This window comes from Pseudomonas reactans, assembly GCF_013385825.1.
Classification (GTDB): domain Bacteria; phylum Pseudomonadota; class Gammaproteobacteria; order Pseudomonadales; family Pseudomonadaceae; genus Aquipseudomonas; species Aquipseudomonas reactans.
This window is the reverse complement of sequence record NZ_JACAPG010000021.1, coordinates 115,343-230,685: the sequence shown is the minus strand read 5'-3', so window position 1 is coordinate 230,685 and position 115,343 is coordinate 115,343. Positions and strand designations below refer to the sequence as shown.

103 protein-coding genes, 1 tRNA gene and 2 pseudogenes (2 of these 106 running past the window's edge) are annotated in these 115,343 nt (G+C 60.2%); 52 read left to right on the top strand and 54 right to left on the bottom strand.

Annotated features, from left to right (window positions below; all coding sequences use genetic code 11):
• The 3 genes from HX868_RS25680 to HX868_RS25670 all read left to right on the top strand — a co-directional run.
• On the top strand, nt 1-410 hold the 3' portion of the coding sequence (locus tag HX868_RS25680; protein ID WP_177004781.1) for an LTXXQ domain protein. It extends 55 nt beyond the left edge of the window; only the last 410 of its 465 coding nucleotides appear in the window; the start codon falls outside the window, past its left edge; it ends in the stop codon at nt 408-410.
• Between the two features lie 68 nt (nt 411-478).
• Nucleotides 479-1,822, top strand: a complete 1,344-nt coding sequence (locus tag HX868_RS25675; protein WP_177004780.1) for an ATP-binding protein — start codon at nt 479-481, stop codon at nt 1,820-1,822.
• 40 nt (nt 1,823-1,862) lie between these two features.
• A complete protein-coding gene (locus tag HX868_RS25670) occupies nt 1,863-3,212 on the top strand; it encodes a CoA transferase (RefSeq protein WP_177004779.1) in 1,350 nt (449 codons plus the stop codon).
• 97 nt (nt 3,213-3,309) lie between these two features.
• Here HX868_RS25670 and HX868_RS25665 read toward each other — a convergent pair whose 3' ends face one another.
• The gene (locus HX868_RS25665) at nt 3,310-4,173 is read right to left on the bottom strand and encodes an AlkA N-terminal domain-containing protein (protein ID WP_177004778.1); all 864 of its coding nucleotides are present in this window, start codon (nt 4,171-4,173) and stop codon (nt 3,310-3,312) included.
• Entirely contained in the window at nt 4,170-5,597 is a 1,428-nt protein-coding gene (gene arcD, locus HX868_RS25660) for an arginine-ornithine antiporter (RefSeq protein ID WP_177004777.1), read from the bottom strand. Before arcD (HX868_RS25660) ends, HX868_RS25665 begins: the two co-directional genes overlap by 4 nt.
• Before the next feature lie 447 nt (nt 5,598-6,044).
• Here arcD (HX868_RS25660) and arcD (HX868_RS25655) point away from each other — a divergent pair, with 447 nt between their 5' ends.
• From arcD (HX868_RS25655) to HX868_RS25600, 12 genes are all read left to right on the top strand, one after another.
• On the top strand, nt 6,045-7,472 hold the full coding sequence (gene arcD, locus HX868_RS25655) for an arginine-ornithine antiporter (protein WP_095017423.1): 1,428 nt from the start codon (nt 6,045-6,047) through the stop codon (nt 7,470-7,472).
• 33 nt (nt 7,473-7,505) lie between these two features.
• Nucleotides 7,506-8,762 carry an arginine deiminase gene (arcA, locus tag HX868_RS25650; RefSeq protein ID WP_177004776.1) on the top strand — a complete coding sequence of 419 codons (1,257 nt, stop codon included), beginning with the start codon at nt 7,506-7,508 and terminating at the stop codon, nt 8,760-8,762.
• A 69-nt stretch (nt 8,763-8,831) separates the two neighbouring features.
• Nucleotides 8,832-9,842 (top strand): ornithine carbamoyltransferase, encoded by a 1,011-nt coding sequence (locus HX868_RS25645; protein WP_033896356.1) that lies wholly within the window; start codon nt 8,832-8,834, stop codon nt 9,840-9,842.
• A gap of 53 nt (nt 9,843-9,895) precedes the next feature.
• Complete coding sequence (arcC, locus tag HX868_RS25640; protein WP_177004775.1) at nt 9,896-10,825, top strand: carbamate kinase; 930 nt, start codon at nt 9,896-9,898, stop codon at nt 10,823-10,825.
• Between the two features lie 18 nt (nt 10,826-10,843).
• Nucleotides 10,844-11,206, top strand: a complete 363-nt coding sequence (locus tag HX868_RS25635) for a DUF5064 family protein (RefSeq protein WP_177004774.1) — start codon at nt 10,844-10,846, stop codon at nt 11,204-11,206.
• A gap of 164 nt (nt 11,207-11,370) precedes the next feature.
• Nucleotides 11,371-12,882, top strand: coding sequence for a sigma-54-dependent transcriptional regulator (locus HX868_RS25630; RefSeq protein WP_177004773.1), 1,512 nt, complete (start codon nt 11,371-11,373; stop codon nt 12,880-12,882).
• A 380-nt stretch (nt 12,883-13,262) separates the two neighbouring features.
• Entirely contained in the window at nt 13,263-13,646 is a 384-nt protein-coding gene (gene gcvH, locus HX868_RS25625) for a glycine cleavage system protein GcvH (protein ID WP_010208126.1), read from the top strand.
• Between the two features lie 10 nt (nt 13,647-13,656).
• Nucleotides 13,657-16,494, top strand: a complete 2,838-nt coding sequence (gene gcvP / locus HX868_RS25620) for an aminomethyl-transferring glycine dehydrogenase (RefSeq protein ID WP_177004772.1) — start codon at nt 13,657-13,659, stop codon at nt 16,492-16,494.
• Nucleotides 16,495-16,638: 144 nt separating this feature from the next.
• Nucleotides 16,639-18,015: an L-serine ammonia-lyase gene (locus tag HX868_RS25615; RefSeq protein ID WP_095017430.1), complete on the top strand. Its 1,377-nt coding sequence runs from the start codon at nt 16,639-16,641 to the stop codon at nt 18,013-18,015.
• A 38-nt stretch (nt 18,016-18,053) separates the two neighbouring features.
• The gene (gene gcvT, locus HX868_RS25610) at nt 18,054-19,178 is read left to right on the top strand and encodes a glycine cleavage system aminomethyltransferase GcvT (RefSeq protein WP_177004771.1); all 1,125 of its coding nucleotides are present in this window, start codon (nt 18,054-18,056) and stop codon (nt 19,176-19,178) included.
• A 391-nt stretch (nt 19,179-19,569) separates the two neighbouring features.
• On the top strand, nt 19,570-19,791 hold the full coding sequence (locus tag HX868_RS25605; RefSeq protein WP_177004770.1) for a cold-shock protein: 222 nt from the start codon (nt 19,570-19,572) through the stop codon (nt 19,789-19,791).
• A 95-nt stretch (nt 19,792-19,886) separates the two neighbouring features.
• Nucleotides 19,887-20,375 carry an RDD family protein gene (locus HX868_RS25600; RefSeq protein ID WP_177004769.1) on the top strand — a complete coding sequence of 163 codons (489 nt, stop codon included), beginning with the start codon at nt 19,887-19,889 and terminating at the stop codon, nt 20,373-20,375.
• Nucleotides 20,376-20,379: 4 nt separating this feature from the next.
• Here the strand turns inward: HX868_RS25600 and nadA are convergent, their stop codons facing one another.
• The 22 genes and pseudogenes from nadA to HX868_RS25495 form a co-directional block, all read right to left on the bottom strand.
• Entirely contained in the window at nt 20,380-21,438 is a 1,059-nt protein-coding gene (gene nadA / locus HX868_RS25595) for a quinolinate synthase NadA (protein WP_177004768.1), read from the bottom strand.
• 234 nt (nt 21,439-21,672) lie between these two features.
• Complete coding sequence (locus HX868_RS25590) at nt 21,673-23,247, bottom strand: lactate dehydrogenase (protein ID WP_246355588.1); 1,575 nt, start codon at nt 23,245-23,247, stop codon at nt 21,673-21,675.
• A gap of 117 nt (nt 23,248-23,364) precedes the next feature.
• Nucleotides 23,365-24,651, bottom strand: a complete 1,287-nt coding sequence (locus tag HX868_RS25585; RefSeq protein ID WP_177004767.1) for an OmpP1/FadL family transporter — start codon at nt 24,649-24,651, stop codon at nt 23,365-23,367.
• Nucleotides 24,652-24,967: 316 nt separating this feature from the next.
• A tRNA-Lys gene (locus tag HX868_RS25580) sits at nt 24,968-25,043 on the bottom strand.
• Nucleotides 25,044-25,106: 63 nt separating this feature from the next.
• Complete coding sequence (queC, locus tag HX868_RS25575) at nt 25,107-25,781, bottom strand: 7-cyano-7-deazaguanine synthase QueC (protein WP_177004860.1); 675 nt, start codon at nt 25,779-25,781, stop codon at nt 25,107-25,109.
• Nucleotides 25,782-25,797: 16 nt separating this feature from the next.
• A complete protein-coding gene (gene queE, locus HX868_RS25570) occupies nt 25,798-26,445 on the bottom strand; it encodes a 7-carboxy-7-deazaguanine synthase QueE (protein WP_010208116.1) in 648 nt (215 codons plus the stop codon).
• Between the two features lie 163 nt (nt 26,446-26,608).
• Nucleotides 26,609-27,442 carry a tol-pal system protein YbgF gene (gene ybgF / locus HX868_RS25565; protein WP_016975447.1) on the bottom strand — a complete coding sequence of 278 codons (834 nt, stop codon included), beginning with the start codon at nt 27,440-27,442 and terminating at the stop codon, nt 26,609-26,611.
• A 6-nt stretch (nt 27,443-27,448) separates the two neighbouring features.
• A complete protein-coding gene (pal, locus tag HX868_RS25560; protein WP_003209827.1) occupies nt 27,449-27,949 on the bottom strand; it encodes a peptidoglycan-associated lipoprotein Pal in 501 nt (166 codons plus the stop codon).
• Between the two features lie 55 nt (nt 27,950-28,004).
• Nucleotides 28,005-29,285, bottom strand: a complete 1,281-nt coding sequence (gene tolB, locus HX868_RS25555; protein ID WP_032864323.1) for a Tol-Pal system beta propeller repeat protein TolB — start codon at nt 29,283-29,285, stop codon at nt 28,005-28,007.
• A 17-nt stretch (nt 29,286-29,302) separates the two neighbouring features.
• Nucleotides 29,303-30,376, bottom strand: a complete 1,074-nt coding sequence (tolA, locus tag HX868_RS25550) for a cell envelope integrity protein TolA (RefSeq protein WP_016975448.1) — start codon at nt 30,374-30,376, stop codon at nt 29,303-29,305.
• Nucleotides 30,376-30,828, bottom strand: coding sequence for a protein TolR (gene tolR, locus HX868_RS25545; RefSeq protein WP_177004859.1), 453 nt, complete (start codon nt 30,826-30,828; stop codon nt 30,376-30,378). The genes tolA and tolR overlap by 1 nt, the downstream gene beginning before the upstream one ends.
• A gap of 23 nt (nt 30,829-30,851) precedes the next feature.
• Nucleotides 30,852-31,547 (bottom strand): protein TolQ, encoded by a 696-nt coding sequence (tolQ, locus tag HX868_RS25540; protein ID WP_010208111.1) that lies wholly within the window; start codon nt 31,545-31,547, stop codon nt 30,852-30,854.
• 1 nt (nt 31,548) lies between these two features.
• Nucleotides 31,549-32,004 (bottom strand): tol-pal system-associated acyl-CoA thioesterase, encoded by a 456-nt coding sequence (gene ybgC / locus HX868_RS25535; RefSeq protein WP_015885610.1) that lies wholly within the window; start codon nt 32,002-32,004, stop codon nt 31,549-31,551.
• A 140-nt stretch (nt 32,005-32,144) separates the two neighbouring features.
• Complete coding sequence (gene ruvB / locus HX868_RS25530; protein ID WP_003193867.1) at nt 32,145-33,203, bottom strand: Holliday junction branch migration DNA helicase RuvB; 1,059 nt, start codon at nt 33,201-33,203, stop codon at nt 32,145-32,147.
• Nucleotides 33,204-33,815, bottom strand: coding sequence for a Holliday junction branch migration protein RuvA (ruvA, locus tag HX868_RS25525; RefSeq protein ID WP_003175802.1), 612 nt, complete (start codon nt 33,813-33,815; stop codon nt 33,204-33,206). It lies immediately after the preceding gene.
• Nucleotides 33,816-33,882: 67 nt separating this feature from the next.
• A complete protein-coding gene (gene ruvC, locus HX868_RS25520; RefSeq protein WP_016975450.1) occupies nt 33,883-34,407 on the bottom strand; it encodes a crossover junction endodeoxyribonuclease RuvC in 525 nt (174 codons plus the stop codon).
• A 47-nt stretch (nt 34,408-34,454) separates the two neighbouring features.
• Nucleotides 34,455-34,565, bottom strand: a pseudogene (locus HX868_RS30935) (outer membrane lipoprotein carrier protein LolA); the annotation flags it as partial.
• Nucleotides 34,566-35,312, bottom strand: a complete 747-nt coding sequence (locus tag HX868_RS25515; RefSeq protein ID WP_016975451.1) for a YebC/PmpR family DNA-binding transcriptional regulator — start codon at nt 35,310-35,312, stop codon at nt 34,566-34,568.
• A gap of 135 nt (nt 35,313-35,447) precedes the next feature.
• Nucleotides 35,448-37,223, bottom strand: a complete 1,776-nt coding sequence (gene aspS, locus HX868_RS25510) for an aspartate--tRNA ligase (protein WP_177004766.1) — start codon at nt 37,221-37,223, stop codon at nt 35,448-35,450.
• 107 nt (nt 37,224-37,330) lie between these two features.
• Complete coding sequence (locus HX868_RS25505) at nt 37,331-37,552, bottom strand: FmdB family zinc ribbon protein (protein ID WP_016975453.1); 222 nt, start codon at nt 37,550-37,552, stop codon at nt 37,331-37,333.
• 168 nt (nt 37,553-37,720) lie between these two features.
• Complete coding sequence (locus tag HX868_RS25500) at nt 37,721-38,053, bottom strand: ribbon-helix-helix domain-containing protein (RefSeq protein ID WP_095017437.1); 333 nt, start codon at nt 38,051-38,053, stop codon at nt 37,721-37,723.
• A 180-nt stretch (nt 38,054-38,233) separates the two neighbouring features.
• A complete protein-coding gene (locus tag HX868_RS25495) occupies nt 38,234-38,707 on the bottom strand; it encodes a Dps family protein (protein WP_016975454.1) in 474 nt (157 codons plus the stop codon).
• 416 nt (nt 38,708-39,123) lie between these two features.
• Here HX868_RS25495 and HX868_RS31055 point away from each other — a divergent pair, with 416 nt between their 5' ends.
• Nucleotides 39,124-39,726: a cold-shock protein gene (locus HX868_RS31055; protein ID WP_038845968.1), complete on the top strand. Its 603-nt coding sequence runs from the start codon at nt 39,124-39,126 to the stop codon at nt 39,724-39,726.
• A gap of 69 nt (nt 39,727-39,795) precedes the next feature.
• Here HX868_RS31055 and HX868_RS25485 read toward each other — a convergent pair whose 3' ends face one another.
• Complete coding sequence (locus tag HX868_RS25485) at nt 39,796-40,002, bottom strand: SlyX family protein (protein WP_016975456.1); 207 nt, start codon at nt 40,000-40,002, stop codon at nt 39,796-39,798.
• 3 nt (nt 40,003-40,005) lie between these two features.
• Nucleotides 40,006-40,431 carry an HIT domain-containing protein gene (locus HX868_RS25480; RefSeq protein WP_016975457.1) on the bottom strand — a complete coding sequence of 142 codons (426 nt, stop codon included), beginning with the start codon at nt 40,429-40,431 and terminating at the stop codon, nt 40,006-40,008.
• Nucleotides 40,432-41,305: 874 nt separating this feature from the next.
• Between HX868_RS25480 and HX868_RS25475 the strand changes: the two genes are divergently transcribed.
• Nucleotides 41,306-42,604, top strand: coding sequence for an OprD family porin (locus tag HX868_RS25475; RefSeq protein WP_177004765.1), 1,299 nt, complete (start codon nt 41,306-41,308; stop codon nt 42,602-42,604).
• Nucleotides 42,605-42,796: 192 nt separating this feature from the next.
• Here HX868_RS25475 and HX868_RS25470 read toward each other — a convergent pair whose 3' ends face one another.
• The gene (locus HX868_RS25470) at nt 42,797-43,639 is read right to left on the bottom strand and encodes a mechanosensitive ion channel family protein (protein WP_177004764.1); all 843 of its coding nucleotides are present in this window, start codon (nt 43,637-43,639) and stop codon (nt 42,797-42,799) included.
• A 135-nt stretch (nt 43,640-43,774) separates the two neighbouring features.
• Nucleotides 43,775-44,260 (bottom strand): YajQ family cyclic di-GMP-binding protein, encoded by a 486-nt coding sequence (locus HX868_RS25465; RefSeq protein ID WP_003175814.1) that lies wholly within the window; start codon nt 44,258-44,260, stop codon nt 43,775-43,777.
• 123 nt (nt 44,261-44,383) lie between these two features.
• On the opposite strand from HX868_RS25465, the gene HX868_RS25460 reads away from it, so the two are divergent.
• The 3 genes from HX868_RS25460 to HX868_RS25450 are packed head-to-tail and all read left to right on the top strand — an operon-like array spanning nt 44,384 to nt 47,965.
• The gene (locus tag HX868_RS25460; protein ID WP_177004763.1) at nt 44,384-45,301 is read left to right on the top strand and encodes a putative 2-dehydropantoate 2-reductase; all 918 of its coding nucleotides are present in this window, start codon (nt 44,384-44,386) and stop codon (nt 45,299-45,301) included.
• A 46-nt stretch (nt 45,302-45,347) separates the two neighbouring features.
• Nucleotides 45,348-47,384 carry a sensor histidine kinase gene (locus tag HX868_RS25455; RefSeq protein WP_177004762.1) on the top strand — a complete coding sequence of 679 codons (2,037 nt, stop codon included), beginning with the start codon at nt 45,348-45,350 and terminating at the stop codon, nt 47,382-47,384.
• Between the two features lie 2 nt (nt 47,385-47,386).
• Entirely contained in the window at nt 47,387-47,965 is a 579-nt protein-coding gene (locus tag HX868_RS25450; RefSeq protein WP_095017442.1) for a cob(I)yrinic acid a,c-diamide adenosyltransferase, read from the top strand.
• 9 nt (nt 47,966-47,974) lie between these two features.
• On the opposite strand, the gene HX868_RS25445 is transcribed toward HX868_RS25450, so the two are convergent.
• From HX868_RS25445 to secA, 3 genes are all read right to left on the bottom strand, one after another.
• Nucleotides 47,975-48,919, bottom strand: coding sequence for a Nudix family hydrolase (locus HX868_RS25445; protein ID WP_177004761.1), 945 nt, complete (start codon nt 48,917-48,919; stop codon nt 47,975-47,977).
• Nucleotides 48,920-48,932: 13 nt separating this feature from the next.
• On the bottom strand, nt 48,933-50,150 hold the full coding sequence (argJ, locus tag HX868_RS25440) for a bifunctional glutamate N-acetyltransferase/amino-acid acetyltransferase ArgJ (RefSeq protein WP_016975464.1): 1,218 nt from the start codon (nt 50,148-50,150) through the stop codon (nt 48,933-48,935).
• 124 nt (nt 50,151-50,274) lie between these two features.
• On the bottom strand, nt 50,275-53,010 hold the full coding sequence (secA, locus tag HX868_RS25435; protein ID WP_016975465.1) for a preprotein translocase subunit SecA: 2,736 nt from the start codon (nt 53,008-53,010) through the stop codon (nt 50,275-50,277).
• Nucleotides 53,011-53,315: 305 nt separating this feature from the next.
• Here secA and HX868_RS25430 point away from each other — a divergent pair, with 305 nt between their 5' ends.
• Entirely contained in the window at nt 53,316-53,771 is a 456-nt protein-coding gene (locus tag HX868_RS25430) for a DUF721 domain-containing protein (protein WP_177004760.1), read from the top strand.
• 4 nt (nt 53,772-53,775) lie between these two features.
• Here HX868_RS25430 and HX868_RS25425 read toward each other — a convergent pair whose 3' ends face one another.
• The gene (locus HX868_RS25425; RefSeq protein ID WP_177004858.1) at nt 53,776-55,254 is read right to left on the bottom strand and encodes a helicase HerA-like domain-containing protein; all 1,479 of its coding nucleotides are present in this window, start codon (nt 55,252-55,254) and stop codon (nt 53,776-53,778) included.
• Nucleotides 55,255-55,458: 204 nt separating this feature from the next.
• Between HX868_RS25425 and HX868_RS31345 the strand changes: the two are divergent.
• Both HX868_RS31345 and HX868_RS31340 read left to right on the top strand, forming a co-directional pair.
• Nucleotides 55,459-56,490 (top strand): annotated as a pseudogene (locus tag HX868_RS31345) (HAMP domain-containing protein); the annotation flags it as partial.
• 93 nt (nt 56,491-56,583) lie between these two features.
• Complete coding sequence (locus tag HX868_RS31340) at nt 56,584-57,348, top strand: methyl-accepting chemotaxis protein (RefSeq protein WP_370590840.1); 765 nt, start codon at nt 56,584-56,586, stop codon at nt 57,346-57,348.
• Here HX868_RS31340 and HX868_RS25415 read toward each other — a convergent pair whose 3' ends face one another.
• Together HX868_RS25415 and purU are read right to left on the bottom strand one after the other, a co-directional pair.
• Nucleotides 57,349-57,519, bottom strand: a complete 171-nt coding sequence (locus tag HX868_RS25415; protein WP_177004758.1) for a hypothetical protein — start codon at nt 57,517-57,519, stop codon at nt 57,349-57,351.
• A gap of 85 nt (nt 57,520-57,604) precedes the next feature.
• Nucleotides 57,605-58,453 carry a formyltetrahydrofolate deformylase gene (gene purU / locus HX868_RS25410; RefSeq protein ID WP_010208067.1) on the bottom strand — a complete coding sequence of 283 codons (849 nt, stop codon included), beginning with the start codon at nt 58,451-58,453 and terminating at the stop codon, nt 57,605-57,607.
• Between the two features lie 350 nt (nt 58,454-58,803).
• Here purU and mvaT point away from each other — a divergent pair, with 350 nt between their 5' ends.
• Nucleotides 58,804-59,178, top strand: a complete 375-nt coding sequence (gene mvaT, locus HX868_RS25405) for a histone-like nucleoid-structuring protein MvaT (RefSeq protein ID WP_016970296.1) — start codon at nt 58,804-58,806, stop codon at nt 59,176-59,178.
• An 89-nt stretch (nt 59,179-59,267) separates the two neighbouring features.
• Here mvaT and sbcB read toward each other — a convergent pair whose 3' ends face one another.
• Nucleotides 59,268-60,695, bottom strand: coding sequence for an exodeoxyribonuclease I (sbcB, locus tag HX868_RS25400; RefSeq protein WP_177004757.1), 1,428 nt, complete (start codon nt 60,693-60,695; stop codon nt 59,268-59,270).
• A 169-nt stretch (nt 60,696-60,864) separates the two neighbouring features.
• On the opposite strand from sbcB, the gene HX868_RS25395 reads away from it, so the two are divergent.
• From HX868_RS25395 to HX868_RS25370, 6 genes are read left to right on the top strand one after another with little or no spacing between them, the layout of a single operon-like run.
• Entirely contained in the window at nt 60,865-61,557 is a 693-nt protein-coding gene (locus HX868_RS25395; RefSeq protein ID WP_177004756.1) for an RDD family protein, read from the top strand.
• Nucleotides 61,554-62,534 (top strand): stage II sporulation protein M, encoded by a 981-nt coding sequence (locus HX868_RS25390; RefSeq protein ID WP_177004755.1) that lies wholly within the window; start codon nt 61,554-61,556, stop codon nt 62,532-62,534. Before HX868_RS25395 ends, HX868_RS25390 begins: the two co-directional genes overlap by 4 nt.
• Entirely contained in the window at nt 62,521-64,050 is a 1,530-nt protein-coding gene (locus tag HX868_RS25385; protein ID WP_177004754.1) for a DUF4129 domain-containing protein, read from the top strand. Before HX868_RS25390 ends, HX868_RS25385 begins: the two co-directional genes overlap by 14 nt.
• Complete coding sequence (locus tag HX868_RS25380) at nt 64,047-65,216, top strand: DUF4350 domain-containing protein (RefSeq protein WP_177004753.1); 1,170 nt, start codon at nt 64,047-64,049, stop codon at nt 65,214-65,216. Before HX868_RS25385 ends, HX868_RS25380 begins: the two co-directional genes overlap by 4 nt.
• On the top strand, nt 65,213-66,208 hold the full coding sequence (locus HX868_RS25375) for an AAA family ATPase (RefSeq protein ID WP_177004752.1): 996 nt from the start codon (nt 65,213-65,215) through the stop codon (nt 66,206-66,208). The genes HX868_RS25380 and HX868_RS25375 overlap by 4 nt, the downstream gene beginning before the upstream one ends.
• Nucleotides 66,209-66,215: 7 nt before the next feature.
• On the top strand, nt 66,216-67,547 hold the full coding sequence (locus HX868_RS25370; RefSeq protein WP_177004751.1) for a DUF58 domain-containing protein: 1,332 nt from the start codon (nt 66,216-66,218) through the stop codon (nt 67,545-67,547).
• A gap of 24 nt (nt 67,548-67,571) precedes the next feature.
• Here the strand turns inward: HX868_RS25370 and HX868_RS25365 are convergent, their stop codons facing one another.
• Together HX868_RS25365 and HX868_RS25360 are read right to left on the bottom strand one after the other, a co-directional pair.
• Nucleotides 67,572-67,931, bottom strand: coding sequence for a PilZ domain-containing protein (locus tag HX868_RS25365; RefSeq protein WP_095017455.1), 360 nt, complete (start codon nt 67,929-67,931; stop codon nt 67,572-67,574).
• A gap of 225 nt (nt 67,932-68,156) precedes the next feature.
• Nucleotides 68,157-68,531 (bottom strand): tol-pal system YbgF family protein, encoded by a 375-nt coding sequence (locus HX868_RS25360; RefSeq protein ID WP_016975478.1) that lies wholly within the window; start codon nt 68,529-68,531, stop codon nt 68,157-68,159.
• A gap of 173 nt (nt 68,532-68,704) precedes the next feature.
• Between HX868_RS25360 and pyk the strand changes: the two genes are divergently transcribed.
• Nucleotides 68,705-70,156 (top strand): pyruvate kinase, encoded by a 1,452-nt coding sequence (pyk, locus tag HX868_RS25355; RefSeq protein WP_010208055.1) that lies wholly within the window; start codon nt 68,705-68,707, stop codon nt 70,154-70,156.
• A 56-nt stretch (nt 70,157-70,212) separates the two neighbouring features.
• On the opposite strand, the gene HX868_RS25350 is transcribed toward pyk, so the two are convergent.
• Both HX868_RS25350 and HX868_RS25345 read right to left on the bottom strand, forming a co-directional pair.
• Nucleotides 70,213-70,962: an enoyl-CoA hydratase-related protein gene (locus HX868_RS25350; protein WP_177004750.1), complete on the bottom strand. Its 750-nt coding sequence runs from the start codon at nt 70,960-70,962 to the stop codon at nt 70,213-70,215.
• A 30-nt stretch (nt 70,963-70,992) separates the two neighbouring features.
• Nucleotides 70,993-71,925, bottom strand: a complete 933-nt coding sequence (locus HX868_RS25345; RefSeq protein WP_177004749.1) for an iron-sulfur-binding ferredoxin reductase — start codon at nt 71,923-71,925, stop codon at nt 70,993-70,995.
• 298 nt (nt 71,926-72,223) lie between these two features.
• Here HX868_RS25345 and HX868_RS25340 point away from each other — a divergent pair, with 298 nt between their 5' ends.
• From HX868_RS25340 to HX868_RS25320, 5 genes are all read left to right on the top strand, one after another.
• Nucleotides 72,224-73,747, top strand: coding sequence for a fumarate hydratase (locus HX868_RS25340; protein WP_177004748.1), 1,524 nt, complete (start codon nt 72,224-72,226; stop codon nt 73,745-73,747).
• A gap of 103 nt (nt 73,748-73,850) precedes the next feature.
• Nucleotides 73,851-75,617, top strand: a complete 1,767-nt coding sequence (locus HX868_RS25335) for an ATP-binding protein (protein ID WP_177004857.1) — start codon at nt 73,851-73,853, stop codon at nt 75,615-75,617.
• A complete protein-coding gene (locus HX868_RS25330; RefSeq protein WP_177004747.1) occupies nt 75,611-76,936 on the top strand; it encodes a sigma-54-dependent transcriptional regulator in 1,326 nt (441 codons plus the stop codon). Before HX868_RS25335 ends, HX868_RS25330 begins: the two co-directional genes overlap by 7 nt.
• Nucleotides 76,937-77,190: 254 nt before the next feature.
• Complete coding sequence (locus tag HX868_RS25325) at nt 77,191-78,510, top strand: MFS transporter (RefSeq protein WP_177004746.1); 1,320 nt, start codon at nt 77,191-77,193, stop codon at nt 78,508-78,510.
• Nucleotides 78,511-78,634: 124 nt separating this feature from the next.
• Complete coding sequence (locus HX868_RS25320) at nt 78,635-79,255, top strand: flavin reductase family protein (RefSeq protein ID WP_177004745.1); 621 nt, start codon at nt 78,635-78,637, stop codon at nt 79,253-79,255.
• A gap of 99 nt (nt 79,256-79,354) precedes the next feature.
• Here HX868_RS25320 and HX868_RS25315 read toward each other — a convergent pair whose 3' ends face one another.
• Together HX868_RS25315 and HX868_RS25310 are read right to left on the bottom strand one after the other, a co-directional pair.
• Nucleotides 79,355-79,600, bottom strand: coding sequence for a hypothetical protein (locus tag HX868_RS25315; RefSeq protein WP_177004744.1), 246 nt, complete (start codon nt 79,598-79,600; stop codon nt 79,355-79,357).
• A 42-nt stretch (nt 79,601-79,642) separates the two neighbouring features.
• Nucleotides 79,643-79,984, bottom strand: coding sequence for an antibiotic biosynthesis monooxygenase family protein (locus HX868_RS25310; RefSeq protein ID WP_016975490.1), 342 nt, complete (start codon nt 79,982-79,984; stop codon nt 79,643-79,645).
• 328 nt (nt 79,985-80,312) lie between these two features.
• Here HX868_RS25310 and HX868_RS25305 point away from each other — a divergent pair, with 328 nt between their 5' ends.
• On the top strand, nt 80,313-81,242 hold the full coding sequence (locus tag HX868_RS25305) for an AraC family transcriptional regulator (RefSeq protein WP_016975491.1): 930 nt from the start codon (nt 80,313-80,315) through the stop codon (nt 81,240-81,242).
• 86 nt (nt 81,243-81,328) lie between these two features.
• On the opposite strand, the gene HX868_RS25300 is transcribed toward HX868_RS25305, so the two are convergent.
• The 4 genes from HX868_RS25300 to edd all read right to left on the bottom strand — a co-directional run bounded on the left by HX868_RS25300 (nt 81,329) and on the right by edd (nt 86,428).
• Nucleotides 81,329-82,756, bottom strand: a complete 1,428-nt coding sequence (locus HX868_RS25300) for an ATP-binding protein (RefSeq protein ID WP_425504244.1) — start codon at nt 82,754-82,756, stop codon at nt 81,329-81,331.
• Between the two features lie 31 nt (nt 82,757-82,787).
• Nucleotides 82,788-83,522, bottom strand: coding sequence for a response regulator (locus HX868_RS25295; protein WP_015885655.1), 735 nt, complete (start codon nt 83,520-83,522; stop codon nt 82,788-82,790).
• Between the two features lie 123 nt (nt 83,523-83,645).
• The gene (locus HX868_RS25290; RefSeq protein ID WP_095017464.1) at nt 83,646-84,605 is read right to left on the bottom strand and encodes a glucokinase; all 960 of its coding nucleotides are present in this window, start codon (nt 84,603-84,605) and stop codon (nt 83,646-83,648) included.
• Nucleotides 84,602-86,428, bottom strand: coding sequence for a phosphogluconate dehydratase (edd, locus tag HX868_RS25285; protein WP_177004742.1), 1,827 nt, complete (start codon nt 86,426-86,428; stop codon nt 84,602-84,604). The genes HX868_RS25290 and edd overlap by 4 nt, the downstream gene beginning before the upstream one ends.
• 221 nt (nt 86,429-86,649) lie before the next feature.
• Here edd and gap point away from each other — a divergent pair, with 221 nt between their 5' ends.
• From gap to HX868_RS25250, 7 genes are all read left to right on the top strand, one after another.
• Entirely contained in the window at nt 86,650-87,651 is a 1,002-nt protein-coding gene (gap, locus tag HX868_RS25280; RefSeq protein WP_016975496.1) for a type I glyceraldehyde-3-phosphate dehydrogenase, read from the top strand.
• A gap of 185 nt (nt 87,652-87,836) precedes the next feature.
• Complete coding sequence (locus tag HX868_RS25275; RefSeq protein WP_016975497.1) at nt 87,837-88,355, top strand: RNA polymerase sigma factor; 519 nt, start codon at nt 87,837-87,839, stop codon at nt 88,353-88,355.
• Between the two features lie 74 nt (nt 88,356-88,429).
• Entirely contained in the window at nt 88,430-89,398 is a 969-nt protein-coding gene (locus HX868_RS25270) for a FecR domain-containing protein (protein ID WP_177004741.1), read from the top strand.
• Nucleotides 89,399-89,513: 115 nt separating this feature from the next.
• Nucleotides 89,514-92,078, top strand: coding sequence for a TonB-dependent receptor (locus HX868_RS25265; RefSeq protein WP_177004740.1), 2,565 nt, complete (start codon nt 89,514-89,516; stop codon nt 92,076-92,078).
• A gap of 150 nt (nt 92,079-92,228) precedes the next feature.
• On the top strand, nt 92,229-92,837 hold the full coding sequence (locus HX868_RS25260) for a biliverdin-producing heme oxygenase (protein WP_028617783.1): 609 nt from the start codon (nt 92,229-92,231) through the stop codon (nt 92,835-92,837).
• Between the two features lie 116 nt (nt 92,838-92,953).
• Complete coding sequence (locus tag HX868_RS25255; protein WP_177004739.1) at nt 92,954-93,355, top strand: YbaN family protein; 402 nt, start codon at nt 92,954-92,956, stop codon at nt 93,353-93,355.
• Nucleotides 93,356-93,494: 139 nt separating this feature from the next.
• Nucleotides 93,495-95,633: a methyl-accepting chemotaxis protein gene (locus tag HX868_RS25250; RefSeq protein ID WP_177004738.1), complete on the top strand. Its 2,139-nt coding sequence runs from the start codon at nt 93,495-93,497 to the stop codon at nt 95,631-95,633.
• Here HX868_RS25250 and HX868_RS25245 read toward each other — a convergent pair.
• Nucleotides 95,630-96,193, bottom strand: a complete 564-nt coding sequence (locus HX868_RS25245; RefSeq protein WP_177004737.1) for an NAD(P)H nitroreductase — start codon at nt 96,191-96,193, stop codon at nt 95,630-95,632. The genes HX868_RS25250 and HX868_RS25245 overlap by 4 nt on opposite strands.
• A 140-nt stretch (nt 96,194-96,333) precedes the next feature.
• Between HX868_RS25245 and HX868_RS25240 the strand changes: the two genes are divergently transcribed.
• The 5 genes from HX868_RS25240 (at nt 96,334) to HX868_RS25220 (ending at nt 104,322) form a co-directional block, all read left to right on the top strand.
• Nucleotides 96,334-97,761, top strand: coding sequence for a di-heme oxidoreductase family protein (locus HX868_RS25240; protein WP_177004736.1), 1,428 nt, complete (start codon nt 96,334-96,336; stop codon nt 97,759-97,761).
• 31 nt (nt 97,762-97,792) lie between these two features.
• Nucleotides 97,793-98,857, top strand: a complete 1,065-nt coding sequence (locus HX868_RS25235) for an imelysin family protein (protein WP_177004735.1) — start codon at nt 97,793-97,795, stop codon at nt 98,855-98,857.
• Between the two features lie 2 nt (nt 98,858-98,859).
• Nucleotides 98,860-99,957, top strand: coding sequence for a DUF1513 domain-containing protein (locus HX868_RS25230; RefSeq protein ID WP_177004856.1), 1,098 nt, complete (start codon nt 98,860-98,862; stop codon nt 99,955-99,957).
• A gap of 204 nt (nt 99,958-100,161) precedes the next feature.
• Nucleotides 100,162-101,292 carry an efflux RND transporter periplasmic adaptor subunit gene (locus tag HX868_RS25225; RefSeq protein ID WP_177004734.1) on the top strand — a complete coding sequence of 377 codons (1,131 nt, stop codon included), beginning with the start codon at nt 100,162-100,164 and terminating at the stop codon, nt 101,290-101,292.
• Nucleotides 101,293-101,295: 3 nt separating this feature from the next.
• A complete protein-coding gene (locus tag HX868_RS25220) occupies nt 101,296-104,322 on the top strand; it encodes a multidrug efflux RND transporter permease subunit (RefSeq protein ID WP_177004733.1) in 3,027 nt (1,008 codons plus the stop codon).
• Nucleotides 104,323-104,382: 60 nt separating this feature from the next.
• Here HX868_RS25220 and HX868_RS25215 read toward each other — a convergent pair whose 3' ends face one another.
• From HX868_RS25215 to colR, 5 genes are all read right to left on the bottom strand, one after another.
• Nucleotides 104,383-104,610 carry a hypothetical protein gene (locus HX868_RS25215; RefSeq protein WP_028617789.1) on the bottom strand — a complete coding sequence of 76 codons (228 nt, stop codon included), beginning with the start codon at nt 104,608-104,610 and terminating at the stop codon, nt 104,383-104,385.
• Nucleotides 104,607-105,326 carry a lipopolysaccharide kinase InaA family protein gene (locus HX868_RS25210; RefSeq protein WP_095017473.1) on the bottom strand — a complete coding sequence of 240 codons (720 nt, stop codon included), beginning with the start codon at nt 105,324-105,326 and terminating at the stop codon, nt 104,607-104,609. Before HX868_RS25210 ends, HX868_RS25215 begins: the two co-directional genes overlap by 4 nt.
• Nucleotides 105,327-105,330: 4 nt before the next feature.
• Nucleotides 105,331-106,011, bottom strand: coding sequence for a class I SAM-dependent methyltransferase (locus HX868_RS25205; RefSeq protein WP_016975509.1), 681 nt, complete (start codon nt 106,009-106,011; stop codon nt 105,331-105,333).
• Nucleotides 106,012-106,199: 188 nt separating this feature from the next.
• A complete protein-coding gene (locus HX868_RS25200; protein WP_095017474.1) occupies nt 106,200-107,480 on the bottom strand; it encodes a sensor histidine kinase in 1,281 nt (426 codons plus the stop codon).
• Nucleotides 107,470-108,153 carry a two-component system response regulator ColR gene (colR, locus tag HX868_RS25195; protein ID WP_010565305.1) on the bottom strand — a complete coding sequence of 228 codons (684 nt, stop codon included), beginning with the start codon at nt 108,151-108,153 and terminating at the stop codon, nt 107,470-107,472. Before colR ends, HX868_RS25200 begins: the two co-directional genes overlap by 11 nt.
• A gap of 252 nt (nt 108,154-108,405) precedes the next feature.
• On the opposite strand from colR, the gene HX868_RS25190 reads away from it, so the two are divergent.
• The 3 genes from HX868_RS25190 (at nt 108,406) to HX868_RS25180 (ending at nt 110,754) form a co-directional block, all read left to right on the top strand.
• Nucleotides 108,406-109,104, top strand: coding sequence for a response regulator (locus tag HX868_RS25190; RefSeq protein ID WP_177004732.1), 699 nt, complete (start codon nt 108,406-108,408; stop codon nt 109,102-109,104).
• Entirely contained in the window at nt 109,094-110,392 is a 1,299-nt protein-coding gene (locus HX868_RS25185) for a sensor histidine kinase (RefSeq protein WP_177004731.1), read from the top strand. Before HX868_RS25190 ends, HX868_RS25185 begins: the two co-directional genes overlap by 11 nt.
• 119 nt (nt 110,393-110,511) lie before the next feature.
• Complete coding sequence (locus HX868_RS25180) at nt 110,512-110,754, top strand: hypothetical protein (RefSeq protein ID WP_157742090.1); 243 nt, start codon at nt 110,512-110,514, stop codon at nt 110,752-110,754.
• Nucleotides 110,755-110,903: 149 nt separating this feature from the next.
• Here HX868_RS25180 and ltrA read toward each other — a convergent pair whose 3' ends face one another.
• From ltrA to HX868_RS25165, 3 genes are all read right to left on the bottom strand, one after another.
• Complete coding sequence (gene ltrA / locus HX868_RS25175; protein WP_071534438.1) at nt 110,904-112,595, bottom strand: group II intron reverse transcriptase/maturase; 1,692 nt, start codon at nt 112,593-112,595, stop codon at nt 110,904-110,906.
• Between the two features lie 1,034 nt (nt 112,596-113,629).
• On the bottom strand, nt 113,630-115,276 hold the full coding sequence (gene groL, locus HX868_RS25170; protein WP_122728640.1) for a chaperonin GroEL: 1,647 nt from the start codon (nt 115,274-115,276) through the stop codon (nt 113,630-113,632).
• A gap of 51 nt (nt 115,277-115,327) precedes the next feature.
• Nucleotides 115,328-115,343, bottom strand: partial view of a co-chaperone GroES gene (locus HX868_RS25165; protein WP_060754253.1) — the final stretch only. Its footprint extends 278 nt past the window's final position; only the last 16 of its 294 coding nucleotides appear in the window; its start codon lies off the right edge, out of view; it ends in the stop codon at nt 115,328-115,330.

The window sequence follows — 115,343 nt, the reverse complement described above, 5'->3', positions numbered from 1 at the left end:
TGGCGGCAATGCCTGAAGGCCCAGGCCCGATGGGCGGCCCGGAAGGCCACATGATGGGTGGCCCGGGCCACGGCGGTGAACACGGTCCGCGTGGCAAAGGCGGCGCTTTCAGCCAACTGGACCTGAGCAAGGAACAGCGCCAGCAGATCGGCAAGTTGATGGGCGACCAATGGCACGCTCGCAAAGACCTGACCAAGAAGTACTTGGACAAACTGCCAGCCGCTGACCAGAAAGCCATGCAGGACGAAATCGCCGCCGGCAAGCAGAAAACCCAAGCGGATATCCGTGCGGTGCTCAAGCCTGACCAGCAGAAGAAGTTCGACGAGATCGTCAAGCAGCAGGAACAGCGTCGCGCCGAATGGAAGGAATTCCAGGCCTGGAAAGCGCAACAGCCGCAAAAAGCGCAATAATGCACCCGCGTTAACGCTCCCAGCCCAGTGGCCACCGCCACTGGGCTTTTCCTGTTTGAGGGTTTCCTGTGCGTTCATTGTTCTGGCGCATCCTGGCCAGTTTCTGGCTGGCCATCGCCTTGGTTGCCGGGCTGTCGATCCTGCTTGGGCACATGCTCAATCAAGATGCGTGGATTCTCAGCCGTCACCCCGGCCTCAATAACCTGGCCGAAGAGTGGACCCAACTCTACGAAACCCAGGGTGAGGACGCGGCCCAGGATCTGCTGCAACAGCGCAAGCGCCAGTACCACATCGACGTGCAGGTGCTGAATGAAAGCGGCGAGCCGGTGGTGCGCGGCACCTTTCCGCGCCGCGCAGCCGCCTTCGAAGCGCGCCAGAATGACAGCCAGGACGGTCACCTGCCCTGGCGTCGCCTGACGGCCGAGTACACCAGCGAAAAGACCGGCGACACCTACCTGCTGATCTACCGCATCCCCCACCCGGAACTCGACGCCTGGCACCGCAGCAGCCTTTTGTGGCCGCTGAGCGCGCTGGCGATTGCGCTGGTGGTGCTGACCCTGTTCAGCCTGTTGGTGACGCTGTCCATCACCCGTCCCCTCAGCCGTTTACGCGGCGCGGTACACGACCTTGGCCAAGCCACCTATCAGCAAAACAGCCTGGCGCGCCTGGCCAACCGTCGCGACGAATTCGGCGTGCTGGCCACCGATTTCAACCGCATGGGCGCCCGCCTGCAAAGCCTGATCGGCAGCCAGCGCCAGTTGCTGCGCGACGTGTCCCACGAACTGCGCTCGCCCCTGGCCCGTCTGCGTATCGCCCTGGCGTTGGCCGAACGCGCCAGTCCCGAAGAGCGGGAAAAACTCTGGCCGCGCCTGACCCGTGAGTGCGACCGACTGGAAGCCTTGATCAGCGAAATCCTGGTACTGGCCCGTGTCGATGCCGATAACGCCAGCGCCGAAGAGGTTGACCTCACTTCCCTGCTCAAGACCCTGCAAAAGGATGCCCAACTCGGCGCGCCGGACCAGCTCGTGCAACTGAACGCCGATACCGACCTGCACCTGAAGGGCTGGCCGACCATGATCGAACGCGCGGTGGATAATCTGCTGCGCAATGCCCAACGCTTCAATCCGCAGGGCCAGCCGATTGAACTGCACGCCCAGCGCCAGGGTGATCGGATCCTGATCAGCGTGCGCGACCACGGCCCCGGCGTTGAGGCCGAACACTTGAGCCAGCTCGGCGAACCCTTCTACCGTGCCCCCGGCCAGACCGCACAAGGCCATGGCCTGGGCCTGGCGATAGCGCGTCGCGCCGCCGAACGCCATGGTGGCAGCCTGATCTTGGCCAATCATCCTGACGGCGGTTTTGTTGCCAGCATCGACCTGCCATTGGAACCTGGGGTTGTCACACCGGCCTGATGATCTTCTATAGTGGCCCTTCTCTTATGGAGGGCCTTTGATGACTGACCTGCTGACTCCCATCCAAGCCGCACTCGCTCTACCACAAACGCCACTGGCCTTTACCTCAGCCGGCGCCCTGCCCTCGACCTTCGCCGTGACTGAGCTGGCCAGCGCCAGCATCGGCGCTGCCGGCCAAGCGGTGGCGCAACTGATCCAGCAACAGACCGGGCGCCTGCCCAGCGTCAGCGTGGACCGGCGCCTCGCGTCCTTTTGGTTTTCTTCTTCGATCCGCCCGGTAGGCTGGGAAACACCCCCGCTGTGGGACCCAGTGGCCGGCGACTACGCCAGCGCCGATGGCTGGATTCGCCTGCACACCAACGCGCCCCATCACCGCGCAGCGGCCGAGCGTGTACTCGGCAAGGTGACCGACCGAGCTGAAATGGCCACCAAGGTTGCCAAATGGAATGCCGCCGAACTGGAACAGGCGATTGTCGATGAGGGCGGTTGCGCCGCGCAGATGCGTGACTGGCAAGCCTGGCAGGCGCATCCCCAAGGGTTGGCGGTGAATGCCGAAGAACTGGTGCAGCGCCAGACCTTTGCAACCACCACCGACAAGCCCTGGCTCGGCTCGGTTGCGCGGCCATTGGCGGGCCTCAAGGTACTGGACCTGACCCGTGTATTGGCCGGCCCCGTCGCCAGTCGCTTTCTTGCAGGCCTGGGTGCTGACGTGCTGCGCATCGATTCGCCCACCTGGAATGAGCCCGGCGTAGTACCGGAAATGACCCTGGGCAAACGCTGCGCCCGCCTGGATTTGAAAAGCCCGGAAGGCCGACAGGTTTTCGAAGGCCTGCTCAAGGATGCCGACATCCTGTTCCATGGTTACCGCGCCGATGCCCTGGAACAGCTGGGCTACACCGCCGATGGACTGCAAACCCTCGCCCCCGGCCTGATCGACGTGAGCCTCAACGCCTACGGTTGGAGCGGCCCGTGGCGCAACCGCCGGGGTTTCGACAGCCTGGTGCAGATGAGCAGCGGAATCGCCGCCGCTGGCATGGCCTGGAAACAGACGGACAAACCGCTGCCCCTGCCGTTGCAGGCGCTGGATCACGCCACCGGGTATTTGATGGCGGCCAGTGCGATTCAGGCATTGAGCGAGCGGTTGAAAACCGGGCGTGGAGGTTCGGCGCGGTTGTCATTGGCGCGGACGGCGAAGTTGCTGGTAGAGGCGGGACAGGTGCCGGAGCAGCCAGCGTTGCGCGCCGAAGAGCCAACAGATCAAGGCCTGTTGGCGGAACAGACAGCGTGGGGCCAAGCACATCGATTGTTGCCACCGGTCGCTATCAGCGGCACGCCGTTGCAGTGGGACTTACCGGCTGGGGAATTGGGTTCACACCGGCCTCAGTGGTGACCTGTAGGCCGCCATCGCCGGCAAGCCGGCTCCTACAGGTAATCGCATTCCAACTGTAGGAGCCGGCTTGCCGGCGATGAGGCCAGTGCAGGCACTCCTAATCCGCCCGCTGCAACGACGTCCACAAATGCTGCGCCGCATACGCCCTGAGCGGTCGCCAAGCCTCAGCCCGCGCCAGCAACTGGCGTGGGCTCACCGGCCCACCTTCCAACGCCACCAACGCATTGATCAACCCGATATCCCCCGACGCAAACGCATCCACCTCGCGCATCTGGCGCATGGCGATGTACTGCGCGGTCCAGTCGCCAATGCCCGGTAACGCCACCAACCGCGCCACACCGGCCTTGAGGTTGGCCTGGGGTTCGAACAAGTGGGGATCATCCAGCAACGCCTGGGCCACACCCGACAAGGTCCGCCCACGTGCCTTGGGCATGCCCAGCGTCGCCAGGTCAGCCGCCGCCAACACCTCGGCGGTGGGAAATACATGGGTGATACCGGCGTGCGGGGTTGCCAGTGGCTGACCGTATTGCGTCACCAACTTGCCCGCCAGACGAATCGCGGCCACCACAGTGATTTGCTGGCCCAGCACCGCCCGAATCGCCAGTTCCAGGCCATCCCAGGTACCCGGCACACGCAGGCCCGGACGCGCCGCAACCAACTGCGCCATCAATGGGTCCGTCGCCAGTTGCGGGTTGATCAACTGGGGTTGGGCGTCCAGATCAAACATAGCGCGCAGGCGCCGTTCGATCTCAGGCAACGCTGCCGCTTCAGGAAAATCCACCTCCACGTCGAGCCAATCGCCATCCCCAATTGCCACGCTGATCCAGCCATGCTGTCCGCCGAGGCTGATGCTGCGCCGGTACACCCCCGCCTCGATCGTCTCCATCCCGCCGATCGCCCGCGCCGACAGAAACCCCACCATTGCCGCCCAGTCGTAGGGCGGCTGATACGCCAGTCTCACAACGACAACACCCCGCTGTACAAGCCATACGCCGCCAACCCCGCGCCGGCGATCACGCAGCTGAAAATGCCTTTTTCCATGTGGGTAAACAAGGGCTGGCCCTGCTCACGCTTGGCGAGGGCAAACAGGATCACGCCCGGCGCATACAACAACGCCGACAGCAGCAGGTATTTCAAGCCCCCGGCGTAGAGCAGCCACACCGCGTAGCCGAGGGCAATCAGGCCGACCAGCAGGTCCTTCATGCGCTGGCCGTGGGCACCTTCATAGGTCTCGCCGCGCCCGCTCAGCAGCACCGCATAGGCGGCCGACCACAGGTAGGGCACCAGGATCATCGAGGAAGCCAGGTAAATCAGGGTGGTGTAGGTGCTGTGGGAAAACAGCGTGATCACCAGGAACAGCTGGATCATCACATTGGTCAGCCACAGCGCATTGACCGGCACCTGGTTGACGTTTTCCTTTTTCAGGAAGGCCGGCATGGTCTTGTCCTGGGCGGTGGCGTAGAGGATTTCCGCGCAGAGCAGCGCCCACGACAACAAGGCGCCGAGCAGCGACACCGCGAGGCCGATGCTGATCGCCATCGCCCCCCAGGGGCCGACGATATGTTCCAACACACCCGCCAGGGACGGGTTTTGCAATTGCGCCAATTCCGGCTGGCTCATGATCCCCAGGGACAGCACGTTAACCAGCACCAGCAACGCCAGCACCCCCAGGAAGCCAATCACCGTGGCGCGGCCCACATCCGAGCGTTTCTCGGCCCGCGCCGAGTAGACACTGGCGCCTTCGATGCCGATAAACACAAACACGGTGACCAGCATCATGTTGCGCACCTGGTCCACCACGCTGCCGATCTTCGGGTTGCCCAGGCCCCAGATATCGCGGGTGAAGATATCCGCCTTGAACGCCACGGCGGCGATCACGATGAACATCAGCAACGGCACGATCTTGGCCACGGTGGTGATCTGGTTGATGAACGCCGCCTCCTTGATCCCGCGCATCACCAGGAAATGCACGGCCCACAGCAGCAGCGACGCACAGCCGATGGCAACAGGTGTGTTGCCCTGGCCGAACACCGGAAAAAAGTAGCCGAGGGTACTAAACAGCAACACGAAGTAACCAACGTTGCCCATCCAGGCGCTGATCCAGTAGCCCCAAGCCGATGAAAACCCCATGTAGTCGCCGAAACCCGCCTTGGCGTAGGCGTACACCCCCGAGTCCAGCTCGGGTTTGCGATTGGCCAAGCTCTGGAACACAAACGCCAAGGTCAGCATGCCAACCGCGGTGATTGCCCAACCGATCAGCACCGCCCCCACCTCAGCGCGGGCGGCCATGTTCTGCGGCAAGGAAAAGATCCCACCGCCGATCATCGAGCCCACCACCAGGGCGATCAGGGCGCTGAGTCGAAGTTTCTGGACCGGTTGGGACATGAACACTCCTGAGCAATAACCGTTTGAGCTGACGACCGTGCACTCAACTAATTAACTCAGCGAGTGTAGCGTTTATTAGAGAAGGCGATAAAACCGACACGCTCATAACGTAATGACCTGTCAAATATTCACGTTTAGGCTTATTTAGAATTTAAATAACACATCACACTAACGCTTATAGCGCTTTGGTGAAACATTGTTCAAAAAGTTTGCACATCTGGAAATACGGTCTAGCTTCAAACGTCCACGGACCTGACTAATAGATTAACCATAAAGCGAGAGAAGCGCTCTGCAAAGCACCTCTCCGAGGATTTATATCGCCCACGAGTTTCCAGCCTAAGTCATTAATTCACAATGGAATGTGCCAATGAAGTGATCTGAGTCAGCTGTTTGAATAGCGCACGGAATTATTCTGTGGTCTCTCTTCTCCTGCATTGGAGTTATGCAATGTCTGAATCTCCCGGAAAACTTCGACTCGGCGCACTGGTTGCACTTGTCGTGGGCTCGATGATCGGCGGCGGGATCTTCTCACTGCCGCAGAACATGGCCGCCAGCGCCGATGTCGGCGCGGTGTTGATTGGTTGGGTGATTACCGCCATCGGCATGTTGACCCTCGCATTTGTGTTCCAGACCCTCGCCAACCGTAAGCCCGACCTCGACGGCGGGGTCTACGCCTACGCCAAGGCCGGTTTCGGCGACTACATGGGTTTCTCGTCCGCCTGGGGTTACTGGATCAGCGCCTGGCTGGGCAACGTGGGGTACTTCGTACTGTTGTTCAGCACCCTCGGTTATTTCTTCCCGCTATTTGGAGAGGGCAATACCCCTGCTGCAGTAATCGGTGCCTCAGTGCTGCTGTGGGCCGTACATTTCCTAGTCCTGCGCGGCATCAAGGAAGCGGCGTTCATCAACCTGGTGACCACAGTCGCCAAGGTCGTGCCGCTGGTGCTGTTCGTGTTGATCGCACTGTTTGCGTTCAAGCTGGAGATCTTCACCGCTGACATCTGGGGTGTGAAAAACCCCGACCTGGGCAGTGTGATGAACCAAGTGCGCAACATGATGCTGGTCACCGTCTGGGTGTTCATCGGCATCGAAGGCGCGAGCATCTTCTCGTCCCGTGCGGAAAAACGCTCCGACGTGGGCAAGGCCACCGTCATCGGCTTTATCACCGTGCTGCTGTTCCTGATGCTGGTGAACGTGCTGTCCCTGGGCATCATGACCCAACCGGAACTGGCCAAGCTGCAAAACCCATCGATGGCCGCCGTGCTGGAGCATGTGGTGGGCCACTGGGGCGCGGTGCTGATCAGCGTCGGCCTGATCATCTCGCTGCTGGGGGCGCTGCTGTCGTGGGTGCTGCTGTGTGCGGAGATCATGTTCGCCGCCGCCAAGGACCACACCATGCCGGAGTTCCTGCGCAAGGAGAATGCCAACCATGTGCCGGTCAACGCCCTGTGGCTGACCAACGCCATGGTGCAGCTGTTCCTGGTGATCACGCTGTTTTCCGCCAGCACTTACCTGTCGCTGATCTACCTCGCCACCTCGATGATCCTGGTGCCTTACCTGTGGTCGGCGGCCTACGCCCTGCTGCTGGCGGTGCGTGGCGAGACCTACGAAAACGCGCTGAAAGAGCGCAAGAAAGACCTGTTCATCGGCGCCATCGCCCTGATCTACGCGATCTGGCTGCTGTATGCCGGCGGCACCAAATACCTGCTGCTCTCCGCCCTGCTCTATGCGCCCGGCGCGATTCTGTTCGCCAAGGCCAAGCGTGAACTGGGCAAACCGATTTTCACCAACGTCGAGAAGCTGATTTTCGCCGCAGTGGTCATTGGCGCCCTGGTGGCGGCCTATGGGCTCTACGACGGCTTCCTGACCCTGTAACACCTGAATCTTTTGTTCACTGGAGGATCTGTAATGACCACGGAAAAAGTGAAGTACGGCGTACATTCCGAAGCCGGCAAACTGCGCAAAGTCATGGTGTGCTCCCCAGGCTTGGCCCACCAGCGGCTAACCCCCAACAACTGCGATGAACTGCTGTTCGATGACGTGCTGTGGGTGGCCCAGGCCAAGCGCGACCATTTCGACTTTGTGACCAAGATGCGCGAGCGGGATATTGATGTGCTGGAAATGCACAACCTGCTGACCGATATCGTCGCCATCCCCGAAGCGCTGGACTGGATCCTGGAGCGCAAGATCACCGCCAACACCGTCGGCTTGGGCCTGGTGGATGAAGTCAGCTCCTGGCTGCGCAGCCTGGAGCCGCGCAAAATCAGTGAATTCATGATTGGTGGCGTGTCCGCCGATGACCTGCCGAGCAGCTTCGGTGGCAAGACCATCGAGATGTTCCGCGACTTCCTCGGGCATTCCAGCTTCATCCTGCCGCCGCTGCCCAACACTCAGTTCACCCGTGACACCACCTGCTGGATCTACGGCGGCGTGACGCTGAACCCGATGTACTGGCCGGCGCGACGTCAGGAAACCCTGCTGACCACCGCCATCTACAAGTTCCACCCGGAGTTCACCAACGCCGACTTCCAGATCTGGTACGGCGACCCGGATCAAGAACACGGCGCGTCCACCCTCGAAGGCGGCGACGTGATGCCGATCGGCAACGGCGTAGTCCTGATCGGCATGGGCGAGCGTTCGTCCCACCAGGCGATCGGCCAACTGGCGCGTAACCTGTTCAAGAACAAGGCAGTGGAAAAAGTCATCGTGGCCGGCCTGCCCAAATCCCGCGCCGCGATGCACTTGGACACCGTGTTCAGCTTCTGCGACCGCGACCTGGTCACCATCTTCCCCGAAGTGGTCAACCAGATCGTCGCCTTCACCCTGCGCCCTGACGAGAGCAAGCCCCACGGCATCGATATCCAACGCGAGAAAACCAACTTCCTCGACACCGTCGCCGCGGCCCTCGGCCTCAAGGCCCTGCGCGTCGTCGAGACCGGCGGCAACAGCTTCGCCGCTGAACGCGAACAGTGGGACGACGGCAACAACGTGGTGGCCGTGGAGCCAGGCGTGGTGATCGGTTACGACCGCAACACCTACACCAACACCTTGCTGCGCAAGGCCGGTGTGGAAGTCATCACTATCAGTGCCGGTGAACTGGGCCGTGGCCGTGGCGGCGGCCACTGCATGACCTGCCCGATCATCCGCGACCCTATCGACTACTAAGCGACCATCCCTAGGCCGGCTTTCATCAGACGCTGGCCAGGCAGATCACCGAATCCAAGGAGAATCATCATGGCGTTCAACATTCACAACCGCAGCCTGCTCAGCCTGGAACACCACACCCCGCGCGAGCTGCGCTACCTGCTGGACCTGTCCCGCGACCTCAAGCGCGCCAAGTACACCGGTACCGAACAGCAACACCTCAAAGGCAACAACATCGCGCTGATCTTCGAAAAAACCTCCACTCGCACGCGCTGCGCCTTCGAAGTGGCCGCTTATGACCAAGGCGCCAACGTCACCTACATCGACCCGGGCTCCTCGCAGATCGGCCACAAGGAAAGCATGAAGGACACCGCCCGCGTACTCGGGCGCATGTATGACGCCATCGAATACCGTGGCTTCAAGCAGGAGATCGTTGAAGAGCTGGCCAAGTTCGCCGGCGTGCCGGTGTTCAACGGCCTGACCGATGAATATCACCCGACCCAGATGATCGCCGACGTGCTGACCATGCGTGAACACGCCGACAAGCCGATCCACGAGATCAGCTACGCCTACCTGGGCGATGCCCGCAACAACATGGGCAACTCGCTGCTGCTGGTGGGCGCCAAGCTCGGCATGGACGTGCGCATCTGCGCGCCGAAAGCCCTGTGGCCTCACGATGACTTGGTCGGCCGCTGCAAAAAATACGCGGAAGAAAGCGGCGCGCGCATCACCCTCACCGAGGACCCGAAAGCCGCGGTCAAAGGTGTGGACTTCATCCATACCGACGTGTGGGTGTCGATGGGTGAACCGGTGGAAGCCTGGGCCGAGCGTATTGAGCAACTGCTGCCGTACCAAGTGAACGCCGAGCTGATGAAAGCCACCGGCAACCCGCGCACCAAGTTCATGCACTGCCTGCCGGCGTTCCACAACAGTGATACCAAGGTCGGCAAGCAGATTGCCGAGCAGTATCCGCACCTGGCCAATGGCATTGAAGTGACAGACGACGTGTTCGAGTCGCCGGCCTGCATCGCCTTCGAGCAAGCGGAAAACCGCATGCACACCATCAAGGCGATCCTAGTGTCGACCCTGGCCGATTTGTAACCCTTTCTTCGGGGGAGCCCGCTCCCCCGCTGCTTTGAAAAAGGACAGACGCTATGCGTATCGTCGTTGCACTGGGCGGTAACGCCCTGCTCCGCCGTGGTGAACCCATGACGGCGGACAACCAACGCGCCAATATCCGGATCGCCACCGAACAGATCGCCAAGATCCACCCCGGCAACGAACTGGTGATCGCCCACGGCAATGGCCCGCAGGTCGGCCTGCTCTCATTGCAGGCTGCGGCCTACACCCAGGTCTCGCCGTACCCGCTGGACGTGCTCGGCGCCGAGACCGAAGGCATGATCGGCTACATCATCGAACAGGAACTGGGCAACCTGCTGGACTTCGAAGTCCCCTTCGCCACCCTGCTCACCCAGGTCGAAGTGGACGCCAAGGACCCGGCTTTCAAGAATCCGACCAAGCCTATCGGCCCGGTGTATTCCAAGGCGGAAGCGGAGAAACTCGCCGCCGAAAAAGGCTGGGCCATTGCACCGGATGGCGACAAGTACCGTCGCGTGGTCGCCAGCCCTCGCCCAAAACGCATCTTTGAAATCCGCCCGATCAAGTGGCTGCTGGAAAAAAGCAGCATCGTGATCTGCGCGGGTGGCGGCGGCATTCCTACGATGTACGGTGAGGACGGCAAGCTCAAGGGCATCGAAGCGGTGATCGACAAGGACCTGTGCTCGTCGCTGCTGGCCTCGCAGTTGGACGCCGACCTGCTGGTGATCGCCACCGACGTCAACGCGGCTTTTATCGACTTCGGCAAACCGACCCAGAAGGCCATCGGCCAGGCCCACCCCGACGAAATGGAAAAACTCGGCTTCGCCGCCGGTTCCATGGGGCCCAAGGTACAAGCCGCCTGCGAGTTCGCCCGCCAGACTGGCAAAACCGCCGTCATCGGTTCACTCTCGGACATCGAAGCCATCGTCCAGGGCAGCGCCGGTACGCGCATCAGCACGGCGAAACCTGGCATCACCTATCTGTGAAGTAGAGGAGAGACGCCTATGGCCACCTTTGAACCGGGTCACTTGCACGTTGAACGCCACGCGCTGAACAAGGATGACTACAGCTACAACCTGTGCATCGACTACGAAGTCAGCCAGGATCCCAAGGAAGGCAAGGGGATGCTGTTCAAGCTGCATGGCTCGGTGCAGGGCAAGGACCTCAAGGAAGAGTTCTTCCTGCCCAAGGACCAGGCGTTCGACTTTGCCCGGCATGCGATGAACATCGCGCAGAAATACGGCATGCCGAAAATTGCCGTGCTGAACGGCTCGATGCACAAGCAGTACGACCTGATGTTCGAGGATGTGCGGCATCAGTTGGATGTGAAACCTGGGGACCCGGTAAAACCCGAGCACCTGGAATAACCGCCCCCCTGTAGGAGCGAGCTTGCTCGCGAAGAACGCAAGATCAACGCGTGCATTCAAGCAACCCGCGTTATCGTTGACGTTTTTCGCGAGCAAGCTCGCTCCTACAGTTTTCACCTCTGGCATACTTGCCGCCTCTCGCTCCTCAGAATTGTTAGCGCCCCATGCGTATCCACGTCAGCTTCATCGACCGCGTCGGCATTACCCAGGAAGTCCTGGCCCTGCTCGGTGGGCGCAATCTCAACCTGGATGCGGTAGAAATGGTGCCGCCCAACGTCTACATCGACGCGCCGACCCTGAGCGCCGACGTGCTCGAAGAACTGCGCGACGCACTGTTCAGCGTGCAGGGCGTGCAAGCGGTGACCGTGGTGGATATCCTTCCCGGCCAACGCCGCCACCTGCAACTCGACGCCCTGTTGGCCGCCATGACCGACCCGGTGCTGGCGCTGGACAGCGCGGGCAAGATCCTGCTGGCCAACCCGGCGCTCATCGCCCTGTATGGGCGTGAGCCAGCCGGCGAAAGCATCAGCGAGCTGTTCAATGACCCGGCGCTGCTCGACACCCTGCTGGAACATGGCTTTCGCCTGCCCCTGCGGGAGATCAGCGTCAACGGCCAGACCCTGCTGCTGGACGCCACGCCGATCACTGACGCCGGCGCCTTGCTCACCCTCTACCAACCCAATCGCATCGGCGAACAACTGTCGGCGCTGCACCATGACCACGCCGAAGGCTTTGATGCACTGCTCGGTGAATCCCCGGTCATCCGCACGCTCAAGGCCCGCGCGCAGCGGGTGGCGGCGTTGGACGCACCGTTGTTGATCCAGGGCGAAACCGGCACCGGCAAAGAGCTGGTGGCGCGTGCCTGCCATGCGATCAGCGCGCGCCACAGTGCGCCCTTTCTGGCGTTGAACTGCGCGGCACTGCCGGAAAACCTCGCGGAAAGCGAGTTGTTCGGTTATGCACCAGGCGCCTTTACCGGCGCCCAACGCGGTGGCAAGCCGGGGCTGATGGAGTTGGCCAACCAGGGCACGGTGTTTCTGGATGAGATCGGTGAAATGTCGCCGTACTTGCAGGCCAAGCTGCTGCGGTTTCTCAACGACGGCAGCTTCCGGCGCGTCGGCGGCGACCGTGAAGTGAAGGTCAATGTGCGCATCCTCAGCGCCACCCACCGCGACCTGGAAAAAATGGTCAGCGAAGGCACCTTTCGCGAAGACTTGTTCTATCGCCTCAACGTGCTCAACGTCGAAGTACCGCCGTTGCGCGCACGCGGCCAGGACATCCTGTTGCTGGCCCGCTACTTCATGCAACAGGCCTGCGCGCAGATCCAGCGCCCGGTGTGCCGCCTGGCACCCGGCACGTACCCAGCGCTGCTCGGCAACCGCTGGCCGGGTAACGTACGCCAATTGCAGAACGTGATCTTCCGCGCCGCTGCCATCTGCGAAAGCAGCCTCGTGGACATTGGCGACCTGGACATCGCCGGCACGTCAGTGGCGCGCCAGAGCGACGGTGAAATCGACAGCCTGGAACAGGCGGTGGAAGACTTCGAGCGTAATCTGCTGGAAACGCTATACACCAGCTACCCCTCGACCCGCCAACTGGCCAGCCGGTTGCAGACCTCGCACACGGCGATTGCCCATCGTCTGCGCAAGTACGGCATTCCCACCAATAAACCCTGACTATACGCATGTCCTTGTAGGAGCCCGGCTTGCCGGCGATGACGCCTGTGAGATCGCCATCGCCGGCAAGCCGGACTCCTACAAGGGATGCAGCGCAAATTTGGTCTGAGAACGACATCGGCTGTACTGAAAGCGCTACAGCGTAACGATATCGATACAACCCTGTATTTTGCGCGCCATGCAAGGCTTTGATCCACATAGGCTTTTTTTCAGGCACTCGAGTGTAGCGAAATCGCTACAGCCAATCGGCGCATCCTCATAACCGTTTTATTTAACTCGTTGATTTATAAAGACTTAACAACCTTGGCCGCGATATTGCTAAGCAACTCCCCATTATTCCAATCCCGTCCACCAGACGAATCTGGCCCTGAGGAGTTTCCATGAGCGAGTTGCGTTTCACTGAAGATCACGAATGGCTGCGCGCCGAAGCCGACGGCAGCGTCACCGTGGGTATCACCGCTTTCGCGCAGAACGCGCTGGGTGATGTGGTTTTCGTGCAACTGCCGGAGTTGCAGGCCTATGACAAGGGCGCCGAGGCGTCCACCGTTGAGTCGGTCAAAGCGGCCAGCGGCGTGTACATGCCTTTGGACGGTGAAGTCCTTGAAGTGAACGACAAATTGGATGGCAGCCCGGAGCTGGTCAACGAAGACCCGATGGGCGAAGGTTGGTTCTTCCGCTTTAAACCGGCCGATGCCGGTGCGGTCGCTAAACTGTTGGATCAGGACGCGTACGACCGCCTGATCAAAGCCAACGCTGAAGCTTGAGGAGCGCGCAATGACCGTTAACATCACCACCGCCAACGAATTCATCGCCCGCCACATCGGCCCGCGCCAGGAAGATGAGCAGCAGATGCTCGCCAGCCTGGGCTTCGACTCCCTGGAAGCGCTGAGCGCCAGCGTGATCCCGGAAAGCATCAAGGGCACCAGCGTGCTCGGCCTGGAAGACGGCCTGAGCGAAGCCGACGCACTGGCCAAGATCAAGGCCATCGCCGGCAAGAACCAACTGTTCAAGACCTACATCGGCCAGGGCTACTACAACTGCCACACGCCGTCGCCGATCCTGCGCAACTTGCTGGAAAACCCGGCCTGGTACACCGCCTACACCCCGTACCAACCCGAGATTTCCCAGGGCCGCCTGGAAGCGCTGCTGAATTTTCAGACCCTGATCAGCGACCTCACCGGCCTGCCGATCGCCAACGCATCCTTGCTCGACGAAGCCACCGCAGCCGCCGAAGCCATGACCTTCTGCAAGCGCCTGAGCAAGAACAAGGGCAGCAATGCCTTCTTCGCCTCGATCCACAGCCACCCGCAAACCCTCGATGTATTGCGCACCCGTGCCGAGCCGCTGGGCATCGACGTGGTGGTGGGCGATGAGCGCGAACTGACCGACGTCAGCCCGTTCTTCGGTGCCCTGCTGCAGTACCCGGCCAGCAACGGTGACGTGTTCGACTACCGCGCACTGACCGAGCGCTTCCATGCCGCCAATGCCTTGGTGGCCGTGGCCGCCGACCTGCTGGCCCTGACCCTGCTGGCCCCGCCGGGTGAGTTCGGCGCCGACGTGGCCATCGGCAGCGCGCAACGCTTCGGCGTGCCGCTGGGCTTCGGTGGCCCGCACGCGGCGTATTTCTCTACCAAGGACGCGTTCAAGCGCGACATGCCGGGCCGTCTGGTCGGTGTGTCCGTGGACCGTTTCGGCAAGCCAGCCCTGCGCCTGGCCATGCAGACCCGCGAGCAACATATCCGCCGCGAGAAAGCCACGTCGAACATCTGCACCGCCCAGGTGCTGCTGGCGAACATCGCCAGCATGTACGCCGTGTACCACGGTCCCAAAGGCCTGACCCAGATTGCCCAGCGTGTGCACCAGCTGACCGCGATCCTGGCCAAGGGCCTGAGCGCCCTGGGCCTGAAGGTCGAGCAGGAAAACTTCTTCGACACCATCACCCTCAACACCGGCACCAACACTGCCGCGCTGCACGACAAGGCGCGCACCCAGCGCATCAACCTGCGTGTGGTGGATGGCGAGCGTGTGGGTGTGTCGGTGGACGAAACCACCACCCAGGCCGATATCGAAACCCTGTGGGCGATCTTTGCCGACGGCAAGGCCCTTCCCGCTTTCGCCCAGACGGAAAGCACGCTGCCAGCCGCCCTGCTGCGCCAGTCGCCAGTCCTCAGCCATCCGGTGTTCAACCGTTATCACTCCGAAACCGAGCTGATGCGCTACCTGCGCAAACTGGCCGACAAGGACCTCGCGCTGGACCGCACCATGATCCCGCTGGGCTCGTGCACCATGAAGCTCAACGCCGCCAGTGAAATGATCCCGGTGACCTGGGCCGAATTCGGCGCCTTGCACCCGTTCGCCCCGGCCGAACAAAGTGCCGGCTACCTGGAGCTGACCAGCGACCTGGAAGCCATGCTCTGCGCGGCGACGGGTTACGACGCGATCTCCCTGCAGCCAAACGCCGGTTCCCAAGGCGAATACGCAGGCTTGCTGGCTATTCGTGCCTATCACCAGAGCCGTGGCGATGAGCGCCGCGACATTTGCCTGATTCCCTCGTCCGCCCACGGCACCAACCCGGCCACCGCCAACATGGCAGGCATGCGCGTGGTCGTCACCGCCTGCGATGCACGCGGCAACGTCGACATCGAAGACCTGCGCGCCAAGGCCATCGAGCACCGCGAGCACCTCGCCGCGCTGATGATCACCTACCCGTCCACCCACGGCGTGTTCGAAGAAGGTATCCGCGAAATCTGCGGCATCATTCACGACAACGGCGGCCAGGTGTACATCGACGGCGCCAACATGAACGCCATGGTCGGCCTGTGCGCACCGGGCAAGTTCGGCGGCGACGTGTCCCACCTGAACCTGCACAAGACCTTCTGCATCCCTCACGGCGGTGGCGGCCCGGGTGTTGGCCCGATTGGCGTCAAGTCGCACCTCACGCCGTTCCTGCCCGGCCACGCGGCCATGGAGCGCAAGGAAGGCGCGGTGTGTGCGGCGCCATTCGGCAGCGCAAGCATTTTGCCGATCACCTGGATGTACATCAGCATGATGGGCGGCGCAGGCCTCAAGCGCGCTTCGCAGCTGGCGATCCTGAATGCCAACTACATCTCCCGTCGCCTGGAAGAGCACTACCCCGTGCTCTACACCGGCAGCAACGGCCTGGTTGCACATGAGTGCATCCTCGACCTGCGCCCACTGAAGGACAGCAGCGGCATCAGCGTAGACGACGTGGCCAAGCGCCTGATCGACTTCGGCTTCCATGCGCCGACCATGTCGTTCCCGGTGGCTGGCACCTTGATGATCGAGCCGACCGAAAGTGAATCCAAGGAAGAACTGGACCGCTTCTGCAACGCCATGATCGCCATCCGCGAAGAAATCCGTGCGGTGGAAAACGGCACCTTGGACAAGGACGACAACCCACTGAAAAACGCGCCGCACACCGCCGCTGAATTGGTGAGTGAGTGGACCCACCCGTACACCCGCGAGCAGGCGGTGTACCCGGTGCCGTCGTTGATCGAAGGCAAGTACTGGCCGCCGGTTGGGCGGGTGGATAACGTGTTTGGTGATCGCAACCTGGTGTGTGCGTGCCCGTCGATCGAGAGTTACGCATAACCTTGTAGGAGCGAGCTCGCTCGCGAAAAACCTGAGGCCCCCCGCGACCATCCTGAAGGAACGCGGTGCCTGTGGGTTCTTCGCGAGCAAGCTCGCTCCTACAGAGGTTCAGGTATCCAATAATAAGAAACCGGAGAACAACTCATGTCTTTAAGCGTGTTCGACCTGTTCAAGATTGGCATCGGCCCCTCCAGTTCCCACACCGTCGGCCCGATGCGCGCTGCCGCCCGATTCGTCGAGGGCCTCAAGCGTGACAACCTGCTGAGCGCCACCACCGGCATCAAGGTGGAACTCTACGGATCGCTGGGCGCCACCGGCAAAGGCCACGGCAGCGACAAAGCCGTGCTACTGGGTCTGGAAGGCGAACACCCGGACACCGTGAATACCGAAACCGTGGCCACCCGCTTGGCGCAGATGCGCAAGGACGGGCGCCTGAATTTGCTCGGGGAACACAGCATTGCGTTCAACGAGAAAGAACACCTGGCGATGATTCGAAAACCCCTCGCCTACCATCCCAACGGCATGATTTTCCGCGCCTTCGACGCGGCCAATATCCAGATCCGCAGCCGCGAGTATTATTCGGTCGGTGGTGGGTTTGTGGTGGATGAAGACGCTGCCGGCGCCGACCGGATTGTCGAAGACGCCACACCGCTGACCTTTCCTTTCAAGCATGCCAAAGACCTTCTCGGCCATTGCACCACCTACGGGTTGTCCATCAGCCAGGTCATGATGACCAACGAAAGCGCTTGGCGCCCTGAAGCGGAAACCCGCGCCGGGCTGCTGAAAATCTGGCAGGTGATGCAGGACTGTGTGGACGCAGGTTGTCGTAACGAAGGGATTCTGCCCGGTGGTTTGAAGGTCAAGCGTCGCGCCGCAGCCCTGCATCGCCAACTGTGCAAACACCCGGAGTCGGCGCTGCGTGATCCGCTGTCAGTGCTGGATTGGGTCAACTTGTACGCCCTGGCCGTCAACGAAGAAAACGCCAACGGCGGCCGCGTGGTCACGGCGCCCACCAACGGCGCGGCCGGGATCGTACCGGCGGTGTTGCATTACTACATGCGTTTTATCCCCGGCGCGAACGAAGATGGCGTGGTGCGCTTTCTGCTCACTGCCGCTGCTATCGGCATTCTGTACAAGGAAAACGCGTCGATCTCCGGCGCCGAAGTCGGCTGCCAGGGTGAGGTCGGCGTGGCTTGCTCCATGGCGGCCGGGGCGTTGTGCGAAGTCTTGGGCGGCAGCGTTTCCCAGGTGGAAAACGCCGCTGAGATCGGCATGGAACACAACCTGGGCCTGACCTGCGACCCGATTGGCGGGCTGGTGCAGGTGCCCTGTATCGAGCGCAATGCGATGGGCTCGGTCAAGGCGATCAATGCGGTACGCATGGCCTTGCGCGGCGATGGGCAGCACTTCGTGTCCCTCGACAAGGTCATCCGCACCATGCGCCAGACCGGCGCTGACATGAAAAGCAAATACAAGGAAACCGCCCGTGGCGGTTTGGCGGTCAACATTATCGAGTGCTGACGCCCAAGGCGCGCCAGCACGTTTTTCAGGAGCTGAATATGTCCACCGAAACCCTGTTGAAAACCCCTCTGCACGCCCTGCACATCGAGCTGGGCGCACGCATGGTGCCCTTCGCCGGCTACGACATGCCGGTGCAATACCCGCTGGGCGTGATGAAGGAACACCAGCACACCCGTGATCAGGCCGGGCTGTTCGACGTGTCCCACATGGGCCAGATCCGCCTCACCGGCGCCAATGCCGCCAAGGCCCTGGAAACCCTGGTGCCGGTCGACATCATCGACCTGCCGGTGGGCATGCAGCGCTACGCGATGTTCACCAACGACCAGGGCGGCATTCTCGATGACCTGATGGTGGCCAACCTGGGTAACGACGAACTGTTCCTGGTGGTCAACGCCGCCTGCAAGGACCAGGACCTGGCACACCTGCGCCAACATATCGGTGACCAATGCACCATCGAGCCACTGTTTGAAGAGCGCGCCCTGCTAGCCCTGCAAGGCCCGGCAGCGGTGAAGGTGCTGGCGCGCCTGGCACCGGAAGTCACCAAGATGACCTTCATGCAGTTCGCCACGCTGCGCCTGCTGGGCGTGGACTGTTATGTCAGCCGTTCCGGCTACACCGGCGAAGACGGCTTCGAGATCTCCGTGCCTGCCGCCAATGCCGAAAGCCTCGCGCGCAGCCTGCTGGCCGAGACCGAAGTACAGGCCATCGGCCTGGGCGCCCGCGACTCGCTGCGCCTGGAAGCCGGCCTGTGCCTGTACGGCCATGACATGAACACCGACACCACACCGATCGAAGCTAGCCTGCTGTGGGCGATCTCCAAGGCCCGTCGTGCCGACGGTGCGCGTGCCGGTGGCTTCCCGGGTGCGGACAACATCTTCACCCAACAGCAAACCGGTGTGAGCCGCAAACGAGTAGGTTTGTTGCCACAAGAGCGCACGCCCGTCCGTGAAGGCGCGGAAATCGTCGACGCAGACGGTACCGTGATCGGCAGCGTCTGCAGCGGCGGCTTCGGTCCGACCCTGGGCGGCCCGCTGGCCATGGGTTACCTGGACAGCGCCTTCATCGCACTGGATACCGAAGTCTCTGCGTTGGTACGTGGGAAAAAGGTGCCACTTCGTGTAAGTAAAATGCCATTTGTGCCACAACGTTACTACCGCGGTTGATTGACTGTTTCTATAAGTAACGCGATTGCGTTAACGCGCACTAATTTGTAACGCAATCGCCATAAAACAGTGCACTCCCGATAGTCTTTTTTATAGAGGTCAACCTATAACAAGTGATCAACTCTATCGAATAAGTCGGATCCAGATCATTCACCCAAGTGTCATAAGCCCAAGCAAAACCTGGGCTTTTGGCAGGGCTTGTTTTTTCTCCATTAGTTGGCGTAGAGTTTGTCCACTGTGTTTGCATGGGTCGCTTTGAACCTGGACCTGGGCAGTAGCTGAAGTAGTTGCGCTACAACCCGTTCGACGTCTTACTTTCCTGCAATCCAGCCCAGTACTCTTTCATGCGAAAGGGGCTGTCATTAATTTTTAGCGTCAAGGAAATAAGAAAATGTCGGATAAAGGTGGACGTCAGAGCGGTACCGTCAAGTGGTTTAACGACGAGAAAGGGTTTGGTTTTATCACTCCAGAAAGCGGTCCGGATCTGTTCGTGCATTTCCGCGCTATTCAGGGCAACGGCTTCAAGAGCCTGAAAGAAGGCCAGAAAGTGACGTTCGTTGCTGTGCAAGGCCAAAAAGGCATGCAGGCTGACGAAGTACAAGCAGAAGGCTGATTCCTCCTGCGACAAAAAGCCCCTGATGGTGACATCAGGGGCTTTTTTATGTGCGTTTACTCGTAAAATGGCTTTTTTCATCAGAGAGCCCTGCCATGTCAAAACCCCTGCTGAGCCCCCAAGGCGAATTCCCCGCCGTTGGCCTGGGCCGTCGCCTGGCAGCGATGTTCTATGACTTCCTGTTGTGCACTGCCCTGCTGATCGTCACCGCGTTCGCCTACAAGCTGATCTGGATCGCGTTTGTCGGTGAAGCCAAGATGCGCACCCTCACCGAGTCCGGCGCGCTGGACGGCGACCCGTTGCTGTCGACGATTCTGTTGTTTGTGCTGTTCGGCTTCTTTGCCAAGTTCTGGACCCATTCCGGGCAGACCCTGGGCATGCAGGTGTGGGGGGTGCGCGTGCAGAACGCCGATGGCTCGCGGATCAGCCTGTGGCAGGCGCTGTTGCGCTTTGTGGTGTCGATTGCGTCTTGGTTGTGCGTGGGGCTGGGGTTCATCTGGTCGCTGTTTGATAAGCGCAAACGCAGCTGGCATGACATCTATTCCGACAGCCAGCTGGTTCGTATCCCCAAACAGAAAAAGTAGCGACTCAGGCGTTGCCAGCCAGCTTCAAGCGGGCGGCCTGGGTGAAGTCCAACATGCGCTTGAGCGGGCGCACGGCCTGCGGGATCACCGACGGCTCGACGAAGATCTCGTTGCTGCCCTCACGCAGGCACTGCAGCGTGCGTTCCAGCGTGTTCATCGCCATCCAGGGGCAGTGCGCGCAACTGCGGCACGCAGCGCCGTTGCCGGCGGTAGGCGCTTCCACAAAGACTTTGTCCGGGCACAGCTGCTGCATCTTGTAGAAGATGCCGCGGTCGGTGGCGACGATGAAGGTCTTGTTCGGCAGGCGCTGAGCGGCAGCAATCAATTGGCTGGTCGAACCTACGGCATCCGCCAGTTCGATCACCGAGGTCGGCGACTCAGGGTGCACGAGGATGGCGGCATCCGGGTACAGCGCCTTCATGTCTTCCAACTGCTTGGACTTGAACTCTTCGTGGACGATGCAGGCACCGTCCCACAGCAGCATGTCGGCACCGGTCTGGCGCTGGATGTAAGTGCCCAGGTGTTTGTCCGGCCCCCAGATAATCGTCTCGCCGTTGTCCATCAGGCTTTCGACGATTTCCAGCGCGCAACTCGATGTCACCACCCAATCCGCCCGGGCTTTGACCGCCGCTGAGGTGTTGGCGTACACCACCACGGTGCGCTCGGGATGTTGGTCGCAGAACGCCGAGAATTCCTCCACCGGGCAACCCAGGTCCAGAGAACACGTGGCTTCCAAGGTCGGCATGAGGATGCGTTTTTCGGGGGTGAGGATCTTGGCGGTCTCACCCATGAAACGCACACCGGCGACCAGCACAGTCTTGGCCGGGTGGGCGGCGCCGAAGCGGGCCATTTCCAGGGAGTCGGAAACGCAGCCGCCGGTTTCTTCGGCCAGGGCCTGAATCACCGGGTCACAGTAGAAGTGGGCAACCAGCACCGCGTCCTGAGCCTTGAGCTCGGCGGCGATGGCGGTACGCAGGCTCGCCTCTTCATCGGCGCTGAGAGCCTTGGGCTGTTTGGCGTCGAGGTGGGCTTGAACCAGAAGGCGTTCGGAAATTTGCGTCATGTTCGCAAGACCTGCAGGCGCAGTTGCGCGAAAGTCGAGTGTACCACCGGCTCTGGAGCCCTTCGGGCGCCGCCGGACGAAGTGATTGTGTTCATCAAGCACGGGTTAAAGTGAAGCTGCGCAAGGCTACAGAATATCCAAGGCTTTCAAAAGCCTAATCTGGTAAGCGCAGGTGTGTCTGTCGGGCAAAAAAAAGGCGCCTCCATCACTGGAGGCGCCTTTTTTACAGCCGTGTCAGCGTGCCAGTGCGGACGGATCTTCCTGCAACAGCACCGAAGCATGCAGGTTGGCCAGGGCTTCCTTCACCGTGGACTCCTCCAGCGCATCCTTGGACTTCTTGCTTTCCTTGGCCGCATATTCGAGCAACACCAGGTAGTCGCGCTTGACAGACGCCTCTTTCGGTACCGTGGCGTCTTCCACCAACTTGCCCATCACGTACTGCTGCGTGCGGGTGTTCTGGCTGGCACTTTGATCGACGGTTGCACTGGCCAGCAGGCCGTCCTTGTAGGAGAGCCTGGCCGAACTGCTGGCGTTGTCCTGCACTTGCACGTAGCGATAGTTCTGCGACTCTGCGTTGCCGTCCAGGGCTGGCGCTTTGCCGCCCTTGAGCCCTTTATGGAAACTCGCGGAGAGGCTCGACTGCTGGTCCTGGCTGACACTGCGATCCAAGGTGCTGTTGCCGCCGACGCGGGTCTCTTGCGAGACCTCGTAGGCGAAGCTGTCCACCTCAGACGGGCGCATCGGGTTAGGCGATTCGCTAGCCTGTTTGATAGATGCCTTGAAGTCCGCCAAACCGGTCAGCAAGCCTTGGTCAGTCGAATTGCGTGTCAACGCTTCGGGCAGGGTAACGCCCTGTGGATAATGGCTGTTCATAGCGCTGAAGGCGTCTTTGAACATCGCCATCAGCTCTGGCTTGGCACTGCCGCGCTCTTGTGTCCGGTCGAATTGAGCGAGGTAGCTTTGCAGGGCCTTGGCTTGTTGCTTGGCGTTGCCGAGGATCGCGGCGTTTTTCAGGTCGACGGCCAGGTTCAACTCGCCGAGCGGGCCACTCATGCGGGTGGTGCGGCTTTGGCTATCGGCATGGAAGGCCAGGCTCAGGTCCTGACCGTCCAGGGATTTGAGCTTGGCATTGAGGTCCACCGACGCCAGCAGCTTGGTATCAAACTGCGTCAATTGGCTCAGGTCGAGCTTCGGTGGCATTACGGTCAACCCATCCACGGCAGACTGGAAGGCACTGCCCAGTTTGCCGACCGCCTTGAGCTCCTCATCGCTCAAGGTGCCACCGTCTACCGTGGCCTGCACACCCAGGCCATCGGTCTGGCTCGAGAGGCTGAAGGTGACGGTCTTACCGCTGGCGGTCTTGATGCTGAGGCTGATCAGGTTGTCGGCCTTGGTGTGCAGCAGAGCCTGATCAAGTTTGATTTCACCTGCGTTCGCCGCGCGGTCGGCACTCGCGAACATCACCGACTGGGAAACCCCTGCCCCGTCCTTGGCGAACTGCGCAACCAGACCGGCGCCTAAGCCATTGAAGCGGTTGGCCGTCGACTGCGAGTTGAAGTTGGCGTTGAGCGATTTGCTGAGCGCGTCCTGGCTGTCACTTTCCCAGGCGCGCACGGTCTCTTGACCCGGCAATTGCCCGCGACGGGAATAGGTGTCGGCAAGCGTATCGGAGACGACGTTGCCCAGATTGACGACTGAGGAGGGCCTCTTCGCACTGACTTCGAAGTTTTGAGCCAGTGTCGTCGCGGGCGTTTCCGTCGGCCGGGCGATAAGCGTATTGGCTGCGCTGATGGGTGAAAGCGTGGTCATGACGATCACTGTCTTGAGCTGAACAATGCTCAATTTAACCAAGACTTTGGCCGATTGACAGCACATAGGTAGCAAAGAGCCATGCCAAAAACCTGGCTCCTTGCGGTATTGAGAACATTAGAACCGGTAAGTCACCGACCCACCGAACCCATTGGCGCTGTTTTCATACTTGGCATCGTAGGTCAGGCCCACCTGGGAAAGATTCTGATGGACCTTGATCGGCTCTTCCTTGAGGTAGGAATACGCCACATCGAAGGTCAGGTTGTCGACAGGCGTCCACCCGGCGCCCAGGCTGAAAACAGTGCGGTCACCCGTAGGAATCCGCACGGAACGGTCGGTGTTGTTGGTGGGCGTCTGGTCCACCGAGAACCCGGTCCGCAGCACCAGTTGTTTGTTGACCCGATACGCCGCGCCGATGGCGTGGGACCAGGTGTCATGCCAGTGCTGCTGCTCGGTGATCGAGCCCAGGCCGCCGAACTGCGCGGTGAGGTCGGATACACCATCGTTGTTGATGGTGATCTTCTTCAGTTGGCTCCAACGGGTGTAGGTGCTGCCGAGGTAGAGGGTCCAGTCGTCATTGAGTTGATGGGTGACAGAGAAGTCGACCGAAGACGGCGTGGTGACGTTCAAGCTGGCGTCATAGCGCTGTGGCCCACCGTCAAAGGCATCGGAAATCAAACCGGAGGCGTGGGTCTTGCCGGTAAGGTGGTACACCACCTGCGAGTGGTAGGTCACGCCGATGCGTGTACTTTCGAGGGGTTGTACCAGGATACCAGCGTTGAACCCGGTGGCGTTGTCATCGCCTTTGACCTTCACGCTTTCGCCCGCGCCGCCACCCAGCGGCACATTGGAATCCAGCTCGCCACTGATGCGGTTGAAGGTTGGGCCGATGCCCACTGACACTTTATCGTTGAAGGCATAGCTGACCGTCGGCTGCACGGTGATGACCGAAACCTTGCTCTTGTTGCCGAAGCCATTGCCCTGGAAGCTGTGCTCATAGTCGGTCACCAGGCCGAACGGTGCATAGATGCCCAGGCCAAACGCCCAGTGCTCATCGATGGGCGTGACCAGGTAGCCCATCGGCACGGCAATACCGGGCACCATGTCGCCTTTGTTGGTGCCTGGGTTGTCGGCACCGAACTGCGAGGAACTGGCGTTTTTGATATCGGTTTTGGCATCGAGGTAAGTCGCACCGAGGCTGACTTCATTCTGCTTCAGGCGAGACATACCGGCGGGGTTGCCGAACACGGTACTGGCGTCTTCGGCCGATGAGGAACGACCGGCATAGCCCGTGCCCATTGAACTGATACTTTGTTCATTGAGCGCGAAACCACCGGCGAACAGCTGGGTTGAGGCAAGGGAAACGGCGAGCGCCAAGGCGCCTTTAAGAGTTTTGTTATTCATTATTAGGACTCGAATTGTGGGGCAGCGACGAGGAAGCTACCAACGTTCGAGCGGGGGGTTTATGAAGAGTTTTTCATGCAGGCGATTGTCGGACAATCCTATGAAATTCAATGACTTTAGCTGTTTTTTCATCCCCAATAATGACCTTAAAGCCTGGTCATGACCTATTGGTTTTGAACAGAACTTGGTAATGACTCGGATACAAAAAAACCCAGGCACTCGTATGCCTGGGGCTGTCTCTGTATTCCAACAGGCAAAAAAAAACCCGGAAATCCTCACTTGCGTGGGCCTTCCGGATTTTCTAAACCGCCAAAAATGGTGGGTCGTGTGGGATTCGAACCTACGACCAATTGGTTAAAAGCCAACTGCTCTACCAACTGAGCTAACGACCCGCTGTGTGGTGGCGCGTATAATACTGATTTCTAAGGATTATTCAACACCTTATTTGAAATAAATCAGAAATAACGCGTTGGGTCAGTAATTCCGGCCGCTTGGAAGCCTTCTGCACGCAGTCGGCAGCTGTCGCATTTCCCACAAGCACGGCCGTCATCGTCTGCCTGATAGCAGGAAACAGTCAGCGAATAATCTACGCCAAGTCCTACACCAGCCTTGACGATATCGGCCTTGCTCAGGTTTTGCAGCGGCGCCAGGATGCGGAAACCCTGCCCTTCTACACCGGCTTTGGTCGCCAGGTTGGCCATGCGTTCGAACGATTCGACGAACTCCGGGCGGCAGTCCGGGTAACCAGAGTAATCCACTGCGTTGACGCCGATGAAGATGTCGCGAGCGTTGAGCACTTCTGCCCAGCCGAGGGCCAGCGACAGGAACACGGTGTTGCGTGCCGGCACGTAGGTCACCGGGATCCCTTCGCTGGGCGCTTCCGGCACATCAATGCTGCTGTCGGTCAACGCGGAACCGCCGATGCCGTTGAGGTTCAGGCCGATCACCTTGTGCTCGACCACACCCATCTCACGGGCGATACGCGCCGCGGCGTTCAGCTCGGCGCGGTGACGCTGGCCGTAGTCGAAGCTCATGGTGTAGCAGCTGTAGCCTTGCGCCTGGGCCATGGCCACCACGGTGGCGGAGTCGAGGCCGCCGGACAGCAGGATTACCGCGCGTTTTTGATCCATTGTGTGTTCAGTCATATCAGCGTCCTGGCTCGTCGTTCCAAAGGTATTTATGCAACTGCAATTGCAGGCGCACCGGTAAGTTGTCTGCAACCACCCAATCAGCGAGGTCGCGTGCGTTCAGGTCATGGTGGCTAGGCGAGAACAGCACTTCGCCTGCACGGCGGTCCAGCCCGTATTGAATCAGCTTGGAGTTCGCCCAGTCGTAGTCGTCGCGGGAACAGATGACGAACTTGACCTGGTCATTGGCCGTCAGCAGCTCGATGTTCTCGTAGCGGTTGCGGTGCGCTTCCTTGGAGTCGGGGGTCTTGAGGTCGACCACGCGGCTGACACGGGGGTCGACCGCTGAGATGTCCAGGGCGCCACTGGTCTCCAGGGAAACCTCGTAGCCGGCATCACACAGCTGCTTGAGCAACGGAATGGCATTGGGCTGGGCCAACGGTTCACCGCCGGTCACACAGACGTAGCGCGGCTTGTAGCCGGCGACCTGCTCCAGGATGTCATCGAGGGTGCGCACGGTGCCGCCACTGAAGGCATAGGCGCTGTCGCAGTATTGGCAACGCAAGGGGCAACCGGTCAGGCGCACAAATACTGTGGGCAGGCCAGCCGTTCGCGTTTCACCCTGCAACGAGTAAAAGACTTCGGTAATACGTAATGTGTCTTGCATAGTCGCCACGGGCGTAACAGCTAAACAGGCTGTCCGCCTCCGTCAGGCACTTAAAGGAACCCCGCCAACGCGCAGGCCCCAAAAAGCGTGTTTCATAAAAGGGCGTGGATTCTAACGAAAAAACCCGCGCCAGGCGCGGGTTTCTTCTAAACGGCTGCATCGCTTACAAGCGCTGCAGATCCCGTTGAGCCAACTGGGCAGCGGAAGTCCCCGGATACTGGGCCACAACCTGCTGCAGAATGCCTTTGACCTTGTCGGTATGACCCAGGCGGCGTTCTACGTCAGCAAGTTTGTACAGCGAATCCGGCACCTTGGCGTGCTTGGGGTACAGCTGGCTGACCTTGGCAAATGCCTGGCCCGCGCCCTGTAGATCACCCTTGGCCAGGTTGACTTCGCCCAACCAGTATTGGGCGTTGCCCGCGTACTGGCTGTTTGGGTATTTGCGCAGGAAAGCGGTAAATGCCTGGCTGGCCTTATCGAAATCCTTGGCTTTGATCAGGTCGAAGGCTGCATCGTAATACAGCTTTTCCTTCGCCGGATCACCCGGTTCGCTGCTCGCGGCAGGGGCTTGGCTGGCAGCCGCCCCTGCTGCTGCACCACCGGCAGCAGCGCTTGGCGCGCCACCGGCAGAAGAATTATCAGGAGTTGCGGCAGGTTGCACGCCGGCTCCAATGCGTCGATCAAGATCCTGGTAACGCTCCAGGCCTTCTTGCTTCAGCTGGTTCACTTGGTTCTGCAGTACTTCAATGGTGCCTTGTTGCTGCGCCAGTTGATCCTGCATACGTTGCAGCTGGTTGAACAGTTCGCCCTGTGCCGAGGGAGCGGACGTAGCCGCCCCCCCCGCATAGGCGCCGTTCGTGCCATAACCCGCTGGCGGATAACTGCTCCCGCTATTGTTATAGCCAGAGTTGCTATCTTCCACAGGAACCGCAGCCCACACCGCAAGCGGTGCGAGGCTGAGAGCCAATACAGTTAGAGCACGACGGCACGTTCGCATGACGAATTACTTACGCAGTTCGACGCGACGGTTTTGAGCCCAGGACTGCTCGTCGTGGCCAGTAGCAACTGGACGCTCTTTACCGTAGGAAACCAGTTCCAGTTGGCCTGGAGCAACACCTTGCAGTACCAGGTAGCGCTGAACGGCTTTCGCACGACGCTCGCCCAGTGCCATGTTGTACTCACGAGTACCACGTTCGTCAGTGTTACCTTCCAGAACAACGCGAGCGCCGTTAGCTTTCAGGTCCTTCGCGTGAACGTCCAGAGCGCGCATGGCTTCTGGTTTCAGGTCCGAACTGTCGTATTCGAAGTAGAAAGTGGTGATAGCGCGCAGAGCAGCTTCTTCGCTCAGGGAGCCGTCAACCGCACCAGTGTTAGCGCCGTAACCAGCGTTTGGATCAACAGCTGCGCCTTCACCGGCATTGTCGCCGCCTTTAGACGAGCAACCAACGGCTACGGACAGAGCCAGAGCCAGAGCAGCAAACTTACCAAACTTCAGCATTTCCATCGTGAAACTCCTAATGAACCCCAGTGTGTTAAGCAAATCTTTTTGTAGCGCCGCGTCAGTTCAGGTAAGGGGACCAGGATGGTTCTCTGACTTCGCCTTGTGCGGTAGGAAGTGGGAGCCTTACGCGTCCATTAATGGACACGAGCATCAAGACTCCCCGGCCCTGCTGGCGGGTGGCGTAGATTACCATGGTGCCGTTGGGCGCAACAGTGGCTGACTCATCAAGGTTGGTATCTGTAAGGATTTTTACGGTTCCGCGCTGCAAATCCTGGGCCGCAACCCGGAAATTAGTGAAACCATCCTGACGGTGAATCATCACCAACGTCTTTTCATCGGCCGAAAGCTTAGGGTTGGCGTTGTAGTTACCGATAAAAGTAACGCGCTCTGCACCACCACCATTCACGTTCGCCTTGTAGACCTGTGGCTTGCCGCCGCGGTCAGAGGTGAAGTAGATGGTCGAACCATCCTTGCCCCAGAACGGTTCGGTATTGATACCCGGGCCGCTGGTTACACGGGAGATCTGGCGCGAAGCCATGTTCATCACGTAGATGTCCGGGTTGCCATCCTTGGACAGCACGAACGCCAGGCGCGAACCATCCGGCGACCAGGCCGGTGCACCGTTGAGGCCTTCGAAGTTGGTGATCTGCTCACGACGGCCAGTATCAATGTGCTGGACGAAGATACGCGGACGCTTCTGCTCAAAAGACACGTAGGCAATACGCTTGCCGTCCGGCGCAAAGCGCGGCGACAGGATAGGCTCACGTGATTGCAGCAAGGTCACAGCCCGTGCACCGTCATAGTCCGAGCGCTGCAAAGTGTAACGAGTGTTGTCTACGGAGAAACGTTCAGCCGTTACGTACAGCAGACGCGTCGAGAAAGCACCCTTGATACCGGTGAGCTTTTCAAAGGACTGGTCCGAGATGTAGTGGGCCATGTCACGGATCTGCTCGGCCGTGCCCGACACGCTACCGGTCAGAACCTGCTGCTCGGTCGCCACGTTGAACAAGGTGTAGGTGATTTGCAGACGACCACCGGCTGGCGTGATATTGCCGACCATCAGGTACTGCGCACCTACCGCTTTCCAGTCGCGGAACACGACTTCGCTGGCCTGGTTTGGCTGGCTGATCATGTTGCCTTTTGGAATCGGTGCGTAGTAGCCGGAGTTGCGCAGGTCGTCGCTGACGATCTGGGCCATGTCGTCCGGCAGCACGCTGCCGCCCTGCCAGCCGAACGGTACTACCGCGATCGGGGTGGCCCGATCGCTACCGCTGGTGACCAGGATGTTCTTTTCATCCGCCGCCGCTATCCCTGCCATACAGCAAATAACGACAAGCATTCCTCGAAGAAGGTTTCTCACAAGGCTAGATCCTCAGGTGTGAATGTCATCTTGAATGAACGATAGGGAGCGAAGTCGCTTGGTTTCATTCCCTGCATCTCGGTCAACCGGCCAATATTCTTGACCGCGGCAACCGCCGAACTGTCGAACGAACCGTCACCACTGGACTTGGACACGCTGACCGAAGTCACCGTACCGTCCGGCAACATGCCGATCTGCAGCACTACTGTCATGCCTTTACGTGCCGAAGGTGGACGTGTCCAGCCCTCTGCTGCCCGCGCCCGAATCAGGTCGTCGAAACTGCCCGCGACTTCATCACCACGTTCATCGGCCAAGGCTTGTTGACGCTGCGGCGTGTCGGAGAGCAAATCTGCCAAGGCCTGGGCCTTTTTCTCTTCGGCGGATTTGCGCGCTGCTTCCTGGGCCTTTTTCTTCTGGGCGTCGGCGGCAGCTTTCTTCTTCGCGTCGTCGGCGACTTTTTTCTTCGCCTCGTCTGCTTCAGCTTTTTTCTTGGCGTCTTCGGCGGCTTTCTTCTTCGCGTCTTCGACTATTTTCTTCTTGGCGTCTTCAGCGGCCTTTTTCTTGGCCTCTTCTTCAGCAGCCTTCTTGGCTTCTTCTTCAGACTTCTTCTTGGCTATATCAGCCAATTGTTTCTCTTCGGCCTTTTTGGCTTCGGCAGCTTTCTCGGCTTTCTTGGCTTCATCAGCCTTTTTCGCCTCGTCCGCTTTCTTGGCTTCGTCAGCCTTTTTCGATTCCTCGGCCTTTTGAGCCGCCTCTTCTTTCTTTTGTTCCGCAGCAGCCTTCACCGCTTCCTGCTCGACCTTCTTCTGTTCCATCTGTTCGACTTCAGTCTGGCGCGCAGCCGACTTCTGGGCCTCACCCGCAATCTTCTGATTGGTCTGGGTGGTGGCCTGACTTTTCGATTTCAGCTGATACAGGGTCGCCTGCACGATCGGCTTGGCTGGCGGCAGGTCCGGAGTCATGGCAAAGCTGACGAACAGCATGCCAAACACCAGGACGTGCAGGGCAATTGCCCAGACGCTAGGCCAGAAGTAGCTTTCCGAGGCGGACGGCTCTCGCTGTTGCTGCATCAGGGCGCCTCGGTAATCAGGCCAACGTTACCCACGCCGGCCTTCTGCAGTCCGCCCATGGCGCCCATGACGGAGCCGTAGTCGACCACTTTGTCGCCGCGGATGAAGACCTGGGTGTGCTTGCCGCCTTCGTTGCCGGAGCGGATGATTTTGGTCACCGCGTCGGTCATCTGCGGCAAGGTCATGGCCTTGTCCTGCTGTTTCTGGGTGTCGACTTCGCTGCCAAGGTTCCAGTAATAGGTCTTGTCAGCCTTGATCGAAATGGTCAGGACCTGGGTGTTGTTGTCTTGCGGCAAGGCTTCGCTGGAAACCTTGGGCAGATCAACCTTCACGCCCTGATTGAGCATCGGCGCGGTCACCATGAAGATAACCAGCAGCACCAGCATCACGTCGATGTAAGGCACTACGTTCATCTCGGCGACCGGCTTGCGCTTGGTTCGAGCTCGAGTGATTAAAGCCATCGTGAGATACCTGCTTATTCTTCGCTGGTGTGCACTTTACGGTGCAGGATCGCCTGGAATTCATCGGCGAAGGTGTAGTAACGGCCAATCAGGTTCTCGCCGCGGGCGGCAAAACGGTTGTAGGCGATTACTGCCGGGATAGCAGCGAACAAGCCGATCGCGGTGGCGATCAGGGCTTCGGCAATACCCGGGGCCACGGTGGCCAGGGTCGCTTGCTGGGCCTGGGCCAAACCACGGAAGGAGTTCATGATGCCCCACACAGTACCGAAGAGGCCGATGTACGGGCTTACAGAACCGACGGTGGCGAGGAACGGCAGGCTTTGCTCAAGCTTCTCTTCTTCGCGGGAAATGGCGACGCGCATGGCGCGGGCCACGCCTTCCATTACAGCTTCCGGGTCAACACCAGGCTGCTGGCGCAGGCGGGAGAATTCCTTGAAGCCGGCGCGGAAGATCTGCTCGACGCCCGAATCCGGGTCCGGGTTGCTGCCCGCCTGACGGTAAAGCTTGGACAGGTCGATACCCGACCAGAAGCGCTCTTCAAAGCTCTCCAGGGCACGTCGACCGGCACGCAGCAGGTTGCTGCGCTGAAAAATCATGACCCAAGAGGTAACCGATGCGGCTACCAGGGTCAGCATGACCAGTTGAACCACAACACTGGCATTGCTGACCAGGCTCCACATGGAGGAATGGTCGACGACGGTAGGTTCCACGCTAAATCTCCTGCTTTGATTGTTTACCCGCGCCGCTTACGTCGGCAAAGGCCGCACGTAGAGCTTCGGGAATGGCCCGGGGTTTCAAACTATTGGTGCGCACACAGGCCACCAGGAACTGCCCCTCACAGAGCAGCGTTGCATCCGTTGCCCGCCTGACCTGCTGCTTGAAACGCAGGCTGACACGGTTCAATTCGATTACTTCAGCGCTGACCAACAGTTCGTCGTCCAGCCGCGCCGGCGCGTGGTAGCGCGCCTCGCTGGAATGCACGACGAATAACAGGTCCTCCCCTGCCAGCTGGGATTGGGCAAAGCCCAGCTCCCGTAGCCGCTCGGTTCGAGCCCGCTCCATGAACTTGAGGTAGTTGACGTAATACACGATGCCGCCGGCATCGGTGTCCTCGTAATAAACGCGACAGCGATGTGCGAACGACTGATCCCCGTTTTGCGCGCGCATACTCTAGTGCTTACTCCTCAGGTTGCCAATCCGGCTGGGCAACTGTTTTTTCGTTGTCTGAAACATTTCTTACTGACTGAATGACGACACCAGCCACTAGGACAGCACAAACCTCGGATAAATCGTCTGGCGTGAAGCTTTTAATCGTCCACTGCATCGAGGAATTCGTCTACTACAGGCATCTCGCCCAATCGTGACGGAATGTTTAACCCGAAGTGCAGATAGGCGTGGCGCGTGACCACTCGCCCCCTCGGCGTACGCATGATGTAACCCTGCTGGATCAAGTACGGCTCCAGCACATCCTCAATGGTATGGCGCTCTTCACTGATGGCCGCGGCCAGGCTGTCGACCCCCACCGGGCCACCGTCGAACTTCTCGATCATGGTCAAGAGTAGACGTCGATCCTGGTGATCGAAACCATGCTCATCCACATCCAGCAGGTTCAACGCCAAGTCGGCCACCGCCTTGGTGATGTGCCCCTTGGCCCGCACTTCGGCAAAGTCTCGCACGCGACGCAGCAAGCGGTTGGCAATCCGTGGCGTACCGCGGGCTCGACGGGCGATTTCAAACGCGCCTTCCGGGTCCAGCGGCAAACCGAGAATGCTCGCCGAACGGCTGACGATGGTCGCCAGGTCTGCCGTGCTATAGAACTCTAGACGTTGAACAATGCCGAAACGGTCTCGCAACGGGTTGGTGAGCATGCCCGCACGTGTTGTGGCACCGACCAACGTGAACGGTGGCAGGTCGAGCTTGATCGAGCGAGCGGCCGGGCCTTCACCGATCATGATGTCGAGCTGGAAGTCCTCCATCGCCGGGTACAGCACCTCCTCGACGATCGGCGAGAGCCGATGGATCTCGTCGATAAACAGCACGTCATGGGGCTCAAGGTTGGTCAGCAACGCCGCCAGATCCCCCGGACGCTCCAGCACCGGGCCGGAGGTGGACTTGATCGACACCCCCATTTCCTGGGCGATGATGTTGGCCAGGGTGGTCTTGCCCAACCCAGGAGGCCCGAAGATCAGCGTGTGGTCCAGGGACTCACTGCGCCCGCGCGCAGCCTGGATGAACAACTCCATCTGCTCGCGCACGGTAGGCTGGCCGATGTATTCGGCCAGGCTCAAGGGGCGGATGGCGCGGTCCTGGACCTCTTCACGGTCGCGCGGGCCAGTGGCTGCAATCAGACGATCAGCTTCAATCACTTAAATCATTCCCTTCAGGGCGCGGCGGATCATGTCTTCACTGCTCAGGTTCTTGTCCTTGATGGCCGACACGGCCTTGCTGGCTTCCTGCGGCTTGTAGCCCAGGGAAATCAGGGCGCTGACGGCATCGCTTTCGGCGCTGGCAACCTGGCCAGCCGGCATATCCGGCTGATTCGGCACCAGGGCGAACATGCTCGGCACCACTTCCCAGGCCTTGAAGCGGTCCTTGAGTTCTACCAACAGGCGCTCGGCGGTCTTCTTGCCGACGCCCGGCACCTTGGTCAGCGCCGACGTGTCCTGGGCCGACACAGCACGCACCAGCTCATCCACTTCCAGGCTCGACATCAACGCCAGGGCCAGTTTGGGGCCCACGCCGTTGAGGCGGATCAGCTCACGGAAGAAGTCGCGGTCACGCTTGCCAATGAAACCATAGAGTAACTGTGCGTCCTCGCGCACCACCAAGTGGGTGTGCAGCGTAATCGGCTCACCGACCGACGGTAGGCGATACAGGGTGGTCATGGGCACTTCCAGCTCATACCCCAGCCCGTTTACATCCAGAATCAGGTGCGGCGGCTGTTTCTCAGCCAGGGTGCCGCGCAAGCGTCCAATCACGGTTCAGATCCTTAAAGCTTGGGGTCAGATCAAGGCCTGACCGGAAATTACGATTGCGCTGATGCTATCAGAGACGCAGGCGCCCGCCACGACTGCGTGCCGTACCCAGGCCATGAGGCAGCAGGCTGGATCGGGTGTGCGCATGGCAGATGGCAATGGCCAGGGCGTCGGAGGCGTCGATCTGCGGTTTTGAGGTGAGCTTGAGCATGTGCATGACCATCATCTGCACCTGCTCTTTATTGGCCGCACCGGTGCCGACCACGGCCTGCTTCACTTGGGTCGCGGTGTATTCGGCGATTTCCATGCCCTCCTCCGCTCCAGCCACGATGGCGGCGCCACGGGCCTGGCCCAGCTTCAACGCCGAATCGGCATTTTTTGCCATGAACACCTTTTCGATGCCCATGGTGACCGGCCCGTAGGTCTGGATCACTTCACGCACGCCGCGATAGACGATCTGCAGGCGCTCGGCCAACTCGCCCGCGCCGGTGCGGATGCAGCCCGAGGCGACGTAGACACAGCCGCGCGGGGTCTGTTGCACCACGCCAAAACCGGTGATGCGCGAACCGGGGTCGATACCTAGGATTAAAGTCATAACGCCTGCGGGTTTATTGAATTGAGGCATCAGAGACGACGCCTACTCACTGTAGGAGCGAGCTTGCTCGCGAAAAACTCGAAAGCGCCGCTGGGTGTCAGATGTCCAGCGTTATCGTTGACGATTTTCGCGAGCAAGCTCGCTCCTACAGGGGGCAGTTAGCCAAGTTGTGCAGCCACATCTTCCGGGATGTCGGCATTGGAATACACGTTTTGCACATCATCCAGGTCTTCGAGCATATCCAGCATCTTCAGCACCTTCTGCGCACCGTCCAGGTCCAGCTCGGCGCTGGTGGTCGGCAGCATCACGATCTCCGCGTCGGTGCCTTTGAAGCCGGCGGCTTCCAGCGCATTGCGCACGGCGTAGAAGCTGGCAAACGAGGTGAATACATCGATGGAGCCGTCTTCGTTGGTCACCACGTCGTCTGCGTCTGCTTCCATCGCAGCTTCCATCAACGCGTCTTCATCCGTGCCCGGTGCAAAGGTTATCTGCCCTTTGCGCTCGAACAGGTAAGCCACCGAACCGTCGGTGCCAAGGTTGCCACCGCACTTGCTGAACGCATGACGTACGGCTGCCGCGGTGCGGTTACGGTTGTCGGTCATGCACTCGACCATCACCGCCACGCCGCCCGGGCCGTAGCCTTCGTAGCTCAGTTCGACCATGTCGTCGGTATCGGCAGCACCGGCGCCACGGGCCACGGCGCGGTCGATGATGTCGCGGCTCATGTTGGCGCCAAGCGCCTTGTCCAACGCCAGGCGCAGACGCGGGTTGGAGCCGGGGTCACCACCGCCCTGGCGGGCGGCGACGGTCAGCTCGCGGATCCACTTGGTGAAGATCTTGCCTTTCTTGGCATCCTGACGCTCTTTGCGGTGCTTGATGTTCGCCCACTTGGAATGGCCAGCCATAACACAACTCCGAAATTCTATAGAAACCTTGATCAACCCCGCCCCAGGCGGGAGGTAGTCCTTTAACGCAAAGGCGCATCCGAAGATGCGCCTTTTTAGACTGCGTAAACCTCAGTGCGCTTTCACGCAGCAGCCTTACTCAGCCTTCGGCGTCTCACGCAGGCGGATGTGCAACTCGCGCAGTGCCTTGGCATCCACCACACCTGGAGCCTGGGTCATGACGTCCGCAGCACTCTGGGTTTTCGGGAAGGCGATCACTTCACGGATCGACTGGGCGCCGGTCATCAGCATCACCAGGCGGTCCAGACCGAACGCCAGGCCACCGTGCGGCGGCGCGCCGTATTTCAGGGCGTCGAGCAGGAAGCCGAACTTCTCTTCCTGTTCCGCTTCGTTGATGCCCAACAGGCGGAAGACCGCTTGTTGCATCTCTTTGCGGTGGATACGGATCGAACCGCCACCCAACTCAGTGCCGTTGAGCACCATGTCGTAGGCGCGGGAGAGCGAGCCCGCCGGGTTGGCTTCCAGCTCGGCCGGCGAGCACTTCGGCGCGGTGAACGGGTGGTGCAAGGCGCTGAAGCTGCCGTCGTCGTTCTCTTCGAACATCGGGAAGTCAACGACCCACATCGGGGCCCATTCGCAGGTCAGCAGGCTCAGGTCGTGACCCAGCTTGATGCGCAGCGCGCCCAGGGCCTCGCTGACGATCTTGGCCTTGTCGGCACCGAAGAACACGATGTCGCCGTCAACCGCGCCAACGCGATCGAGGATCGCGTTGAGGTTGTCCAACGGGATGTTTTTCACGATCGGCGATTGCAGACCGTCAACACCGTTGGCGCGCTCGTTGACCTTGATGTACGCCAGGCCCTTGGCACCGTAGATGCCGACGAACTTGGTGTAGTCGTCGATCTGCTTGCGCGGCATGCTCGCGCCGCCAGGCACGCGCAGGGCAGCGATGCGGCATTTAGGGTCGTTGGCCGGGCCGCTGAACACCTTGAAGTCGACTTCTTTCAGTTGGTCGGCCACGTCCACCAGTTCCAGCGGGTTACGCAGGTCTGGCTTGTCGGAACCGTAGCGGCGCATGGCTTCTTCGAAGGTCATGTGCGGGAAATCGCCGAACTCCAGGTCCAGCACTTCCTTGAACAGGTTGCGGATCATCTGCTCGGTCAGGCCCATGATCTCTTTTTCATCGAGGAAGCTGGTCTCGATGTCGATCTGGGTGAATTCCGGCTGACGGTCGGCGCGCAGGTCTTCGTCACGGAAGCACTTGGCGATCTGGTAGTAACGGTCGAAGCCGGCCACCATCAACAATTGCTTGAACAGCTGCGGTGATTGCGGCAGGGCGAAGAACGAACCGGCGTGGGTGCGGCTCGGCACCAGGTAGTCACGCGCGCCTTCCGGGGTAGCCCGGGTCAAGATCGGCGTTTCAACGTCCAGGAAGCCGTTTTCGTCGAGGAAGCGGCGGATGCTGGTGGTCATGCGCGAACGCAGGCGCAGCTTCTCGGCCATTTCCGGACGACGCAGGTCCAGGAAGCGATAGCGCAGACGGGTTTCTTCGCCGACGTCGGAGTATTCGTTGAGTGGGAACGGCGGGGTTTCCGACTCGTTCAGCACTTCCAGCTCGTAGCCCAGCACTTCGATGCCGCCGGAGGCCATGTTCTTGTTCACGGCACCGGCCGGACGCAGGCGTACCTTGCCGGTGATCTTCACGACGTATTCGCTGCGCACGCGGTCGGCGGCGGCGAAGCTCTCGGCGCGATCCGGGTCGAACACCACCTGGGCCAGACCATCACGATCACGGATATCGAGGAAGATCACCCCGCCGTGGTCGCGGCGACGGTGAACCCATCCGCAAAGGGTGATTTCCTGACCTTCCAGGGTCTCGTTCAGTTGGCCGCAATAGTGGCTGCGCATCATGGTAGTGGTTTCACTTCTCGTAATTCGAAATTCGGTGGAGGCTTGCCTCGTCACCGTACATTAAAGCAGGGGACGGATAATGCAGGAGCCTGCGCGTAGAGTTCAACTCAGTCTGCTTTGTCGCCGCCCGCCAGATTCTTCTTCGAGCCGGTCTTGAAGTCGGTCTCGTACCAGCCGCTGCCGCTCAGGCGGAAGCCTGGCATGGACAACATTTTCTTGAGCTGCGGCGCTTGGCAGGCCGGGCAATCGACCAGCGGCGCGGCGCTGATCTTCTGAATGGCTTCCAACTGATGACCACAGGAAGCACATTGATAGTCGTACATGGGCATGGCGATGTCTCGGCGATCAGAACGTTACTGCGCCACGCCTGCTCCGGGATTACCCGGCACGCGCAGCAAAGCGCGGGATTATATCTGGTAAATCGAGGCAGCGCAGCCGGCTTTCTGCCCAGGGGCCTTGCCCGCCTTAAAGGAGGACATGACCCCGAAGCCCGGTAGCTAAGAAGGTTGAACACGCTCTTTCAAGGCGTGAACCACACACACCACCCTGACCAACCCACTGAAGTTCTTCACGCCGCCATGACGCAAGTGCACTTCCCGGTCCACATAAGACAGCAACGCACTGACCGAACAGGCATTGATCCTGGCGATTTCCGTGAGGATATTCCAATAGATCTGCTCCAGCCGCAGGCACGTGGAAAACCCGTTGAGCCTCACCGACCGGGACAGTGGCTTGGCCAGCCCCATGTCGAACCCTTTGACAAAGGGGTCGACCTTTATTTTATGAAAACCAGCGGTTTCCATGATTCCATTACCCACTCCGCGTGACATACACCTGACACTCCATTGCCATACAGCCGCCCATGGGTTGTCCCATTGGGCAATGGCCTTATAAAACAGCAGGCAGAGTGCAGCAGCCAGAAGACGCGACGTTGATAGGCGTAGGACAACGCCAGGAAATGCGTGGAAACAAGCAAGCGACGCCGGGAAGGCGCCGCCAAGGGTAGTTATTTACTGATTTTCAAGCAGGGAACGCAGCATCCACGCGGTTTTCTCGTGAACCTGCATGCGCTGGGTCAACAGGTCGGCCGTCGGTTCATCGCTGACCTTGTCGAGCAGCGGAAAGATACCCCGCGCAGTGCGCGTGACCGCTTCCTGGCCTTCCACCAGTTGCTTGATCATATCCTCAGCACTCGGCACGCCTTCTTCCTCCTTGATGGAAGAAAGTCGGGCGTAGACGGAGTAGGCGCCCGGCGCCGGAAAACCCAACGCACGGATACGCTCGGCAATGGAGTCCACCGCCAGCGCCAGCTCGTTGTATTGCTCTTCGAACATCAGGTGCAACGTGCGAAACATGGGGCCCGTGACGTTCCAATGGAAATTGTGTGTCTTCAGGTACAGTACATAGGTATCCGAAAGCAGTCGCGAAAGCCCGTCGACGATGGATTTACGATCTTCTTCACTGATACCGATATCGATTGCCATGTTTATCCCCTTCAATTGACAAGCATTCATTGATCAGGTGCAGGACCACTCTAGCAAGTGTGCCGATGATGCGCAGCCCGGCGCGGCAATTCGTCCCGGCCTTGGCCCGCGAAAACAACGAAACCCAAGCCTTAGGTCTACGTAGGAAATAACCCAGCTGGCTGTTTGAAAAGCCCACAGGTGTCTAGGACAAGCGTTTGACGCAGAAATGCCGTCGCCCTTGCAACACCCCGAAATGCTTGATTTGAGTAGGCACAGCCTTTGCTGTTAAATAGGCGGCGTGTCGTCGCCGTTACTTTCTGCGGCAGCGACATAGGCTGATACCCCGCGCACGTGCCCAACGCCTCCCATTGTTCAGAAGCGAACCGTGCCAGTCAGCTCCTCCTTGTGATCCGTCTTAACGTGAGTTAATCAAAATGTTGAAAATCGTCCACCTGCTAACGGGCGTTGCAGCTTTGCTGCTGTCCTTTATCCCGAGCCTGCAGCCTGAAAGCCTGCCGTATCTGGAACAACACGACGCTCTGTACCTGGCCTTGTTCGGCCTTCTTAACCTGACGCTGGCACCGGTGATCCCTTACTGGAACAAAGGCACGCGTCATCAACTGCAAAACCTGGTCAGCGCGCTGTTGGTACTGACTGTTGTTGTACAAACCCTCACCCTCCTGGCACCCATGCCTGAAGTCGGCGGCCACCCGGCCATCCTGCTCAGCCTGGTGATTGCTGTGGTCGCCATTGTTCTTCACCTGGCCATCAGCTTCTACCGTTCGTCCCCTGCGGCCTCGTCGCAAACCTACGACATGACCAATCGGGATACCGGTACCGTCAAGTGGTTCAACACCTCCAAAGGCTTCGGCTTTATTTCCCGTGATTCGGGCGACGATATTTTCGTCCATTTCCGGGCCATTCGCGGCGAAGGCCACCGTGTCCTGGTGGAAGGCCAGCGCGTGGAGTTCTCCGTGATGAATCGCGACAAAGGCCTGCAGGCCGAAGACGTGATCGCGGCACTGCCGCGTCGCTGACACCCGCCTTCGCAGCAAAAAAAACCGCGATCCAGCCAGGCTGGGTCGCGGTTTTTTTATGCACGCCTATTAATAGTGAGGCGGCGGCGCTTCTTCTTCGGACGTCTCGAATTGACCGCCCATTTCTTCCTGGCGCTTGAGCAGCGCAGTCATCTGCATTTGCAGGCGCTCGACGGCGCGCTGCTGGGTGACGAGGATGTCATTGAGGGTCTCGATGGTGTCGTCCTGGAAGGCCAGGCGGCTTTCCAGGTCGTTGACGCGGTCTTGCAGATCCATGATTCAACCCTGGGTAAAGACGAAGTCGGCGGGCAACAGCGCGCGCAGACGAGCGCGGATGGCGGCCACTTGCTCGTCAGTGTAAGGCTGTGCCGGATGTTTGCCCCACACGGGCGCAGGCCAGGCGGCATCGTCGCGTTTGCGCACGATCACATGCACGTGCAACTGGCTGACCACATTGCCCAGGGCGCCGATGTTCATTTTGTCGGCGGACCAGCCTTCATTCAGCAACTGAGCCAAGGCAGTGGTTTCTTGCCACACACGTTGCTGGTCAACGACATCCAGTTGAAACACTTCGCTGATACCGTTGATGCGCGGCACCAGGATGAACCAAGGGTAGTTCGAGTCATTGGACAGCAGCAGGCGGCACAGGGGGAAATCCCCGATGACCAGTGTGTCTTGTTGAAGACGTTGATCTAAAGCGAACACCGCAGGCACTCCGTTCGGCAGGTCAGGTTCAAGGCGCCAGCATACCTGCGAATCGCTGTTGCTTCACGCCGGTCGATACGCGCCCAGGCAAGCCGTGGCGAAAAAAAGTGCACCATTTCGAGCCAAACGATTTTTTCGACTACGCTCAATCACCAATCCGTTGGTGATTGACCAAGCGTTGAGCAAAACATTGCGATGAGAACCGCGATGCAGAGGCCTCACAAAACAAGGCATTGAGCCATCACCCAAACACTGAGGCCTCAGAGGCCATGCACCAAAATGACCCAATTGCGCCTCAAAGAGATCCGCCGATTACCCACTGACTGGGGTGAACGGGTAACGTTTTTCCCAGATACAGGATTTATGCACCACAACACAGTTACAGAGCCCGGGCGTCAAGGCCAAACCAATCGGCGCAAAAACCCCGTGCTTATGCGGTTTTCACGAAGCGGTAACGTTTTTCACGAAAAAATGACATTCGATTTACGGTTTGGGCACGCTTGCTGCATTGATCCCCTTATCGTCGGCAACGGCACCGGAAGGGAAGCAGGTGTTTCGCGATGAAAAACAGCAGCGGTTCAATGCACGCCAAGGAAGATTTCAAACTTGGAAAGTAACGTTTTTTTGCGTTCTTTTAACGGTCTGGAAACAGTATTGAAGTTGTCAGCCTCGTTACAGTGAGGCTGTGAATTTGCGACATGGATATAGCAATCTACGACAAGCTCGTAAAGAAGCTGAAAGGAAAGTTGGGCAAGTATCGCCAATATTGTCAGCGTGATATAACTTTGCGCCGACACAAAAAAGAAAGAGCCGCCCAGACAAAAATACAGGTGGGACGGCAGTACTCTTCCTAAAACCAAAGGAGCAAATCACGATGCGCGTGATGAAGTGGAGCATGATCGCCCTGGCTGTTTCAGCAGGCACTACGCAGTTCGCAATGGCCTCCTCCCAGGACGACGCCAAAGGCTTTGTTGAAGACAGTACTTTCAGCATCAACACTCGCGCTCTGTACTTCAGCCGCGACTTCCGCAATGAGCCACTGAGTGGCTACGAGAAAGTCAACGGCAAGAATAAAAGCCGTGCTGAAGAGACTGGCCTGGGCTTCAACGCCCTGTACCAATCGGGCTTCACCCAGGGCACCATCGGTGTCGGTGTTGACGTGATCGGCCTGCTGGGCGTCAAGCTCGACAGCGGCAAGGGTCGCGCCGGTACCGGTCTGTTCCCAAGCGGTTCGGACGGTCGTTCGCAAGACGATTACTCCAAAGGCGGCGGTGCCGTTAAATTCCGCATCTCCGATACGGTCTTGAAAGTCGGCGACCAATACACCACCGCTCCTGTGTTTGCTTCCGATGACAGCCGTTTGCTGCCAGAGCTGCCACAAGGTATCTCGCTCACCAGCAACGAGATCAAGGGCCTCAAACTGGAAGGCGGTCACTTCACTTCCAGCGTCGCACAGAACCAGACCTTCCGTGACAGCCTGGGCCTGACGAAAACCGACTTTGGCGGTGCCGTCTACTCCTTCACCCCAGAGTTCACCGGCAGCCTGTACTACGCAAAAACCGAAGATTACTTCCGCAAGTGGTACAGCAACCTTAACTGGACCCACGCGCTGAGCGACGACCAGTCCTTCGCCCTGGACTTCAACATCTACGACACGAAAAGCGACGGCGAAGGCAAGCAACGCGCTTACTACGACAAATCCGTCAAGCTCGATAACCGTGCATTCAGCTTGCAAGGTGCGTACACCATTGGTGCTCACACCTTCACCCTGGCAGCGCAGAAAGTCACCGGTGACGGCGACTACGGCTACGGCGTAGACGGCGGTGGCTCAGTGTTCCTGGCCAACTCCATTGCCCGTTCCGACTTCAACGCCGAAGGCGAGAAGTCCTACCAAGCGCGTTACGACATCAACATGGCGACCTTTGGCATTCCTGGCCTGAGCTTCATGACTCGTTACGTAACCGGTAGCGGCGCTCAAACCGCCACAACCTCGAACGGCAAAGAGTGGGAACGCGATATCGAAGCCAAGTACGTGATCCAGAGCGGCCCAGCCAAAGACTTGAGCCTGCGCCTGCGTCAAGCAACCTATCGTTCGGGTGATGGCGTTTACTACGGTTCGCCTTCGATCGACGAACTGCGTCTGATCGCGAACTACCCGCTGAACATCCTGTAATTGACAGTTTTATTACAGCGATGACTTAAGGCTTTCGCCTTAAACAAAAAGCCGCTCTCTTGTTTAACAAGGGAGCGGCTTTTTTATGGCTTTAATGTTTCAGCAACAAAATAACTAGCAAGCTAACTAACGACATTATCACCGGCACCTTGAACCTGACCTAACGGCCAAGTTCAAGGCAGTTAATTGCCATTACTTGGCAGCTGTTTCCTGCATCACGCGAATAACCCGCTGTGGAAACGGAATATCAATCCCCGCCGCTTTCAAACGATCACGTGCAAGTTCGTTCAACATGAACACCACGTCCCAATAATCTGCGGTCTTGGTCCAGCAACGCAGGGAAACAGTGATCGAACTGTCACCCAAGGTGGAAACCACTGCTACAGCGGCCGGGTCTGCCAATACGCGCGGATCTTTCGCCAGCGCCAGCAGCACTTCACGGGCTTTCTGCAGGTCGGCTTCATAGTCGACGCCCACATCAAACACCACCTTGCGGGTCGGCTGACGGTTGGTGTTGGTGATGAGGCCGTTGGACAGGCTGCCGTTGGGGATGATCACGGTCTTGTTGTCACCGGTACGCAGCACGGTGTGGAAGATCTGGATGCTGTCGACGGTGCCGGAAGTGCCCTGGGCTTCGATCCAGTCACCAATGCGGAACGGACGGAACAACAGAATCAGCACGCCGCCAGCGAAGTTCGCCAGGCTGCCTTGCAACGCCAGGCCGATGGCCAGGGTGGCGGCACCGATCGCAGCAACGAAGGAGGTGGTGGCGACGCCGATCATCGAGGCCACGTTGACCACCAGCATGACTTTGAGCGCAATGTTCGCCAGGCTGGTGATGAAGTGTTGCAGCGCCAGGTCAGCATTACGCAATGCCAGCAAACGCCCCACGCGGTGCGTCAACACGTTGATCAGCCACCAACCGATGGCCAGGGTCAGCACCGCCAGCAAAAACCGGCTGCCGTATTCCATGATCATCGGGATCCACGACTCTGAGGTCTTGATCAAGTGATCCACTTCAGCATTCAAATCCATCTACATTCTCCTGTTTACCGGATGTTCGGCGTAGTGAGTGGCCATAAATGCAATTGAGCCCCGTAGGGCTCAATAGTCGGCGCAGGTTCTGGGGCGTGGGACGTCAAAAACGCCCACAGGTTCCCCAAAGTGCCATCAGTCGCGAAAGTTATTGAACTGCAGCGGCATGTCGAAGGTCTTGGCGCGCAGGGCCGCGATGGCCTCTTGCAGGTCGTCGCGCTTCTTGCCGGTGACGCGAACCTGCTCACCCTGGATCGCGGCCTGGACTTTCAGCTTGGCATCCTTGATGTGAGCAACGATCTTCTTCGCCAACTCCTTGTCGATGCCTTCCTTGAGGACGGCTTCTTGCTTCATCAGCTTGCCGGAGGCGTAGGCGTCCTTGATTTCAAGGCATTGCGCGTCGATCTTGCGCTTGACCAGCGACAGCTTGAGGATCTCGATCATCGCTTCCAGCTGGAAATCGGCTTCAGCGGTCAGGTTGACGGTCAGCTCTTTTTCCTTGAATTCGAAGCTGCCCTTGCCTTTCAAGTCATAGCGACGGTCCAGTTCCTTGACGGCGTTCTCGACGGCGTTGGTGACTTCGTGTTTGTCCAGTTCGGATACCACGTCGAACGAAGGCATGTCATTTCTCCAATATAAGGGGCGGGCTCAGTAGAGATGGAGCGCGCCCAAGCTAAAATGCCGGGGCATTATAGCGGTTCTTTTGTCCCGTTCGCTGCGGGCGACTCTTTGGAGCACAAACTGATGTCGACCACCTGGCATATTCTCGGCGCCGGCAGCCTGGGCACACTCTGGGCCACGCGGCTGGCGCGTGCTGGCGTGCCCGTGCGGTTGATCCTGCGCGATGCAGCGCGCCTGGCCAGCTATCAGGCAGCCAAAGGGCTGACGCTGGTAGAACAGGGCATGGAACACACATACCCGGTAATTGGCGAAACGCCCGACAGTCCCGAGCCGATTCATCGCCTACTCGTGGCGTGCAAAGCCTACGACGCACAGAGTGCCGTCGCACAGCTGCAACATCGGCTGGCACCCGACGCCGAACTGATCCTGTTGCAGAACGGCCTCGGCAGCCAGGACGCGGTGGCCGCGCAACTGCCCCAGGCACGCTGCATCTTTGCCTCCAGCACCGAAGGCGCGTTTCGCGACGGCGACTGGCGTGTGGTATTCGCCGGCCATGGCTACACCTGGCTGGGAGACGCAAGCCACCCCACCCCGCCGCTTTGGCTGGATGACTTGCAAGCGGCCGGCATCCCCCACGATTGGAGCACCGACATCCTCACACGGCTGTGGCGCAAGCTGGCGCTCAATTGCGCCATCAACCCGCTGACCGTGCTGTACCAGTGCCGTAACGGAGAACTGCAAGCCCATCACTGTGAAGTCGCAACCCTGTGCGCCGAACTCGGCGAACTGCTGGAGTGCTGCGGCCAACCGGCTGCCGCGCAGGATCTGCAACACGAAGTGGAACGGGTGATCCAGGCCACCGCCGCCAACTACTCGTCCATGTATCAGGACGTAACCGCCGGCCGTCGCACCGAAATCAGCTATCTATTGGGCTATGCTTGCCAGGCGGCCTCTCGTCACCAACTGAACCTGCCGCACCTGCAACAACTGCAAGTACGCTTGGTGGAGCACTTGCTTGCACGCGGATTGCCCCGCGACTGAGCCACGCGCTACCCTGCCCGCCTGTCTATCACCTGGGAAAACCCTGATGCCGCTGCGCCAGCGTCTTGAAAACCTACCGGTCGGGCAGAAACTGCTGGCCGCCCTGCTGGTGCTGTTGACCACTGTATTGCTGGTGGCCAACCTGACCTTTATCAGCGCCGCCTACTGGATCTCCCAGGAAAGCATGGCGCCCCAAGCCTTGCAGGCCATCGGCCGCCTGGTGTCCAACCCCGCGCTCGCCGCCGAAGCCCTCGAATCGCCTGCCAAGGCTGACGCGCTGCTCAACGAACTGACCAGCTATTCGCCATTGCGCGCCGCCGCCCTGTACGACGGCGAAGGCAACCGCCTGGCGCAGATGCAACACGGCGACCGCCTGCACCTGCCAGACAACTATCGGCATATCGAAGCCTGGCGCGTCACCGAATTTCGCAGTAACCAGGTCATTACACTCCCCCGCGCCGGCCAGCCGTCCGGGCATCTGCTGCTGGTGGCCAGTAGCGAGCTGCCGGTGGCGTTCTATACCGGCACATTGACGGCCAGCCTGGGCATCCTGATTTTCAGCGTGCTGTTGTGGCTGATCATCGCCCGCCAGATCAAACGCCTGATCACTCGGCCGATCCACGAACTGGAAGAACTCTCCCGCCAGGTCACCCGCGAGGAGAACTACGCCCTGCGCGCCGGCCGCGGCAACCACGACGAGATCGGCAGCCTGGCCGAAGCCTTCAACACCATGCTCTCGCGCATCGAAGCCCGTGAGCAGCAGCTCAAGCGCGCGCGGGACGACTCCCAGGCGGCGTATGACCAGGCTCAGGGTCTGGCGGAGGAAACTCGCCACACCAACCGCAAACTGGAACTGGAAGTGCAGGTTCGCAGCAAGATCGAGAAGAAACTCACCGGCTTCCAGAATTACCTGAACAGCATCATCGACTCCATGCCCTCGGCGCTGATCGCCCTGGATGAACAGCTCTACGTCACCCAATGGAACCAGGAGGCCAGCGCCCTCTCCGGCACACGCCTGGACGAAGCCCTCAACCAGCCGATCTACCTGGCGTTCCAGCCGCTCAAGCCTTACCTGCCGCAGATCCGGGCGGCGGTTGAGCAACACACCGTGGAGCGCATCGAGCGTGTCACCTGGTTCAAGGACGACGAAGCCAAGCATTACGCCCTGACCTTCTATCCGCTGATGGGCGGGGCCGGGCGTGGCGTGGTGATCCGGATCGATGACATCACCCAGCGCCTGTCTCTGGAAGAAATGATGGTGCAGTCGGAGAAAATGCTTTCAGTGGGTGGCCTGGCGGCAGGCATGGCCCATGAGATCAACAACCCGCTGGGGGCGATCCTGCACAACGTGCAGAACATCCGCCGCCGCCTGTCCCCCGACTTGCCCAAGAACCTGGAGCATGCGGAGCAGGCAGGCATCGAGCTGGAAACAGTCAACCGCTACCTGCAAAGTCGCGAAGTACCGCAATTGCTGGATGGCATCCAGCAGGCTGGGGCGCGGGCGGCGAAGATCGTCACCCACATGCTCAGCTTCAGTCGCCGCAGCAATCGCCAGATGGCGCCTTGTGACTTGCCGGCACTGATTGACCAGGCCGTGGAAATCGCCGGCAACGACTTCGACCTGACCATCGGCTTTGATTTCAAGGGCCAGGCGATCATCCGCCAGTTCGACCCTCAACTCGGCCCGGTGCCCGGCACCGCCAACGAGCTGGAACAGGTCCTGCTCAACCTGCTGAAAAACGCTGCCCAGGCCATTCACCTGCGTGAAGACGACAGTGAGCCAGGTCGCATCATCCTGCGCACGCGCCTCAACCCGCCGTGGGCGGAGATCCAAGTGGAAGACAATGGCATCGGCATGAGCGAAAACGTGCGCAAGCGTACGTTCGAGCCGTTCTTCACCACCAAGGAAATCGGCCAGGGCACCGGGCTTGGTCTGTCGGTGTCGTATTTCATCATCACCAACAATCACAAAGGCCAGATGGAAGTGCACTCGACCCTCGGCCAAGGCACCTGCTTCACCCTGCGCCTGCCCCTGGCCGGCAGCCAACTGCCGCCTCATGAACTGACTCAACTGGAGCACTGACCATGGGCTTTCGGCTGTCGAAGATCTACACACGTACCGGCGACAAGGGTGAAACCGGCCTGGGCGATGGCCGCCGCGTGCCCAAGGACCACCCACGGGTGGAAGCAATTGGTGAGGTGGATACGCTGAACAGCCAGTTGGGCTTATTGCTGGCCAGCCTCGAAGAACAGAGTGGCAAGCATCCGGAGTTGAGGGATGTGATCGAGGTGCTTACACCTTGCCAGCATCGTTTGTTCGACCTGGGCGGTGAACTGGCAATGCCGGTGTACAAAGCCTTGAACGCTGCGGAAGTGGATCGGCTGGAAGCCGCGATTGACCGCTGGAATGAGGAAGTGGGACCGCTGGAGAACTTCATCCTGCCCGGTGGCTCGGCGTTGATCGCCCAGGCCCACGTGTGCCGCAGCCTGGCGCGCAGCGCGGAGCGGCGGTGTCAGCAGTTGAATGCGGTGGAACCGTTGGAAGGCGTGGGGCTGGCGTACATCAATCGGCTGTCGGATTTGCTGTTCGTGGCGGCACGGGTGATTGCCAAGCGCCAGGGTGTGGCTGAGGTTTTGTGGCAAGCCGCCGCAAAACCTCATTGAGCTGCTGCTTCAGACTTCAGGCCAGAATGCCCTGATACCTGCAACACCCTGAGCCCCAGCGTCCCAAGCCTGCTCTCGCTCGACGGGCCCAACCCCGCCCAGCAGAAATACGGGCTTGCTGAACCCACGGATCAACTCTGCCGCCTGCTCCCATCCCAATGGCTGTACATCGGGGTGAGTCTGGGTCGGCTGCACCGGCGACAGTGTGACGAAATCCACGTCCATCATTTCTGCCAGTGCCAACTCTTCTGCGTTGTGGCAAGACGCCGCCAACCAACGATCTTTAGGAAGCGGTCGACCTTTGCTCGCGTATTTACGCAGTTGCGCCGAGGTCATGTGCCAACCGGCCGAAGGAAAATCCCCCAGCCACTCGAACGGCCCCTTGAGCATCAACTGGGCCTTACCCGCGCACAGGCCCACTGCATCCACGGCCAGGTCACGGTACTTGGGGTCGTAACCGTTGGGCGCACGCAGTTGCACCAGCTTGATGCCGCCGGCTATAGCTTTCTGGATACCCCGCAGTAACGTCGGGGTTTCCAGTTCGCCAGGGGTGATCAGGTACTCAGCCGGCAAACGCGCCGCCGCAACGATAGGCGCATTAGCCGCCGGGAACTCATAGTTGAGCAGGTCCCGAGGTGCCACCCACTCCAACGGTTGTCCCTCGACTCCGTGCGGCTCGCCGGTAAACGCCGAGACTTCCCAGACATCCAGCAACACCTGTTTGTCCGGGTAATCATGCTGCACCTTGATCAACGGCCGCGCGGTAGTGACCTGGATGCCCAGCTCTTCCTGCAATTCGCGGGACAGCGCGCTGGCGACCGATTCATCGGCCTCCACCTTGCCGCCGGGAAACTCCCAGAGGCCGCCCTGATGTTGGGTATCGGCGCGGCGCGCCAGCAGGATCCTGCCGTCGACACCGCGGATCACCGCTGCTGCTACATGCACTCGTTTCACCGCGCTTATCCTCTTAGGTACGGTATTCTGCGTTGATCTTCACGTACTCGTGGGACAGGTCGGTGGTCCAGATGGTTTCGCTGCACGCGCCGCGACCCAACTCGATGCGAATGGTGATTTCTTCCTGCTGCATCACCGCCGAGCCCTGGGCTTCGGTGTAGGACTCAGCGCGGGCGCCACGGCTGGCGATGCACACGTCGCCGAGGAACACGTCGATCTTGCTCACGTCCAGGTCCGGCACGCCGGCACGGCCCACAGCGGCCAGGATACGGCCCCAGTTCGGGTCAGAGGCGAACAGCGCCGTCTTGATCAGCGGCGAATGCGCCACGGTGTAACCCACATCCAGGCATTCCTGATGATTGCCGCCGCCATTCACTTCAACAGTAACAAACTTGGTGGCGCCCTCGCCGTCACGCACGATGGCCTGGGCCACGTCCATGCACACTTCGAACACCGCCTGCTTCAATGCCGCGAACAACGGGCCGCTGGCCTCGGTGATTTCCGGCAGGTTGGCCTGGCCGGTGGCGATCAGCATGCAGCAGTCGTTGGTCGAGGTGTCGCCATCGATGGTGATGCGGTTGAACGACTTATTGGCGCCGTCCAGGATCAGGCTGTGCAGCACGTCGCGGGAGACTTTGGCGTCGGTGGCGATGTAGCCGAGCATGGTGGCCATGTTCGGACGGATCATGCCCGCTCCCTTGCTGATACCGGTCACGGTGACGGTCACGCCATCGTGCACGAACTGGCGGCTGGCGCCTTTGGGCAGGGTGTCAGTGGTCATGATGCCCGTTGCTGCCGCGGCCCAGTTATCCACAGACAGATCGTCCAGCGCGGCTTGCAATGCACCTTCGATTTTCTCGACAGGCAGCGGCTCACCGATCACGCCGGTGGAATACGGCAGCACTTGGCTGGCGTCCACGCCGGTCAGCTGGGCCAGCTTGGCGCAGGTGCGTGCAGCCGCCACCAGGCCTGGCTCGCCGGTACCGGCGTTGGCATTGCCGGTGTTGGTCAGCAGGTAACGGATCGTGCCGGCAACACGTTGCTTGGCCAGGATCACCGGCGCGGCGCAGAACGCATTGAGGGTGAACACACCGGCGACGGTCGAGCCTTCGGCACAGCGCATCACCACCACATCCTTGCGCCCCGGGCGTTTGATGCCGGCCGAAGCGATACCGAGCTCAAAACCGGCAACCGGGTGCAATGTGGGCAAAGGACCAAGACCAACAGCCATGAATGCGCTCCTTATAAATCAGATGATGTCTGTGCCGTCGTGAGCGACGGCGAAATTAATGGCAAAACGCCGCGACGGCAAAGGCCGGTCGCGGCGCAGGGTGTAGCAGCGTCAGGCAAAAATCTTATTCAATCTGGCCGTGGCAGTGTTTGAACTTCTTGCCCGAGCCGCAGTAGCACAGCTCGTTGCGGCCCAACTTCTGGTCATTGCGAACCGGGGTTTGAGCCAGGGCCACGTCGACCTCTTCGCCCAGTACCTCAGGCGCTTCCAGCCCCGGTGCTTCGTCATGCTGGAACTGCATGCGCGCAGCCAGTGCCTCGGCTTCCTGACGCAGACGGGCTTCTTCCTCGATCGGGTCTTCGCGACGCACTTGAACGTGGGACAGCACGCGAATCGAGTCGCGCTTGATCGAATCCAGCAGTTCGGAGAACAGCGTGAACGACTCGCGCTTGTACTCCTGCTTCGGGTTCTTCTGGGCGTAGCCACGCAGGTGGATGCCGTGACGCAGGTGGTCCATGGTCGACAGGTGGTCTTTCCACAGATCGTCCAGCACGCGCAGTACGATTTGCTTCTCGAAGGTGCGCAGTGCTTCGGCACTCGCCTGCTCTTCTTTCTCGTTGTACGCAGCCAGCAGCTCGGTCATCAGCTTCTCGCGCAGTGTCTCTTCGTACAGGTGATCGTCTTCGTCCAGCCACTGCTGAACCGGCAGGTCCACACCGAAGTCGCTCTTCAACGCGGCTTCCAGGCCGGCAACATCCCACTGCTCTGGCAGGGACTGTGGCGGGATGTGTGCGCTGACGGTAGCGTTGAGCACGTCCTGACGGAAATCAGCGATGGTCTCGCCAATGTTGTCGGCGGCCAGCAACGTGTTACGCATGTGATAGATCACTTTACGCTGTTCGTTGTTGACGTCATCGAACTCAAGCAGTTGCTTACGAATGTCGAAGTTGCGGCCTTCAACCTTGCGCTGGGCCTTCTCGATGGCGTTGGTCACCATGCGGTGCTCGATCGCTTCGCCGGACTGCATGCCCAGGGCCTTCATGAAGTTCTTCACGCGGTCCGAGGCGAAGATGCGCATCAGGCTGTCTTCCAGCGACAGGTAGAAGCGGCTGGAACCAGCGTCACCCTGGCGACCGGCACGACCACGCAACTGGTTGTCGATACGGCGCGATTCGTGACGCTCGGACGCGATCACCTGCAGGCCACCGGATTCCAGCACGGCCTGGTGGCGCTTCTGCCAGTCCGCCTTGATCTGGGCAATCTGCTCAGGACTCGGGTTTTCCAGCGCCGCGACTTCCACTTCCCAGTTACCGCCCAACAGGATGTCGGTACCACGACCGGCCATGTTGGTCGCGATGGTCAGTGCGCCTGGGCGGCCGGCCTGGGCAATGATCTCGGCTTCTTTTTCGTGGAACTTGGCGTTGAGGACCTTGTGCTCGATGCCTTCCTTGTTGAGCAGGTTCGATACGTGCTCGGAAGTCTCGATGGTGGCGGTACCCACCAGGATCGGACGACCCTGGGCCATGCCGTCCTTGATGTCGTTGATGATTGCCGCGTATTTCTCTTCGGCCGTCAGGAACACCAGGTCGTTGAAGTCTTTACGCGCCAACGGCTTGTTCGGCGGAATGACCATCACGGCCAGGTTGTAGATCTGGTGGAATTCGAACGCTTCGGTGTCGGCCGTACCGGTCATGCCGGACAGCTTGTTGTACAGACGAAAGTAGTTCTGGAAGGTGGTGGACGCCAACGTCTGGCTTTCAGCCTGGATGTTGAGGTGTTCCTTGGCTTCGATGGCCTGGTGCAGGCCTTCGGACAGACGGCGACCCGGCATGGTACGGCCGGTGTGTTCGTCAACCAGCACGACCTGGCCGTCCTGCACGATGTATTCGACGTTGCGATGGAACAGCTTGTGGGCGCGCAGGCCAGCATACACGTGGGTCAACAGGCCCAGGTTGTGTGCCGAGTACAGGCTTTCACCCTCGGCCAGCTCGCCGATCTGGGTCAGCATCTCTTCGACGAACTGGTGACCGGCTTCGTTGAGTTCGACCTGGCGGGTCTTCTCGTCGATGCTGAAGTGACCTTCTTTGGTCACCACGCCTTCCACTTCCTCAATGTGCTGCTCCAGACGCGGAATCAACTTGTTGATTTCGGTGTACAGGCGCGAGCTGTCTTCGGCCTGGCCGGAGATGATCAGTGGGGTACGGGCTTCGTCGATGAGGATGGAGTCGACTTCGTCGATCACGGCAAAGTTGAGTTCGCGCTGGAATTTTTCATCCATGCTGAACGCCATGTTGTCGCGCAGGTAGTCGAAACCGAATTCGTTGTTGGTGCCGTAGGTAATGTCGCAAGCGTAGGCAGCGCGCTTCTCTTCCGGCGGCTGGAATGGCGTAACGACGCCAACGGTCAGGCCGAGGAATTCATAGAGCGGGCGCATCCAGTTGGCGTCCCGGCGGGCCAGGTAGTCGTTCACCGTCACAACATGCACGCCCTTGCCGGACAATGCGTTGAGGTAAACGCCCAGGGTTGCCACCAGGGTCTTGCCTTCACCGGTACGCATTTCGGCAATCATGCCTTCATGCAAGGTCATGCCGCCGATCAACTGGACGTCGAAGTGGCGCATGCCCATGACACGCTTACCGGCTTCACGGGCGACCGCAAAGGCTTCGGGCAGCAGCTTGTCGAGGGTTTCACCTTTGGCTATGCGGGCCTTGAACTCTTGGGTCTTGGCGCGCAATTGCTCATCCGAAAGGGCAACCATCTGCTCTTCGAAGGCATTGACCAGCTGCACCGTCTTGAGCATGCGTTTGACTTCGCGCTCATTCTTGCTTCCAAAAAGTTTCTTTAACAAAGGCGCAAACATATCGGCAGGTTCTTCCACACATAGGGATGGAGGGCGCACCGTGAGTGGCCCGAGCAGCCCTCACGGCCGCATGCGAACGCGCATTCTACCCGGATTCGTGGGTGAGGAAAGTGGCGTTGTTCCCCGATGCTGGCATGGTGCTGTGAGAGGGCTTGTTTAAAATAAGGGCTTTTGCTGGAACTTCAACCCATGGAGCGCAGAAGTTACCAATTGATTTCATGAGCAAAACCCCACGGATGCATTGCCTGGGGCCGTACAGGCGCGTTCTGCTAAGATGGCGGCTCTGTTACTTAAGGTGTCCAATAATGGCATTTCGCCCCTTATCAGCCCGCGCTCCCGGCGTGTTGCTTCGCGATGCCAAGCCGCTGAAAGCCATCTTCGGCCATGCGCAACGGTTGGGCCGCCTGCAACGGCTGCTCGAGACGCAGCTGCAACCGGCAGCGCGCGAACACTGCCGCGTGGCGTCCTGGCGTGAAGGCAACCTGCTGCTTATTGTCACAGATGGCCACTGGGCGACACGTTTGCGCTATCAGCAAAAACGCCTGCAGCGCCAATTGATGGCCTTTGATGAATTCGCCGGCTTGACGCGCATCCAGTTCAAAGTGCAACCGCCCACCACCCAACCCGGCGTGGTGGAGCATATTCATGACCTGTCGCCCAGTGCCGCCGAAACCATTCAGGCAACTGCCGACGGGATCAGCAACCCAGGCTTGCGTGCGGCGCTGGAACGGCTGGCGGCCCACGCCAAGCCCAAGCCCTGACTCGCTATTTGCGCTTGCTGCCGCCCAATAACGACCCCAACAAGCCACGCACCAGTTGCCGCCCCATCTGATTGGCGGCTTGCTGCATCGCGGACTTCAGCGCCTTGCCTGCGGTTGTGCCGAGAAACGCCCCGGCCTTGTCGGTGAAGCTGGGTTCCTCGGCGGCGGGCTTGGCCTCTTCGGTTGGCCCAAGTTCTTTACGCGCCATCAGCACCTCATACGCGGATTCCCGATCAATCGGTTTGTCATACCGACCCAGCAACGGCGAACTGGCCACCAAGGCTGCCCGTTCGGCTGCACTGAGCGGCCCGATCCGGGATTGTGGCGGTGCGACCAGTACACGTTGGACGACTTCCGGCGTACCCTTTTCCTGCAGCGTCCCCACCAAAGCCTCACCCGTGCCCAACTCGGTCAAGACCGAAAGGGCATCAAAAATCGGGTTTGGTCGAAAACCATCGGCTACGGCGCGCAAGGACTTCTGTTCCTTGGTCGTAAACGCCCGCAGGCCATGCTGGATGCGCAGCCCGAGCTGGGCCAGCACGCTGTCCGGCAAATCGCCTGGGGATTGGGTGACGAAATACACGCCAACCCCTTTGGAGCGGATCAGCCGCACCACCTGCTCCAGACGTTCCTGCAACGCCTTCGGCGTATCGGCGAACAGTAAATGCGCCTCATCGAAAAACAGTGCGAGCAGCGGTTTGTCGGCGTCGCCACGTTCAGGCAGTTGCTCGAACAACTCCGCCAACAACCACAGCAGGAAGGTTGCGTACACCTTCGGCGCCTCATGCACCAAGCGGCTGGCGTCCAGCAGATGGATGCGACCACGCCCGTCAGCGGTGGGCTGCAGGATATCTTCCAGTTGCAGGGCCGGTTCACCAAACAAAGCTTCTGCGCCCTGCTGCTCCAGCACTGCCAGGCGTCGCAACAGTGCCTGGCTGGAACCGGTGGTCATCAGCGCCGCGTCTTCGCCCAGCAACTCTGGGTGATAGCGCAGATGATTGAGCAGTGCCTTGAGGTCCTTGAGATCGAGCAACAATAAGCCTTCGCGATCGGCCACCTTGAACGCCGCGTAAAGCGCCGACTGCTGGCTGTCGGTGAGTTCCAGCAAACTACCGAGCAACAATGGACCCATTTCGCTGATGGTGGTGCGCAATGGGTGACCGGACTGCCCGTGGATATCCCACAGCGTGACCGGATAAGCCTTGGCCGTGTAATTGAGGAAAGGCATGCCGGCGATGCGCTCGGCGACCTTGCCCTGCGGGTTCGCCGCAGCGCCCAGGCCGCACAGGTCGCCCTTGATGTCCGCGGCAAACACCGCCACACCGGCATCACTGAAGGCTTCGGCCAGGCGTTGCAGCGTGACGGTCTTGCCGGTGCCGGTGGCGCCGGCGATCAACCCGTGACGGTTGGCCAGGCGCATGGCCTGGGCGATGGGCTGGCCGTCGAGGCCGGCGCCGATTAGCAGTTGCGTGGAGTCAGGCATTTCGTCACCCATGGTTAATCTTTAGTGCGGCCAGGTCGATACAGAAAAGTGTGAGACCCACAAAGTCTAAAAATAGGTCAGATAGTTCCCACAGGGACCACCGGAACCATCACAAGAAGTATCACACCTTTTTTGACGCTGCCATTTTGCGCCTCCCACAAGGACGCGCTTCGGATAATAAGACCTTAGCGGACCCTACAAGCCATGAATAAAAATCTGCGCTTCAGCCACAAAATCCTGCTTGCAGCCTCCCTTATCGTCATTGCCGCATTCGCGCTGTTTACTCTCTACAACGACTACCTGCAACGCAACGCGATACGCGACGATCTCAACAACTACCTGCACGAAATGGGCGATGTCACCGCCAGCAACATTCAAACCTGGCTTAATGGGCGTATAGCCCTGGTGGAAAACGCCGCACAAAACATCGCCATCAACCCCGAACCGTCCGCGGTTGCCAGCCTGCTGGAACAGAAAACCCTGACGTCCTCCTTCATGGCGACCTACGTCGGCGACAGCAAGGGTGCCTTCACCATCCGCCCAGACACCAAGATGCCGGACGGTTTCGACCCGCGTGTCCGTCCCTGGTACAAGGGCGCCCAGAGCAGCAACGGTTCAACCCTGACCGAGCCGTATATTGATGCCGCCACCGGCAAGTTGATCATTTCCGTCGCCACTCCCAGTACCCAAGGCACCCAGAGCATCGGTGTGGTCGGTGGGGACCTGAGCCTGCAAACCCTGGTGGATAACATCGGCGCGCTGAACTTCGGCGGCATGGGCTACGCGTTCCTGGTCAGCGCCGACGGCAAAGTACTGGTACACCCGGACAAAAACCTGGTGATGAAGACCCTGGCAGACGTGTATCCGAAAAATACGCCGAAGATCAGCGCCGACTTCAGCGAAGTCGAGGCCAACGGCAAGGACAACATCGTCACTTTTACACCGATCAAGGGCCTGCCCTCGGTGAACTGGTACCTCGGTATTTCAGTCGATAAAGACAAATCCTTCGCCATGCTCAGCGAGTTCCGCACCTCAGCGGTCATCGCCACGCTCATCGCGGTGGTGATCATCATTGCCCTGCTCGGCATGCTGATCCGTATCTTGTTGCAACCGCTGCACGTGATGACCCGCGCCATGCAGGACATCGCCGATGGCGAGGGCGACCTGACCCGCCGCCTGACGATCCAGAATAATGATGAATTCGGCATGCTGGGTAACGCCTTCAACCGCTTCGTGGAACGCATTCATACGTCGATCCGCGAAGTGTCTTCGGCCACCGAACAGGTGAATGAAGTGGCACTGCGGGTGGTCAGCGCCTCCAACTCGTCGATGGTCAATTCCGATGAGCAAGCCAACCGCACCAACAGCGTCGCCGCCGCCATCAATGAGCTGGGCGCAGCGGCCCAGGAAATCGCGCGCAATGCGGCGCAAGCCTCCCATCAGGCCAGCGATGCACGTCACCTGGCTGAGGATGGCCAACAAGTGGTGGAACGCAACATCAAGGCGATGAACCAGTTGTCTTCGATGATCAGCGCGTCCAGCAGCAACATCGAAGCGCTCAATAGCAAGACGGTGAACATCGGCCAGATTCTCGAAGTGATCACCAGTATTTCCCAGCAAACCAACCTGCTGGCATTGAACGCCGCCATTGAGGCTGCCCGTGCAGGGGAAGCCGGGCGTGGGTTTGCGGTGGTCGCGGATGAAGTCCGCAACCTGGCGCATCGCACTCAGGAATCGGCGCAACAGGTGCAGAAGATGATTGAGGAACTGCAAGTCGGCGCGCGGGACTCGGTCAGCACCATGGGTGAAAGCCAGCGACATAGCCTTGAAAGTGTCGACATCGCCAACCTGGCCGGCGAACGCCTGAACAGCGTGACCCAACGCATCGGCGAAATTGATGGCATGAACCAGTCCGTCGCCACTGCCACAGAAGAACAGACCTCAGTGGTGGAGTCGATCAACATGGACATTACCGAGATCAACACCCTCAATCAGGAAGGTGTGGAAAACCTGCAATCTACACTGCGTGCTTGTGCCGACCTGGAACAACAGGCTGCACGGTTGAAACAATTGGTTGGCAGTTTCCGGATCTGATCAGGCGTCCTTGGTCTCGGACTTGGCCTGCTCCTGCTCCCACAGTTCGGCGGCACCGGGAAATTCGGTGCCGTCCTCGCTGCTGAGGTCATCCGGGTCGTATCGACTCAAACAGCCCTCCCCTAATGTGGCGGGGGCTTTTGAAGTGGCTTTGTCCAGCGGATCACTCATGACTCAATCCTCGGCAGCATAAAGAAAAAGGGCCTGGGACGATTTAACGCCCAGGCCCTTCATTCTTCAATCACAACAAGTTCGATCAGAACACGACGGTCTTGTTGCCGTGCACCAGCACGCGGTCTTCCAAGTGGTAACGCAGGCCACGGGCCAGCACCATCTTCTCGACGTCACGGCCGAAACGCACCATGTCTTCAATGCTGTCGCTGTGGCTGACACGCACCACGTCCTGCTCGATGATCGGACCAGCGTCCAGTTCTTCGGTGACGTAGTGGCAAGTAGCACCGATCAACTTCACGCCACGCAGGGACGCCTGGTGGTAAGGCTTGGCGCCGACGAACGACGGCAGGAAGCTGTGGTGAATGTTGATCACCTTGCCAGCATATTCGCGGCACAGTTCCGGCGGCAGGATCTGCATGTAGCGCGCCAGCACGACCACGTCGGCTTCGTGCTGCTTGACCAGGCGCGAGACCTCGGCGAACGCCGGCTCCTTGTCCTGCGGGTTGACCGGCACGTGGTAATACGGGATGCCATGCCACTCGACCATGCTGCGCAGGTCATCATGGTTGGAGATCACACACGCGATCTCGCAGTCCAGCTCATCGCTGTGCCAGCGATGCAGCAAGTCGGCCAGACAGTGGGATTCACGGCTGGCCATCAACACCACGCGCTTTTTCTGCTCGGTGTCGGTGATATGCCAGGTCATCGAAAACTCTTCGGCGATCGGCGCAAATGCGTCGCGGAAGGCATCAAGACCAAAAGGCAGCGAATCGGCACGAATCTCGTGACGCATGAAGAACCAACCGCTGAGATTGTCCGAGTGATGACTCGCCTCGGTGATCCAACCGTTGTGGGAGGCCAGAAAGTTACTGACCTTGGCAACGATGCCAACCCGGTCCGGGCAAGCAATCACCAGCCGAAAAGTGCGCATTAGGGGGAAACTCCAGAACTTCGCAAAGGCCGCCATTCTAGCGATTGCGCAGGAAAACTGCAGTATTCGTTGACGCTTATTCTGATCGCCGGCCGACGGCTTGTCCCTTAATAGCCTATGGTTTTACCACCTTTATATGAATTTAGTACGTCACCCTATGGCTGTTTCACGTATTTCAGGGGAATTATCTTAAGGCCTACGCCCTAGTAATTAACTCGAATGCATAGCAATGCTACAAACATTCAAAGTAATTCACATAAATGCGCGCTTAAATGTTTACTTGGGCAAACTGCCTGACTATTATTGGGCCACTGTCCCTGTCAATCAGCGCTCTACATAAGGTAGTCCACATGTCTCTGATCAACGAATACCGTGCCACCGAAGAAGCTATCAAAGAGCTGCAAGCCCGTTTGAAGAACCTGTCCCAAGACGACAAACTGCAAACCGAGCTGGAATTCGAAGGCAAACTGCGCGCCCTGATGGGTGAGTACTCCAAATCCCTGCGTGACATCATCGCGCTGCTGGATCCAGAGTCGAAAGTTAAAGCACCGCGTGGCGCCGTGAAAACTACCGGCACCAAACGTGCTCGCAAAGTCAAACAGTACAAAAACCCGCACAACGGCGAAGTGATTGAAACCAAAGGTGGCAACCACAAAACCTTGAAAGAGTGGAAAGCCAAGTGGGGCGGTGACGTGGTTGAAGGCTGGGCAACCCTACTGGGCTAAGCTTCGCCAGGCTTACGCCTGATACGCGACACATTAAAAACGCCAGCTTGCTGGCGTTTTTTATTGCCTGTGTATTGTGTGAAGACCGATTACAGGTTCACCTTGCCGGCCAATGAGTCGGCATATTCCTGCCATTGCTCAAGCACCTCGGCCTGAAAGGGCGTCGCACTATCGGCAAATTCTTGTTTAGCCTGTTTAAATGCCGCAAGGGTATTCGGCGCGCCCCACTCCGGGTCCGTCAAACGTTGCTGACAGAAAAGCTGCCAGCGTTGTTGCTCCTCACTGTTCAAGGTATCGGGGAAGTTACGCGCTCGGTAGCGAAACAATAATTCAGGCAGCCGATGATCATCAAAAGGCCATTGCTGGCGAGCTAATTGTGCGGGCTCGGCCATCCGGACTTGTTCACATAAACGTCGATCACGATCTCCGATAAAACCATCGTATAGCTGTTGCTCCGGGTCTGAACTCGGCGCGAAATCTTCCTCGGCATAAATAGCCGCCAACTTATCGCGCCAACACTCCTGTGCGTCAGTTAGCCGCAGGGCGCGCGCCTGATAAAGATTCATGTCCAAGTGCAGACGCTCACGATCTTCTGCCCGAAGCACATTCAAGGGCGCAACCACAGGGCAGCGGTTGATGTGCACCAACTTGAGCGGCACCGGCAACTCGCCCTCGGCAAGATCGTCACGCCGGGTGTAGAGGCGCTGGCGCAAGGTATCGGCATCCAGGTCCAGCAAACCTTGAGGGTCGAGACCGAGATCGCAAACGATCAGTGCGTTGCGATTGCGCGGGTGCCATGCCAGCGGTAGCACAACCCCCAGGTAGTGACGCTCGGCGGAAAAACGCCCGGAGATATGCACCATGGGTTGCAGCAAACGCACCTGGTCCATCACGCGCTGCTTGCTACGTAGCTGAAACAGCCATTCGTACAGCTTGGGCTGTTTCTCACGCACCCTTCGCGCTAACGCAATCGTGGCACGTACGTCGGACAATGCATCGTGAGCCTGACCATGGTCGATACCGTTGGCTTCGGTCAGGCGCTCCAGCTTGAGCGTGACACGCCCATCCTGTTGCGGCCATTCAAGGCCTTCCGGGCGCAGCGCGTAAGCGGTGCGAATTACGTCGATCAGATCCCAGCGACTGTTGCCACCCTGCCACTCACGCGCGTAAGGATCGAAGAAATTGCGGTACAGGCTGTAGCGCGTCATCTCATCGTCAAATCGCAAGGTGTTGTACCCAGCGCCACACGTACCCGGCGCGGCCAGCTCAGCATGCACCCGAGTCATGAAATCGGCCTCGGCCAGGCCTTTTTCCGCGAGGATTGCGGGAGTGATGCCGGTAATTGCGCAGGCGATGGGATGGGGCAGGATATCGTCGCTGGGCTGGCAATAAAGATTGACCGGTTCGCCGATCTCATTGAGTTCGTGGTCCGTCCGAATGCCGGCTACTTGAAGCGGGCGATCACTGCGCGGATTGATGCCGGTGGTTTCATAGTCGTACCAGAAAATGGAGGTCACGGGCTATTCCTGTACTGAAGATCGACAAAGTCTAGGCGCTTGACCGCATCTACGGCCAGCATCAATTCAACTGTACAAACATCCAGCAAAACCTTGAGTGGTTGCTTCCATCGCCGACACTGCTAGCATCCGTATCTCCCAGCCACTCTCTGCACTGCCAAGGATCGCGATGCCGCCAGCCCCATTGGACACCCGCTACCAGATCGAGACCCCGGAAGGCATCGACCTGCCGTTGCGCCCCGCCGGTCTCGTGCCGCGCGTGCTGGCCTTTGCCTTCGACCTGGGGTTGCGCGCAGTGGTCATGGGCGTTCTGCTGGTGCCATTGGCCTTACTTGGCAACGTTGGAATCGGCCTGGGTTCGCTGCTGCTGTTCCTGATCAGTTGGTGGTACATGGTGCTGTTCGAAGTACTCAACCAGGGATGCTCACCTGGCAAACAGGTCATGGGGTTACGGGTGGTACACGATGACGGCACACCGATCGGCTGGGCCGCGTCACTGATCCGCAATTTGCTGCGGTTTGTCGACATGCTGCCATTCGGTTACTTTCTTGGCGCGATCAGCTGCCTGCAGCATCCTCACTTCAAACGCCTGGGCGACCTGGCCGCCGGCACACTGGTGATCTACCGGGAACAACCGCTTCTGCGCCCACAGATTCCTCAAGCTGCCGCCCTACGCTTGCCCTTCGCTCTGGGTCTGAGTGAACAACGGGCCATCCTTGGCTTTGCAGAACGCCAGGGTGAGCTTTCCACGGAGCGCGTTTACGAGTTGGCTTCGATTCTCGCCACCCCCTTGCAGGTATCCCCGGCCCGCGCCGTGGAACAACTCAACGGCGTGGCCCGTGGCCTGTTGGGTCCGACATGAAGCAGAGTCTTTTCGAAAGCCGTCACCAGCCTCAATGGCAGGCCTTTGCCCAATACCTGCAACAGTTGGAGCAAGGCAAGGTTAAAGCCAGTGACATGGCCGATTTCCCCCATCAGTACCGACGCCTTTGCCAGCACCTGGCATTGGCCCAGGAACGCGGCTACAGCAGCTACTTGGTAGATCCATTGCAACAACTGGCCTTGCGAGGTCATCAACAGCTCTACCGTCACCACAGTCAATTGACGGCAAATGTGCTGGGGTTCGTGCTCGCCGATTTCCCACGGTTAGTGCGGGAACAGTGGCGTTTTGTACTGATCGCCAGCCTGTTGTTCTTTGGCAGCCTCGTGGGTATCGCGCTGCTGGTCTACCTGTTTCCCGACCTGATCTACAGCATCGTCAGTCCCCAGCAGGTTGCCGAGATGCAAGGCATGTATGACCCCGATGCCAGCCGCCTGGGCCGCACCGCCGAGCGTGCATCGAGCGAAGACTGGATGATGTTCGGCTACTACGTGATGCACAACATCGGTATCGCGTTCCAGACGTTCGCCGCCGGTTTGCTGTTCGGCCTGGGCAGCGTGTTCTTTCTGATATTCAACGGCCTGATCATCGGTGCGGTCTCCGGCCATCTGACCGAGATCGGTTACGGCCAGACCTTCTGGTCATTCGTCATCGGGCATGGTGCGTTCGAACTGACGGCCATCGCCCTTGCCGGTGCCTCCGGCTTGCAGCTGGGCTGGGCACTTATCGCTCCAGGGCAACTGGTCCGTGGCGAATCATTGCGGCTGGCGGCACGCAAGAGTGTGCAAATGTTATGCGGAGTCATGCTCTTCCTGTTGATCGCAGCCTTCATCGAAGCGTACTGGTCATCCACCACCCTGATAGCCCCCTGGGTCAAGTACCTGGTTGGCGCGGCCCTATGGCTTCTGGTAGCCGCTTACCTGAGCCTTGCCGGAAGGATTCGCCATGCGCCTGAGTGATGCCAGCGTGGTCATCCGCCCGCGTACTGCCTGGGAGGCGATGGATCTTGGCGTGTTGATGGCCCGTGAGCACCGCCTGCTCTTGATGGGCAGTTGGGCGTTGGTGACTTTGCCGGTGTTCGCCGTGCTCACGGCACTGCTGTGGAAGTACCCGTCCACCGCGATGTTCCTGTTCTGGTGGCTCAAGCCAGCCTTTGATCGCTTGCCGCTATATATCCTGTCCAAGGCGTTGTTTGGCGAAACGCCCAGCATCAAGCAGGCCGTTCGCCAGTGGCCGCGACTGCTCAAAGGCCAACTGTTGGCCAGCCTGACCTGGCGGCGACTCAGCATGAGCCGCAGCTTTGTGATGCCGGTGAGCCAACTTGAAGGCCTGGATGGCCCCGCTCGCCAAAAACGCATGGGTGTGCTGCAGCAACGTAATGCCGGGGCCGCGCGCTGGCTAACCACTGTGGGTGTGCACCTGGAGATTGGTTTGTGGTTTGGCTGTATGGCACTGTTCTATCTATTCATTCCGCAAAACGTCGAAATGGACTGGGACTGGCAACGCCTGGCAACGGCGACGAGCTCGGAAGGGCTTTGGCTGGAACACTTGAGCAACGCTTTCTACGCCTTGATCCTCGTGTTTTGGGAACCTATCTATGTGGCCTGCGGTTTCAGCCTCTACCTGAATCGCCGCACCGTATTGGAGGCCTGGGACCTGGAGTTGGTCTTTCGCCGTCTTCGTCAGCGTCTGAGCAACGTGGCGCCGTTGCTATTGCTGATGATCGGACTGACGCTGCTGCCATTCAGTGCACCGGTCATGGCAGAAGCATCCGGTCCGTCGAAACCACTGGACACCCAGAGAGCGCGCCAATCAGTCCAGTCGCTACTGGACAAGCCCCCCTTCAAGAACCCTGAAACCGTCACGCGCTATCGCTTTGGCGAAGACAATCCGCCTGTTAAAAACAAGACTCAGCGCGACGGCAAACTTCCGGACTGGCTCAAGGCATTGCTGGACAACCTCAACAGCAAGACCTTCAAGCACATCGCACAAGGCTTGGAGGTGCTGTTGTGGGGACTCCTGATCGGCGCCCAGTTCATGCTGGTGTGGCGTTATCGTGAGTGGTTGCGCACCTTTGTCAGCCGACGCGGGCCACGCAGGCCCCGAGATGTCGAACCTGCACCCACGCAATTGTTCGGCCTTGAATTGGGCACCGAAACGTTGCCTGACGACGTTGCCAGCGCCGCCGAACACCTGTGGGCCACCCAACCAAGGGAAGCCCTTGGCTTACTCTATCGAGGCCTGCTCAACCGACTGTTGCATGACTTCAATGTGCCGCTGAAAAGCGCGGATACCGAAGGTCAGGTCCTGGAGCGGGTTCACCTGTTACAACAACCACAGCTCCTGGCTTTCAGCGATGAATTGACCCGGCACTGGCAGAACCTTGCTTACGGTCATTACCTGCCTCCCACCTCAGCGCAGCAACAGCTGTGCAGTGAATGGCGCACCCTGTTCAGCTCAGGTAGCCCTCCATGAACCGGCCATTAGTGTGGGTGGGACTACTGCTGGCGTGCCTGCTTGGCGCGGGTGGTTACTATGCATGGAGCAAGGCAATCCCCTACGACGAGGTGGTGGATCGTGGTCCGTCTCCAGAAGCCCTGGCCAACCCCTACTTGGCGGCCGAACATTTTCTACGCCAACAAGGCCTCACGGTAGATCACGCCAATAGCCTGGAGCGGCTGATGACCCTGCCGGGCAAGGGCAACAGCCTGTTGCTGCTCGGCGAGCGCAGCAACATGTCACCGCGCCAGGTAGAGCAACTGCTGGCTTGGGCCAAATCCGGCGGCCATCTGCTGCTGGTGGCCGAGGCTTTGTGGGATGAAGAGACCGGCAGGAGTGGCGATCTGCTGCTCGATCGCTTGCATATCCACCAGGTATTGAGCGACGAGCCTGAGGAGCCTGCGCCTCCCGGCAAAAAGCTTCTTGGAAAGAAGGCTCCCGACCTCACCAAACTCTACGTCGACAATGAAAACCCACCGGCGTACTTCAGTTTCGATACAGACTTCAACCTCACCGACCCCAAGCACCTGGCCCAGTTTTCTGCCAACAGCGCAAGATCGAGCCACCTGATGCAACTCGACCTCGGGAAAGGCCGCGTCACGGTGATCACCGACAGCGACCTGTGGAAAACCACGAACATAGGCAAGCACGACAATGCCTGGCTGCTGTGGTATCTAAACCAGGGCACAGCCGTGACCTTGTTGTTCAACAGTGACGTCGACGACCTGCTCACCTTGCTGATGCGGTACTTCCCCCAGACCCTGGTCGCACTCACTTCGCTGATCGCCCTGGCATTGTGGCGGGCCGGCATGCGTCAAGGCCCAACCCGAGCGCCAGCCTCCACTGCTCGCCGCCAACTGCAGGAGCACCTGAAGGCCAGCGCCGATTTCCTGCTGCGCCGCAGTGGCCAGGGCACCCTGCTACACGCCTTGCAGCGCGATATCCTGCGCGCGGCCCGGCACCGCCACCCCGGTTTTGAGCACCTCGACAATACAGAACAGTGGCGGGTGCTTGAACACCTGACGCGCCAACCCCCTCACGTCATCAGCCAGGCCCTTGGCCCACGCTCGGCAAAACGGCTTTCCAGCGCCGACTTCAGCCGGCAGGTGGCACGCCTGCAAACCCTCAGGAATGCGCTATGAGTGAATTTCCAAGCACCACTGCCTTGCCCCGTGAAACCTTGCAACGTGCCAGCGGGCAAGCCCAAGCCCTGCGCACTGAATTGCGCAAAGCGGTGATTGGCCAGGACACAGTGATCGACGATGTCCTGACCGCGCTGATCGCCGGTGGGCATGTGCTACTCGAAGGTGTGCCAGGGCTGGGCAAAACCTTGCTGGTACGGGCACTGGCACGTTGTTTTGAAGGCGACTTCGCGCGCATCCAGTTCACCCCGGACCTGATGCCCAGCGATGTCACCGGCCACGCCGTATACGATCGGCACACCGAACAATTCAAGCTGCGCAAGGGGCCGGTATTTACCCATTTGTTGCTGGCCGACGAAATCAACCGAGCCCCGGCCAAGACCCAGGCCGCTTTGCTCGAAGCCATGCAGGAGCGGCAAGTCACCCTCGAAGGCGAGGCGCTGCCCATCGGCCAACCCTTCATGGTGCTGGCGACCCAGAACCCTATCGAACAGGAAGGCACTTATCCCCTGCCGGAAGCGGAGCTGGACCGCTTCATGCTCAAGGTGCGCATGGATTACCCCGATGCGCAGCAGGAAGTGGACATGGTGCGTGAAGTCACGCGTTCGTCTCGGGCCGACATGCTGGATGTACATCCCTTGCGCACGGTGCTGCAGGCCGAAGACGTGCTGCAGCTTCAACAGATAGCCAGTGAACTGGCACTCGACGAACTCGTACTCGACTATGCCGTACGGCTGGCGCGCGCCACCCGTAGCTGGCCCGGGCTGGCCATCGGCGCTGGCCCGCGGGCGTCCATCGACTTGGTACGCGGCGCGCGTGCCCGTGCCTTGTTGCGCGGGGGTGAGTTCGTCACCCCCGACGATATCAAGGGTTGCGCCCTGGCAGTACTGCGCCATCGGGTACGTATCGCGCCAGAGCTGGATATCGATGGTCTGGAAGTCGATCAGGTGCTCAAGCAACTGCTCGATCAGATCCCGGCACCCCGGCAATGACGTGCCCATGAAACCGACCCGTCTACTGTTGAACTGGCTTGGCGTATTACTGGGCTTGAGCATCCTGCTGGGTACTGCGACGGCGTTGCAGTTCAACGCGCCCAAGACCTTGCACTCAATCGCGTGGGGGTTGCTGCTCGCACTGTTACTACTCGCCCTGCTGGATGCGATGCGTCTGCGTAGACGACCATCCCCCCGCGTTCAACGGCAAATGCCCGGAAGCCTGGCACTGGGCCGCTGGGGGGAAATACGCCTGGTTCTTGAACATGACTTCCCACAGCCGCTGAGCGTGCAGGTGTTCGATCATGTCCCTGACGGGCTGTCCGTAGAGCACATGCTCCAATCCATAGACCTGCGCCCCGGTGAACGCAGTGAGTTGGGTTATCGCCTTCGTCCGCTGCGGCGTGGTCATTTCAGTTTCAGCCGCTGTGAAATTCACCTGCCCAGCCCCATGGGCCTGTGGTCTGCACGACGACTGATCGACGTGAGCGATACCACCCGCGTCTACCCGGACTTCGCCCGTCTGTACGGCGCCCAACTGCAGGGCGTGGACAACTGGCTGAGCCAACTGGGTGTACGCCAACGCCAGCGGCGCGGCTTGGGACTGGAATTTCACCAGTTGCGCGAGTTTCGCGAAGGGGACAGCCTGCGGCAGATCGACTGGAAGGCCACCGCCCGGCAACGCACACCCATCGCTCGGGAATATCAGGATGAGCGTGACCAACAGATCGTGTTCATGCTCGATTGTGGCCGCCGCATGCGCAGCCAGGATGACGAACTGTCCCACTTTGACCACGCCTTGAACGCCTGCCTGCTGCTCAGCTACGTAGCGTTGCGCCAGGGTGATGCGGTAGGGCTTTGCACCTTTGCCGGTGACCAGCCACGCTACCTGGCGCCGGTCAAAGGCAGTAGCCAGTTGAACCTGCTGCTCAACGCGGTATACGACCTTGATACCACGCGACGGAATGCCGACTATCAGGCTGCGGCAAGCCAACTGCTGGCTCGGCAGAAACGGCGCGCATTGGTGATCGTGATAACCAACCTGCGGGATGAGGATGATGAAACACTGCTGGCTGCCGTCAAGCGTATCAGCCGTCAACACAGGGTGCTGGTGGTCAGCTTGCGCGAGGAGGCCCTCGATCAACTGCGCCAAGCCCCCGTACAAACCTTGCCCGAAGCCTTGGCCTACAGCGGCACCATCGACTACCTGAACACCCGCAACGAACTGCATGACCGACTCAGCGCCCAAGGCCTGTCCCTATTGGACAGCTTGCCGTCTGAACTGGGACCGGCGTTGGTCACGCGCTACCTGGGGTGGAAGAAAGCCGGGGTGCTCTGAAAAAGGCCCGCTAACGCGCATTACCTAAGCCGAAGCCTGCAAAGGATCAAAGCTGAAGTAATGCAACAAGACGTTGATCAACTGCCCATATTCCTCAGGTGCCTGGAGCACCCTGAATCCGGAATCATAATGTTGCGGATTGATATCCTCATGACTCCATAGGCAGCTCGCCGTGAGATCAATGGGATGGAAGGTGCCGTCAGCCGCCGGAATCTTCAAACGCAGCTCAAAGTCCACGTCGATCATCATGGGCAGTTGACTGATCAACATCAGTCCGTCTTCCGAGACATTGCCCAAGAAGCCGATAGGCTTGTCGGTAAGACGATTAAACACTTGCAGGAAATAAGGTAGTTGATGCCGCTCGATCCGTCGGTCGGTAAACATGGTGATATCGCCATCCAGTGGCCATGACTGCGGCCGCGCCAGTGATTCGGAACGGGCAATATCGCCCGCTCTCCCTGGATCTCGGTGCGACAACAAGCAATTGCCTGCCGCTAGACAGCCACCCAGTCCGGGCCCCACATCCATGTGCATAGAAACTTATACAAATGAACATTCAAAGAATAGCCCAAGACTGGCAACGGGCCAGTTATTGAATGACGAATATCATCACAAAGAAGCGGGTCGCGGTTGCGCGACGCTTGCACCAGGGTAATGCCCCAGTTGTTGCAGGGTGTCGAGCCGCGCGCGGGCGCGGTAGGCGTACTCGCTCGATGGGTATTGATTGATAATGAATTGGTAGGTTTGCACCGCGTCGACGAACAGCTTCTGCCGTTCCAGGCACTGGCCGCGCAACATCGAGACTTCCGGTTGCACATAACGTCGGCTGCGACTTTCACGGTCGACCTGGGACAATTCCAGGGTAACGCGCTCGCAGTCACCGACCTTGTAGGCGCGGTAGGCGTTGTTCAGATGGTGATCCATCGACCAGCGGGTGCAGCCGACAACACTGACGGCCAGGGCAGCAATGAGCAAAATTCGCATGAGGGTTCTCCTGTCTTGTGCAGTGTATCGACCCCTCGTCGAAAATCTTCAAGGATGTTCGTATTCAGCCGCAGCGAAAACAAGTCAATCATCGATAAGTAGTGCAAACGAACAATGACTACAACGAAAGAGCATAGTAGCCTTCCTCAGCGCTTGAACTCAGGAGTCTGTGCATGTCCGTCCGTCGTACCAAAATCGTCGCCACCCTTGGCCCGGCCAGCAACTCGCCGGAAGTCCTCGAACAGCTGATTCTGGCTGGTTTGGACGTTGCCCGTCTGAACTTCTCCCACGGCACCCCGGACGAGCACAAGGCTCGCGCCAAGCTGGTGCGTGACCTGGCCGCCAAGCACGGTCGCTTCGTCGCACTGCTGGGTGACCTGCAAGGCCCGAAAATCCGTATCGCCAAATTCGCCAACAAACGGATCGAGCTGAAGATCGGTGATCAATTCACCTTCTCCACCAGCCACCCGCTGACCGAAGGCAACCAGCAAGTCGTGGGTATCGACTACCCGGACCTGGTCAAGGACTGCGGCGTCGGTGACGAGCTGTTGCTGGACGATGGCCGTGTGGTGATGCGCGTCGAAACCGCGACCCCGACCGAACTGCACTGCGTCGTGCTGATCGGTGGTCCGCTGTCCGACCACAAAGGCATCAACCGTCGTGGGGGCGGCTTGACCGCACCGGCCCTGACGGAAAAAGACAAGGCCGACATCAAGCTCGCCGCCGAAATGGAAGTGGACTACCTCGCCGTGTCCTTCCCGCGCGACGCCGCCGACATGGAATACGCCCGTAAACTGCGCGACGAGGCCGGCGGCACCGCCTGGCTGGTGGCGAAGATCGAACGCGCCGAAGCCGTGGCCGATGACGAAACCCTCGACGGCCTGATCAAGGCTTCCGACGCGGTGATGGTTGCCCGTGGCGACCTGGGTGTGGAAATCGGTGATGCCGAACTGATCGGTATCCAGAAGAAGATCATCCTGCACGCTCGCCGCCACAACAAGGCAGTGATCGTGGCGACCCAGATGATGGAGTCGATGATCCAGAACCCGATGCCGACCCGCGCCGAAGTGTCCGACGTGGCCAACGCCGTGCTCGACTACACCGACGCTGTAATGCTCTCGGCTGAAAGTGCCGCCGGCCCGTACCCGCTGGAAGCCGTGCAAGCCATGGCACGTATCTGCCTCGGCGCTGAAAAGCACCCGACCAGCAAGACCTCCAGCCACCGTATCGGCAAAGAGTTCGAAAGCTGCGACCAGAGCATCGCCTTGGCTGCCATGTACACCGCGAACCACTTCCCGGGCGTGAAGGCGATCATCGCGCTGACCGAAAGTGGCTACACGCCATTGATCATGTCGCGCATCCGTTCCTCGGTGCCGATCTACGCGTTCACTCCGCACCGTGAAGCCCAGGCGCGCACCGCGCTGTTCCGTGGTGTGTACACCGTTCCGTTCGATCCGGCTTCGTTGGCACCGAACGAAGTCAGCCAGAAGGCGATCGACGAGCTGGTCAAGCGCGGCGTCGTAGAGAAAGGCGACTGGGTCATCCTGACCAAGGGCGACAGCTACCACACCACCGGTGGCACCAATGGCATGAAGATCCTGCACGTGGGCGACCCGCAGGTCTGAGTGACACGCTGAAAAACAAAAGCCCCGCCCTGTGAATGGCGGGGCTTTTTGCTTTCTCAGGACCGGTTGATAAACCCCGACAACGCCGCAATCGCTTCCGGCGACTTCAACCGCTGGACAAACAGCGCACCCTCTTCCTCAATTACCTGACGCAATTGCTCACGATCCACACTCTTCATGAGTTGCTTGGTCACCTGCACCGCCCCCGGTGCCAGGGTTTCGAAGCGCTCGGCCATTTCCCGCGCCTTGGCCAACGCCGCCTCGCCGCTACCCAGCGCCTCGGTGGCAATCCCCCAGGCTGCCGCCTGCTCGCCGGTAAAGCCCTCGCCCAGCAACAATAATTCCGCAGCCTTCGCGTGCCCCAACAACCTCGGCAGGATCAGGCTCGACCCAAACTCCGGGCACAGCCCCAGGTTGACGAATGGCATGCGCAACCGCGCATCCCGGCTGGTGTATACGAGATCGCAATGCAGCAACAGGGTTGTCCCGATCCCGACCGCAACGCCCGCCACGGCGGCAATCACCGGTTTGCGGCAGTTGAGCAGGCTTTTCATGAAATAAAAGGGTGGGCTGTCGAGATCGCTGGGCGGTTGTTCGAGAAAATCGCCAATGTCGTTACCAGCAGTAAAACAGTCACTGCTGCCCTGGATCAGTACGCAGCGGATGTTCTCATCCGCATCAGCCTGCTCCAGTGCCTCGGCCAGTTGCGTGTACATGGCGCGGGTCAGGGCGTTTTTCTTGTCGGGGCGATTGAGCTGCAAGGTCAGCAACCCGCGTTCGCGGTGTTGCAGGATGGCATCGGTCATGGCGAATCTCGCGGCTGTAGAGTTCAGCGCTCAACCACGGGGCAGGAACACATCAGCCAGCAGTTGATTACGCGGCAGCCCTGCCAGGAACAGACGCTTGGAAAACGCCTCGACACTGGCCGGGTGCCCGCAGAGTAAAGCCAGAGTTTGCCGCGAAACAAGCCGCAGTTGCGCCAATGCCTGGGTCGCCTGCGCCGCCGTCCACAGCTCCACCGTTACGTTGGAATGCTGGGCAGCCAGCTGCGCCAGGGGTTCGGCCAGGTAATGCCCCTCAGCATCATGAGCCAGGTGAATCACGCGGATGTCGCCCTGATGATCCTGGCGCAAGGCCTCACGCAACACGCCCCAAAGAGGGCCAAGGCCGGTGCCGGACGCGAGCAGCCACAGCGGTCGGCTTTGCCAGTCAGGATCGTATTGCAGCGCGCCGCCGCGCAGTTCGCCCAGGCGCAAACGGTCGCCCGGCTGCAACTGGCGGGCAAGATCACTGAATTCGCCAGGCAGACGGCAATCGAGGTGAAACTCCAGGAACGGGTCATCCTGGGGCAAGCTCGCCAGGGAATAGGGCCGCGCCACTTGTCCCGCCCACAACACCAGATGCTGCCCGGCCCGGTAGCGCAGGCCACGCTCGGGTTGCAGGCGCAGGCGCAGCACACTCGGGCTCAACCAATCGATACCCACCACCTGGGCCGGCAACCCATCACGCGTAGGATCAAAGGTTTCGACGCGCAGGTCGCCGCTCACCTGGCACTGGCACGCCAAGCGCCAGCCCTCCTGACGTTGCGCCGGGCTCAAGGCCTCGGGTTGCTTGTCCTCGACCTCCCCTTGGCATCGCACCAGGCACGCATGGCAACTGCCGGCGCGGCAACTGTAAGGCACGGCCACACCTGCCTGGTTCAAGGCATCCAGCAGGTTGCTGCCGGTCGTTACCGACCAATGGCGTTCGCCGACATACAGTTCAGGCATATAACTTTCACCTGTAGGAGCGAGCTTGCTCGCGAAGATCGCTAACGATAACGCGGGGTGCCTGACGAAACCCATCAAATTCAAGTTTTTCACGAGCAAGCTCGCTCCTACAACCCAATCGAGCCAGGCATTCATGACCATAGTCGGGTGTATCGGCCACCGAGCCGGGTTATACTGCCGCGCCTTTTTAGCGTCGCGCCTGCACCATTTTGGCGTGCCTTGGAAAGGTGAGCTCAGCCGACCGATGCAACACTGAGCCCACCTTTATTGAATGTTCCCTTATAGAGGAGCGCGACTCATGACCGTGATCAAGCAAGACGACCTGATTCAGAGCGTTGCCGACGCCCTGCAATTCATTTCCTACTACCACCCCGTGGATTTCATCCAGGCCATGCACGAAGCCTACCTGCGCGAAGAATCGCCAGCGGCCCGTGACTCCATCGCCCAGATCCTGATCAACTCGCGCATGTGCGCCACCGGCCATCGCCCGATCTGCCAGGACACCGGTATCGTTACCGTGTTCGTGCGCGTGGGCATGGACGTGCGTTGGGATGGCGCCACCATGGGCCTGGACGACATGATCAACGAAGGCGTGCGTCGCGCCTACAACCTGCCGGAAAACGTCCTGCGCGCATCCATCCTCGCCGACCCGGCGGGCGCACGTAAAAACACCAAGGACAACACCCCGGCCGTGATCCACTACTCCATCGTCCCGGGTAGCACCGTGGAAGTGGACGTGGCAGCCAAGGGCGGCGGTTCCGAGAACAAGTCGAAAATGGCCATGCTCAACCCGTCCGACTCGATCGTCGACTGGGTGCTCAAAACCGTTCCGACCATGGGCGCCGGCTGGTGCCCACCGGGCATGCTCGGCATCGGCATTGGCGGCACCGCCGAGAAAGCCGCGGTAATGGCCAAGGAAGTGCTGATGGAATCCATCGACATCCACGAGCTGAAAAAGCGCGGCCCGCAGAACCGTATCGAAGAGATGCGCCTGGAGCTGTTCGAGAAGGTCAACCAACTGGGCATCGGCGCCCAGGGCCTGGGTGGCCTGACCACCGTGCTCGACGTGAAGATCATGGACTACCCGACCCACGCCGCCTCCTTGCCGGTGTGCATGATCCCCAACTGCGCCGCCACCCGTCACGCGCACTTCGTGCTCGACGGTTCGGGCCCGGCGTCGCTGGAAGCGCCACCGCTGGACGCCTACCCGGAAATCGTCTGGGAAGCCGGCCCATCGGCCCGTCGCGTCAACCTCGACACCCTGACCCCGGAAGAAGTGCAGAGCTGGCAGCCGGGCGAGACCGTGTTGCTCAACGGCAAGATGCTCACCGGTCGCGACGCTGCGCACAAGCGCATGGTCGAGATGCTGAACAAGGGCGAAACCCTGCCGGTGGACCTCAAGGGTCGCTTCATCTACTACGTCGGCCCGGTTGATCCAGTGCGCGAAGAAGTGGTTGGCCCGGCTGGCCCGACCACCGCAACGCGGATGGACAAATTCACCCGTCAGATCCTCGAGCAAACCGGCCTGCTGGGCATGATCGGCAAATCCGAGCGCGGCCCGACTGCGATCGAAGCGATCAAGGACCACAAGGCTGTGTACCTGATGGCCGTGGGCGGCGCTGCTTACCTGGTGGCGCAAGCCATCAAGAAGTCCCGCGTTGTCGCGTTCGCCGAGCTGGGTATGGAAGCGATCTACGAGTTCGACGTGAAAGACATGCCGGTCACCGTTGCTGTCGACAGCAAAGGCGAATCCGTGCACATCACCGGTCCTGCCATCTGGCAGAAAAAGATCAGTGAAAGCCTGGCGGTAGAAGTGCAGTAAGCGCTTCCTCTGCAAACATAAAGGCGACTGTGGCCATGGCCCAGTCGCCTTTTTTATGGCGCATGGTATGGTGCACTCCCTTACCGTGCCTGCCCATCACCGTATGATCGTGATCCCTCGCCCTCTACGCCTGACCTTCTATTCCCTGCTGATCATCGCCGGCGCGCTGCTGGCCGCCGCCTTGGCCACGCGCCATGCCGAACGCCAGGCCCTGGTGGACGACGCCGCCCGTGCCAATCAGCAGCTTGCGCTGTACGCCAACTCCCTGCACACCCTGATCGAACGCTACCGCGCCCTGCCCGCCGTGCTGGCGTTGGACTCGGAGATGATCAATGCCTTGAAGGGCCCGCTGGATACCGCGACCCAGGACCTACTCAACCGCAAGCTGGAGCGCATCAACGGCGCGGCGCAGTCCTCCACCCTGGAATTGATGGACCGCACGGGCTTGGCCGTGGCCGCCAGCAACTGGAACCTGCCCAGCAGTTATGTAGGTCACAACTACGCGTTTCGCCCCTATTTCAGCCAGACCTTGAGCCAGGGCACTGGGCGCTTTTACGCGGTGGGCGTGACCACCGGCATACCCGGTTACTTCCTTTCCAGCGCGGTGGTCGATGAACACGAACAGTTCCTCGGCGCGATGGTGGTCAAGCTTGAGTTCCCCGAACTTGAACGTGAGTGGGCCCAAGGCAATGACCTGCTGCTGGTCAGTGATGCACGCGGCATCGTGTTCATCGCCAACCAACCCGGCTGGCGTTATCGCAACCTGCGACCGTTGACGGCCAGCGACCTTGCCGAACTCAAGGCCACCCGCCAATACGACAAAAAACACCTGCAAGCGCTGGAAACCAGCACCCTGCAACGCTTCGACGAAAACAGCCACCTGATGCGCGTCAACGGCCCGGATGGCAGTTCCAACTACATCTGGGAATCCCTGCCGCTGAAGGCCGAAGGCTGGACCCTGCACCTGCTGCGCAAACCGCAGTTCGCGTTTGAAGATCAACGTAACGCTGGCCTGGCTGCCGCCGGCTCCTGGCTGGCGCTGGTGTTCCTGGTGCTGTTCCTGACCCAGCGCTGGCGTCTGGCCCGCTTGCGCCAGCGCAGTCGCGAAGAGCTTGAGCAACTGGTGGAAGAACGCACCCAGGCGCTGCGCACGGCCCAAGATGGCTTGGTGCAATCGGCCAAACTGGCGGCGCTGGGACAGATGTCCGCCGCCCTCGCCCACGAAATCAATCAGCCACTCACCGCCCAACGCATGCAGTTGGCCACATTGCGCCTGCTGCTGGATCACGGTCGTGTCGACGACGCCTACCAGGCGCTCACGCCACTGGACGACATGCTCACGCGCATGGCGGCCCTCACCGGCCACCTCAAGACCTTCGCACGCAAAAGCCCCAGCGGCTTGCGCGAACGCCTGGACCTGGCCACCGTGGTCGACCAGTCCCTGCACCTGCTCGATGCGCGCCTGCGCGATGAATCCATCGGCGTGGTGCTCGACCTGACCCGCCCCGCCTGGGTGCGCGGCGATGCAATCCGCCTGGAACAGGTTCTGATCAACCTGCTGCGTAACGCCCTAGACGCCATGGCCGACAAACCGCGCAAACGCCTGGAAATCCGCCTGCATGCCGACCAACAGTTGTGGCGGCTCACCGTCAGCGACAGCGGCGGCGGGATTGCCGAGGAACACCTGAACAGCGTGTTCGACCCGTTCTTCACCACCAAGCCTGTGGGTGATGGCCTCGGCTTGGGGCTGGCGGTGTCCTACGCTATCGTGCACGAACTGGGCGGGCGCCTGATCGCGAGCAATCGTGGCGACGGCGCGGTATTTACCCTGACCCTGCCTATCGCGCTGGAGACGCCCGACCTATGTTGAACGCGGTGATTGTGGTCGATGACGAAGCCAGCATCCGCACGGCTGTCGAGCAGTGGCTGAGCCTCTCGGGGTTTGAGGTGCAGTTGTTCAGCCGCGCCGAGGAATGCCTGGCGCAATTGCCCAAGGATTTCCCCGGCGTGATCCTCAGCGATGTGCGCATGCCCGGACTCAGCGGTCTCGAACTGCTGGCCGAAGTACAGCGCCGCGATGCCGATTTACCGGTCATCCTGCTCACCGGCCACGGCGATGTGCCGATGGCGGTGGAAGCGATGCGCGACGGTGCCTACGACTTCCTGGAAAAACCCTTCAGCCCCGATGCCCTGCTCAACAGCCTGCGCCGTGCCCTGGACAAACGCGGGCTGATCCTGGAGAACCGTCGCCTGCATCAACAGGCCGATCATCGCGCACAGTTGGAATCCACCCTGCTCGGCGTGTCCCGGGGTTTGCAGACCTTGCGCCGCCAGGTGCTGGACCTGGCGAGCCTGCCGGTCAACGTGCTGATCCGTGGCGAGACCGGCAGCGGCAAGGAAATGGTCGCCCGTTGCCTGCATGATTTTGGCCCACGGTCGAAGAAACCCTTTGTCGCGCTCAATTGCGCCGCCATCCCCGAGCAGTTGTTTGAAGCCGAACTGTTCGGCCACGAAAGCGGTGCCTTTACTGGCGCCCAGGGCAAGCGCATCGGCAAACTGGAATATGCCCACGGTGGCACGCTGTTCCTCGATGAAATCGAAAGCATGCCGCTGGCCCAGCAGGTGAAACTGCTGCGCGTGTTGCAGGAACAGAAGCTTGAGCGATTGGGCTCCAACCAAAGTATCCATGTGGACCTGCGCATCATCGCCGCGACCAAGCCGGACCTGTTGGACGAGGCCCGCGCCGGGCGCTTTCGTGAAGACCTGGCCTACCGCTTGAACGTCGCACAATTGCGCCTGCTGCCCTTGCGTGAGCGCCGCGAAGATATCCCGCTGCTGTTCGACCACTTTGCACAGAGTGCCGCCGAGCGCCTGGGCCGCAGCGTCGAGCCCCTGAGCGGTGCGCAACTGGGGCGCTTGCTCAGCCACGACTGGCCGGGCAATGTGCGCGAACTGGCCAACGTCGCCGAACGTCAGGTATTGGGCCTTGGCGAACCGGAACCCGAAGGCATCGAGGCCGGGCAGTCCCTGGCGGCGCAGCAGGAGGCCTTCGAAGCCCACTGCCTGAAAGCCGCGTTGACCCGGCACAAGGGCGACATCAAGGCAGTGCTGGCCGAACTGCAACTACCACGGCGTACCTTCAACGAAAAGATGCAGCGCCACGGGTTGGTGCGGGACACCTTCCTGTAGGCGCTGGCTTGCCAGCGATGGCGTACTTGAGGATGCCATCGCTGGCAAGCCAGCTCCTACAAAGGGCAGTGCGCGCCCGCGTTAATAAGCGGATTTCCGCTCATCCGTTAAAAATCATAAGCGGCTTTCCGCTCAAAATAATCCTCTAACCCCTCTATTCCGGGCCTTCATCCACCTGGCACAGCTCCTGCTATAGCTCAAGCCAGGCTGCGCACGCGCCGCTCCATAAAAACAACTAGATGAAGGATCCTTCAATGGATAACTCCAACGCCCTGCCTCTGGGGTCGGCGGCCGCGCCGACGAAAGAGCGCACTACCTCCAGCCGCATCAAATCGATTTTCAGTGGTTCCGTCGGCAACATGGTCGAGTGGTACGACTGGTACGTCTACGCCGCCTTCTCGTTGTACTTCGCCAAGACCTTCTTCCCGAAAGGCGACACCACCGCCCAACTGCTCAACACCGCCGCGATCTTCGCCGTTGGCTTCCTGATGCGCCCGATCGGTGGCTGGCTGATGGGCCTGTATGCCGACAAAGTCGGGCGTAAAAAAGCCCTGATGGCCTCGGTCTACCTGATGTGCTTCGGCTCGCTGCTGATTGCCCTGAGCCCAGGCTATGAAATGATTGGGATCGGCGCGCCCATCCTGCTGGTGTTTGCCCGTTTGCTGCAGGGGTTGTCGGTCGGCGGCGAATACGGCACTTCCGCCACCTACCTCAGCGAGATGGCCACCAAGGAACGCCGTGGGTTCTACTCCAGCTTCCAGTACGTAACCCTGATCTCCGGCCAGCTCATCGCGCTGGGCGTGCTGATCGTGCTGCAACAACTGCTGACCACCGAGCAACTGTATGCGTGGGGCTGGCGTATCCCGTTCGCCATCGGCGCGCTGTGTGCAGTCGTCGCGCTGTACCTGCGTCGTGGCATGGAAGAAACCGAGTCGTTCACCAAGAAGGAAAAAGCCAAGGAAAGCGCGATGCGCACCTTGATGCGCCACCCCAAGGAACTGCTGACCGTGGTCGGCCTGACCATGGGCGGCACCTTGGCCTTCTACACCTACACCACCTACATGCAGAAATACCTGGTGAACACCGTCGGCATGAGCATTTCCGACTCCACCACCATCTCGGCGGCGACGCTGTTCTTGTTCATGTGCCTGCAACCCATCGTCGGTGGGTTGTCGGATAAAGTTGGACGTCGCCCGATCCTGATCGCCTTCGGCATCCTCGGCACGCTGTTCACCGTGCCGATCCTCACCACCCTGCACACCATCCAGAGCTGGTGGGGCGCGTTCTTCCTGATCATGGCGGCGCTGATCATCGTCAGCGGCTACACCTCGATCAACGCCGTGGTGAAGGCCGAGCTGTTCCCTACCGAAATCCGCGCCCTGGGTGTAGGCCTGCCGTACGCCCTGACCGTATCGATCTTCGGCGGCACCGCTGAATACATCGCGCTGTGGTTCAAGAGCATCGGCATGGAAACCGGTTACTACTGGTATGTGACCGCGTGTATCGCGGTGTCTCTGGTGGTCTATGTGACCATGAAGGACACTCGCAAGCACTCGCGCATTACCACGGACTAACGTTTCACCTGCAATGCAAAAGGGGCTGTGTCAGCAGATGACACAGCCCTTTTTTGTTTTGAAAACCACCAACTGTGCAGTGCACTATGACCGCCTCCCAGAACTGCGCACCAGGAACCCCGGCATGTCCGACGATATCCATTTCTACGAACCCGCCAACGGCCACGGCCTGCCCCATGACCCGTTCAATGCCATCGTCGGCCCTCGGCCCATTGGCTGGATTTCGTCCCACGACAGTCAAGGCCGCCTGAACCTGGCGCCCTACAGCTTCTTCAACGCGTTCAACTACATTCCGCCGATCATCGGGTTTTCCAGTGTCGGGCGTAAAGACAGCCTGAACAACATCGAACAGACCGGCGAGTTTGTGTGGAACCTGGCGACCCGCCCGCTGGCCGAGCAGATGAACCAGAGTTGCGCCCCGGTTTCACCCGAGGTGAATGAGTTCGAATTGTCCGGCCTGACGCCGGTCGCTTCGAAGATCGTGGGCGTGCCACGAGTGGGCGAGAGCCCGGTGTCGTTCGAGTGCAAGGTCACGCAGATCATCCAGCTTCAGCGCGCCGACAAGGCATTGGTACCTAGCTGGCTGGTGCTGGGCGAGGTGGTCGCGGTGCACATTGCCAAGTGGCTGCTCAAGGACGGTATTTACGACACCGCCGCCGCCGAGCCGATACTGCGCGGTGGCGGCCCGGCGGATTACTTCCAGTTGGGCCCTGAGGCCCTGTTCAAGATGCATCGACCGAAATAAACCCTGTAGGAGCGAGCTTGCTCGCGAAGGGCGTCAACAATAACGCGGGCTATCAGGCGATACGCGGTGCGCTTGGATTTTTCGCGAGCAAGCTCGCTCCTACAGGACGGCGGGAGCCCAGTTCAGCACGCCTTCTTCATCGACATCGACCAACCGCTCAAGCTGCAGCGTGGCCGCATCGTCGGCGTCGGAGGCGGTTTTGAACGTTTGTCCATCAAGGATCTTGTGAAACCGGGGTGCGCCCATGCCATCCAGTGCCTTGACGGCGACGGCGGCGCTGTAGCCACCCTCCCCCGGTACTACGGCGGAAACGGCTTCGTGGTGGGCAAATTGTTTACGTGCCATGTTGCAGGTCCTGGCCAATGGAAAAGTTGGCCATTCTAACCCTCAACCGGCCAGTTGCAGGTACTCGCCGTAGGCGTGTGCAGCGGATGCGTCAGTAAAGGTCTGGAAGTCCATGCTGCGGACCACCATGTCGTTCAACAGCTCGGTAAAGATCATCAGGGCCGGAGAGTTGAAGTAGGCGCTCATCGCCTGCTCGCTGCTCCAGAAACCCGAGACCAGCCACACATCGGGATCGACCTGGGAATGCTGCAACGAGAATTGCAGGCAACCCTGAGCCTGACGGCCCGGTTCGATCAAACTGCTCAAGCGTGCACCGAGTTCGGTGCTGCACCCGGTGCGGGCGCGGATAAAGGCCATATGGCTCGCGGGAATGGGGGTGGACATGTTCGACTCTCCCGTTGAGAAGTGATGCTCGGCAAGCACTGTGAGGGCGTGTTGCCACAGGATCAAAGATAACGGCGCGAATGCGAACGCGGTTAGTCAATTCCTGTCGGCTTATTGCACAATCCTGCGAGAAGCGTAGAGAGGACGTCTGGCGCCGCCGTTTTATTCCAGGGGGCAACGCCTTGTTTCAGGGAGATGACAGGCCCCGCGATTGCCTGATTCACGATGCGTCGCAGGATCAGGCAAGGATTGTGCAGAATCGACGTAACACTTTTTGAAAAGCCGCCGCTAAGCTGAGCCCATCGAAGTAGCCAGTAGAGGACGCTCCATGTCGTCGCCCGAACATAAAGCCATCCCCCTCGATGCCGAGATGGAAAAACAGCGCGCCGAACTGGCCAGCATCGTGCACCGGCATACCTGGGAGGACGGCTCCTACGGCACCGCCATCACCACCTTGTTCCTGAACCGCCACAACACGCCGCGCGACTTCATGCCGGTGTTGGTGGAGCCCGCCCTGTGCATCCTGGCCAGCGGCAGCAAGGAAGTGCGCCTGGCCGACGAGATCTTTGCCTACGACCCACTCAACTACCTGGTGTTCTCGGTGGCGATGCCGGTGGCCGGGCGGATCATCGAGGCTACGCCGGAAGATCCGAACCTGTCGGTGCGCATCAATATCGACCCGGCGCAGCTGACGGCCTTGATCGCAGAAGCAGGCCCGATGGGCGTGCCCTCGCGTCCGACCTCCCGTGGAATGTATGTCGACCGCATCGACGGCCAACTGCTCGACGCCGTGCTGCGCCTGGCGCGTCTGCTGGACTCGCCCAAAGACATCGCGATGCTCGCGCCGCTGATCAACCGGGAAATACTTTATCGCCTGCTGCGCGGCCCGCAGGGTTATCGGTTGTATGAAATTGCCGTGGCCAACAGTCAGAGCCATCGGGTCAGCCAGGCGATCAAATGGTTGAACGGCAACTACGAGCAACCGCTGCGCATCGACGACCTGGCCAAGGAAGTGAACCTGAGCGTCTCGACCTTGCACCACCGCTTCAAGGCGATCACCGCCATGAGCCCGTTGCAGTATCAGAAGCAACTGCGCTTGCAGGAAGCGCGGCGGTTGATGATCGCCGAAGGGTTGGAAGCGTCGGCGGCCGGGTATCGCGTGGGGTATGAAAGCCCGTCGCAGTTCAGTCGGGAATACAGCCGGTTGTTTGGCGCCCCGCCCCTGAGAGATCTGGCCAGACTGCGCCAAAGCATCTGACTCCCTTGTAGGAGCCCGGCTTGCCGGCGATGGCGCCCTTTAGATCGCCATCGCCGGCAAGCCGGGCTCCTACAAGGAAGTCGTGTTTAATCCAGGGTTCGGGGTAGCTGCAGGGTGACTCGCAACCCTCCCTCGCGCAAATTTTGCAAACTCACTTCCCCGCCATGGCTATGGGCAATGTTGCGCGCAATCCCCAGCCCCAGCCCGTAGCCCTGTTGCTGCCCGGCCAAGCGGAAGTGCGGTTCGAAGACTTGCTCCAGGCGTTGCTCGGGCACACCGGGACCTTCGTCATCCACATGCAGGATAAATTCCACGCCATCGTCTTCGATGCGCAGATGGGCGTTCTGCCCGTACTTCAATGCGTTGTCGATCAGGTTGCCGATGCAACGCTTGAGCGCCAGCGGCTTGCCCGGATACGTCGTCAACGCCCGCCCATGCTGGGTCACGCGGCCATTGCCATTCGGCGCCAGGTACGGCTCCACCAGGCAATCGAGCACATGGTTCAAGTCGACCGGTTCGATGTTTTCGTGGATGTCCGTATCTTTCACGCATTGCAGCGCGCCCTTCACCAACAATTCCAGCTCATCCAGGTCGCTGCCGAACTTGGTTTGCAGGTTCTCGTCTTCCAGCAATTCCACGCGCAGGCGCAGGCGGGTGATCGGTGTGCGCAAGTCGTGGGAAATCGCGCTGAACAACTGGCTGCGCTCGGTCAGGTAACGGCTGATGCGCTCGCGCATGGCATTGAACGCACGGCCCACTTCCACCACTTCGCTGCCGCCACCTTCGGCCACCGGCTCTACGTCGGCGCCCAGGGACATGTCCCGCGCCGCCCGCGCCAAGCGCTTGAGAGGGCGACTTTGCCAGTGCACCAGCAGACCGATGAACAGCAACAGGAAACCGCTGGTCAGCACGATAAACCACACCTGCTGGGACGGCAGGCCTTGTTCTTCCAGACTGGTGTAGGGCTCGGGTAGTAGCGAGGCGATGTACAGCCATTCGCCGGGCGCGAGCTGGATTTGAGTGACCAGCACCGGCGGGTTTACCGGTTCCAGGGTCAACGCGTAGTGGGCCCATGAACGCGGCAATTCATCGAGTTTCAAGCCGGCATTGAAGATGCGCAGGTCTTCGGCGCTGACGAACTCCACCGAGATATGCACATCGGCGCCGAGGGTTTGTTTCAGCACTTCATCGACCGCTTCGAGCACCGCTTGTTTGCGCGGGGTCTGCGGCAGGATGGCCATGTCCAAGGGGCGATCATTGAGGGTCACGACGAAACGCGTGCCGCCCATGCTGCGCAATTGATCGAGGACCAATGGGCGATAGGCCACCGGCAACGAACGGAAATAACTCACGCTGGCGGTCATCGAATGCGCCAGGCTGCGGGCGCTGGTGACCAGGCCTTCGAGCTGGGTGGCGCGCAGCTGCGAGACCCAGATCACGCTGGACAGCGCCTGGGCAAACAACACTGCCAGCAGCGTCAGCAGCAGCATGCGCCCCAGCAACGAACGTGGCACCGGAAAGCGGCGGCGACGCTCAGTCAGATGTTCAGTGGGCATTGCCGGCAACCACGCTGGCTGCCAGTTGATAACCGCTGCCGCGCACCGTGCGGATCAGCCTCGGGGGTTTTTCAGTGTCGCGCAGGCGTTGGCGCAGACGGCTGACGGCCATATCGACGATACGGTCCAACGGCATCAGGTCACGGCCACGGGTGGCGTTGCCGATGGTGTCGCGGTCGAGGATCTGTTGCGGATGATCGAGGAACAATTTGAGCAGGGCGAAATCGGCACCGGAGAGGATCACTTCTTCGCCATCCACATGGAACAAGCGGTGGCTGATCATGTCCAGGCGCCATTCATCGAACACCAACACGTCGCCACCACTGCTGCGTTCCTGGCCAAACTGGCAGCGACGCAACAGGGCCTTGATCCGCGCCTGCAACTCGCGGGGGCTGAACGGCTTGCCGATGTAGTCGTCGGCGCCCAGCTCCAGGCCGATCACGCGGTCGGCCTCGTCGGAGCTGGCGGTGAGCATGATGATCGGCACCTGCGCCTGGCGCGGGTGCTGGCGGATCCAGCGACAAAGGCTGAAGCCGTCTTCGTCCGGCAACATCACATCGAGGATGACCAGGTCGCACGGCGCCTCGTTCATCGCCTGGCGGAACCCCGCGCCATCCGGCACGCCACGCACCTGGAAACCGGCGCGACTGAGGTAGGTCTGCAGCAATTCGCGGATTTCCTGGTCGTCGTCGACGAGGAGAATCGATTTACTGATTACGCTCACGGGGTCCTCCTTGTTGTTATGGCCAATCTGTAGGAGCGAGCTTGCTCGCGAAAATCCTGAAGCTGCTGCGTATCACCTGATGCGCTGCATTATCGTTAACGTTCTTCGCGAGCAAGCTCGCTCCTACATGGCAAAGGCCTGTTCGAGCGCGACGCCAGCCCCGGTCAACCCGGAATACGGCGCGGTCACCAACCACACCGGAATACCCTTGAAGTAGTCGCTCATGCAGCCTTTGTCGGCGAAACTCTTGGCAAAGCCGCTGTTGATAAAGAAGTCGGCAAACCTCGGTATCACCCCTCCCACGATGTACACGCCACCGCGTCCACCGGTGGTCAGTACATTGTTGCCGGCAACGCGGCCCAGCCAGATGCTGAACTGGTCCAATACTTCCATCGCCACCGGGTCGCCGGCCAGGCCTGCGGCCGTAATGGCCTCGGGGGTTTCCAGTACCGGCGTGTGGCCGTCGACCGCGCAAATGGCACGGTACAGACGCGGCAAGCCGCCACCGCTCAAGGCGGTTTCGGCGCTGACGTGGCCGATCTCAGTGTAGATGTGCTGCCACAGCTGGGTTTCACGCGGGCTGCTGAGGGGCAGGTCGACATGCCCGCCCTCCCCCGGCAACGCCGCAAAACGTCCAGCGCCGAGGTCCAGCAGTGTCCCGACACCCAGGCCAGTGCCAGGGCCAATCACCACCGCCGGGCGCAATGGCTCCGGCGTACCCTCGCAGACCACGCGGAATTCGTCGGGCTTGAGGCGGGTCATGCCCAGGGCCATGGCCGAGAAGTCATTGACCAGCAGCAGTTCATCGACCTGCAACGTCTTGCAAAACGCAGTCTTGCTCAGGCGCCAGTGATTGTTGGTGAATTTAAATTCATCACCGCTCACCGGCCCGGCCACCGACAGGCACACCGCGCCGATGTCGCCGATTTGCAGGCCTTCCTCTTTGAGGTAAACCTTGATCGCGTCTTCAGGGCTGGAGTGATCCGCCGTGGCATGCACGCGGATCGAATGCAGTTCCTGATCGCGCCACAACGCAAAACGGGCGTTGGTGCCCCCGATATCACCGACCAGCGCAAGCTTCACTTAAGCGTCTCCAAGGCAGAGGTAAAGGCGCTGGCGCCCTGCTCTGCGGAGCTTGCGGCCAAGCGCATAAATGCAAACAGCTCGCGACCGGCCCCCACGTTATTGCCCAACAGGCCCGTGGCAGGCGCGCGCGCTGCAAATTCGTCGGCGTCCACGTTAAGCTCCAAGGTGCCCTTCACGCCATCCACGCGAATGATATCGCCATCGCGTACCCGCGCCAGTGGCCCGCCGCTCTGGGCTTCGGGGTTGACGTGAATCGCGGCGGGGATCTTACCCGACGCGCCGGACATACGCCCGTCTGTTACCAGTGCGACCTTGAAGCCACGGTCCTGCAACACGCCGAGGAACGGCGTCATCTTGTGCAATTCGGGCATGCCATTGGAGCGCGGGCCCTGGAAGCGCATGACGGCCACGAAGTCTTTTTCCAACTGACCGGCCTTGAACGCGTCTGCCAGGTCTTGCTGGTCCTGGAACACCACCGCCGGTGCTTCAACAATCTGGTGCTCCGGCGCCACGGCCGAGACTTTCATCACGCCGCGACCGAGGTTGCCTTCCATCACGCGCAAGCCGCCTTCCGGCGAGAACGCACGAGCGACGGGGCGCAGGATGCTTTCGTCGAGGCTTTCGATGGGGCCGTCGCGCCAGATCAGTTCGCCGTCGACCAGGAAGGGTTCCTGGGTGTAGCGGCTCAGGCCCTTGCCGGCCACGGTGTTGACGTCTTCGTGGAGCAGGCCGGCTTCCAGCAGTTCGCGGATCAGGAACGACATGCCGCCCGCCGCCTGGAAGTGGTTGATGTCGGCCTTGCCGTTTGGATACACGTGGGACAGGGTCGGCACCACCTCGGAGAGGTCAGCCATGTCGTCCCAGGTGAGGATGATGCCCGCCGACATCGCGATCGCCGGCATGTGCAGGGTGTGGTTGGTCGAACCGCCGGTGGCGTTGAGGGCGATGATGGAGTTGACGATGGATTTCTCGTCGACGATCTCGCCGATCGGCATGAAGCTGCCGTTGGCCTTGGTCAGGCGGGTGACCTGGTGCGCGGCTTCACGGGTCAGCGCATCGCGCAGCGGCGTGTACGGGTTGACGAACGAGGCGCCCGGCAGGTGCAGGCCCATCACTTCCATCAGCAACTGGTTGGTGTTGGCGGTGCCGTAGAAGGTGCAGGTGCCGGGGCTGTGGTAGGACTTCATCTCCGATTCCAGCAGCTCTTCGCGGGTGGCCTTGCCTTCGGCGTAGCGCTGGCGCACGTCGGCTTTCTGCTTGTTGGAGATGCCCGACGGCATCGGGCCGCCCGGCACGAAGATCATCGGCAGGTGGCCGTAGCGCAGCGCGCCCATCATCAGGCCGGGGACGATTTTGTCGCAAATGCCCAGCATCAGCGCGGCATCGAACATGTTGTGGGACAGCGCTACCGCCGTGGACATGGCAATGACTTCACGGCTGAGCAGGCTCAGCTCCATGCCAGGCTCGCCCTGGGTCACGCCGTCGCACATCGCAGGGGTGCCGCCAGCGAACTGGCCGACCGAGCCGACTTCGCGCAGGGCCTTCTTGATCTGTTCAGGGAAATGTTCGTACGGCTGGTGCGCCGAGAGCATGTCGTTATATGACGAAACAATTGCCACGTTGGCGGCATTCATCATGCGCAGACTATTTTTATCTTCAGTGCCGCAACCGGCCACGCCGTGGGCGAAGTTGGCGCATTGCAGCTTGCCGCGCATCGGACCGTCGATGGCTGCACCGCGAATGAGCGCAAGGTAAGCCTCGCGGGTGGCGCGGCTACGGGCGATAAGCCGTTCGGTGACCTCAAGAACGCGGGGATGCATGTGTAGAACTCCAGGCTAACGGATGTGGCGACCTGAGTGTCTATGCTGATCAAACGCCCGCAGCGCATGGGATGGCAGGGAGTCGTTTGGATCATCGGACCAGTTGATTCAGGTCACTCGTTGTAGATTGAACAAAATATTGCCACTAAAAAGGCTTGTTTTCTATTTTTATGCGAATAATCTTGTAATTCTTACAACAAATCGACGACAGGCACTCTCCAATGACTCTTCGTATCGCAATCAATGGTTTTGGCCGTATCGGCCGTAATGTCCTGCGCGCACTGTATACCCAAGGCTACCGCCAGGATTTGCAGATCGTCGCCATCAACGATCTGGGCGACAGTTCGATCAATGCCCACCTGCTCAAATACGACACCGTGCATGGCACTTTCGAAGCAGAGGTCGCCCACGATCAGGAAAGCCTGACCGTCAACGGTGACCGGATTGCCGTCAGTGCCATTCGCAACCCAGCCGACCTGCCGTGGGCTGCGCACAAGATCGACGTGGTGTTTGAATGCACCGGCCTGTTCACTGACCGTGACAAGGCGGCTGCCCATATTACCGCTGGCGCGCGCAAGGTGATCATTTCCGCACCGGCCAAGGGCGCGGACGCTACCGTGGTCTACGGCGTGAACCATGACATTCTGCGCCAATCCCACCAGATCATCTCCAACGCCTCGTGCACCACCAACTGCCTGGCGCCTGTGGCTCAGGTGCTGCACCGCGAGTTGGGCATCGAAAGTGGCCTGATGACCACGATCCACGCCTACACCAACGACCAGAACCTGACCGACGTCTACCACACCGACCCGTACCGCGCGCGTTCGGCCACCCAGAACATGATCCCGAGCAAGACCGGCGCCGCTGAAGCCGTCGGCCTGGTGCTGCCGGAACTGGCGGGCAAGCTTACCGGCATGGCGGTGCGTGTACCGGTGATCAACGTGTCGCTGGTGGACCTCACCGTGCAGTTGAAGAAAGAAGCCACTGCCGAACAGGTCAACGCGCTGCTCAAGGATGCCAGCCAGCATTCGAAGATTCTGGGTTACAACACCTTGCCGTTGGTTTCCAGCGACTTCAACCACAACCCGCTGTCGTCGATCTTCGATGCCAATCACACCAAAGTCAGTGGCAAGTTGCTGAAAGTGCTGGCTTGGTATGACAACGAGTGGGGCTTCTCCAACCGTATGCTGGATAACTGCCTGGCGCTCTGCAACGCCGAATAATCCCCGACCTCCTGTAGGAACGAGCTTGCTCGCGAAAAAACGCAAAGACACCGCGTTAACCCAGGACGTCAGCGTTATCGTTGACGACCTTCGCGAGCAAGCTCGCTCCTACAGTTAAACGTGCCACTTGCCATTTGCGCTGATGATAAGCATTATCATTAACTGCAAACCGGTCTGGTATCACTGTGAGCCAATCTCGCTTCAACCACGTCTTTCTCACCCAACGGGTGATTCTGCTTCGCACCTTGCAGCGGATGGTGAATAACCACAGCACCGCCGAGGACCTGTTGCAGGAAACCTACCTGCGCGTCACTCGGGCCCTGAGCGAGCGGCCGATCGATCACCTTGAACCTTTCGTGTATCAGACGGCGCGCAACCTGGCGCTGGATCACTTGCGTGCGCGCAGGATCCAGGCCCGCACGCTGCAGGAAGATGTTCCGCTGGATGTCCTGCAAAGCGTCGCTGCCCCCATCAGCACACCCGAAGATGCCACCCAGGCCGAGCAAATGCTTGAAGCCCTGAGCGTCAGCCTGGGCCAGTTGAGCGCCCGCCAACAGCAGATCTTCATCCTCAGTCGCCTGCATGGTTGCAGCTACCAGGAGATCGCCGACCAGTTGGAAGTGTCCTTGAGCACCGTGCAAAAGGAACTCAAATTGATTATGGCCATCTGCGTAGGTGTGGCCGAACGGCTGGATCGGCCTTAAGCTTCACGCGAAAGAAGCGTCGAACCAAGCTGTAGGAAAGTTGAATAGAACGTGGCGAAGACCCGAGGAACACCGTGACGGACCCGAATAAACTGCGCCCCCATGAGCTGGCTCATGAGGTGTTGCAAGACACGGCTATGGACCAAGCCCTCGACTGGCTGATCGCCTTGCAGTGCCCGCAGCCCGGGCAGCAAGCCGAATTCGAAGCCTGGCTGGCCAGCGATCCCGCCCACGTCCACGCCTTCGCCAAGGCCCAGGCCGCCTGGGGGGGCGCGCCGGTGCACAGTGCCGCCGTCGCACTGGCCGTACCGCGCAAGCCCAGCGCCTGGCGTCGCATCAAACCGCATTGGAAACCGCTGGCTACCGCCGCCGTGCTGCTGATCGGCCTGTTCAGCTTCAGCAACCTGCCGGTACGCCTGCAGGCCGACCACCTCACCGTGGTGGGCGAACGCCAGCGCCTGCAACTGGACGATGGCTCCAAGGTTTTGCTCAACACCAACTCAGCGTTTTCCAGCAGCATCAAGGACCACCAGCGCATCGCCCGCCTGTACCAGGGCGAGGCGTTTTTCGAAATCGTGCCCAGCCATGGCCTACCCCTGGAAATCGACGCCGGCCCCGTGCGCGCCAGCGTACGCGACACCGCTTTTGCCGTGCGTTACCTGAATGGCGAAGCCCAGGTGCAAGTGCAGCGCGGTGATGTGGACCTGAGCAACACTTTCGATGATGCCCGCGTGCGCCTGCGCGCCGGGGAAAGTATCCGCATCGGGCCCAAGGGCTTTGGCCAGCCGGCCAAGTTGGACGCCAACAAGGATTTGGCCTGGGTGCAAGGCCGGCTGATCTTCGAAAACTGCCCGATGAGCGAAGTGCTCGCCGAGCTGCGTCGCTATTACCCTGGCTGGATCGTCAACACCAATGACCAACTGGCCAGCGTCGCTGTCACCGGCAATTATCGCCTCGACCAGCCTCTGGACGTGGTGCGCTCCCTGGCCCACATCACCTCGGCCAAGCTCTCGGAATACCCGGCGCTGGTGATCTTGAACTAAATGAGAATTATTTTTACTCGATAGCTGTAGGTGGTACGTCTCGTCTTAGCCAATGCAACTGATTCCTATTTGTTTCGGTTCGCAACTATAAGATTCGTACCCCGGAGCGCTCTCGATGTCCTCTCGTTTCAACCGCCGGTCCTCTTCGCCCGTCCTGTCCTTGCTGACCGCGGCCATCCTGCTGGCCGGTGCGCCGGTGATGACCGCCACCGCCGCCGAACCTGCTGCACGCAACCACGGCAACTACAACTTCAGCATCGAGCAGCAGTCGCTGGTCTCGGCCCTCAACGCCTTTACCGCGGTGACCGGCTGGCAAGTCGGCCTGCCCGCAGAATTGGGCCAGGGTGTGTCGTCCCCTGGCGTGCGCGGCCCGTTGCCGCCGGAAAAAGCCCTGGACCGGCTGTTGGTGGGGACCAACCTGAGCTATCGCAAACTGGGCAGCAACAATATCGTCCTGGAAAAACGCGCAGCGGGCAGCACCCTCAACCTGCAACAGGTGACCATCAGCGCCACCCGCAATGAGCAGGACGTGAGCAGCGTACCGAGCACCGTCAGCGTGCACGAACGCGAAGAGCTGGACCGCCAGAACGTGAATACCATCCGCGAACTGGTGCGTTATGAGCCCAACGTCTCGGTAGGCGGTGCCGGTGGCCGCTCGAGCAATTCGGGCTACAACATTCGTGGCATCGACGGCGACCGCATCCTCACCCAGGTGGATGGCGTGGAAGTGCCGGACAACTTCTTCAACGGTCCTTACGCCAAGACCCGTCGCAACTACGTCGACCCGGAAATCGTCAAGCGCGTCGAGATTCTGCGCGGCCCAGCCTCGGCCCTGTACGGCAGCAGCGCCATCGGCGGTGCGGTGAGTTACTTCACCCTCGACCCGGACGACATCATCAAACCCGGCCAGGACGTCGGCGCCCGTCTCAAGACCGGCTACAGCTCCGCCGATGAAAGCTGGCTGACCTCCGGCACCGTCGCCGGGCGCGTGCAAGACTTCGACGGCTTGCTGCACCTGAGCCAGCGCAACGGCCATGAGATGGAATCCTATGATGGCAACAACGCCACGGGCCTGACGCGTACCGGTGCCAACCCCGAGGATGCGCGCACAACCAATGTGCTGGCCAAACTGGGTTGGAATTATGGCGATGACAACCGCCTTGGCCTGACTTACGAGAAGTTCAAGGACGATCGCGACGTCAACCTCAAAAATGCCGTGGGCGGCCCATTCACCGGCGGGCGTGGCTTCAACTTCTACCGTGCGCGGTCGGGCAACGACACCATCACCCGCGAGCGTTTCGGTATCGAAAACCGCTTTGCCCTGGACTCGCCGATTGCCGATCAGATCAAGACCAGCCTCAACTACCAGATCGCCAAGACCGACCAGACCACCGCCGAGATCTACCAGCCGTCGCGCCGTGTCTTGCGCACCCGCGAAACCCTTTACGAAGAAAAACAGTGGGTGTTCGACGCCCAGTTGGACAAGGCCTTCAGCCTGGGTGAAACCGATCACCAACTGACCTATGGCACCACCCTCAAGCAACAGAAAGTCACCGGCTCCCGTGAAGGCGCAGCCAGTTGCCTGGCTGTTGGCGGTGGCTGCACGGCCATCGGCGCGCCCAGTCCGATTGCCAGCGACAGCGTAAAGAAGGCCAGTGACTTCCCGGACCCGACCATCAACACCTACTCGTTGTTCGCACAGGACCAGATCACTTGGGACAAATGGACCTTCCTGCCCGCCGTGCGTTACGACTACACCCAACTCAAACCCAAGTTGACTGAAGAGTTCCTCAACACTGTCGACCCGACGCGGATCTACGCCCACAGTGACAAGGAAAAAACCTGGCACCGTGTGACGCCCAAATTCGGTCTGACCTATGCACTGACGGATCACTACACCTGGTTTGGTCAATACGCTGAAGGCTTCCGCACCCCGTCTGCCAAAGCCTTATACGGCCGCTTTGAAAACCTGCAGCAGGGCTACACCGTCGAGCCCAACCCCGACCTCAAGCCGGAAAGCAGCAAGGGCGTGGAAACCGGGATTCGCGGCAATTTCGATTCCGGTTCGTTTGATATCGCCGTGTTCTACAACAAATACCGCGACTTCATCGACGAGGACGCCTCCGTCGCCGGTAGTACCTCACAGCAATTCGAAGCCAACAACATCAAGCACGCCACCATCAAGGGGATCGAAGCCAAAGGGCGCCTGAACCTCGATGCATTCGGCGCACCGCAAGGCCTGTACACCCAGGGTTCGGTTGGCTACACCTATGGCCGCAACGATGATAATGGCGAGGCGCTCAACAGCGTCAACCCGCTCAAGGGCGTATTCGGTTTGGGCTACGACCAGGACAACTACGGCGGCCTTTTGAGCTGGACCCTGGTGAAAAAGCAGAACCGCGTCGACAGCACCACTTTTCACGCGCCTGACGGCAGCACCACTGGCCCCTTCAAGACCCCAGGCTTCGGCATCGTCGACCTGACCGGTTTCTACAAAGTCACCAACGACGTAACCATCAATGGCGGCCTCTACAACCTGACCGACAAGAAGTACTGGAACTGGGACGACGTACGCAGCTACGACGGCGTCGGCGAAGCCGGTGTGACCTCCCCGGCCAACCTCGACCGACTGACCCAGCCGGGTCGCAACTTTGCGATCAACGTGATCTGGGACATTTGATCGCGACGTTTAATTGAAGCCCCCCACTCACCTCGTCGAAATTTCATCGACGAGGTGAGGATTTTTTACTGTGCCGCGTCTTCTTGTTCGTCTAGTTGATAACAGCTCTCTTTAGGGCACCCAGGCGCTCCCCTTCTCAAGGACTTTTTCATGACCGCTTCTCCAACCGCAGAACGCCCAAGCCTACGCTCCCAGCGCCTGAACCAGATCACCAACGAGCCACATACCAAACTCGACGCCCTGGTCAAAGCCCACGCCCCGTTTGAAACCCAGGCCAACTTCGCGCGTTTTGTAGTGGCGCAGTACCTGTTCCAGTCGGAGCTGGTAGCGCTGTACAACGATGCCGAACTTATCAAGATCGTGCCGGACCTGGCCGCACGTTGCCGCGCCGAAGCTGCCAAGCTGGACCTGGGCGACCTCGACACCGAAGTGCCTGCACCGGTCGCTGGCGCCGTGAAGAACCCGAGCAAGGCCGAAGCCTTGGGCTGGCTGTTTGTCTCCGAAGGCTCCAAACTGGGCGCTGCGTTCCTGATCAAGCGCGCCGTGGGCCTGGGCCTGAGCGAGACCTTCGGTGCCCGTCATCTGGGTGAGCCGGCCGGTGGCCGCGCTGAAGGCTGGAAGAGCTTCACGCGTACGCTCGATGCCCTGGAATTCAACGCTGAAGAAGAGGCTGCGGTGGAAAAAGGCGCAATCGACGCGTTTGTACGCTTCACCGTCTTGCTGGAACAAGCGTACGCTAGCGCCCCTGAACTGGCCTGACCCTCACCTCCCCCCGTAGGAGCCCGGCTTGCCGGCGATGGCGATTTCACGAACGCCATCGCCGGCAAGCCGGGCTCCTACAGGGGGTGAACCCCCTTCTCGTGCAAATCGCTCCCATGACCGGCAAAACCCAATCCACCTCGAAAATCGCCCGGATCCTCTTCGGTCTGCTGGCCTACGTCAGCCTGGGCATCGGGCTGGTGGCGATTGTCGTGCCGGGTTTGCCCACCACCGAATTCATCCTGCTCGCCGCCTGGGCCGCCACCAAAAGCTCACCACGCCTCAGCGCCTGGCTGGAAAACCACCGGCTGTTCGGGCCGATCCTGTTCAACTGGCGCAACGGCAAGATCATCGCCCGCCGGGCCAAAGTCAGTGCCACCGTGAGCATGCTGCTGTGCGCCATGCTGATGCTGGTGATGCTCGACCACGGTTGGCCGATCTACCTGGCGATTGCCGGGATGAGCCTGGGCAATCTGTGGATCTGGTCACGCCCGGAGCGGCTTGTAGCGCCCGTATAACGTAGCGTGTAGGGTTTTTCCTACCACTCATCGCCTCTCTCTCATGAATTGCTTCATGACGCCGATGTTTCAGACATAGCGCTGAATGGACTTGGCCTGCACTGCGTGCCTTCCAACAAGTCCATTCGTGAGTGAACCTATGTTCGACACCCTCTCCATTCGCTTGAAAATAGTGCTGCTGTCAGGCCTTTGCCTGTTGGGTGTGATCGCGCTGATCATCAGCATCAACCTCTACGAAACCGACCAGAACGACCACCTGATCAGCGATTCAAGCTCGCGAATGCTCACCAACAGCGTGCAGAGCCTGCTGCAATCCAAAGCCGCCGAACAGGCCGTGCAGTTGCAGAAAACCTTTGGCGAGAACCTGTTGGTGGTGACGGCCCTCGCCGACCAGGTCAAGGACTTGCGCGCCCTGGCGGCCAAGCGCTCCCTGGAACCTGGCGCACTGCGGGAAGAACTCAACCAGAGCCTCAAGACCACCTTTGAGCGCAACAGCAAAGTGCTGGGTATCTGGCTGTCGTTCGAGCCCAATGGACTGGATGGCAAGGACAGCGAATTCGTCGACGACAAGGCCCGCGTGTCCAACGAAAAAGGTCGTTTCTCCAGCTACTGGAGCCGTGCCGGCGGTGAAGGCCTGAACACCATCATGGTCGAAGAAGACCTGACTAAGACCACCCCCAACCTCAGCGGCACGCCCTACAACATCTGGTACACCTGCCCACGGGACACGCGCAAGGTTTGCTTGCTGGACCCGTACGCCGATGAAGTGGCCGGCAAGCAGATGCTGATGACCACCATTGCCTTGCCGCTGATCGTAGACGGCAAAGTCATCGGCGTGGTCGGTATCGACATCGCCCTCAACACCCTGCAGGCCGTGACGGACGCGGCGCAAAAAGAACTCTTCGACGGCGCGGCGCATCTGGAGATCCTGTCCAGTACCGGCCTGATCGCGGCGTATAGCGGCCAGCCGGACAAGGTCGGCAAAAACCTGATAGACACTCTCGGCGCCGAAGGCAAGGAGATCGTGCAGTTGCTGGCCAGCGAGTCGCCCATGATCCGCGAGCAGGACGACACCATCCGCGCCGTCTTCCCGGTCAAGCCGATTGCCGACGCAAAATCCTGGGGCGTGGTAATCAAGCTGCCCAAGAACGTGATGCTGGCCGACACCTTGAAACTGCAGGACGTCCTCGACAAAGCCCAGGCCGCCGGTACGCTCAAGGCCTTGCTGGTCGGCGCCGCCGCCGCGCTGCTAGGTTTGCTGCTGATCTGGCTGACCGCCACCGGCGTAACCCGTCCAATCAACAGTGTGGCCGCCATGCTCAAAGACATCGCCAGCGGCGATGGTGACCTCACCCAGCGCCTGGCCTACACCAAGAAGGATGAGCTCGGAGAATTGGTCAACTGGTTCAACCGCTTCCTCGACAAGCTGCAACCGACCATTGCCCAGATCAAGCAAAGCATCACCGAAGCCCGTGGTACCGCCGATCAGTCATCGGCCATCGCGCGCCAGACCAGCGAAGGCATGCAGGTGCAGTTCCGCGAAATCGACCAGGTGGCTACCGCGTCCAACGAGATGAGTGCCACTGCCCACGACGTCGCCAACAGCGCCTCCAATGCCGCCAGCGCGGCGCGGGGGGCGGATCAGTCGGCGCGCGAAGGCATGTCGATCATCGAACAGAGTACCCGCGACATCACCACCCTGGCCGAAGAAGTCAGCAAGGCCGTGGGCGAAGTCGAAGCTTTGGCGGTCAACAGCGAGCAGATCGGTTCGGTGCTGGAAGTGATCCGCAGCATTGCTGAGCAGACCAACCTGCTGGCGCTGAACGCCGCCATTGAAGCCGCGCGCGCCGGGGAAAGCGGCCGTGGCTTTGCGGTGGTGGCCGACGAAGTGCGCAACCTGGCCAAGCGCACCCAGGACTCCGTGGAGGAAATCCGCCTGGTGATCGAACGCATCCAGAGCGGCACCCGTGGCGTGGTGGCGACCATGCATTCAAGCCAGAGCCAGGCCCAGAGCAATGCCGGGCAGATCCATCAAGCGGTGCAGGCCTTGGGCAAGATCAGCGATGCGGTGACCGTGATCAGCGACATGAACCTGCAAATCGCCAGCGCCGCCGAACAACAGAGCGCGGTCGCCGAAGAGGTCAACCGCAACGTCTCGGCGATCCGTACCGTGACCGAAACCCTCACCGGCCAGGCCACCGAGTCGGCGGCGATCAGCAGCCAACTCAATGCGTTGGCTACTCAGCAGATGAAGTTGATGGATCAGTTCAGGGTTTAAACGCCGGTCCAGGCGCTGACAAACGCCGCCACATCTTCCTTGGGCGCGGTACGCGGCGGGTTCTGCGGCGTGCCCAGGTAAAGGAAGCCAATCACTTCCTCATCAGCCGTAAGGCCCAGGCCTTTGGCAACGTGGGCCGAGTAGGACAGTTCACCGGTGCGCCACACGGCGCCAATCCCCTGGGCATACGCCGCCAGCAGGATGCCGTGGGCCGCACAGGCGGCGGCCAGCAATTGCTCGGATTTCGGCACCTTGAAGTGTTCCTGCAAACGGGCGATCACCACCACGACCAATGGCGCGCGCAACGGGCCGTTCTGGGCCTTGTCGATGACAGCTTGCGGCGCATCGGCGTCTTGCAGGCGCGCAGCCTCGGCCAACAGCGTGCCCATTTGCTCACGGGCAGCACCTTCAACGGTGAGGAAGCGCCAAGGGCGCAATTGACCGTGGTCGGGCGCGCGCATCGCGGCGGCGAACAGCACGTCGCGCTGCTCCTGGGTCGGCGCCGGTTCCAGCAGACGCGGCACGGAAACACGGTTGAGCAAAGCGTCGAGAGCCTGCATTGGCCACCTCCAGAGAAAAATGTGCGGCCATTCTAGCGGGAATGCATCGCCCTCCACCAAACGATAATTGCTCTTATTCATTCGGCCCTGCCCTGTTAGACTTTGCGACCTTATTTTCAGCCTTCGCGTCAGGAAACTCGATGTTCCGTCCGCTTCTTTGCCTGTCCGCCGCATTGATGGCCCTGAGCCTGACTGCCTGCGATGACGCGCCACGTTTCACCAAGGCCGAGCCGGGTGAATCACGGGCGGGCGGCGCGGCGACGGTGAACAAGCGTGACCAGAACGCATTTTCCCTGCCGTCGGCCAACCTGTCGCCCACTCGTCGCCTGGATTTCAGCGTCGGCAACAGCTTTTTTCGCAGCCCTTGGGTGATCGCACCCTCTACCACCACGGCGCGTGACGGCCTGGGCCCGCTGTTCAACACCAATGCCTGCCAGAATTGCCATATAAAAGATGGCCGTGGGCACCCGCCGTTACCCGACGCACCGAATGCGGTGTCGATGCTGGTGCGCCTGTCGATTCCGGATGCAGCGCCGTATGCCAAGCTCATCGAACAGCTCGGCGTGGTGCCCGAGCCGGTCTACGGCGGGCAACTGCAGGACATGGCCGTGCCGGGCGTGGCTCCGGAAGGCAAGGTGCGGGTCGACTACACACCGGTCAACGTGACGTTCAAGGACGGCACGGTGGTCGAGTTGCGCAAGCCGGACCTGCAGATCACCCAGCTCGGCTACGGCCCGATGCATCCGGATACGCGTTTTTCCGCACGCATCGCCCCGCCCATGATCGGCCTGGGCCTGCTCGAAGCCATCAGCGACGCCGATGTCCTGCGCAACACCGACCCGAAGACCGCCGACAAAGAAGCCCTCGTCGGCCGCGCCAATTGGGTCTGGGACGACGCCCAGCAAAAAACCGTGCTCGGGCGATTTGGCTGGAAAGCCGGGCAACCCAACCTCAATCAACAAAATGTTCACGCGTTTTCTGGTGATATGGGCCTCACCACCTCGTTGAGACCCTTCGATGACTGCACCGATGCCCAAGTCGCCTGCAAACAGGCCCCCAACGGCAATGGCCCCGATGGCGAGCCGGAAGTCAGCGACAACATCCTGCGCCTGGTGCTGTTCTATACCCGTAACCTCGCCGTGCCGGCGCGCCGTGGCGTCAACACGCCGCAGGTGCTGGCCGGCAAAAACCTGTTCTACCAGGCCGGTTGCCAGGGTTGCCACAAACCCGCGTTCACCACGGCGGCCAATGCCGCTGAACCTGAGCTGGCCAACCAAGTGATTCGTCCATACAGCGACCTGCTGTTGCACGACATGGGCGAAGGCCTGGCCGACAACCGTAGCGAATTCAAAGCCGGTGGCCGCGATTGGCGCACGCCGCCCTTGTGGGGCATTGGCCTGACACAAACCGTGAGTGGCCACACCCAGTTCTTGCATGACGGCCGCGCCCGCAACCTGCTGGAAGCCGTGCTATGGCACGGCGGTGAAGCACACGCGGCGCAGCAGCATGTGTTGTCCTTTAATGCCGAGCAGCGCGCTGCGTTGCTGGCGTTCCTGAATTCTTTATAAGCTTCGCCCCACTTACAGAAGGGAGCTCGACATGTTCCGTCCCAAGTTGTTGTTCACCAGCCTGGCCGCCCTCGCCCTCGGCGCCTGCTCGCCGCAAGACCCACAAGCGGTAACCTCGGCGGCCATCGCCAAGCAAGTGATCCTGCCGACCTACAGCCGTTGGGTCGAAGCCGACCGCCAACTGGCCGTCAGCGCCCTGGCCTATTGCCAAGGCAAAGAGAGCCTGGACACTGCCCGTGCCGACTTCCTGCATGCGCAAAAGGCCTGGGCCGAGCTGCAACCGCTGTTGATCGGCCCGCTGGCTGAAGGCAACCGTTCGTGGCAGGTGCAGTTCTGGCCAGACAAGAAGAACCTGGTCGGCCGCCAGGTCGAGCAGTTGGTCGCCAGCCAGCCGCAGATCGATGGCGCCGCCCTGGCCAAATCCAGTGTGGTGGTGCAAGGCCTGTCGGCCTACGAATACATCCTCTACGACGCCAAGACCGACATTGCCGACGACGCGCAAAAGGCCCGTTACTGCCCGCTGCTGGTGGCCATCGGCGACCGTCAGAAGGCCCTGGCCGAAGAAATCCTGGCCAGTTGGAACAGCACCGATGGCATGCTGGCGCAGATGACCAAGTTTCCGAACCAGCGCTACGCCGATTCCCACGAAGCCATTGCCGATCTGCTGCGCGTCCAAGTGACCGCACTGGACACCCTGAAGAAAAAACTCGGCACGCCGATGGGCCGCCAGACCAAGGGTATCCCGCAGCCATTCCAGGCCGATGCATGGCGCAGCCAGTCGTCCCTGCAAAGCCTCGAAGCCAGCCTCGCCGCCGCCCAGACCGTATGGGTCGGCGTCGACAACAAAGGCCTGCGTGGCCTGCTGCAGTCCGAGCAGAAGCCGTTGGCCGACAAGATCGACGCCGCCTATGCCGCGTCCCTCAAACTGTTCGCCAGCAACCAGCGCACCCTCAATGAACTGCTGGCCGACGACGCCGGGCGCCAGCAGCTCAACGATATCTACGACAGCCTCAACGTCGTCCACCGCCTGCACGAAGGCGAGTTGGCCAAGGCGCTGGGCATTCAACTGGGCTTTAACGCCAACGACGGTGACTGATGATGCTCAGGCGACAGGCTTTGGCGGTTGGCAGCGTGCTGCTCAGTGCACTCACTTTGGGCGGCTGGACGCTGTTCAAAGGGAAGGATAAAGGCCCTCTGCTGCTGTCGGCGCGGGATGATGCAGACGGCAAGCACTACGCCGTGGGCTATCGCCTGGACGGCAAGCCAGTGTTTGCCACCCAGGTCGGCCAACGCTGCCACGACATCATCAACCACCCTACGCTGCCGATCGCGCTGTTTGTCGCCCGTCGCCCGGGCACCGAGAGCTACCTGATCGACCTGCGTGATGGTGCGCTGCTGCAAACCATCACCTCCAAGGCCAATCGCCACTTCTATGGCCACGCGGTCATCCACAAAAGCGGCGATTGGCTGTACGCCACCGAGAACGACACGACCGACCCCGGCCGTGGCTTGCTCGGCGTTTACAAGTTCGAAGGCGAGCGGCTGGTGCATACCGGCGAGATGTCCACTCACGGCATCGGCCCGCATCAGGTGTCGTGGATGCCCGACGGCGAAACCCTGGTGGTGGCCAATGGTGGCATCCGCACTGAAGCCGAAAGCCGCGTGGAGATGAACCTCAACGCCATGGAGCCGAGCCTGGTGCTGATGCAGCGCGACGGCACCTTGATCAGCAAGGAAACCCTCGGCCAGCAGATGAACAGCGTGCGCCATATGGGGATTGCCAGCGATGGCACCATCCTCACCGGGCAGCAGTTCATGGGGGCGTCACAGGAGCGTTCCGAATTGTTGGCGATCAAGCGACCGGGCCAGCCGTTCGTGGCGTTCCCGGTGGCGGATGAGCAGTTGCAGGCGATGGGGCACTACACCGCCAGCGTCGCGGTGCACAGCGAGTTGCGCCTGGTGGCGTTGACCGCCCCACGGGGCAACCGCTTTTTTATCTGGGACATGGACAGTGGCGAGCTGCGCCTGGATGGGCCGCTGCCCGACTGTGCTGGCGTTGGGGCCGTCGAGGATGGGTTTGTCGTGACCTCGGGCCAAGGCCGTTGCCGGTTCTACGATTGCCGCCAGAAACCGTTGGTAGCAAAACCCTTGGAGTTGCCCGCAGGGCTCTGGGATAACCATCTCCACCTGATCTGACGCGATTCCCTGTAGGAGCCCGGCTTGCCGGCGATAGCGTACTTCGCATCGCCGCAAGGCTTGAGGCCCTCATCGCCGGCAAGCCGGGCTCCTACAGGTCCGTTTACCTGTCAGAAATACCGAGTGGAATACCCCCAATACTCGGAGTAATGTTCCGACAATCGTCTGTCTTCGTCTGTCTCAGTTTTTCCAAGGAACCGGAATATGCTGCGCCGTCGCATGCTGATCATGTTGGGTGTCGTCCTGTTAATCGTCCTGCTGCTGGGGGGCTATAAAGCCTTTTCCATCTACCAGCAGATCCAGGTCTTTTCCAAGCCAAAACCGGCGGTCAGCGTGGCGGTCGCGACGGTGGTCGAACAACCCTGGCAACAGCGCCTTCCAGCCGTCGGCTCACTCAAAGCCCTGCAAGGTGTGAACCTGAGCCTGGAGGTGGCCGGTACGGTCAAGGACGTGCAGTTCGAGTCCGGGCAGAACGTCAAGGCTGGCCAACCCCTGGTGCAACTCGACAGCGCAGTGGAAAGCGCGCTGCTGGAAACCGCCCAGGCGGACCTCGGCCTGGCGCATGTGGACTACGGTCGCGGCAGCCAACTGGTGGGCAGCCAGGCCATCTCCAAAGGCGAGTTCGACCGCCTGTCCGCGCAACTGCAAAAGAACAAGGCCACGGTCAATCAGCTCAAGGCTTCACTGGCGAAGAAGCACATTGTCGCGCCGTTCAGCGGCACCATCGGCATTCGCCAAGTCGATGTGGGCGACTACCTGGCCAGCGGCACGGTGATCGCCACCTTGCAGGACCTCAGCAGCCTCTATGTCGACTTCTATATCCCCGAACACTCCGTGCCCAGAGTCGCCCTCGGGCAGGCAGTGCAGGTGGAAGTCTCGGCTTATCCCGGCGAGCAATTTCCGGGCAGCATCAGCGCGATCAACCCGAAAGTCGAAAACAGCACGCGCAATGTGTTGGTGCGCGCCACCTTGGCCAATCCGGATGGCAAGCTGCTGCCGGGCATGTTCACCAGCCTGAACGTGCTGCTGCCCAACCCGGCCCCGCAGATTGTGGTGCCGGAAAGCGCAATCACCTACACCCTCTACGGCAACTCGGTGTACGCCGTGGCCGAGAAAAAAACCGACGCCGGCGAGGTGGAAAAGGATGCTGATGGCAAGCCGCTGCTGATCGCCGAGCGACGTTTCGTCGAGACCGGCGAGCGACGCGGTGGCCTGGTGCTGGTGAGCAAGGGCCTCAAAGCCGGTGAGCAAGTGGTGAGCGCCGGCCAGCTCAAGCTGGACAACGGCACGCCCATCGCCATCAGCCCGGACAAAAACCTGCCGGCAGGGCACTAGGCCATGAGGTTCACAGATGCGTTTATCCGTCGTCCGGTGCTGGCCATGGTGGTCAGCCTGCTGATCGTGCTGCTGGGTTTCCAGGCCTACAGCAAGTTGCCGCTGCGCCAATACCCGAGCATGGAAAACGCCCTGATCACGGTGACCACCGCCTACCCCGGCGCAAATGCCGAGACCATTCAGGGCTACATCACCCAGCCGTTGCAGCAAAGTCTGGCCAGCGCAGAAGGCATCGACTACATGACCTCGGTGAGCCGCCAGAACTTCTCGGTGATCTCGATCTACGCGCGCATCGGCGCCAACAGCGACCGCCTGTTTACCGAATTGCTGGCCAAGGCCAACGAGGTCAAGAACAAGCTGCCGCAAGACGCCGAAGACCCGGTGCTGAGCGAAGAGGCCGCCGATGCTTCGGCGCTGATGTACATCAGCTTCTCCAGCGGGCAACTGAGCAACCCACAGATCACCGATTACCTGTCACGGGTGATCCAACCCAAGCTCGCCACCCTGCCCGGCATGGCCGAAGCGGAGATCCTCGGCAACCAGGTGTTCGCCATGCGCCTCTGGCTCGACCCGGTGAAACTGGCCGGTTTCGGCCTCAGTGCCAGCGACATCACCGACGCCGTGCGCCGCTACAACTTCCTCTCCGCTGCCGGTGAGCTGAAAGGCGAATTCATCGTCACCAGCATCAACGCCAACACCGACCTCAAGTCCGCTGAAGCCTTTGGCGCCATCACTGTGAAAACCGATGGCGACAGCCGGGTGCTGCTGCGGGACGTGGCCCGGGTGGAAATGGGCGCGGAAAACTACAACGCCATCAGCTCGTTTGGCGGCACGCCGTCGGTGTATATCGGCATCAAGGCCACGCCCAGCGCCAACCCGCTGGACGTGATCAAGGAAGTGCGCAAGATCATGCCGGAGCTGGAGTCCCAGCTGCCGCCCAACCTCAAGGCGGAAATTGCCTACGACGCCACGCTGTTTATCCAGGCGTCCATCAACGAGGTGGTCAAAACCCTGTTTGAAGCCGTGCTGATCGTGATCGTGGTGGTGTTCCTGTTCCTCGGTGCCCTGCGTTCGGTGGTGATCCCGGTGATCACCATCCCGCTGTCGATGATCGGCGTGCTGTTTTTCATGCAGTTGATGGGTTACTCGATCAACCTGCTGACCTTGCTGGCGATGGTGTTGGCCATCGGCCTGGTGGTGGATGACGCCATCGTGGTGGTGGAAAACATCCACCGGCACATCGAGGAAGGCAAGACGCCGCTGGATGCAGCGCTGGAAGGCGCACGGGAGATTGCCCTGCCGGTGGTGTCGATGACTATCACCCTGGCCGCGGTGTATGCGCCGATCGGTTTTCTCGAAGGACTCACCGGCGCGTTGTTCAAGGAATTCGCCCTGACCCTGGCCGGGGCGGTGATCATTTCCGGCATTGTCGCCCTGACCCTGTCACCCATGATGTGCGCGCTGCTGTTGCGCCATGATGAAAACCCTTCTGGACTGGCTCACCGCCTCGACCGGATTTTCGACGGACTCAAGCGTCGCTACCAACGCATGCTGCACGGCACCCTGAATACGCGGCCGGTGGTGATCGTATTTGCATTGATCGTGCTGTGCCTGATCCCGGTGTTCCTCAAGTTCACCCAGTCGCAACTGGCCCCCGACGAAGACCAGGGCATCATCTTCATGATGGCCAGCGCGCCGCAGCCGACCAACCTAGACTACCTCAACACCTACACCGACGAGTTCATCAACATCTTCAAGGAATTCCCGGAGTACTACTCGTCGTTCCAGATCAACGGCTTCAACGGCGTGCAATCGGGCATCGGCGGTTTCCTGCTCAAGCCGTGGAACGAGCGCCAGCGTACCCAGATGCAAATCTTGCCCGAGGTGCAAAAGCGCCTGGAGCAGATTCCCGGCCTGCAGGTGTTCGGCTTCAACCTGCCCTCCTTGCCCGGCACGGGCGAAGGGTTGCCGTTCGGTTTTGTGATCAACACCGCCAACGATTATGAGTCGTTGCTGGAAGTGGCCAATCGCGTGAAGAAACGTGCGATGGAGTCAGGCAAATTCGCCTTTGTCGACATCGACCTGGCGTTCGACAAACCCGAAGTGGTGGTGGACATCGACCGCGCCAAGGCGGCGCAGATGGGCGTGTCGATGCAGGACCTCGGCGGCACCCTGGCAACGTTGCTGGCGGAGGCGGAAATCAACCGTTTCACCCTGGATGGGCGCAGCTACAAGGTGATCGCCCAAGTCGAGCGCACCTACCGCGACAATCCAGAGTGGCTGAACAACTACTACGTGAAGAACGCCCAGGGCGAATTGTTGCCACTCTCGACCTTGATCAGCGTGACGGACCGCGCTCGGCCCCGGCAGTTGAACCAGTTCCAGCAACTCAATTCGGCGCTGATCTCGGGCTTTCCCATCGTCAGCATGGGCGAGGCCATCGACACTGTGCGCCAGATTGCCATTGAGGAAACCCCGCCCGGCTATGCGTTCGACTACAGCGGTGCCTCCCGGCAATTCATCCAAGAGGGCACGGCGCTGTGGGTCACCTTTGGCCTGGCCCTGGCGATCATCTTCCTGGTGCTGGCGGCGCAGTTCGAGAGCTTCCGCGACCCACTGGTGATCCTGGTGACGGTGCCGCTGTCGATCTGCGGAGCGCTGATTCCGCTGTTCCTCGGTTGGTCGAGCATGAACATCTACACCCAGGTCGGCCTGGTGACGCTGATCGGCCTGATCAGCAAACACGGGATCCTGATCGTCGAGTTCGCCAACCAACTGCGCAAGGACAAGGGCCTGACGCCACGGCAGGCGGTGGAGGAAGCTGCAGCGATACGACTACGACCGGTACTGATGACCACTGCCGCGATGGTGTTCGGCATGGTGCCGCTGATTTTCGCGACGGGTGCCGGTGCAGTGAGCCGGTTTGATATCGGCATGGTGATTGCGACGGGAATGTCGATCGGCACGCTGTTTACGTTGTTTGTGCTGCCGTGCGTGTACACCTTGCTCGCCAAGCCGGACAAGGCCTGACACCCAGGCAAAAAAAAGGGCCTCGCATCGCAAGGCCCTTTCCTGGGGGGTTGAATCGTTTCAACTCTGTGGCCTCATCCCTTGAGACATGCCAAACATGAACAGCAACAACTCATGATCAGGCTTGGCCGCGGTGCTCGCCTTGGCGACGCGCGGCAACAGGCATTGCGCACCACCCTGCGTTGCACTGAGTACCTGTGTGCGAGGCTGTTCCCACGCCGCCAGCGCCAAGGCTGCAACGCCCAACGCCCCGACCAGGAACAAACCTCGTGCTATTTCTAGCTTCATCTGGTTAAACCCTTGATAGCGCTGCCAAACGCCGTCTCGTAAAAGTAGCTGAGTTTCTTCCAGTCCGTATCGTTCCACGACGAATGGCGGCGCAGTTGCAGCATGTCGTGGGAAGCGGCCCGATAGGCGGTCAAACGTTGGCGGCATTTCTCGAAATCCAGCAGTGCCACCTCGACGTTGGCCGAGTCGCCCTGGCCGGTCACCCTTACAAAAATGTGCTTGATGTACAGGCAGCCATGCTGCCAACGCCCACGGTGCATGCGCGCCAAGGTGCCGGCAAGCTCCTTGAGCACGCGCTCATGCACTAACTCGCCGTACTGCTCGCGGCCACCGGCTGCGTACCAGTTTTCGATTTCGTCGAAGCCATCGAGGGCTGCGGTCACCAGCAGAGCCTGCCAGTGGTGCTCGGGGTCCCTGCGTGCCTCGCAAAAGACCATTTCCGGCACACGTACGTCCAACAGGCGCAGGCCCTTGATCGCATCTCGCTCACGCAATACCGTGGGGCGGCCAAAAGGATGCAGCCAACTGCGGTAGATGTGCCCGGTCTGGCGCTTGCTGTAGAGCAGGCGTCCATTGGCGGTCATCACGCGTTGCACACCACTCTCACCCCCGCGCCGGCGATTGGGCTCTTCGACCCACTCGCCTTGCTGGCGCCAGAAATAATCGAATCGTTCTTCGGGCTTTACATGACTGCCTGCTACGCACTCAACTGCCATCCTGTTACCTCTTGCGCAATACATACACTCGCCACATGGCGTAGAGCGGTATGAAGTCCAGGGATTCCTGAACACGAAAACCGGCTTCTTCGAATTCTGCTTCAACAGTAGCAGCCGGTAACACAAACCTGTTTTGGTAACCTTCCTGCTCACCTTTCTTGCGACGCTGGCTTTCGAGACGCTTGCGTTTCCAGGCTTTGAAATTGCCATCGACCCACAGCGAAACAATGACGCTGTCACGGGTAACGCGCTGAAACTCCCGCAATATCGCCAGTCGGTGCGCCGGATCACCAATGTGGTGCAGCAGGCGCATACAGAAAATACTGTCGACCGAGTTGTCCGGCAGATCGATATCAAAGGCAGATGTCTGCAAGGGTCGTACCCGTTTCACCACATCGGCGGGCTGGGCGACTGTTGCCACCTTCAACATCGACGCCGAATTGTCGGCACCGATAATGACGCGGTTGGGCTTTTCCGCCAGCAGCGGCCAGAAACGCCCTGCGCCGCACGGCAGGTCCAATACCAGGCCAGGCTCACCGGCCATCGCCAGCGCGCCACGGGCCAATTGCTCGTCGCGTTTGTGGGACAACCGGCGCGCCAGATTGTCCTGATGCTTGAGCAAATATTCGTGGGCGTGTTCGTCGTCGTACTTTTCGGAAAATTCGAGCTTGATCGGGGTAGACATCGACGGATCTCCAGTTGCTGATGCCTACAACCTTAAGCAGCGCACTGTGATCAACAGGTCAACCCGTTGTGAAAATCTTGTCCTGTCCAACCCCATACATTTCAAGACTTTACAGACACAAGCAATGGCATGGGGCCATCTTCGCCGAATGACGGGGATCTCTGGCAGGATAGCGGCAGAGGGTGGAGTCAGGCGTTGACCTGACTCAATTGCACGTGAAAGCGGCAGCCGTTGGGCTCCATGGTGCTGAGGCTCACGGTCCAGCCCTGGTTTTCGCAGATGCGCTGGACCAGTGACAACCCCAAGCCCAGGCCGTCACCACGTTTCTCGCTGCCGCGCACGAACGGCTCGAACATCGCTTCGCGCTTGTCTTCGGGAATACCCACACCACTGTCCTCCACCACAAAGCCTGCGGGCTCCAGGGTCAGGCGGATAAACCCGTGTTCGGTGTAGTGCAGGGCGTTACGCAGCAGGTTGCCCATGACGGCGTGCAGGAAGGTGGTGTTGTACCGCGTGTCCAGGGGGTTGCCCGGCTGGTAGATCAGCTCCAGGCCTTTACGCTCGATGGGGTCACGCCAGATACCGAGCAAGTCATCCGCCACCTGCGCCAGGGTCACCTGAGGCGACATCGCCGCGTCATTGTGCTCGGCACGGGCCAGCATCAGGAAGGTTTGCACCAGCTCGCGCATTTCTTCACAAGCGCGGGCAATGCGTTGCACTTGATTGCGCCCACGTTGATCAATGGCCGGGTTTTCCAGCAGCAGTTCACAGGAACTGGCCAGCACCATCAACGGCGTGCGTAATTCGTGGCTGACGTCACTGGTAAACAATTGCTCACGGGACAACGCCTGACGCAGGCGCCCCAGGGTGGCATCGAACGCCACCGCCAGCTCACCCACTTCGTCGGCCGCATAGTCCGGTGCCAGCGGCGGCGCCAAACCCAGCAATTGGTCGCGGTGACGCACCTGGCGGGCGAGGCGCACGACCGGCGCCATCACTTTGCGTGCCAGCACCCAACCAAGGAATACCGCCAGCGCCAGGCTGAGTACGAAACCCACCAGCACCACGGCAAACAGCACGCGCTCGCGCTCTTCGAAATCACTCTGATCCTGCAGCAACACGTAGCGCCGGCCGTCGACCACTTCGACCATGGCGTGGTACGACAACGCTTCGCGGAACACTTCATGGAAGCCGGGTTCGAGGTGACGCAGATCCTTGGGCAACTCAAAATCGCCAGGGCCACCGCTGAAGTAAAACAACTGGTCCGGCTCGGGGCGGTGCCGCCAGTCTTCGACTGTGTCCATCAGCAACAGGCGCTGCAGGTCGCCGCCCAAGCCTGCCGAGATCAGCTTCTCTTCCACCAGGTGCACCGTCGCGACGATACCCATGGCGAAGGCCCCCGCCACCAACGCACTCATCAACGCAAAGGCGATGATGATCCGCTGGGCAAGGCTTTGCTTAAACTCCATCTCTACCCTCAGCCAGGCGATAACCGACGCCGTGCACCGTTTGCAGCAACGGCTTGGCGAACGGTTTATCGATCACTTGGCGCAATTGATGGACATGGCTGCGCAGGCTGTCGCTGTCCGGGCAGTCGTCGCCCCACAGGGCTTCTTCAAGAATTTCGCGGCGCAGCACGTGCGGGCTCTTCTGCATCAACACCGCCAGCAGCTTCAGGCCGACCGGGTTGAGCTTGAGCAAGCGGCCTTCGCGGGTCACCTCCAGGGTGTCGAGGTCGTAATGCAGGTCGCCGACTTGCAGGGCGCGCCGACCGCCACCCTGGGCACGGCGCAGCACGGCTTCGATACGCGCGGCCAGTTCCGACAGGGCAAACGGTTTTAGCAGGTAGTCATCGGCGCCGGACTTGAAGCCCTGCAGCCGGTCATCCAATTGGTCGCGGGCGGTGAGCATGATCACCGGCGTGTCACGGCGCGCATCTTCGCGCAGGCGTTTGCACAGGGTGTAGCCATCGATGCCGGGCAGCATGATGTCGAGCACGATCAGGTCGTAATGCTCGGTGGCGGCCAGGTGCAGGCCCGACAAACCGTCCTGCGCACAGTCCACGGTATAGCCCTTCAGCCCCAGGTAATCCGCCAGGTTGGCCAGAATATCGCGGTTGTCTTCAACCAATAAAATTCGCATGGGCAGTGTCTCCGTACGCGGTAACGGCCGTGTTGGCTCGCGCAGCTTAAGGCCAAGTGTTGCTCAGGGATAGACCTGGAGGGCGCGGCGATTACGCTTTTCAACTGATTGGATCAACCAACGAGTTTTTCACTATAGCTTCACACACCGACGACAGGCCCCAGGCAAAAATGGCCGCCAAACGAACGCCCCTTGCCTGCCCTTCTGAAGGGCGTAACACTTGCGCCCATTCTCTGGCGACGACGCCCTTTCATGCCCGACACCCTGCTGCTGATCGAAGATGACCTCCCTCTGGCCGCGCTGACCGCCGAGTTCCTGCGCGCCGAAGGGTTTACCGTGGCGGTGGAACACCGCGGCGATCGCGCAGCCCAGCGTATCCGTGACGAACAGCCGGCGCTGCTGATCCTGGATGTGATGTTGCCGGGCATTGACGGCTTCACGTTGTGCCGGCAGATTCGCGACCAGTACCCCGGCTTGATCCTGATGATGACGGCGCTGGACGAGAACGCCGAGCAATTGACCGGGTTCAACGTCGGCGCGGACGACTATGTGGTCAAGCCCGTCGACCCGCTGTTGCTGCTGGCCCGGATCCGCTCGTTGCTGCGCCGCCATCCACAAGCCCCCCGCGCCTATTACCAGTGGGGCACCTTTCGATTGGACCTCAACAACCACTTCGCCTGGCTCGATGAGGTGCCCTTGCAGTTTTCGGTGGCCGAGTTCGAGTTACTCACGATCTTCGCCCGCCATTGCGGGGTGCTGCTGACCCGGGAAAAACTCCTGCAAAGCCTGCGTGGCCTGGAATACGACGGGATCAATCGCTCCGTGGACATGCGCGTCTCACGCTTGCGCAAGAAGCTGATGAGCCTGGACTGCCCGGTGACCATCCAGACCATCACGGCCCAGGGCTATCTGTTTGTCGAAATCCCGCGAGGCGCTCGGCATGCTCTCTAAAGTGCGGCCCTGGATGGCGATCGTGGCGGGCACCAGTTGGGGCGCGTTGACGCTTTATTTGTTGTGGCTGTGCGCCAACGCTTCGGTGTTCGTCGGCGAGTACAGTTTTTTGCGCTTGATGGCCGGGCCGGGCTACTTGGTGGCGGAGCAGCTCAAGCCCTTGCCGGCCGAGCAGCGTGAAGCGCGCATGGAGGCGCTGCGTGCGCGCTTCCAGTACCCGATCAGCCTGGTCACCCTGGATGAGATCGAGTTACCGCCCGAGGCGCTGATCATGCTCAAACACCAGCAACCGGCGCAAAACAGCGATGAAGACATTAGCTATTTCCCGCTCGACGACAAGACGTTGATTCAGTTCGGGCCCATGTGGGGAACAGCCGAGGTCAAGGACCTGCTGAAATTCCCGGTCTATGGGATCACCGCGTGCGTGGCCGGCCTGCCTCTGGGGCTGTGGATGTGGCTGGGTCTGCGCGCACGCCGTCAGCGTACCGCCGAGGTGGAAGCACTCAATGCCTGCCTGGGCACCCTGGCTCGCACGCCCAATGCAATGTTGCCGGCCATGGGCAAGGAATGGACGCCGCTGCTGCAAACCGTGCAACAACATGCGCAGGACATTACGGCGATGAGCGAACGTCACCGGGAGGTTTCCCAAGCCGTCTCCCACGAACTGCGCACGCCTCTGGCACGGATGCGTTTCGCCTTGACCCTGCTGGGCAAGAGTGACGATTTACCCACCCGTACCCGCTTGCAGGAACGCCTGCAAACCGATGTGGAAGAACTCGAAGCCCTGGTCCGCGCCAGCCTCGCCTTTGCCCGGATGGCCGGTGCGCCCACCGACCTGCAACATGAACCCATCCCTATCCGCGACTGGCTGCATCAGGAGTTCGCCTTGCTCGACGGACACCATCGCCGCCTGAGCCTGGACACTGAGCCTGCGGATCTGCAACTGATCGGCGACCGCGCCTTGCTGCATTTGATCGTGCGCAACCTGTTGAGCAACGCCATCACCTATGCCCGCGACCAGGTGTGCGTCAGCGCCGCTCGCCAGGATGACCAGCATCTTGTGCTGCATGTGGACGACGACGGCCCCGGCATCCTCGCTGAAAACCGCGAAAAGGTATTCGAACCTTTCGTACGACTGGCCATGGGCGGCGATGAGTCCGGCGGCTTCGGCCTCGGCCTGGCGCTGGCCAAGCGCGCGACCCAATGGCACCGCGGTGAGTTGTCCGTTACGCGCAGCCCTTTGGGCGGTGCGCGCCTGACCCTGATCCTGCCCCTGCGCCCCCAATAACCAGCGTGTTACAGCCTGTGACAATGAACCGCCGGCATTCTGCGTAACCTCGCCACCTGATCCAGGAGAGCCCCTGCACCCTGGGTCCCATCCTTTGGATCCGGTTGGAGAGCCCGTTCATGCGTCCCCCCAAGAAGCATTTGCCCACGTTGATGCTGTCGCTGTGTATTGCCGCCAGTTCACTGCTGGCCTGCCACTGGGGGCGGCCCATACCCAGCACAACCGCACATGTGCCTACCGAAGAGCCACTCGACAGTACGACTGCACCGTGGTCCGCTGCACGTGTGCTCTTTATCGGCCAACCCACACTGGCCCGCGGGATGACATTCAAGAAGCTGTTGCGTCGACGCGCGATTGGTTGAGTAACAGTCGCCCACAAAAAAGCCCCGCCTGCATCACTGCAGGCGGGGCTTTTCAGTTAGCCGGGTAAGGCTGGCTGTCGGGTAAGAAACGGCCATTACTGACCGTCCCTCCCCTAAGAACTGTACGTGCGAGTTTCCCCGCATACAGCTCAAGCCTTTGTAAGCCCTTTCTCAGTTGAAAGAGCCGGTGCCGCACTGTGTAACTGTCGATGACAGTTGGGATGCAACAACACCAGATTGCCCAGCTCGTCGCATCCGCCCTTGTGCCGCTCGATAACATGGTGAATGTTCCACCCGCTTTCGAACGTAATCAACTGCTTGCACATCGGGCAGCGCTTGCTCTGGCCAAGCCACAGCGTCAGCGTCTTCCGCTTCCCCTCGTCCGAGCTTCGCCACGCATATTCCAGCCGTTGCTCGAAGTACATCTCGTCCTCTGGGGCGTATGGGTTAGCCTCCGCCTTGATCTTGGTGTGCCGCTTGATCGGCGTATCGCTGGCGTACAACAAGTGGAGCAGTTTGCCGCTGGGGTGTAGCCCGGAGAATACCCAACTACGTGTTCCCACGCGCTTGAAGTATTTTTCCTTGATCCAACGTTTGCAGCGATTCAGATGTCGCCGCCTGCACCATCGCCATAGCAATTTCCAGATCCTGTAATCCACGTAGTTGAAGGTCTGCTTGGCGACAATCGGCCGATGATAATTGGCCCAACCCCGAATAACTGGATTGAGCTGCTTGATCAACAGGCTGGCCGGTGCCGCTTTGTTCGCTTCAACCAACGCCTTAACCTTGGCCAGAAATGCTTTCACGTTCTTGTGGGCTGGCTTTATCAGCAGCTTGTCACCGTACTTGCGAATATTCTGACCGAGGAAATCGAACCCATCCGATACATGCGTGAACAACGTTTTCTCCACCGCAAGGCTCAACCCCCGCTCGGCCATGAAGGCTTCGACGAGTGGCTTCACCTCGTTTTCCAGCAGCTCTTTCGAGATGCCGGTGATGACGAAATCATCTGCGTATCGCACATAGTTGACCTTGGTCTTGTAGCTGGCTTTGGTATTACGCTGCCCGAACCGAGATTCGAGCTCCTTTTCCAGTCCATCAAGGGCCAGGTTGGCCAATACGGGCGAGATGATCCCTCCTTGCGGAGTTCCCGCCCCTGTCGGATTCAATCGACCGGATTCCAAATATCCCGCTTTCAGCCATTTCCTTAGAACCACTTTGTCCATCGGGACGTTAGTGATCAGCCAGTCGTGACTGATGTTGTCGAAACATCCCTTTATATCGCCCTCCATGACCCACTGCGCAGAATGCTTGCGACCGAGATTGACGAACAATTGCTCGATTGCATCTGCCGTGGAACGGTGAGGGCGAAAGCCATAGGAATTTCGGTCGGCTGTGGTCTCAGACACCGGTTCAAGTGCCAGCAGGTATAACGCCTGCATCGCTCGATCCAGCATCGTCGGAATCCCCAGCGGTCTACGCTGGCCATTTGCTTTGGGAATGTAAATCCGCCGCAGTGGCCGGGGCTTGTAGCCCCTGCGCTCTAACCGAAAAACTGCCTTCCATTTGCTTTCAGGCGTGCTCCAGGTTTCCCCATCGACGCCGGGAGTCCTGCGACCCCGGTTTTCAGTGACCCGTTTAACCGCCAATACCTTGGCGGCAAACGAGCGAACCAGCATACGCTGCAAGGTTTTCACCTGCCGCCATTGCTGATTCTTGGCTGCCTTCGCGATCCGTACCTGTAGCCCTCGCACCTGTCGATGACCTGTTTCCCAGTCTATCGAATGCCAACTGATGGCCAGATGGGAGGACGCAGGTACTTCTATTTCAGACGCACTCATCTTGCTTTTCCTCCAGAGAAGATTTCCCCAGAGGGCAGTAGACGCACGTCGCCCTTGTGGGGGAGTGAGTACACTGCCCCGCAAGGGATTTCTATGAGTTAGACGCAGCCGGTCAAACCGACAAACGTCTGTTCTTGATGGCTTTACAGGCCTTCTCGCGATCAAAGACCAGTCGGAAGTCAGCACCGTTTCCAGTCAGGGCAGAGCCCTTATCCAACCCCATTACAGGGAGGCATTCGCTTTTTCCGACATCCTCTACCCGCATTTTCAACAGTCTTCCTCACGGTCGACCTGCCTTGCCATACAGGCCAATGGCGAAAATACGGGCTTACCGAGTTCCATAACCGTCACAAGGATGGGTTAGGCCCTGCCTATTCACCGATGACTCAATGTCAGCGTGCCCCCAGATGTAAAAGGGACAACCAGTCATGCACCATTTTGGTCAAAGCCTATCAGCAACTTTGGCTCCATGCGGTTGACGGTGTTTATCAGCAGTTCACTTACGTTGGCCATACCAACCAGCCTAGCGTCTCACCCGCGTGTTGCTCGCAGGGTCTGCATGGTGCCTCGCGGCGACCACACACCACAGAATCATGGGACTACATTGTCAGGAAGCTTCGCACCCCGCCGTTACCAGCGACGCACTATCCCTAGGCTACTTTTGGCTGAACAAAAGGTCTCGCGCCCCTCTACCTTGCGGTTTCCGGGTGAGACAATGACAGCTATGGCTTGCGCCCTATAGATAGGAGCAGGCCAGCTCTTTGGACACGATTTCCCATACCTCCCTCGCAGTGATTCAAAATCTGCAAGCTCAGTACGCATATCGTTCTGATGATTTCCAGAGAGAAAATCACGATATATAGGCGACATTACGCCGAATTCTAAGCACCTTGTGAGTGCCGGAAATCCGGGTTTTGACGCCCGGACTTCGGGTTTTTTAAGCTGTTTCTGCGGGAAAGTGATCACCGGTTCAACCGGTGATCACCTAAGATGTAGCCCGCTAGGTGCTTCTACCTATAGCGACTCTCGTCGCACTACATCATGCCGCCCATGCCACCCATGCCGCCCATGTCTGGCATACCGCCGCCAGCCGAGCCTTCTTTCTTCGGTGCATCAGCGATCGCAGCTTCGGTGGTCAGGATCAGGCCGCCGATGGAGGATGCTGCTTGCAGCGCGGAACGAGTCACCTTGGTAGGGTCCAGGATGCCCATTTCGATCATGTCGCCGTAGACGCCAGTCGCAGCGTTGTAACCGTAGTTACCTTTGCCGTTCTTGACTTCGTTGACCACAACGCTTGGCTCGTCGCCGGAGTTGGCAGCGATCTGGCGCAACGGCGCTTCAACAGCGCGACGCAGCACAGCGATACCGACGTTCTGATCAGCGTTGTCGCCGGTCAGGTTGGCCAGGGCTTCCAGAGCACGGATCAGCGCAACGCCACCGCCAGGTACCACGCCTTCTTCAACGGCTGCGCGGGTTGCGTGCAGCGCGTCTTCAACGCGGGCTTTCTTCTCTTTCATTTCAACTTCGGAACCGGCGCCAACCTTGATCACTGCAACGCCGCCGGACAGCTTGGCCAGACGCTCTTGCAGTTTTTCACGGTCGTAGTCGGACGAAGTCTCGGCAACCTGGGCACGGATCTGGGTGATGCGAGCCTGGATATCCTGCTCAACGCCAGCACCGTCAACGATGATGGTGTTTTCTTTGGAGATGGTCACGCGCTTGGCACTGCCCAGGTTTTCCAGGGTGGCGCTTTCCAGGCTCAGGCCGATCTCTTCGGAGATAACGGTACCGCCGGTCAGAACGGCGATGTCCTGCAGCATGGCCTTGCGACGGTCGCCGAAGCCTGGAGCCTTGACGGCTGCGACTTTAACGATGCCACGCATGTTGTTCACAACCAGAGTCGCCAGGGCTTCGCCTTCAACGTCTTCGGAAACGATCAGCAGTGGGCGGCCGGCTTTGGCAACGGCTTCCAACACTGGCAGCATTTCGCGGATGTTCGAGATCTTTTTGTCGACCAGCAGGATCAGCGGGCTGTCCAGCTCGGCAACCATGGTTTCTGGCTTGTTGACGAAGTACGGGGACAGGTAGCCACGGTCGAACTGCATGCCTTCAACAACCGACAGTTCGTTTTCCAGGCCAGTGCCTTCTTCAACGGTGATCACGCCTTCTTTACCGACTTTTTCCATGGCTTCGGCAATGATGTCGCCGATGGAGCTGTCGGAGTTGGCGGAGATGGTGCCTACCTGAGCGATAGCCTTGGTGTCAGCGCATGGCTTGGACAGGTTTTTCAGCTCGGCAACGATAGCGATGGTCGCCTTGTCGATACCGCGCTTCAGGTCCATTGGGTTCATACCGGCAGCGACGGCTTTGTAGCCTTCGTTGACGATGGCCTGAGCCAGAACGGTAGCGGTGGTGGTGCCGTCGCCTGCGTCATCGTTGGCACGGGAGGCAACGTCTTTGACCAGCTGCGCGCCCATGTTTTCGAAACGGTCTTCCAGTTCGATTTCTTTGGCGACGGAAACGCCGTCCTTGGTGATGGTCGGAGCGCCGAAGCTCTTCTCGATGATCACGTTACGGCCTTTCGGGCCCAGGGTCGCTTTTACTGCGTCAGCCAGGATGTTGACACCGGTGAGCATTTTCTTGCGGGCGGAATCGCCGAATTTAACTTCTTTAGCAGCCATGATCGATAATCCTTAAATACTTTGGAGTAACGGGAAAATGAGCGGGGGAAATTACGCTTCCAGTACG

Bases quoted from the DNA above. Each gene is read 5' to 3' on its own strand.
- arcD (WP_177004777.1), bottom strand. From the start codon at position 5,597: ATGTCCCAACCGGTCCAGAAACTTCGACTCAGCGCCCTGATCGCCCTG.
- HX868_RS25230 (WP_177004856.1), top strand. From the start codon at position 98,860: ATGCTCAGGCGACAGGCTTTGGCGGTTGGCAGCGTGCTGCTCAGTGCA.
- purU (WP_010208067.1), bottom strand. From the start codon at position 58,453: ATGCGCACTTTTCGGCTGGTGATTGCTTGCCCGGACCGGGTTGGCATC.
- HX868_RS25350 (WP_177004750.1), bottom strand. From the start codon at position 70,962: ATGACCGATGCCATCCTGCAACACCGCGAACGCGGGTTGCTGACCTTG.
- HX868_RS25255 (WP_177004739.1), top strand. From the start codon at position 92,954: ATGACCGGCAAAACCCAATCCACCTCGAAAATCGCCCGGATCCTCTTC.
- HX868_RS25585 (WP_177004767.1), bottom strand. From the start codon at position 24,651: ATGAATAACAAAACTCTTAAAGGCGCCTTGGCGCTCGCCGTTTCCCTT.
- HX868_RS25615 (WP_095017430.1), top strand. From the start codon at position 16,639: ATGTCTTTAAGCGTGTTCGACCTGTTCAAGATTGGCATCGGCCCCTCC.
- HX868_RS25590 (WP_246355588.1), bottom strand. From the start codon at position 23,247: ATGACCACGCTTTCACCCATCAGCGCAGCCAATACGCTTATCGCCCGG.
- ltrA (WP_071534438.1), bottom strand. From the start codon at position 112,595: ATGAGTGCGTCTGAAATAGAAGTACCTGCGTCCTCCCATCTGGCCATC.
- HX868_RS25455 (WP_177004762.1), top strand. From the start codon at position 45,348: ATGCCGCTGCGCCAGCGTCTTGAAAACCTACCGGTCGGGCAGAAACTG.
- HX868_RS25315 (WP_177004744.1), bottom strand. From the start codon at position 79,600: ATGGCACGTAAACAATTTGCCCACCACGAAGCCGTTTCCGCCGTAGTA.
- HX868_RS25460 (WP_177004763.1), top strand. From the start codon at position 44,384: ATGTCGACCACCTGGCATATTCTCGGCGCCGGCAGCCTGGGCACACTC.
- arcC (WP_177004775.1), top strand. From the start codon at position 9,896: ATGCGTATCGTCGTTGCACTGGGCGGTAACGCCCTGCTCCGCCGTGGT.
- HX868_RS25190 (WP_177004732.1), top strand. From the start codon at position 108,406: ATGCCCGACACCCTGCTGCTGATCGAAGATGACCTCCCTCTGGCCGCG.
- HX868_RS25495 (WP_016975454.1), bottom strand. From the start codon at position 38,707: ATGGCAATCGATATCGGTATCAGTGAAGAAGATCGTAAATCCATCGTC.
- HX868_RS25415 (WP_177004758.1), bottom strand. From the start codon at position 57,519: ATGAGTGATCCGCTGGACAAAGCCACTTCAAAAGCCCCCGCCACATTA.
- HX868_RS25320 (WP_177004745.1), top strand. From the start codon at position 78,635: ATGTCCGACGATATCCATTTCTACGAACCCGCCAACGGCCACGGCCTG.
- gcvH (WP_010208126.1), top strand. From the start codon at position 13,263: ATGAGCGAGTTGCGTTTCACTGAAGATCACGAATGGCTGCGCGCCGAA.
- HX868_RS25205 (WP_016975509.1), bottom strand. From the start codon at position 106,011: ATGTCTACCCCGATCAAGCTCGAATTTTCCGAAAAGTACGACGACGAA.
- HX868_RS25600 (WP_177004769.1), top strand. From the start codon at position 19,887: ATGTCAAAACCCCTGCTGAGCCCCCAAGGCGAATTCCCCGCCGTTGGC.
- HX868_RS25215 (WP_028617789.1), bottom strand. From the start codon at position 104,610: ATGAAGCTAGAAATAGCACGAGGTTTGTTCCTGGTCGGGGCGTTGGGC.
- HX868_RS25430 (WP_177004760.1), top strand. From the start codon at position 53,316: ATGGCATTTCGCCCCTTATCAGCCCGCGCTCCCGGCGTGTTGCTTCGC.
- HX868_RS31055 (WP_038845968.1), top strand. From the start codon at position 39,124: ATGTTGAAAATCGTCCACCTGCTAACGGGCGTTGCAGCTTTGCTGCTG.
- HX868_RS25645 (WP_033896356.1), top strand. From the start codon at position 8,832: ATGGCGTTCAACATTCACAACCGCAGCCTGCTCAGCCTGGAACACCAC.
- HX868_RS25390 (WP_177004755.1), top strand. From the start codon at position 61,554: ATGAAGCAGAGTCTTTTCGAAAGCCGTCACCAGCCTCAATGGCAGGCC.
- queC (WP_177004860.1), bottom strand. From the start codon at position 25,781: ATGGATCAAAAACGCGCGGTAATCCTGCTGTCCGGCGGCCTCGACTCC.
- gap (WP_016975496.1), top strand. From the start codon at position 86,650: ATGACTCTTCGTATCGCAATCAATGGTTTTGGCCGTATCGGCCGTAAT.
- HX868_RS25335 (WP_177004857.1), top strand. From the start codon at position 73,851: ATGATCGTGATCCCTCGCCCTCTACGCCTGACCTTCTATTCCCTGCTG.
- HX868_RS25260 (WP_028617783.1), top strand. From the start codon at position 92,229: ATGACCGCTTCTCCAACCGCAGAACGCCCAAGCCTACGCTCCCAGCGC.
- HX868_RS25225 (WP_177004734.1), top strand. From the start codon at position 100,162: ATGCTGCGCCGTCGCATGCTGATCATGTTGGGTGTCGTCCTGTTAATC.
- HX868_RS25505 (WP_016975453.1), bottom strand. From the start codon at position 37,552: ATGCCCATGTACGACTATCAATGTGCTTCCTGTGGTCATCAGTTGGAA.
- HX868_RS25515 (WP_016975451.1), bottom strand. From the start codon at position 35,312: ATGGCTGGCCATTCCAAGTGGGCGAACATCAAGCACCGCAAAGAGCGT.
- nadA (WP_177004768.1), bottom strand. From the start codon at position 21,438: ATGACGCAAATTTCCGAACGCCTTCTGGTTCAAGCCCACCTCGACGCC.
- HX868_RS25605 (WP_177004770.1), top strand. From the start codon at position 19,570: ATGTCGGATAAAGGTGGACGTCAGAGCGGTACCGTCAAGTGGTTTAAC.
- HX868_RS25500 (WP_095017437.1), bottom strand. From the start codon at position 38,053: ATGTCACGCGGAGTGGGTAATGGAATCATGGAAACCGCTGGTTTTCAT.
- HX868_RS25425 (WP_177004858.1), bottom strand. From the start codon at position 55,254: ATGCCTGACTCCACGCAACTGCTAATCGGCGCCGGCCTCGACGGCCAG.
- gcvT (WP_177004771.1), top strand. From the start codon at position 18,054: ATGTCCACCGAAACCCTGTTGAAAACCCCTCTGCACGCCCTGCACATC.
- aspS (WP_177004766.1), bottom strand. From the start codon at position 37,223: ATGATGCGCAGCCACTATTGCGGCCAACTGAACGAGACCCTGGAAGGT.
- HX868_RS25470 (WP_177004764.1), bottom strand. From the start codon at position 43,639: ATGGATTTGAATGCTGAAGTGGATCACTTGATCAAGACCTCAGAGTCG.
- queE (WP_010208116.1), bottom strand. From the start codon at position 26,445: ATGCAAGACACATTACGTATTACCGAAGTCTTTTACTCGTTGCAGGGT.
- HX868_RS25635 (WP_177004774.1), top strand. From the start codon at position 10,844: ATGGCCACCTTTGAACCGGGTCACTTGCACGTTGAACGCCACGCGCTG.
- HX868_RS25365 (WP_095017455.1), bottom strand. From the start codon at position 67,931: ATGTTTACCGACCGACGGATCGAGCGGCATCAACTACCTTATTTCCTG.
- mvaT (WP_016970296.1), top strand. From the start codon at position 58,804: ATGTCTCTGATCAACGAATACCGTGCCACCGAAGAAGCTATCAAAGAG.
- HX868_RS25330 (WP_177004747.1), top strand. From the start codon at position 75,611: ATGTTGAACGCGGTGATTGTGGTCGATGACGAAGCCAGCATCCGCACG.
- ybgF (WP_016975447.1), bottom strand. From the start codon at position 27,442: ATGCGAACGTGCCGTCGTGCTCTAACTGTATTGGCTCTCAGCCTCGCA.
- HX868_RS25630 (WP_177004773.1), top strand. From the start codon at position 11,371: ATGCGTATCCACGTCAGCTTCATCGACCGCGTCGGCATTACCCAGGAA.
- HX868_RS25360 (WP_016975478.1), bottom strand. From the start codon at position 68,531: ATGCGAATTTTGCTCATTGCTGCCCTGGCCGTCAGTGTTGTCGGCTGC.
- edd (WP_177004742.1), bottom strand. From the start codon at position 86,428: ATGCATCCCCGCGTTCTTGAGGTCACCGAACGGCTTATCGCCCGTAGC.
- arcA (WP_177004776.1), top strand. From the start codon at position 7,506: ATGACCACGGAAAAAGTGAAGTACGGCGTACATTCCGAAGCCGGCAAA.
- ybgC (WP_015885610.1), bottom strand. From the start codon at position 32,004: ATGCGCGCGCAAAACGGGGATCAGTCGTTCGCACATCGCTGTCGCGTT.
- HX868_RS25245 (WP_177004737.1), bottom strand. From the start codon at position 96,193: ATGCAGGCTCTCGACGCTTTGCTCAACCGTGTTTCCGTGCCGCGTCTG.
- arcD (WP_095017423.1), top strand. From the start codon at position 6,045: ATGTCTGAATCTCCCGGAAAACTTCGACTCGGCGCACTGGTTGCACTT.
- HX868_RS25305 (WP_016975491.1), top strand. From the start codon at position 80,313: ATGTCGTCGCCCGAACATAAAGCCATCCCCCTCGATGCCGAGATGGAA.
- colR (WP_010565305.1), bottom strand. From the start codon at position 108,153: ATGCGAATTTTATTGGTTGAAGACAACCGCGATATTCTGGCCAACCTG.
- argJ (WP_016975464.1), bottom strand. From the start codon at position 50,150: ATGGCTGTTGGTCTTGGTCCTTTGCCCACATTGCACCCGGTTGCCGGT.
- HX868_RS25180 (WP_157742090.1), top strand. From the start codon at position 110,512: ATGCGTCCCCCCAAGAAGCATTTGCCCACGTTGATGCTGTCGCTGTGT.
- HX868_RS25450 (WP_095017442.1), top strand. From the start codon at position 47,387: ATGGGCTTTCGGCTGTCGAAGATCTACACACGTACCGGCGACAAGGGT.
- HX868_RS25325 (WP_177004746.1), top strand. From the start codon at position 77,191: ATGGATAACTCCAACGCCCTGCCTCTGGGGTCGGCGGCCGCGCCGACG.
- HX868_RS25310 (WP_016975490.1), bottom strand. From the start codon at position 79,984: ATGTCCACCCCCATTCCCGCGAGCCATATGGCCTTTATCCGCGCCCGC.
- HX868_RS25475 (WP_177004765.1), top strand. From the start codon at position 41,306: ATGCGCGTGATGAAGTGGAGCATGATCGCCCTGGCTGTTTCAGCAGGC.
- HX868_RS25370 (WP_177004751.1), top strand. From the start codon at position 66,216: ATGAAACCGACCCGTCTACTGTTGAACTGGCTTGGCGTATTACTGGGC.
- HX868_RS25345 (WP_177004749.1), bottom strand. From the start codon at position 71,925: ATGCCTGAACTGTATGTCGGCGAACGCCATTGGTCGGTAACGACCGGC.
- HX868_RS25465 (WP_003175814.1), bottom strand. From the start codon at position 44,260: ATGCCTTCGTTCGACGTGGTATCCGAACTGGACAAACACGAAGTCACC.
- HX868_RS25250 (WP_177004738.1), top strand. From the start codon at position 93,495: ATGTTCGACACCCTCTCCATTCGCTTGAAAATAGTGCTGCTGTCAGGC.
- tolB (WP_032864323.1), bottom strand. From the start codon at position 29,285: ATGCTTGTCGTTATTTGCTGTATGGCAGGGATAGCGGCGGCGGATGAA.
- pal (WP_003209827.1), bottom strand. From the start codon at position 27,949: ATGGAAATGCTGAAGTTTGGTAAGTTTGCTGCTCTGGCTCTGGCTCTG.
- HX868_RS25670 (WP_177004779.1), top strand. From the start codon at position 1,863: ATGACTGACCTGCTGACTCCCATCCAAGCCGCACTCGCTCTACCACAA.
- ruvC (WP_016975450.1), bottom strand. From the start codon at position 34,407: ATGACTTTAATCCTAGGTATCGACCCCGGTTCGCGCATCACCGGTTTT.
- HX868_RS25340 (WP_177004748.1), top strand. From the start codon at position 72,224: ATGACCGTGATCAAGCAAGACGACCTGATTCAGAGCGTTGCCGACGCC.
- pyk (WP_010208055.1), top strand. From the start codon at position 68,705: ATGTCCGTCCGTCGTACCAAAATCGTCGCCACCCTTGGCCCGGCCAGC.
- HX868_RS31340 (WP_370590840.1), top strand. From the start codon at position 56,584: ATGGTCAATTCCGATGAGCAAGCCAACCGCACCAACAGCGTCGCCGCC.
- groL (WP_122728640.1), bottom strand. From the start codon at position 115,276: ATGGCTGCTAAAGAAGTTAAATTCGGCGATTCCGCCCGCAAGAAAATG.
- HX868_RS25200 (WP_095017474.1), bottom strand. From the start codon at position 107,480: ATGGAGTTTAAGCAAAGCCTTGCCCAGCGGATCATCATCGCCTTTGCG.
- HX868_RS25185 (WP_177004731.1), top strand. From the start codon at position 109,094: ATGCTCTCTAAAGTGCGGCCCTGGATGGCGATCGTGGCGGGCACCAGT.
- tolA (WP_016975448.1), bottom strand. From the start codon at position 30,376: ATGCAGCAACAGCGAGAGCCGTCCGCCTCGGAAAGCTACTTCTGGCCT.
- HX868_RS25240 (WP_177004736.1), top strand. From the start codon at position 96,334: ATGTTCCGTCCGCTTCTTTGCCTGTCCGCCGCATTGATGGCCCTGAGC.
- gcvP (WP_177004772.1), top strand. From the start codon at position 13,657: ATGACCGTTAACATCACCACCGCCAACGAATTCATCGCCCGCCACATC.
- HX868_RS25395 (WP_177004756.1), top strand. From the start codon at position 60,865: ATGCCGCCAGCCCCATTGGACACCCGCTACCAGATCGAGACCCCGGAA.
- secA (WP_016975465.1), bottom strand. From the start codon at position 53,010: ATGTTTGCGCCTTTGTTAAAGAAACTTTTTGGAAGCAAGAATGAGCGC.
- HX868_RS25220 (WP_177004733.1), top strand. From the start codon at position 101,296: ATGAGGTTCACAGATGCGTTTATCCGTCGTCCGGTGCTGGCCATGGTG.
- HX868_RS25265 (WP_177004740.1), top strand. From the start codon at position 89,514: ATGTCCTCTCGTTTCAACCGCCGGTCCTCTTCGCCCGTCCTGTCCTTG.
- HX868_RS25385 (WP_177004754.1), top strand. From the start codon at position 62,521: ATGCGCCTGAGTGATGCCAGCGTGGTCATCCGCCCGCGTACTGCCTGG.
- HX868_RS25380 (WP_177004753.1), top strand. From the start codon at position 64,047: ATGAACCGGCCATTAGTGTGGGTGGGACTACTGCTGGCGTGCCTGCTT.
- HX868_RS25375 (WP_177004752.1), top strand. From the start codon at position 65,213: ATGAGTGAATTTCCAAGCACCACTGCCTTGCCCCGTGAAACCTTGCAA.
- HX868_RS25235 (WP_177004735.1), top strand. From the start codon at position 97,793: ATGTTCCGTCCCAAGTTGTTGTTCACCAGCCTGGCCGCCCTCGCCCTC.
- HX868_RS25485 (WP_016975456.1), bottom strand. From the start codon at position 40,002: ATGGATCTGCAAGACCGCGTCAACGACCTGGAAAGCCGCCTGGCCTTC.
- HX868_RS25210 (WP_095017473.1), bottom strand. From the start codon at position 105,326: ATGGCAGTTGAGTGCGTAGCAGGCAGTCATGTAAAGCCCGAAGAACGA.